The organism is Pseudomonas sp. NPDC078416 (assembly GCF_050268485.1).
In the GTDB taxonomy this organism is placed as follows: Bacteria; Pseudomonadota; Gammaproteobacteria; order Pseudomonadales; family Pseudomonadaceae; genus Aquipseudomonas.
This window is the reverse complement of record NZ_JBNNGV010000002.1, coordinates 113,750-225,377: the sequence shown is the minus strand read 5'-3', so window position 1 is coordinate 225,377 and position 111,628 is coordinate 113,750. Positions and strand designations below refer to the sequence as shown.

The following is a 111,628-nucleotide window of genomic DNA, read 5'->3' as shown; positions in this document are numbered from 1 at the left end:
AGCACTTCCAACGCTTCGTCGAGGGTGCCAAACCCGCCCGGGCAGAGCACCAGCGCGTCGGCTTCTTTGACGAAAAACAGCTTGCGCGTGAAGAAGAAGTGGAACGGCAGCAGATTCCCGGTGCCATCCACGGTCGCATTGGCGTGCTGCTCAAACGGCAGGGTGATGTTGAAGCCCAGGCTGTGATCCAGACCGGCGCCCTCGTGGGCCGCGGCCATGATCCCGCCACCGGCGCCGGTGATGACCATCAGGTCCGAGGCGGCCAGTTGCTTGCCCAATTCACGGGCCAGCGCATAAACAGGATGTTCGAGGGGCGTACGTGCGGAGCCGAACACGGTGACCTTGCGCCGGCCTTTGAATCGTTCGAGCACCCGAAAGGCATTCTCCAGTTCACGCAGCGCTTGCAGGGTGATTTTGGCATTCCAGCGATTCAGGTCGTCCTGGGCCATGCGCAGGACGGTCAGGGTCATGTCGCGGTAGAGCGGAAGATTGGGGCTGTCCGGGGCGACCGAACCGAGGAGTTCTTCGACCTTGCGGGTGAGGTCGTTTCCGTTGCTCTGAAAGTGCTGAGACAACGCGTCACTGGGTACGTACGGCATTCACGCTTTCTCCTTCTGCAGAATCATTGACCGGCGCCAGAGGGCGGGATCGCGACGCTTCATGCGTCGGCGTGCGCAGCGAATCCCAAAAACAGAGAGACATCACATCTGCGCGGCGCCCGATTCTGGACTAATCCATGGTTGGAAAGAGAAAACATTGATGGCAACCGGCGCCGCAGGCAACCCTTTCTTGCATGCAAAATGTGATGAGGGAGAATGGGCACGGCGAAACGAAAAGCCGGTCCGAAGAGCGGCGGGCAAGAAGTGCCGAGTGGCGGGAATTGGAATAGCGCATGTATCGAATGAAGGGGGAGGGCAAGGCTGCGCGTTGAGGTGATCTCGAAACGCGCAGCCCGTAAAGCGGGTTACATCACTTCTTGTGGGCAGGGGGTTTGGCAGCGCAGTCCGCCGCTTTGATTTCCTGAGTCGTGATGAGCTTGTTGGTTTTGTATTCGGTGAACTGGTAACGCAGGATCGCGCCCTTGGCCATCAGTTGGCGATAACCGGCGTTGCGGCACACGCTGCCGCCCAGCTGACCGCGGACGTCGTCCGGGTTTTCGCGCATCTGAGCCGCTTGGCCAGACTGCACACTGAGGTGGTTGATCAGCATTTTGCCTTCAACGGTGTAGCCTTCGTCGAGGATGTCTTCGTTGATGGCGCGTGGCGTGCCGACACTGCTTTCCTTCGCGACTTTATCAAGCATCTGGCTCAGTTCGTAATCCTGCTTGGACGCCGCGTTGGCGCACAGTGGAGCGACGAGCAAAAGCGTGAGAGTGGGGGCGATGAGGCGCAGCATTGAATTCTCCTGGTGCATGGACGGGTGGTGCAGAGGCAGGCCGTTGGACCGGCGACATCCCAAGGCGTTCACTGCGAGGGTGAGTGCTCTCAAGGCCGGGCAGTATAGGTGAGGAGCCTCGGCGGACACCAGAGAGCACGGCGCGTTGGACGGTGTCTGATAGAATGCCGCGACTTTTCGACCTGCCGGATACCCCTCGTGTCACTGCCTTCTTACCCTTCGATGACGCCGACTCTTTTTCACAGAAACTCTGTCGCATGTCTGAGAGATGAGCGGGAGGAGGAGAGTACAAAGCCTTACCTGGCTCGCGGATCACGTGCGCCAAGGTGTCAATACTGTCGAGTGATCGAAAGTCATTGCCTGTGCAGGTGGCGTCCCAAGGTCGAGGCAAAATCAGGGGTGTGCCTGATCATGACGACAAAAGAGGTCTTCAAACCCAGCAATACGGGTTGGCTGATTGCAGACGTGATCAAGGATAACCATGCGTTTGTGTGGTCACGCACCGAAGTCGATGAAAAGCTGATTGCATTGCTTAACGATCCGCAGTGGCAACCCTATCTGGTCTTTCCGGGGGAATATGTAGCGGCCGACCGCGTCACCAATACCGTGACGATTAATCCGAATAAGAGACCGCTGTTCGTGCTGCTTGACGCTACATGGACTGAAGCGAGGAAAATCTTCCGTAAAAGCGCTTATTTCGACTCCATCCCCATTTTGAGCCTGATCCCCGAAAAGCTTTCACGGTACAAGTTGAGACGGTCCACCCGCAGCGAACATCTCTGTACCGCTGAAGTGGCCGCTCTGTGTCTCGATCTGGCCGGCGACAATGAAGCAGCTTCGGCTCTAAGCTGCTACTTCGATGTCTTCAGTCAGCACTATCTAGACGCTAAAAATCAGTTGCCCCTTGATTTGCTGAGCGATGCCCATCAAGAGCTCAAGGGCTATCTTGAGTAGTCACAAGTAAGGCCGGTGCCAGCGAGTCGCATCAACACTGCTCGCAATAGAAACATGACCTCAGGCGAGGCTTTTCTTCGGCCACAACTGCGCCAGCAGCATCCCGGCCAGCATCAATCCGCAACCGATATAACCGCGCAGTTGCAACGCCTCCCCGAGAATCCAGGCGCCGGCGATGGCGGCGAACACGGCCTCCAGCGAAAGGATGATGGCGGCGTGGGAAGCAATGGCGTGTTTCTGCGCGACCACTTGCAGCGTGTAGCCGACCCCGACCGCGACGATGCCGCCGTAGAGCAGGGCAGGGGCCGCGGCCATGATCGCGTCGAGGGCAATCGGTTCGAAGAGCACTGCCAGCAGCAGACTCACCACCGAACAGGTGGCGAACTGCAGAAAGGCCAGACGGATCGGGTCGTGGCGGCTGGCAAATAAACTGACCAATACCACGTGTCCGCCCCACACGAACGCGCCGATCAACTGCAGCCAGTCCCCCGAGGCGACGTGAAAGTTATCGCCAATACTGAGCAGGCACATGCCGACTACGGCCAACAGGCAGCCCAGCCAGGTGCCCAGCCCGGTTTTATGGCCGAGCAGCAAGCCCAGTAGCGGAACTACAATCACGTACAGGCCGGTGATGAAGCCGGAGTTGGTCACGCTGGTAAACAGCAGTCCCACCTGTTGCAGGTTGATGCCCAGTGCCAGCGCCAGGCCCATGATGATGCCGGCGCGTAACATGCCGCGATTGAGCAAGGGCTCTGGCACGCGCGCGGTGTTGGCGTTGCGCAGAATCAGCGGGATCAGGCAGAGGGAACCCAGCGCGAAACGAAGCCCCGAGAACAGATAGGGGCCGATGTGATCCATCCCGGCGGTCTGGGCGACAAAGCCGGTGCCCCAGATCAATGCGGTCAGGAGCATGAGCAGGTCGGCTCGCAGGGCATGGTTTGGCATGATGGCACTCGTCAGATCGGGGGCGCAGACTTTGCCGCAAAGCGTCAGGCTTGACCACCCCGGCTTCGCTGGGCATTCTTGGCGCCGCTCACGTATGGTCCCTGTGTCAAGATGTCGCGGGTGTCCTCATTGGGTGTTGAATTCGTCGGCGCTGAGTCACTTAAAGGATCATGAAATGCCATACGAAATCCTGATTGCCGACGACCATCCCCTGTTTCGCAGCGCATTGCATCAGGCGCTTAGCCTGGGGCTCGGGCCGGATGCAAGGCTGGTAGAGGCCGAGAGCATCGCTGATCTGGAAGCGCGACTGACCGAGAAGTCCGATTGGGATCTGGTCCTGCTGGACCTGAACATGCCCGGCGCTTATGGCTTTTCGGGGCTGGTGCTGTTGCGCGGTCAGTACCCGCAAGTGCCAGTGGTGATGGTCTCCGCTCAGGAAGAGGCCGCGGTCGTGGTCAAGTCCCGCGAATTCGGCGCCAGCGGTTTCATCCCTAAATCCAGTTCCCTCGAAACCATCCAGAAGGCCGTGCGAACGGTGCTGGATGGCGATGTCTGGTGGCCTCCCCAGGTCAACGAAAGCATTAGCGTGTCGCCGGAGGCCAAGGCTGCCAGCGAAGGCCTTGCCAGCCTGACGCCCCAGCAGTTCCGCGTGTTGACGATGGTCTGCGAGGGGTTGCTGAACAAGCAGATCGCCTACGAGCTGAGCGTGTCGGAAGCGACGATCAAGGCCCATGTCACGGCGATCTTTCGCAAGCTCAATGTGCGCACCCGGACCCAGGCAGCCTTGCTGCTGCAACAATTGGAATCCATTCCGCAGAGCTGATTCCCGCGAATCAGGCTAAACCCCGGGCTTTACGCGGCCGACCTTCACACTTTTTTGACCGTCGCCGCACTAGCCTCCACCGCTTTCATTCATCAGTAGTTTTCCTATGACGTCCCCATTCAAAGGCCAGACTGGTCTGAAACGTATCCTCAACGCGTCGGGCTATTCCTTCGACGGCCTGACCGCAGCATTCAAAGGCGAAGCCGCGTTCCGTCAACTGGTGCTGCTCAACGTTGTATTGATCCCTCTGTCGTTCGTGTTCCATGTCAGCCGTGGCGAGCGCGCGATCCTGATCGCGGTGTGCCTGTTGGCGCTGATCGTCGAACTGCTGAATTCGGCCATCGAAGCGGCGATTGACCGGATTTCCCTCGACCGCCACCCGCTGTCGAAGAACGCCAAAGACATGGGCAGCGCCGCGCAATTCGTAGCGCTGAGCATGATTGCCGTGGTCTGGGGCCTGATCCTGCTGGGCTGACAATCGTCCTCAGCCGGGCGGCGCGTCAGGCAATGCTCGGCAGGACAATCTCGTCGCTGCGGTTTACACCGGCGGTGAAGGAACGACAGAGGTCGAGGAATTCGCGGATAGCCGACGTCTGATATTTCTGCTTGTGCCAGATGAAATAGAACTGCCGCACCAGATCCAGCTCCGGCGTTTCAACGGCCACGAGGCTGCCCCGGCGAAAGGCGTCACGCAGGGCCAGACGCGAGATGCAGCCGATTCCCAGCCCTGACTCCACAGCGCGTTTGATCGCCTCGGTGTGTTCCAGCTCCAGCCTCACGTTCAGGCTGTTCAAGTGATGACGCATGGCCTGATCGAAGGTCAGGCGCGTCCCCGAACCCTGTTCCCGCAGAATCCACGCCTCCCGCGTCAGTTCCTCCAGTGATGCCCGGCCCTTTTTGGCCAGCGGATGCTGAGGGGCGCAAAACACCACCAGCTCATCCTCGACCCAGGTTTGCACTTCGATGTCAGGGTGGCTGCAGTCGCCTTCGATCAGGCCCAGATCGATCTCGTAGTGAGCGACCTGCTGAACGATGTTCGCCGTGTTCTGCACGTGCAGCTTCACCTGGCTCTCAGGGTGGCGCTGCATGAAGCTGCCGATCAGCAGCGTGGCGAGGTAGTTGCCAATGGTGAGGGTTGCGCCGACCGCCAGTGAACCGAAACCGGACTTGCCGTTGAGCAGGTCTTCGATCTCCTTGGCCTGATCGAGCAGCGCAACGGCCTGGGGCAACAGCTGCCGGCCGGTCGCGTTGAGGCTCAGCCGTTTACCGGCGCGGTCGAACAGCTGGCAGCTGGATTGGCGTTCCAGTTCTGTGATGGACGTACTCGCCGCCGATTGCGACAAGGACAGCAAGACCGCCGCGCGGGAAACGCTTTCCTGCTGGGCGACGGCGACGAAAACCTGGAGCTGACGGAGAGTAAATCGCATATCTATATAACCGATAACCTATATCTTGATAATTCAGTTAACAGATATTGTGTCTGCCACTAGAATGTCGCGCAATGGCGCATTGACTGGCGCACGTTATTTATCAGGAGCTCCCACGTACCATGAGCAACATGAATCACGAGCGTGTCCTCAGCGTTCATCACTGGAACGACACCCTCTTCAGTTTCAAGTGCACCCGTGATCCTGGCCTGCGCTTCGAGAACGGTCAGTTCGTCATGATCGGTCTGCAGCAGCCAAACGGGCGCCCGCTCATGCGTGCCTACTCCATTGCCAGCCCGAACTGGGAAGAGCACCTGGAGTTCTTCAGCATCAAGGTACCGGACGGCCCGCTGACCTCGCAGCTGCAGCATTTGAAGGAAGGCGACGAGATCATCATCAGCAAGAAGCCTACGGGCACGCTGGTGCTCGACGACCTCAAGCCGGGCAAGCACCTTTACCTGCTTAGCACCGGTACCGGTCTGGCGCCGTTCATGAGCGTGATTCAGGACCCTGAGACCTACGAGCGTTTCGAGAAGGTCATCCTTTGCCACGGCGTGCGTTACGTGAACGAAGTCGCTTACCGCGAGTTCATCACCGAGCACTTGCCGCAGAATGAATTCTTCGGTGAGATGCTGCGCGACAAGCTGATCTACTACCCGACCGTGACCCGCGAGCCGTTCGAAAACGAAGGCCGCCTGACCGACCTGATGCGCAGCGGCAAGCTGTTCAGCGACATCGGTCTGCCGCCGATCAACCCGCAGGACGACCGCGCCATGCTGTGCGGCAGCCCGAGCATGCTCGACGAGACCAGCGAAGTGCTCAACAGCTTCGGCTTGACCGTTTCGCCACGCATGCGTGAGCCGGGTGATTACTTGATCGAGCGCGCCTTCGTCGAGAAGTAACACTGTTCAGCTACGACCCAATCGCCGATGAATCATCCTCGCAGCACTGCGGGGGTGACGTCATCGGCGAATAGGTCAGTACAGGCACCCGCGTTTTTGGAGTCTGAAAAAAACCGCCTGGAGGTCACGGACCAGGCGGTTTTTTTGTGGGCGGGTGTAAGCGGTTTATCAACCGGCGGCGGGGACGACTTCCAGCACGCAGATGACGCCGGCTTGCGGGTAATGCCAGCGCACGTCCAGGTCCCAGAACTGCGCGCCGTAGCGTCGCTCCGGCGTGGGCGTCTGATAGGCCGGTCGCGGGTCTTGAGCCAGGCACTGCTCGATCAGCTCGATCAGCGGTTCTTCGAGGCGCAGTCCATGTTCGTGGGCCTGGGTCAGCGCCGCGTCTGCCCACTGCACCGGAATCATCTCCGGGGCGGCGGCAGCCATGCTGTTACGTGCATCAACGATCACATCGGCATAGGGCACGTAGGGTTTGACGTCCAGCACCGGCGTGCCGTCCAGCAGGTCGATGCCTGACAGCCACAGGCGCCCGGCTTCGACCTTATCCAGCTTGATCACCGACTGACCGATGCCGTTGGGCCGATGGGTCGCGCGCGTGGCGAACACGCCCATCGACTGATTGCCGCCCAGGCGAGGCGGGCGCACCTTAAGTCGCGGCTTGTCCTCCAGGGCTTGGTGAAACAGAAACAGCAGCCAGACATGGCTGACCTGTTCCAGACCCTGAACGGCATCACCCTGATCAAAGGGCGCGACCAACTCCAGCACGCCCCGCGCGGCAGGCGCCAGTTGCGGCTGCCGGGGAATGGCGAACTTCTCTTTGAAGCACGAGCGCATGAAGCCGATCGGCGAGACGTTGTAGACCTGGGTCATGGACGAGCTGCAGCGCTTAGCCGCGCACGCGCAGGGTCAGGCCGCGCAGGAAGTTGCGCAGCAGCTGGTCGCCGCAGACGCGGTAGTTGGTGTGGCCCGCCTTGCGGAACAGGGCGCTGAGTTCAGGCTTGGACACCGGGAACTCGGACGCCTTGAGGATCGCGTGCATGTCGTCTTCTTTCAGTTCGAAAGCCACGCGCAGCTTCTTCAGGACGATGTTGTTGGTGATGGGCAGTTCGACAGGCAGCGGCGGGCGGCTCTCGTCCTTGCCACGCTTGAAGAACACCAGGCCGTCGAGGAAGTGCGCCATGACTTCGTCGCTGCATGGCACGAAGCCTTCTTCTTCGTCTTTCTTCATGTAGGCCGCGACATCGGCTTTGGTCGCGTCGAACCCGCCGAGCTTAATGATATCGACCACTTTGGCGTCGTTGATATCAAGCATGTAACGGATGCTGCGCAGTACATCGTTGTTCATCATGGTGCGTGTATTTCCTGGGGATTCGCAGATGAGCGCGCGCAAGATGGGATGCGGCGCTCAGAAAGGGGTTTCAGAATTTTTCTTTGTCGGTCATGTAGCGCCACTGGCCTTCAGGCACCTTGCCGATGGACACGCCGCCGATACGGATGCGCCGCACCGAAACAACCTTCAGGCCCACCGCCTCGCACAGCTGGGCGATGACGCCGGGCTGCGGGTTCTTCATGGCGAAGCGCAGGCGGTTCTCGTTCTGCCAACTGGCTTTGACCTTCGGCAGCTCCTTGCCCTTGTAGGTCATGCCGTGGTTCAGGCGGTTGAGGCCGTGGGCAACCATGTCGCCCGCGATCTCGACGACATATTCCTGCTCGATCTTGCTGCGGTCGTCGGTGAGTTTGCGCAGGATTTTCCAGTCCTGGCTGAACACCATCAGGCCGCTGGCGTTGGCTTGCAGCGTGGAAATCGCTTCCAGGCGCAGGAAGTGCCCCTTGAGCGGACGTCGGCCGATGCTGTGGTCGGCGGATAACGTAGCGGGTGTGATCAGCGCCAAGGCATTTTCAGGGGCCATACCCGCCGGGGCGTTGAACAGAAGGGTGACGGATTCAGGCGTATCGGCTTTCGCTTCCGCGTTCAGCACCACGGTCTGGTTTTCGACCTTGAACTGAGGCTCGTCGACGACAACGCCGTCCACCGTGACCCAGCCGCCTTCGATGAACAGCTCGGCCTCGCGACGGGAGCAGCCGACCAGCTCGATCAGGCGTTTGGAAAGGCGAATGGGGTCAGTCATGAGAAAAGCCGTAACAAAATGGAAAGGCGCCTATTGTACCCGCGCAGGCACCGTTAATCGCGGCCACATTGAAATTGGCGGGTGAATAAGCCTCCAGTCCATGGATTTTTCCGGGACCGACGCAGGTCTGCTCTGTATTCCTACATTGTCTGGAGCGAATTCATGACCAAATGGCTACCCGCATTGCTGATGACTGTCAGCCTGCCGCTGCTCGCTGCGCAAACCTCGTCTTACGGCCCGCAGCTGGAAGGCTTCCAGTATCCGTTCCCGGCGCAGAATTACAGCTTCGAATCCCAAGGCGCGCCGGTGCAGATGGGTTACATGGACATCAAGCCAGCCGGGCCTGCCAATGGCCGCAGCGTGGTGCTGCTGCACGGCAAGAACTTCTGCGGCGCCACGTGGGAAGGGACCATCAAGGCGTTGACGGGCGCGGGCTATCGGGTCGTTGCGCCGGATCAGATCGGTTTCTGCCGCTCCAGCAAACCGGCGGATTATAAGTACTCTTTTGAACAGCTGGCGCAAAACACCAAAGCGCTGCTGACCCAACTGGGCATCGATCACGTCACCGTGGTCGGGCATTCGATGGGCGGCATGCTGGCGACCCGCTTTGCGCTGATGTACCCCGAGCAAGTGGATCAGCTACTGCTGGTCAACCCGATCGGCCTGGAAGACTGGAAAGCCAAAGGCGTGCCGGATCGAAGCTTTGACGACTGGTACGCCCGGGAGCTGAAGACCAGTGCCGACAGCATTCGCAAGTATCAACAGTCGACCTATTACGCCAATGAATGGCGGCCCGAGTTCGATCATTGGGTCGACATGCAGGCCGGCATGTTCAACGGCAAGGGCAAGGAGGAGGTCGCTCGGGCATCTGCGCAGACCTACGGGATGATCTTCAATCAGCCGGTGTTCTACGACTTCGAGAAATTGAAGATGCCGACGGTGTTGTTGATTGGGCAGAAGGACAATACCGCCATTGCCAAGGACGCCGCGCCCGAGGACCTTCGCAAGACGTTGGGCAACTACCCGGAACTGGGCAAGGCCGCCGCCAAGCGCATTCCGCAGGCAACGCTGGTGGAGTTCGCAGGGCTTGGCCATGCGCCGCAGATTCAGGACCCGCAGCAGTTCAACAAGGTGCTGCTGGAAAGCTTGAAGCGCTGATGCAGATCTGACCGGCAACTGCATTCTGGCAGGAGCCGGCTTGCTGGCGAACGCGTCGGGTCAGGCGCTGCTGGTTGCCGACCGATTGGGTTCGCCAGCAAGCCGGCTCCTACAGTCCGAACCTCTCTCTGGCCCGGTTCAGGCGTCACAGCCCCGATTTCACCCGCATCCGCAACATCGGATGCGGCCGACCGAGTCCATCGACCTCCGCCCGGCCCACCACCTCAAACCCCTGCCGTTCATAAAAGCCCAATGCCTGGACGTTCTGCTCGTTCACATCCAGCTCGGTGATGCGGAAATGCTCGATCGCATAGTCCAGCAATTGCTTCCCCAGGCCCATGCCACGGTGGTCAGGGGCGATGAACAGCATTTCGAGCTTGCCCGGCGTGGTGCCGGCGAAACCGGTGATGCGCAGGTGCGAGTCGCGGGTGCAGAACAGGTTCACGGCGCCCAGGTATTGGGTTTCCAGCAGATGCCGGAGCAGCGTGATGTAGTTCTCGGGCAAAAAGTCATGGGTTGCGCGCACGGAGGCTTCCCAGACCCGGGTGAGTTCGGCGAAGTCGTGCTGTTTGGGCAGATAGATGACCGAGTGCTGGGTCATGTTGCCGCTGCTCCCTGGGAATTGATCCTGATGAGGGGACGATAGCCAGAAAAAACAAACCCCGCCGTTTTACGGGCAGGGCTGTTGGAGGTGAAGCGGCTGTCGAGCCGGAGATTGAGCGTTAGATCGGCTCAGCCCACAGGTCGTACTCATCGGCATCCACCACGCGGCACATGACCTTGTCGCCCGGCTTGAAATCACGGTCGCTTTCAACGAACACATTGCCGTCGATTTCCGGTGCATCGAAAAACGAACGGCCGACGAAACCCTGCTCGTCCACTTCGTCGATCAGCACTTCGATTTCCTTGCCGATCTTCATCTGCAGGCGGGCGGCGCTGATGGCCTGCTGGTGCGCCATGAAGCGGTCCCAGCGGTCCTGCTTGATGTCGTCCGGCACGATAGGCGCATCCAGCAGATTCGCCGGCGCGCCCTCGACGGGGGAGTACTGGAAGCAACCGACGCGATCGAGCTGGGCTTCAGTCAGCCAGTCCAGCAGGTACTGAAAATCTTCTTCGGTTTCGCCCGGGAAGCCGACGATGAAGGTCGAGCGGATGATCAGGTCCGGGCACTGTTCGCGCCAGTTCTTGATGCGCGCCAGGGTCTTGTCTTCGAAGGCCGGGCGTTTCATCAGCTTGAGGATCTTCGGGCTGGCGTGCTGGAACGGGATGTCCAGGTACGGCAGGATCTTGCCCGCCGCCATCAGCGGGATGATCTCGTCGACGTGCGGATACGGGTAAACGTAGTGCAGGCGTACCCACACACCCAGCGAACTCAGGGCCTGGCACAGCTCGGTCATGCGCGTGCGGACCGGCTGGCCGTTCCAGAAACCGGTGCGGTACTTGATGTCGACGCCGTAGGCGCTGGTGTCCTGGGAAATCACCAGCAGCTCTTTCACGCCGGCTTTGACCAGACGCTGGGCTTCGTCCAGCACGTCGCCAATCGGGCGGCTGACCAGCTTGCCGCGCATGGACGGGATGATGCAGAAACTGCAGCTGTGATTGCACCCTTCGGAAATTTTCAGATAGGCGTAATGACGCGGAGTCAGCTTGACGCCTTGCGGCGGCACCAGATCGATCAGCGGGTTGTGATCGAGCTTCGGTGGCGCGGCGTCGTGGACGGCATTGACCACTTGCTCGTACTGCTGCGGACCGGTCACGGCCAGCACGCTCGGGTGCACGGCGCGAATCACGCTTTCGTCCACGCCCATGCAACCGGTGACGATCACTTTGCCGTTTTCGGCCAGCGCTTCGCCAATGGTCTCGAGGGATTCAGCCTTGGCGCTGTCGATGAAACCGCAGGTGTTGACCACGACCACGTCAGCGTCCTGGTAGGTCGGAACGACCTGATAGCCTTCCATGCGCAGCTGGGTCAGGATGCGCTCGGAATCGACCAGAGCCTTCGGGCAACCGAGGCTGACAAAGCCGACCTTGGGGGCGGCAGACGTGGTGACGGTGGACATTGACTAACCTCGGCGTAGGATGCCCGGCGAATAGCCGAGGCATTGACTGGGCGCTTGGGGCGCCTCTGATCAAAAAGTGCGCAATTCTAGCGGCGCGTCGAACGATTGACCAGTGTTATACAGAGAATTACGACGAGTGCTGCGCTATGCTTCGCGGCGTTACGCCCGGCACCCCAAGTGGGCCGGGCGCATCGGAATTTACCGGTGCGGCGTGGGTCAATCCGACAACGCCGGATCGCGGTGCTCGAGTCATGGTTTCAGGAGTGGTAAATGGGTCACGCAACGAGTCAGGCAGAGGTCGGGCATTCTTCGGCGAAACCGTTGAGTCTGTTGGTGGGTGCGGTGGGTGTTGCCTATGGCGACATCGGTACCAGCCCGCTGTACACCATCAAGGAAGTGTTCCTCGGCGGCTATGGCGTGCAAGCCGGCCATGACGCCGTACTGGGCATTCTGTCGCTGATCTTCTGGTCACTGATCTGGGTGGTCTCCTTCAAATACATGGCCTTGGTGCTGCGTGCCGACAATGACGGCGAAGGCGGCATCATGGCGCTGATGGCGTTGGCGCGCAGGGCGTCGGCCAATTATCCGAGGCTGCAGGCGAGCATGATCGTCTGCGGGTTGTTTGGCGCGGCGCTGTTTTATGGCGACAGCATGATTACCCCGGCGATCTCGGTGCTGTCGGCGGTCGAGGGCATGGAGCTGGCCTTTGACGGGCTTGAGCGCTGGGTGGTGCCGATCGCTCTGGTTGTGCTGGTGGCGCTGTTTCTGATTCAGCGTCACGGCACTGCGCGGATCGGCGTGATGTTTGGCCCGATCATGGTGCTGTGGTTCGTGACCCTTGGGGTACTCGGTGTTCACGGCATTTTCCAGCAGCCGGAGGTTCTGCACGCGGTCAATCCGGTGTGGGCGGTTCGCTTCTTTATTGACCATCCCGGCATTGGCGTTTCGGTACTGGGCGCGGTAGTGCTGGCACTGACCGGAGCCGAGGCGCTCTACGCCGACATGGGCCACTTCGGTCGCAAGCCGATCTCCCGCGCCTGGTTCGCGTTGGTCCTGCCGGCACTGGTGCTGAACTACTTCGGGCAGGGCGCCCTCGTGATTCAAGACCCTGAAGCGGTGCGCAACCCGTTCTACCTGCTGGCGCCGAGCTGGGCGCTGTTGCCCTTGATCGCCCTGTCGACACTGGCAACCATTATTGCTTCGCAGGCGGTGATCTCCGGGGCGTTCTCGATGACGCTGCAAGCGATTCAGCTTGGCTACATCCCGCGCATGTACATCCAGCACACCTCCAGCGACGCCCAAGGGCAGATCTACATCGGCGCGGTGAACTGGGCGCTGATGGTCGGGGTGATCCTGCTGGTCCTCGGCTTTGAGTCTTCCGGGGCGCTGGCCTCGGCTTATGGCGTGGCGGTGACCGGTACGATGCTGTGCACGACGATTCTGGTGGCGTCGGTCATGCTGCTGGCCTGGAAATGGCCGCCGCTGATCGCGGTGCCCATTTTGATCGGATGCCTGTTCGTGGACGGCATGTTCTTCGCGGCCAACGTGCCAAAAGTCATTCAGGGCGGGGCGTTCCCCTTCCTGGCGGGCATCGTGCTGTTCATCCTGATGACCACCTGGAAGCGCGGCAAGCAGTTGTTGGTGGACCGCATCGACGAAGGCGGCCTGCCGCTGCCGATCTTCATCAGCAGTATTCGCGTGCAGCCGCCCCATCGCGTTCAGGGCACGGCAGTGTTTCTCACGGCCCGTGCAGACGCCGTTCCCCATGCGCTGTTGCATAACCTGCTGCACAACCAGGTGTTGCACGAGCAGGTGGTGTTGCTGACCGTTGTGTACGAAGACACTCCGCGCGTGCCGACGGCCCAGCGCTTCGAGGTCGAGGCGTTTGGCGAGGGCTTCTATCGGGTGATCCTGCATTTCGGCTTTATCGACGAGCCTGACGTGCCGGCAGCGCTGAGCTTGTGTCACCTGAAGGAGCTGGACTTCAGCCCGATGCGCACGACTTACTTCCTCAGCCGCGAAACCGTGGTTTCGTCGAAACTGGTGGGCATGGCCCGCTGGCGCGAGGGGCTGTTCTCGTTCATGTTGAAAAACGCCAACGGCAATCTGCGTTTCTTCAAGTTGCCGTTCAACCGGGTGATCGAACTGGGCACGCAGGTGGAGATGTAAGCGGCCCTTGGCCTCTGTAGGACCGGCTTTAGCCGGGAAGGCGTTTGGTGCCGCGCTGAAAGATTGATGGCGTATGCAGCGGCCTCTTCCCGGCTGAAGCCGGTCCTACGGGGACAGTGCGTAACCGGAGGTGGGACCCGTCGTGAGCAGGCCCTGAAACAAAAAATCCCCGCAATCGCAAGAGAGCGGGGATTTTTTATGGGCGGGTGATTACTCGGCAGCGGGCTCTTTGCCTTTCCACTTGTCGATCACTGCACTCAGGCGCTTGGCCAGGGCCGGGTAGTCTTCGTCGAAGTGATGGCCACCGGGCAGCTGCATCTTCTCGCCAGGCGCGGTGGTTTCCGTGCAACCGCTTTCATCCTTCTCTTCGATGCCGTAGACGCACAACACCTTATCCCCGGGCAGCTTGGCCATTTCAGGCCCTGTCGCGGCTTCTTTGCCGGCAGCGCCCAACCAGCCTTCAACGGCAATCTCGAAGCTGCCAGTGCGGGCGAAGGCCAGCAGGATGATGCCGTCGACCCGCGCCTTGTCTTCTTCCGGCAAACGGTTGTAGATCGCTGGCAGCACGTCGGCGCCGAAGGAGTAGCCGGCGAGCACAAAGTGCTTGGCGCCCCATTTCTGGCGGTAATGGGCCATCAGCTCGCTCAGATCAGCGGCTGTTTGCTCAGGCGATTTGTGCTCCCAGTAGTAACGCAGGGTGTCGATGCCGACGACCGGGTAGCCGCCCATTTTCGCCATGTCGCCTGCTACGTCTTTGTCGAGGTCGCGCCAGCCACCGTCGCCGGACAGGAACAGCGTCACCGTGTCAGAGGGCTGCGAAGACGGTACCTCAACCACCGGAATGTTCAGGCCGCCGTTGTCGTCACCCCCGATCAGGCGACGGCGCACTTCGTTGTTCAGCACCTGCGGGTACTTGATGTCGTAGTCGCTGATGCTGGTTTCGGTGTTGGGTGCGTCACGGACCAGCGTGGCGCTTTCGTCGTCGGGGCCGTCGTTCCAGGCGACCGTCCACTTGCCGTGGGCGGCGGCTTTGGGCACAGGGTCGGTGCAACCCGGTTGATCGCGGACGAAGCCGACCGAGATGGCCCGGGCGTTGTCGTTGTTCTGACCGGCCAGCCAGCGCCACGCCAGGGAAGCACCGGAGCCGACACCGGCAACCAGATCGGGCGCACCGTCGAGCTTCTGCAGCGCGGCATTGAAGGTCTTGGCCTGAAGCTGGCAGTCGTCCTTCGGCAGCGTCACTTGTATGACCCGGGCGGAAGCGTCGTAGCTCAGGGCGAGCAGTTGCTTCTCGGTCAGTGATTCTTCAGTGGTAACGGCCAGCGCGACCTGGGTCTTCACCTTGGTCGAGGGCACCACACGGATCAGCGCAGCGCCGTCATCCAGGGTGATGTGTTCGAGAGTCGGTTGCGCGGCGGGGCGGTTCCACAGCCAGAAACCCAGTGCCACCACCAGGATTACCAGGGCCGCGAGCAAAAAGCGCCAGTAGCGTTGAATCATCAGCGTTTCACCAATCCAGTCAGGCCGCCTGCGATCAGGGCGGCGGTATCTGCCAGTGCCACGAGCGGATCAAGTCCTGCGGGCACGGCCATATAACGAGGTTCCCAGTCAGGCTGGAATTTGTCTTTGAAACGGCGCAGCCCCTGGAAGTTGTAGAGTTGTTCGCCACGGCTGAACACCATCGAACCCAGACGCTGGGTCAGAGGCGCGCCACGCCGCGGTTGCAGCCCGGACAACGGCACCATGCCAAGGCTGAAGCGGGCGTAACCTTCTTTTTTGTAATGCAGGATCAGCCCGACCATCATGAATTCCATGGTCAGCTTTGGCGCTTCCGGGTGCGAGCGCATCAGGTCCAGGCTCGCCAGGTCATTGCGCGAGGTCTCCAGCAAATTGGAGAACGCGACCGGCTTGCCCTGGAAATGAACGATAGCAATGCGAAAATGCTTGAGGTAATCCAGGCTGAACCGGCCCAGCGAAAAACCTTTTTCGCGCACGTTCTTGCCCATCAGCCACGCATCGGAAATCACTTTGAGCTCGTCCATGGGCGCTTGGCCCACTTCGTAGATTTCCAGCGACAGACCGTCGCGCCCACCCCGATTCCAGGTGTAGCGCAGGTCCTTCATTTCCTTGCCCTTGGCTTCGATGTCGAACTTGTGCAGATCGACCCGGGCTTCTTCGCCCAGCTTGATCGCGGTCAGACCGATGTCCATGTAGAACGGCAGATTCTCGGCACGCACCTGATAGAACACGGGGCGTGCATGGTGAACGTCGCACAGATCGCGGAACTGCCAGATCAGCTCGGCCCGTTGCTGGGTCGGGCCAATCGGGTCGTACAACGCGACAAGGCTACGGCCGCGATGGGCGTACATCAGGAAGGCGTTGCCATCCGGGTGCATGAGCACGGCTTTGTCGCCGGTCAGCACCAAACCGCCGTCGGGCTGGCTGGACGCTTTGATGATCTCCGCGGCTTTGGCAAGCTGTGCCTCGTCGGGCAGGTTGATCACCGGGCGGGCGGTGCGCAGCAGCCAGGTCAGCGAGACGATCAGCAGCAACACCGCGCTGCCCAGTGCCGAACGCAGACCGCGAGGGGCGTCGGCATCCAGCGTGAACTGCCACCACAGCTGATGGCTGTAGGGCACGTCTTGATAGGCGAACAGCAGCAGCCAGAACGAAGCGCCCAGGACGCAGACACTGGCGACCAGATACAGGGGGGAAAACGGCAGTTCCAGCAAACGACTCGGGCGGTAGAACGAGCGCCGGAAGATCGCCAGCAAACACGCGGTCAGCAGCAGCAGGCTCGCTTCTTCCCAGTCGAAACCCTTGAGAATCGACAGAATGGAGCCCACAAACAGCAGGATCGTGGTCAGCATCCACGCAGCTGAAAGACGACGGCGCAATCCCTGCGCGAGCAACAGGCACAGCACGCCGATCAGGCTGGCGCCAAAGTGCGAAGCGTCGATCAGTCGATGGGGAATGAGAAACCCGAGGCTCTCCAGGCGGGTGTCGATCTCGGGCGTGGAGCCGGAAAACAGCAGCACCACCCCGGAGAGAAATACCAGCAATGCCAGAATCGGCGCACCGAGGCCGGACGCAACGCGCATGGCCTGCTGCGCAAACAGCAATCGCTTGGCCTCGCTGTAAAGCAGCACCAGACAAGCGATCAGCAGCGGCATCACCACGTAGATCAGGCGGTACAGCAGCAGCGCGGCGGCCAGCGGTGCGGCGCCCAGTTCGTCAGCAAAGGCGGCGAGCAGAATGGCTTCAAAGACGCCGACGCCACCGGGCACGTGGCTGAGAACACCGGCGGCCAGGGCCAGCAGGTAAACCAGCAGGAACGCGCCGAAGGGCGGGGCAGAGGGCAGCAACAGATAGAGGACGGCAGCCGCCGCCGCGACGTCCAGCGCGGTGATCACCAATTGCATCAGCGTCAGGCGCACGCCAGGCAGACGCAGCGTGCGGCGTCCGGCGCGGACCAGCAAATTATGCGGGATCGTCTGTTCCGGCAGACGCCGGCGATAGATCGCGTAACCCAGGATTGCGCTGATCGCCAGGACCGCGACCGCGACGGTGGCCAGTACCGGCACCGACACATGCAGCGCCAGCGAAGCGGCGGGCAGATCGCTCAAGGTCGCAAGGGCCGCCAGCGGGGGAAGTGCGCAACCCAATGACAGGCTGGCAAAGAGGGTCATGTGGGCAACTTCGCCCGCACCCAGTCCCAATCGCGAGTAAAGGCGGTAACGAACCGAGCCGCCGGAGAGCATCGACAGACCTACCGCGTTACCGATGGCGAACGCGCAAAAGCCGCCCATGATCAGCGACTTCGGTGGCAGATCCACATTGGCGTAGCGACTGGCGGACCACTCGTAGCCCAGCAGAATCACGAAACCGATGGCTGTCGCCAGCACTGCGCCCGCCAGAGAAGGCAGCGGCACACTGAGCAGCGAATCCTGCAGAGCGTAGATGTCCAGCTCGGTCAGCATGTGCCGACAGGCGATCAGGGCGACGGCGAACAGAAGGATGGTGACGCCCAACCCGATGGGTTGACGGTACTTGCTCACCAGTTCGCGTAGACGCAGTCGTTTCGGGGGAGCCGGAGGATGCTCCGTCACTGCTTCATTTGTGTCGGACGGGTTGGCGCGCATCAATCACTCCTTGGATCGTGCGCGACAGGATGGAGGTATACAGCCAAGTTACCAATCCCTACGCAAAAAATAATTCAGGATGTTAGCGCTTCAACGTCTAACGGGCGAATACCACGGATACGTATCGGTGACCGTTCAGTCTAGGTTCAGTCGCTGGCCAGCGTATCGGCAGGGGAGGTGAAAACTATCGCTCCCGGCAACATACAGTAACAAGACCTCTCGGATGAACGCACCCCGGTAATGGGATGTGACAAGGATTCAGGCTCGCTGTTCGTGAGCTTTCAGCGAGGCAAAAAAAAGGCCACTCTTTCGAGTAGCCTTTTTAGATGTTGGTTGCGGGAGCCGGATTTGAACCGACGACCTTCGGGTTATGAGCCCGACGAGCTACCAGACTGCTCCATCCCGCGTCTGTGTGGCGGCATTCTACAGTCGAACGACAAAGTGTCAACCTTTAATGCCGGAGATCGACAAAATAACCTCATCGGGAGCGTTGGTGTGCCTAAGTGGCGGTTGGACAAGGCTTTTATCGCACTCCGCACCTGACGGCATGTCGCCATCATCCACGGGCCTTGTTTCATTTATATGAAGAGGTGGGGGGAGGTAGCGATGGGAGCGGGCTTGCTCAAATGACGGCCACAAAAAAGGCCACTCTTTCGAGTAGCCTGTTTTGATGTTTGGTTGCGGGAGCCGGATTTGAACCGACGACCTTCGGGTTATGAGCCCGACGAGCTACCAGACTGCTCCATCCCGCGTCTGTGTGGCGGCATTCTACAGAGGATCGCCGGGCTGTCAAGCAATCGGCAGAAAAAAATGCTTTTTCTTCAAGTGGTTAGCGTGGCGCGTGGGGCGGATGGCTGCGGCGCGCGTCGCTTTAAGGGAGTTTCAGGGAGGTTTCGTGGAGTGCACGTTCCGTAGGGGCGAGGCTTATTCAGTGTCAGAAAGTCACGTGAATGAGATACTGCACGACCGTTTTCCTACGACCCCATGTGATGCCGCAGCGCAAAATCATCCATATCGACTGTGATTGCTTCTATGCCGCTATTGAGATGCGCGACGACCCGCGTCTGGCCGGCAAGCCGTTGGCAGTCGGCGGGTCGGCAGAACGGCGGGGTGTGATCGCCACCTGCAACTACGAAGCCCGGGCCTACGGCATCCGCTCCGCGATGTCATCCCGGCATGCGCTGACGCTGTGCCCGGACCTCACCATCGTCAAACCGAGAATGGATGCCTATAAAGAAGCATCGAAAGAGATCCAGACGATATTCCGCGACTACACCGATCTGATCGAGCCGCTGTCGCTGGATGAGGCTTATCTGGATGTGACGGATTGCGAGCACTTTGCCGGCAGTGCGACGCGCATCGCCCAGGATATTCGCCGGCGGGTCTCCAATCAGCTGCACATCACGGTTTCCGCCGGCGTGGCCCCGAACAAGTTTTTGGCCAAGATCGCCAGCGACTGGAAAAAGCCAAACGGGCTGTTCGTGATCACGCCTGATCAGGTCGAGGACTTTGTCTCCCAGCTGCCGGTGTCCAAATTGCACGGTGTCGGCAAAGTGACCGCCGACAAGCTTGGCCGCCTGGGCATCGTCACCTGCACCGACCTGCGCGGCTGGACCAGGCTGTCGCTGGTGCGTGAATTCGGCTCGTTCGGTGAGCGGCTGTGGAATCTGGCCCATGGTGTGGATGAGCGGCCCGTGCAGAACGACAATCGGCGCCAGTCAGTCAGTGTCGAAAACACCTACGACACTGATCTGCCGGACCTGGCCAGTTGTTTATTGATGCTGCCGGCATTGCTGGAAACATTGAACGACCGCATCGCGCGGATTGACAGCCTTTACCGCCCCGGCAAGCCGTTCGTGAAGGTCAAGTTTCACGACTTCACTCAGACGACGCTGGAACAGGCGGGGGCAGGGCGGGACCTGGGCAGTTACGAGCAACTGCTGACCCAGGCCTTCGCACGCGGCGGCAAGCCGGTGCGATTGCTGGGAATCGGTGTGCGTCTGCATGACCTTCGGGCTGCCCATGAGCAGCTGGAGTTGTTCAGCTGAGGCGAGTTCAGGCCAGGCTATTCACTGCCCGGTGGCACCGCGACCAATCGACCGGCGTCTTTTGCCAGTGACCGAAGGAATTCATGCTGGAGTTGCGGATCGTTGCGGGTCAGCTCGATCAGCGACTGTTCCAGCTCACTGGCTTCCTCTTCAAGGCCCAGTTCGGACAGGCGCTTGACGCGGTGTACCCACTGGCTGACTTCGTCATCTTCCAGGTCGTCATAGATCAGATCGTGCGCTTCAATCAGCTTGCCGCGCAGTGATTTGCTCAGCGGCAACGTAGCGATTGCCTGAACGTTGCTCTGGTCATCCTGCACTTTGAGGTTCAGTTGCGTGACATAACTGAGGTTTTGCTCGGCGAACGGGCTGTCCAGCAGATTCACCCGGAGCACGCCGTTGCGGTCCGTATTCAGCTCGTGGGTCTCTTTGCCCGCAGTGACTTCAACCGGCGCTTCACTCCAGGGCAGGCTCGAATGCTCGACCCGGTGATCGAGCTGTACTTCGTCGATACCGGCCAGGTTCTGTTGAGCGCGACCATGGGAGGGTGCGTTCATGAACGGGTTAACGCCCGCGACGCCGTACGTGAGCCAGTCCTTGGTGACGCTGTCGGGCAGACTGCCAAACGTCAGCACGTTGACCACATTGGCGCCGATGCCCGCGACGATGGCCACGGCGCCCAAGGGGATTTCATAGACTTCCCGCCACGGTTGATACGGCGTGTACCGGTCGTAGTGCCGGGTGACTTCGAATTCGGTGATATCGAAGGTTTTCAGTTCGTGGATGCGTATCCGGCGCTGGGGCAACTCCAGCGTCTTGGGTTCGCCCAGGTCGACCTGAAAACTGTGGTCGAGCAATTTGCGCTCGACACGTTCTTCATGCTCGCTGCGTTGAGACAGATGGTTGGCGCAGCCGCCGAGTAACAGGCTGGTGCACAACACAGCGCCTGCGAGACGTGAGGGATTTCGCTTGAACATGAGATCTCTAGTGCAGGTAAGGCGCATCGCAGAGGCGTGGCGGATAAAAGCGCGCCTGCACAATCGCAGGCGCGCCATCCGGTCAGCGCTTGATCCGGTCCTTGATGAAAGACAACACATCGGCAACAGGCAGGGCCTGTGCTTCGGCTTCGGTGCGGCTCTTGTACTCGAGGTTGCCTTCGGCAAGGCCGCGGTCACTGACCACGATGCGATGCGGAATGCCGATCAGTTCCATGTCGGCAAACTTGATCCCCGGGCTGGTCTTCTTGTCGCGGTCGTCCAGCAGCACTTCGAAGCCAGCTGCCGTCAGTTCGGCGTACAGCTTGTCCGTTGCCTCTTTAACCGCGTCGGTTTCGTAGCGCAGCGGCACGAGGGCGATCTGGAAAGGCGCGAGTGCGTCGCTCCAGATGATGCCGTTTGCGTCGTTGTTCTGCTCGATCGCGGCAGCCACAACGCGCGACACACCAATCCCGTAGCAGCCCATGGTCAGCGTGACGGGCTTGCCGTTCTCGCCCAGGACCTGGCACTTCATCGCTTCGCTGTACTTGGTGCCCAGCTGGAAGATGTGGCCGACTTCGATACCGCGCTTGATGATCACGGTGCCCTGACCATCCGGGCTCGGGTCGCCGGCGACGACGTTACGCAGGTCAGCGACGGTCGGAACCGGCAGGTCCCGCTCCCAGTTGACGCCGAAGTAGTGCTTGTCATCGATGTTCGCGCCAATGCCGAAGTCGCTCATCAGCTCTACCGAGCGGTCGATGATGCACGGCAGCGGCAGATTCAACGGGCCGAGGGAACCCGCGCCGGCGCCAATGGCGTCACGCAATTCGGCTTCGGAGGCCATGACCAGCGGGCTGGCGACCTGCTCCAGATTGGACGCCTTGATTTCGTTGAGTTCGTGATCGCCACGGATGATCAGCGCAATCAGCTTGCCTTCTTCAGCGGCATGCACGACGAGGGTTTTGACGGTCTTTTCGATCGGCAGATTGAATTGCTCGACCAGGGCCGCGATGGTCTTGGCGTCCGGGGTGTCGACCAGGCGCAGTTCTTCAGTCGGCGCAGGGCGGCTGGACTCGCGCGGAATGGCTTCGGCTTTTTCGATGTTCGCGGCGTAGTCGGAGGTGTCGCTGAACACGATGTCGTCTTCGCCGGATTCGGCCAGCACGTGGAACTCATGGGAGCCTGCGCCGCCAATGGAACCGTTGTCAGCCACTACCGGACGGAAGTTCAGGCCCAGGCGGGTGAACACGTTGCAGTACGCCTGATGCATGCGGTCGTAGGTTTCCTGGAGGGAATCCTGGGTCGCATGGAAGGAATAGGCGTCCTTCATGATGAATTCGCGGCCGCGCATCAAACCGAAGCGGGGACGGATTTCGTCACGGAATTTGGTCTGGATCTGGTACATGTTGATGGGCAGCTGTTTATAGCTGTTGAGTTCGTTGCGGGCCAGATCGGTGATGACTTCTTCGTGGGTCGGGCCCGCGCAGAAATCACGATCGTGACGGTCTTTCAGGCGCAACAGCTCAGGGCCGTACTGTTCCCAGCGACCGGACTCCTGCCAGAGCTCCGCCGGCTGGATGCCAGGCATCAACACTTCCAGCGCGCCCGCTGCGTTCATCTCTTCACGCACTACCGCTTCGACCTTGCGCAATACCCGCAGGCCCATGGGGAGCCAGGTGTAGAGACCGGAGGCAAGTTTGCGAATCATGCCGGCACGAAGCATCAGCTGATGGCTGATCACGACCGCATCGGATGGCGTTTCTTTCTGTGTGGCGAGCAAATATTGACTGGTGCGCATGGTCGGCCGTTGTCGGTTGCGGTGACTGGGAAATGACCCGGCATTGTACGGCGGTGATATCGATGAGTACAGGCCGGGCGGGCGCTGCGAGGGGAGGGATTGTCTACCGTGCGCCCATGAAAAAGCCCGGCGTGAAGGCCGGGCTTTTCGGTAACGAGTGTCAGACCGCGCGATTACAGGACCGAAATCGGGTAGTCGACGATCAGACGGAACTCGTTGATATCGCCTTCGCCTTCGTCCGTGTTGGCACGGTGGAACGCTTGACGGATGCGGAACGACAGGTCTTTGGCGGGGCCGGTCTGAACAACGTACTTGGCCTCGACGTTGGTCTCGTGGTGGCTGCCATCAGAGCCGTACAGACCGGTGTAGGTGCTGTTCGATGGGGTGTGGGTGCCGTCGATGTCAGTACCGGTCACGTAGCGAGCCATGAAGCTCAGGCCTGGAACACCGTAGGTGGCCATGTTCAGGTCGTAGCGGGCTTGCCAGGATTTTTCACCCGGGGCGTTGAAGTCGGAGTATTGAATCGAGTTCGCCAGGAAGATCGAGTCGCCACCGCGGTTGTTGTCGCCGATACCGATGTAGTCGAACGGTGTATCACCATTAACTTTCTGGAATGCCAGGGTCAGGGTATGAGCGGCCAGGAACGAGTAGGCTGCAGACAGGGAGAAAGCGTTGTTGCTGATGTCGCCTGCTTTCTTGCTGCCGGTGTCCTGGGTGTTGTAGTAGTTGAAGTCGAACGCCAGTGCCTGGTCGTCGGTCAACGGCAGTGCGTAGTTCACGTTGCCGTAGTACTGATTCCACACGTCTTCCAGTTTGTTGTAGTAGAAACCAACGCCCAGGTTGTCGGTGATCGAGTACTTGCCGCCGCCGTAGGTAGCGGACTTGGAGGTCACGCCAGCGTAGGTGGCCCAGATATCGCCGTTGCGATTGGTCTCGTCCTGGCTGGTGCCCGAAGTGAAGCGACCTGCTTCTACGTCAAGACCTTTGATTTCGCTGCTCTGCAACGTCACGCCAGTCGCAGTTTGTGGCAACAGGCGAGAACCGCCGACTGCGAAGACCGGGTTCTGCGGCTGCATGTCGCCGATTTTCAGCTCGGTCTTGGAGACGCGGAATTTAACAGCGCCACCGGCCTTGCCGAAGCTGTCTTCGTTCTTGCCTTGGCTGTCGGTCACCAGGTTGCCCGAACCCGAGTACTTGTCGGAACCATCCAGCTTGAAGCCGGCGTAGCCGAACGCGTCGACACCAACACCAATCAGGCCCTGGGTGTAACCGGAGCTATAGTTTGCCCAGAAGCCCTGAGTCCAGTCCTTGTCATCGACAGCGCCGTTCTTTTTGTCGCGGTTGAAGTAGTAGTTACGAGCCTTAACGTCCAGCTTGCTCCCCTCTACAAAACCAGTTGCTTCGGCCTGATCGCTTACGAATGCCGCAGCCGATGCCAATTGGGTGCTGGCTGCAGTAACGGCCAGTGCGATTGCGCTCCACTTCATCACTCTCATCGTGACTTTGCTCCTTTGGTTTTTAAGAAGAGTACTGCCGTCCACCTGTTTTTTTATCTGGCCGGCTTCTTTCTTTTTGGTGTCGGCGAAATTTATAGCACGCTGACATTATTGGCGATAGTTACGAACCTACCCTTTCAATTTCTTTACGGCCTTGTCGCCGCCCGCTCTGTCCATGTCGCTAGGAAACAGCTCCTGATTCTTTAAACCGTGCAACTACCGGGTCACTTTGAGCGCTGGATTCATTCTCACCCTCATCGAATCCAAACCCTCCAGCTACCTTGTCAAACATCGTTGCTTCCCTTCGGTCCCGGCCTGTCTCTCGACATGCTCGTCTTCAAGCTTGTGTGTGACAAAGCAACAACCGTGCACAAAATTTCAACGAACATGAAAAAAATGTCGGAAGTGCTGGAAAAGCATTCGATATAGGCTCCAAGTTGCTGAAATCAAACGATAAAAATATTTTCGATAGCCTGCTTTGCAACGGCATTCTTCTTGAGAATAGCGCGGGCAAATGTCACTGACGTTACCTGTTACCCCTCGGAAGTGGGTAAATCGCGGATGGCTGTCACATATTCGGGCCTCATCTGAGTCGTTTTGGTGCGTCATTCCGCAAAAATGCCTGCGTTTGGTTCTTCCCTTCTGGTTTCGGGGGTGCGCCGCGCATCATGACTGCAGGGCCACCCAGGAATGTCGTCCGTGAGGCCCGGATTAGCTGGGCGTATCCGTAATCCTGTGCCTGTTCATGCCTGACCTGCGCGTGCGACTGCCTGCTTCAAGACAGTGCGTGGCGGTTTGTTTCGAGCGTTCCTGGTGCGAAGCGGATATGGATTGCTTACCCATCAACACCAGATCCGCAAAATGCCCAGAACCGCAGCGCTGGATGAATCGTCCGGAATTCGCGAGTATCCTTCCCGCTACCCAGGACCTTTATCGGGCCAGTCAGCCGGCTCAATCAACCTAATTCGCGATCAGGAGTATTTACGTGTTTGTTCTAGATCCGCGCTTGCTGCAAGACACACTACCCATCGGCGACTTCCCGCTGTGCACGCTGCTGCTGTCCAATGATTCAAATTACCCATGGTTCATTCTGGTGCCGAAGCGTCCGGATATCAGTGAAGTGTTCCAACTGTCCGAAGCGGAGCAGGCGCAGTTGTGGAAAGAAACCACCTACCTCTCGTCCGTAGTTGATCGTACGTTTCAGGCCGACAAGATCAACGTCGCTGCGCTGGGTAATGTGGTCAGTCAGCTGCATATGCATGTCATTGTTCGCCGGGTCGGTGACGCGGCCTGGCCTGCGCCGGTGTGGGGCAAACATCCCGCCAAGCCTTATTCGCCGGATGAAGTTGCCCGGATCACCTCGCAACTGAAGTCCGAATTGACCGAATCATTCATCTTTAAGGAGGACTGACCATGGATCTCGAATCACGTGTCATGGAGCTGGAAAGTCGACTGGCCTTTCAGGACGACACGATTCAGGCCCTCAACGACGTATTGGTCGCCCAGCAGCGCAGTCTTGATCGTCTGGAATTACAGATCGCCGCCCTGATCAAGCGTCAGGAGGAGATGGGCGGGCAGGGCGACGGCTTCGTTGAAGACTCGCGTCCCCCTCACTATTAAGGGAAGAGAGCTGAGGGCAGGCATTTCAGCCAAAAAAAACCGCGCTGGTGAGCGCGGTTTTTTTATGCGGCGAAGTTAACGGCGCGGAAGCGCAGCGATGACGTCTTCCGCTTGCAGGCCTTTGTCGCGGTTCATCACCGAAAACTCGACGCGCTGGCCCTCGACCAGAACGCGGTGGCCTTCACCGCGAATGGCGCGAAAGTGCACGAAGATATCGTCGCCCGAATCACGGGAAATGAATCCGAAGCCTTTGGAGGTGTTGAACCACTTCACCGTGCCTGTATCGCGGTTGCCCAGATCCTGGGACTGTGCGGCAGGCGCAGGAGATGAGCGGTAGAAGCTGACCGCCAGGTGCAACGCCACGGCAATGACGACGGCAAGCAGGCTGACCAGAACGGCTGGCTGGCCGGCAATGGTTTTAAGCGGAACGAGCAAGGCAAGGGTCTGGGCCACTACGGCGAGAACCAGCAGGACGCTGACCAGGCTTTGCAATTGATGACGTGGACCTTTGTTCCAGTAAGGAATCACTGGCGCAAGCACCAGGTTGATGAGGCCGAAGAGCGCCAGGTACAGCGCATCCGGTTGGGACAGGTATGGAGACTGTGCTTCATTACCTAGACTTGGGATGAAAGACAGCAGCAGGGCAGCTGCGCCCGTTAGCAGGTGGACTATTTTCAACATTTCGATGACTCACATTAAGATGGATCACAAGGAAATAGCGGGTGACCTTCGGTACGCTTCGTGAAAAAAGGAAGGCGTGATGCACGAGTGTCTGTCCTGCCTATGCGCTGCCACCGGACGGCACTTTGGCGGCAGCGCGTCTGTATTTAACAGCAAAGCCGAGAGCTACTCAAATCAAGCGCTTAGCGCGCGTGCAGGCGTGTGATGGTTGCTGTCTGCCGGTTTTTGTTGATTCCGATCAAACGCTTGTTCCAGAGCGGCCCGCATAAACAAACCGTCACGCCGAACGTTGCTATTAAAGGAAGCGGGTCTGACTGAGGCCGCTGTGGCTGGACTAATCCCGACAGATGGCTGCGCAGGGTCGACGGTCTTGATAGAGTGGTCGGCAGTCGTTTGAAAAAAACCATCATAGAAGAGGGCTGAACATGGCAATCGATATCGGCATCAGCGAAGAAGACCGCAAGTCCATCGTGGACGGTCTTTCCCGCCTGCTGGCAGACACCTACGTGTTGTATCTGAAAACCCATAACTTTCACTGGAACGTGACTGGCCCGGCTTTTCGTACGCTGCACCTGATGTTTGAAGAGCAATACAACGAACTGGCGCTGGCGGTGGATCAAATCGCCGAACGCATCCGTGCGCTGGGCTTCCCGGCGCCGGGCACCTATTCGACCTACGCACGCTTGTCGTCGATCAAGGAAGAAGAGGGCGTACCCGCGGCCGAGGACATGATTCGTTCGCTGGTTCAGGGTCAGGAAGCGGTCACCCGCACGGCCCGTGGCATTTTCCCGTTGCTGGACAAAGTCAGCGACGAGCCAACAGCGGACTTGCTGACCCAGCGCATGCAAGTACATGAGAAAACGGCCTGGATGCTGCGCTCGATGCTGGAAGCTCAGTAATCAGAAGCTGATCAGTGAAAACAGGAGCGGGCCGCGTAAAGATGGCCCGCTCCGCATTGCTGTAACCCCCCGCGCAACATAATCCCCGTCCGAATCACCCTCTGCCTTTACCCTTTCACCTTGGCCTGCAAGGCTTACACGCCCTCTTATCGAGTGGCGCTGTCGCCGGCGATCGGCTGAGCGGGATGAAATAAATCAGCAAAAAATACATATCTAATACCTCGAGCGGGATAGGGTCTGGGCCTTTTGCTGGCTCTCGAAAATCACCCCTGCAGCGTGGTGATCTCCTACAGGTTCAAAGTGCTCCTTCTGCTGGTTGCGCCTCTTGGATTACGGCTTGATAGACACCTCTTTTCAACTGATTGCGAAGGTGCCGATGCCATATCCGTGATCGCAACAAGGGGGAACTGCATGAACCTGAACACTGCCCGAGAGGGATGGGAACCGACCCAGTGTCTGAACGCCCGGGGCGACCCGTTTATCGAAAATTTCAACATGAGCCTGGCCCAGCCGCACTCCAGGTCGGTGAGGCTCAACGGTCTGGCCACATGCCTGCGACTTGAGGAGGTGTACTGGAATATTCTGTCGGAAATGGCACGATTCAACGATTGCTCCATCAATGCCGTGCTGTCCTACGTCGATCGCGAGGTTCACCTGCGTTACGGCGGCGTCAAGAACTTCAGCGGCCTGATCCGCGTCGTGTGCGTGGCGCACGTATTGAGTGCCGAGGGCCTGCGCTTGGCGCCATCCCCGACCTGACCTGATTTCAGTGGGCCCGTTGCGGCGGGCCTGCATTCGCTGGCGGCACCGCGGCATCCACGCCGCGTGCCGACATCTTCTTGCCCGGTATCGGGCTGCGCGGCTGCACAGCGATGATTATCCCTATATAATCCCCCGCCTTACTGTGGAAGGCAGGAACTGACCGTCAGGTCGGACTGCATGCCAAAGCTTGCGCACCCTCGCACCGGCGACGGGCGAAAGCTCCATCGAATTCCGAATTACGAGAAGTGAACACACGATCATGATGCGCAGCCATTATTGCGGCCAACTGAACGAGAGCCTGGAAGGTCAGGAAATTACCCTTTGCGGATGGGTCCATCGCCGTCGCGACCACGGGGGGGTGATTTTCCTCGACATTCGCGATCGTGAAGGCCTGGCCCAGGTGGTTTTCGATCCGGATCGTGCTGACACCTTCGCCATCGCCGACCGTGTTCGCAGTGAATACGTCGTCAAGCTGACCGGTAAGGTGCGCGCGCGTCCTGCCGGCGCCGTCAACCCGAACATGGCGTCGGGCGCGATCGAAGTGCTGGGCTACGAGCTGGAAGTGCTCAACGAGTCGGAAACCCCGCCGTTCCCGCTCAACGAATACTCCGACGTCGGCGAAGAAACGCGCCTGCGTTATCGCTTCATCGATCTGCGTCGTCCTGAGATGGCGGAAAAACTGCGTCTGCGCTCGCGCATCACCTCCAGCATCCGCGGCTTCCTGGATGGCAACGGCTTCCTCGATGTCGAGACGCCGATCCTCACCCGCGCCACACCGGAAGGCGCCCGCGACTATCTGGTTCCAAGCCGTACCCACCCGGGCAGCTTCTTCGCCCTGCCGCAATCGCCTCAGCTGTTCAAACAGCTGCTGATGGTTGCCGGTTTCGACCGTTACTACCAGATCGCCAAGTGCTTCCGCGACGAAGACCTGCGCGCCGATCGTCAGCCTGAATTCACTCAGATCGACATCGAGACAAGCTTCCTCAACGAAGCCGACATCATGGGCATCACCGAGACCATGGTCCGCAAGCTCTTCAAGGAAGTGCTGGACGTGGAGTTCGATGACTTCCCGCACATGACCTTTGAAGAAGCCATGCGCCGCTACGGTTCCGACAAGCCGGATCTGCGTAACCCGCTGGAGCTGGTTGACGTTGCCGATCAGCTTCAGGCAGTGGACTTCAAGGTATTCAGCGGTCCTGCGAACGATCCGAAGTGCCGTGTCACTGCGCTGCGCGTTCCCGGCGGCGCGAGCATGCCGCGTAGCAAGATCGACGACTACACCAAGTTCGTCGGCATCTACGGCGCAAAAGGTCTGGCCTACATCAAGGTCAATGAGCGCGCCAAAGGCGTCGAAGGCCTGCAGTCGCCAATCGTCAAGAACATCCCGGAAGCCAACCTCAACGTGATCCTCGATCGCGTGGGTGCAGTGGACGGCGACATCGTATTCTTCGGTGCCGACAAGTTCAAAATCGTCAGCGAGGCGCTGGGTGCTTTGCGCATCAAGCTGGGCCACGACCTGAACCTGCTCACCTGCGAGTGGGCACCGATGTGGGTCGTCGACTTCCCGATGTTCGAAGAAAACGACGATGGCAGCTTCTCCGCGCTGCACCACCCGTTCACCGCGCCGAAATGCTCGCCTGAAGAGCTCGAAGCCAACCCTGCCACCGCGCTGTCCCGCGCGTACGACATGGTGCTGAACGGCACTGAGCTGGGCGGCGGGTCGATCCGTATTCACCGCAAGGAAATGCAGCAGGCCGTGTTCCGTCTGCTGGGTATTACCGAAGACGAACAGCAAGAGAAGTTCGGCTTCCTGCTCGATGCGCTGAAGTACGGCGCGCCGCCCCACGGCGGTCTGGCGTTCGGTCTGGACCGCCTGGTCATGCTGATGACCGGTGCTCAGTCCATTCGTGAAGTTATTGCCTTCCCGAAAACCCAGAGTGCTGCAGACGTGATGACCCAGGCGCCGGGCGTGGTTGATGCCAAGGCGCTGCGCGAGCTGCACATCCGCCTGCGCGAGACCCCGAAGGCCGAGTAAGCCGTGTAGCCAAGGGCTCGGCGGACCGACCATTCGGTCCGCCCTGATCCCCGCCCATTCCGGGCACAGATTCGAGTGAAGCGTCTGCGGTTGAGCGATCAAGCGCGGGCGTGCGTGTTTCAAGGTTTGGAGCGTGTTATGGCTGGTCATTCCAAGTGGGCGAACATCAAGCACCGCAAAGAGCGTCAGGATGCCAAGAAAGGCAAGATATTCACCAAGTGGATCCGCGAACTGACCGTCGCTGCCCGTCAGGGCGGTGGTGATCCTGCGTCCAACCCGCGCTTGCGTCTGGCCCAGGACAAAGCCCTTGGCGCAAACATGAGCCGCGACATCATCGACCGAGCCATTGCTCGCGGTGCCGGCGCCGCCGATGCCGATGACATGGTCGAACTGGGCTACGAAGGTTACGGTCCTGGCGGCGTTGCGGTCATGGTCGAAACCATGACTGATAACCGCAACCGTACCGCGGCCGCTGTGCGCCATGCGTTCAGTAAATGCGGCGGTAACCTGGGGACTGACGGTTCGGTGTCGTATCTGTTCGAACGCAAAGGGCAGATATCCTTTGCGCCGGGCGTGGATGAAGACGCGTTGATCGAAGCTGCCATGGAAGCGGACGCTGACGACGTGGTCACCCACGACGACGGCTCCATTGACGTGTTTACCTCGTTCTCCAGTTTTTACGCTGTGCGCAATGCTCTGGAAGCCGCTGGTTTCATGCCCGCCGATGCGGAAATCGTGATGCAGCCGACCACCAGTGCGGTGCTCGATCTGGACATGGCGGAGAAAGTCCTCAAGCTGATCGATATGCTGGAAGACCTGGACGACGTGCAGAACGTCTACTCAAACGCTGAAATCCCGGACGAGGTGCTGGAGCAGCTCGGCTGATCCTTTGCCCGCTCGGACTGAGGCCGGAGCGCACGAAGCGTTGATGATCAACGCTATCGGCCTCCGGCTTCTGCCTTTATGCTGCGTCCAATTGTTCGCGTTACCTCTCAAGCTGCAGGCGTTATGACTCTTATTTTAGGTATCGACCCCGGTTCACGAATTACCGGGTTTGGCGTGGTGCGTGATACCGGGCGTGGCTGCGAGTACGTGGCCTCGGGCTGCATTCGCACGGGCACCGGCTTGCTCCATGAGCGGTTGCAGATCGTGTACCGCGGCGTGCGCGAAGTCATTCAGACGTACGGCCCGGTGACGATGGGTATTGAAAAGGTGTTCATGGCGCGTAACCCGGACTCGGCCTTGAAGCTGGGTCAGGCCCGGGGTGCCGCGATCGTCGCAGGCGCCGAAGAGGGGCTGGAGATCGCCGAGTACACCGCGACTCAGGTCAAACAGGCCGTCGCCGGAACGGGCGGCGCCAACAAGGATCAGGTGATGATGATGGTCATGCATCTGCTCAAGCTGACCACCAAGCCTCAGGTCGATGCGTCTGATGCACTGGCGATCGCCATGTGTCACGCGCATACCCGATCCAGCCTCATTCCTCACGGCCTCAATACCGCGCGCAGTCGTGGCGGTCGTCTGCGGCTCTGATGGCATTATTTGCGTTAGCACGGCCCGTCGCAGCGACGGGCATCTGGAAAGGATTTGATTCGTGATTGGACGTCTACGCGGTACGTTGGTCGAGAAGCAGCCGCCGCATCTGGTACTGGATGTCAACGGCGTGGGTTACGAAGTCGAAGTGCCCATGACCACGCTTTATCGCCTGCCTCATCTGGGCGAAACCGTGACGCTGCATATCCATCTGGTGGTCCGCGAGGACGCGCACCTGCTGTTCGGTTTCTACGAAAAGCGTGACCGCGAGATGTTCCGCGAGCTGATTCGCCTGAACGGTGTCGGGCCGAAACTGGCCCTGGCCCTGATGTCGACGCTGGAAGTGGATGAGTTGGTGCGCTGTGTCCAGGCACAGGATACATCCGCGCTAACCCGGGTCCCGGGGGTTGGCAAGAAGACCGCCGAACGTCTGCTGGTGGAACTGAAGGATCGCTTCAAGGCGTGGGATTCGTTGCCGGGCACCTTCGCCCTGGTGTCGGACGGGCCGGGCGCGCCGATTGCCGTGGCGACGGCCGAGTCGGACGCTGTCAGCGCGTTGATTTCCCTGGGCTACAAACCCCAGGAGGCGAGCAAGGCAGTGACCGCGATAAAGGACAAGAATCTCAGCAGCGAAGACCTCATTCGCCGCGCACTGAAGGGGATGCTGTAAGTGATAGATGCCGACCGTCTGATCGCCGCCACCGGGCGTGACCGTGACGAGCAACTGGACCGTGCGATCCGGCCGCTGAGCCTGGCCGACTACATCGGTCAGCCCACCGTGCGTGAGCAAATGGAGCTGTTCATCCAGGCGGCGCGGGGGCGCAGTGAAGCGCTGGACCACACGCTGATTTTCGGTCCGCCGGGCCTGGGTAAAACCACGCTGGCGCACATCATCGCTCAGGAAATGGGCGTGTCGATCAAGAGCACTTCGGGCCCCGTGCTTGAGCGGCCGGGTGATCTTGCGGCGATTCTCACCAATCTTGAGCCGCACGATGTGCTGTTCATCGATGAAATCCACCGTCTGTCCCCTATTGTCGAGGAAGTGCTGTACCCGGCAATGGAGGATTTCCAGCTGGACATCATGATCGGTGAAGGCCCTGCGGCGCGCTCCATCAAGCTCGATCTGCCGCCGTTCACGCTGGTGGGCGCGACCACTCGCGCGGGCATGCTGACCAATCCGCTGCGTGACCGATTCGGTATCGTGCAGCGTCTTGAGTTCTACAGCACTGCGGACCTGGCCACGATCGTGTCGCGCTCGGCGAAAATTCTCGGGCTGTACATCGAAGACGAAGGCGCATTCGAGATTGCCCGCCGTGCACGGGGAACGCCACGAATCGCCAACCGGTTGCTGCGTCGGGTGCGCGATTTCGCCGAGGTACGCGCCAAGGGCGAGATTACGAAGGCGATTGCGGATCTCGCCCTGAATCTGCTGGATGTCGACGAACGCGGTTTCGATCATCAGGATCGACGCTTGCTGCTGACAATGATCGAGAAGTTCGATGGCGGGCCGGTCGGGGTGGATAACCTGGCGGCGGCCATCAGCGAAGAACGACACACAATTGAGGATGTGCTGGAGCCCTATTTGATTCAGCAAGGCTATATGATGCGCACACCTCGCGGCCGCATGGTGACGCGGCATGCGTATCTGCACTTCGGTCTGAACATTCCCTCAAGGATGGGTGAACGTGCAGTGATGGATGAACCGGTCGAAGACCCTGACGAATAAATGCACGATCAACCGATTTATTCGGGTGTTTGATGGTCTGACGGGCAGTCACCGCAAAGTGATGTGGCGCGGGCGGTAAAAACGATGAAAAACAGTTGCCTGGCCGGATTGGCAACCTGAGGAGTAAGCACTAGAGTATGCGCGCGCAAAACGGGGCTCAGTCGTTCGCACATCGTTGTCGCGTTTATTACGAGGACACCGATGCCGGCGGCATCGTTTATTACGTCAATTACCTGAAATTCATGGAGCGGGCTCGAACCGAGCGACTGCGGGAGCTGGGCTTTGCCCAATCCGCAATGGCGGGTATCGAGAACCTGTTATTCGTCGTGCATTCTAGCGAGGCTCGGTACCATAAGCCCGCGCGGCTGGACGACGAACTGCTGATCAGCGCCGAAGTAATCGAATTGAACCGCGCCAGCCTGCGCTTTCAGCAACAGGTCAGGCGGGCTGCGGATGATGTGCTGCTCTGCGAAGGGCAGTTTTTGGTGGCGTGTGTGCGCGCCGACAGTTTGAAACCCCGGGCCATTCCCGAAGCTCTGCGCACGGCCTTTGCCGGGCAGGGCGGCGCGGGTACACATTCAGAGCAGGAGATACAGCGTGGAAGCTAACGTCGTCGACCATTCCTCCATGTGGAGTTTGGTCAGCAATGCCAGCGTGGTTGTGCAGTTGGTAATGCTGATCCTGGTGGCCGCCTCGGTCACCTCGTGGATCATGATTTTTCAGCGCAGCGCCATGCTGCGCGCCGGGCGTAAGGCCTTGGACAGCTTCGAGGAGCGCTTCTGGTCAGGCATCGATCTGTCCAAGCTCTACCGTCAGGCTGGCAGCAACCCGGACCCTGACTCCGGCGTAGAGCAGATCTTCCGCGCGGGTTTCAAGGAATTCTCCCGTCTGCGTCAGCAGGCTGGCGTTGATCCGGACGCGGTCATGGAGGGTGTTGCACGGGCCATGCGCGTTGCCATCTCCCGTGAAGAAGAGAAGCTTGAGCAGAGCCTGCCGTTCCTGGCAACCGTCGGTTCCACCAGCCCGTACATCGGTCTGTTCGGTACCGTGTGGGGCATCATGAACTCCTTCCGCGGTCTGGCCACTGCGCAACAAGCCACTCTGGCCACCGTCGCTCCGGGTATCGCCGAAGCGCTGATTGCCACCGCCATCGGCCTGTTCGCCGCGATCCCTGCGGTCATCGCTTACAACCGTTTCGCCGCTCGTGGCGAGAACCTGATCGGTCGTTACTACACATTCGCCGACGAGTTCCAGGCGATCCTGCACCGTAAAGTGCACACCAGCGAAGAATAAGCAGGTATTTCCCAATGGCTTTAATCGCTCGCGGCCGACGCAACAAGCGCAAGCCGGTCGCCGAAATGAACGTGGTGCCGTACATCGACGTGATGCTGGTGCTGCTGGTCATCTTCATGGTGACGGCTCCGATGATCAACCAGGGCGTGAAAGTTGATCTGCCCAAGGTCTCCAGCGAGGCTTTGCCGCAGGACAACAACAATCAGGTCCTGACGATCTCGATCAAGGCTGACAAGACCTATTACTGGAACCTTGGCAGCGAAGTCGACACCGACAAGCAAATGGACAAGGCGATGACCTTGCCGCAACTGACCAGCGCAGTGACCAAAATCATTGCTGCCGGCCGTGATGCTGGCAAGCAGACTCAAGTGTTCATCCGTGGCGACAAGACGGTCGACTACGGTGCCGTCATGGGCACGATGGGCGGGTTGCAGAAGGCCGGGGTCGGGAACGTTGGTTTGATTACCGAGGCCCCCTGATGCAGCCGATTCGAGAGCCGTCTGCCTCGGAAAGCTACTTCTGGCCGTCCGTCTGGGCGGTGGGGCTGCACGTCCTGATTTTTGGTTTGTTGTTCGTCAGCTTCGCAATGACGCCCGAGCTTCCTGAAGCCAGGCCGATCGTTCAGGCCACGCTCTATCAGTTGAAATCAAAAAGTCAGGCAACCACCCAGACCAACCAGAAGCTTGCCGGTGAGGCGAAGAAATCCGCTGCGCGACAAACCGAAGTCGAGCAGATGGAGCAGAAAAAAGTTGAGCAAGAGGCGGTGAAGGCGGCGGAACAAAAGAAAGCCGATGCCGCTCAAAAAGCCGAAGAGCAAAAGGCAGAGGAAGCGAAGAAAGCTGACGACGCCAAAAAAGCCGATGACGCTAAAAAGGCTGCGGAAGACGCCAAGAAAGCCGAAGCAAAAAAAGCGGATGACGCGAAGAAAACCGCCGAAGAGAAACAATTGGCTGATATAGCCAAGAAGAAAGCCGAAGACGACGCGAAGAAGAAAGCCGAGGAAGACGCCAAGCGTGCGGCCGCCGAGGAAGCCAAGAAACAGGCTGCCGAGGACGCGAAGAAGCAGGCTGCGGACGACGCCAAGAAAAAGGCTGCTGAAGACGCGAAGAAGAAAGCGGCTGAGGATGCCAAGAAGAAGTCGGCCGAGGACGCGAAGAAGAAGGCCCAGGACGCAGCCCGCAAATCGGCGGAAGACAAGAAGGCGCAAGCACTGGCCGACCTGCTTTCCGACAAGCCGGAACGCCAACAGGCGCTGGCCGATGAGCGTGGGGACGAAGTGGCTGGCAGCTTCGATGACTTGATTCGCTCTCGGGCGGCTGAAGGCTGGGCTCGTCCACCTTCTGCGCGCAAGGGCATGACAGTTGTCTTGCAGATCAACATGTTGCCGGACGGCACCGTGACTTCGGTTAACGTGAGCAAGTCCAGCGGCGACGGTCCTTTCGACAGTTCAGCAGTAGCGGCGGTCAAGAATATTGGTCGTTTGACAGAGATGCAGGGGATGAAGCCTTCGGACTTCGCACCTTACCGTTCATTCAAGATGACATTCACACCTGAGGACCTAGCCTTGTGATTAACCTTCTTCGAGGAATGCTTGTCGTTCTGTGTTGCGCAGCGGGTTTCGCCGCTGCCGACGAAAAGAACATTCTGGTAACAAGCGGCAGTGACCGCGCCACGCCTATCGCGGTCGTGCCATTTGGCCTGCAAGGCGGCAGCGTGCTGCCGGAAGACATGGCCAAGATCATTGGAAACGACCTGCAGAATTCGGGCTATTACTCGCCGATTCCAAAGGAAAACATGATCAGCCAGCCGAGCCAGGCCAGCGAAGTCATCTTCCGTGACTGGAAAGCGCTGGGTGCCCAGTACGTCATGGTTGGCAGCATCGTGCCTTCGGGCGGTCGCCTTCAGGTTCAGTACGCGCTGTTCAACGTAGCCACAGAACAACAGGTTCTGACTGGCAACGTTTCGGGCACCACCGACCAGCTGCGTGACATGTCGCACTACATTGCCGACCAGTCGTTCGAAAAGCTGACCGGCATCAAGGGCGCGTTTTCGACCCGCATGCTGTACGTGACGGCTGAGCGTTTCTCGACTGACAACACGCGCTACACCCTGCAGCGCTCGGATTACGACGGCGCACGCGCGGTGACGCTGCTGCAATCACGCGAGCCGATCCTGTCGCCTCGCTTTGCGCCGGACGGCAAGCGTATTGCCTATGTGTCGTTTGAACAAAAGCGCCCACGCATCTTCGTTCAGCACATTGACACCGGTCGTCGCGAGCAGATCACCAACTTCGAAGGCCTGAACGGCGCCCCTGCGTGGTCACCGGATGGCACCAAGCTGGCCATGGTCTTGTCGAAAGATGGCAACCCGGAAATCTATGTGATGAATCTGGCGTCGCGTCAATTGTCGCGAGTGACCAACGATTCTTCCATTGATACAGAACCGTTCTTCGGTAAAGACGGCTCCACGCTTTATTTCACGTCTGACCGCGGCGGCAAGCCACAAATCTATAAAACCAATATTAATGGCGGAGGGGCAGAGCGCGTTACTTTCATCGGTAACTACAATGCCAACCCTAAGTTATCGGCGGATGAAAAGACTCTGGTGATGATCCATCGTCAAGATGGCTTCACCAACTTCAAGGTGGCGGCTCAGGATTTGCAGCGCGGTAGCGTAAAAATCCTCACAGACAGCAACCTTGATGAGTCGCCTACTGTTGCGCCTAACGGCACCATGGTAATCTACGCCACCCGCCAGCAGGGCCGGGGAGTCTTGATGCTCGTGTCCATTAATGGACGCGTAAGGCTCCCGCTTCCTACCGCTCAAGGCGAAGTCAGAGAACCTTCCTGGTCCCCTTACCTGAACTGACGCGGCGCTTTACGTTGTACTTAACACACTTGGGGTTCATTAGGAGTTTTACGATGGAAATGCTGAAGTTTGGTAAATTTGCTGCGCTGGCTCTGGCCATGGCTGTAGCTGTAGGTTGCTCGTCCAAAGGCGGCGACAATGCCGGTGCTGGCGGCGCTGCTGTAGATCCTAACGCTGGTTACGGCGCTAACTCTGGCGCTGTTGATGGCAGCCTGAGCGAAGAAGCTGCTCTGCGCGCTATCACTACTTTCTACTTCGAATACGACAGTTCTGACCTGAAACCAGAAGCCATGCGCGCTCTGGACGTTCACGCCAAAGACCTGAAAGCCAACGGCGCTCGCGTAGTTCTGGAAGGCAACACCGACGAACGCGGTACTCGCGAATACAACCTGGCACTGGGCGAGCGTCGTGCGAAAGCCGTTCAACGCTACCTGGTTCTGCAAGGCGTTTCGCCAGCTCAGCTGGAACTCGTTTCCTACGGTGAAGAGCGTCCAGTTGCTACCGGTAACGACGAGCAATCGTGGGCTCAAAACCGTCGCGTCGAACTGCGTAAGTAATTTGACATGCGAACGTGCCGACGTGCTTTAACCGTTTTGGCTCTCACCCTTCCTCTTGCAGCGATGGGTGCGGTTCCTGTGGTCGATGACAACTCTGGCTCTGCTGGTAGCAGTTATCCGCCATCGGGTTATGGTACGTCTGGCGCCTACGCCGGAGGTGCGGCTACGGCCGCGCCTTCGGCGCAAGGTCAGCTGTTCATGCAATTGCAGCAAATGCAGGACGAAATTTCGCGCTTGCGCGGAATAGTGGAAGTCCAGCAGAACGATATCCAGCAGATGAAGCAAGAAGCGCTGGATCGCTACAAAGATCTCGACTCCCGTATCGGAGCTGGCGGCGCATCTGCCCCATCAGCTGCCAACAATTCTGCTTCCGACGGCGGCGCCAATGCCGGCGGAGCACCCGCGTCACAAGCCGCTCAAGCGCCCCAGGCGAGCAGCGAGCCCGGTGACCCAGCGAAAGAAAAGCTCTACTACGACGCTGCTTTCGACTTGATCAAGGCGAAGGATTTCGACAAGGCCAGTCAGGCCTTTGCGGCATTCCTGCGCAAATACCCGAACAGCCAGTACGCGGGCAATGCCCAATACTGGTTGGGCGAAGTGAACCTGGCCAAAGGCGACCTTCAAGGTGCCGGTCAGGCCTTTGCAAAGGTCAGTCAGCTCTACCCAAAGCACGCCAAAGTGCCTGACTCCCTGTACAAGCTGGCGGACGTCGAACGTCGCCTGGGTCACACCGACAAAGTGAAGGGGATCCTTCAGCAAGTCGTTGCTCAGTATCCAGGCACTTCGGCCGCTCAGTTGGCTCAGCGGGACCTGCAGCGTCTCTGATTACCAGGTAATCTGACCGCTGATTCAAGAAAGCCGCGCATTGCGCGGCTTTCTTCGTTAGAATCCCGCCCCCGAAATTCCGGTATTGATTACGCTTCTGTGGATTCTGCGTGTGCAGGGTGTACAGAAGTGCCTGACGGAGGCGGATGGCCTGTTTAGCCGTTACGCCCGTGGCCCCTATGCAAGACACATTACGCATCACTGAAGTTTTCTACTCATTACAGGGTGAAACGCGCACGGCAGGCTTGCCTACCGTTTTCGTGCGGCTCACCGGCTGCCCATTGCGTTGCGGTTATTGCGACAGTGAATACGCTTTCACTGGCGGAACGATCCAGACCCTCGACTCATTGATGGAGCAGGTTGCCAGCTACCGCCCGCGCTATGTCTGCGTAACGGGCGGCGAGCCCCTCGCTCAGCCGAACGCCATTCCTTTGCTTCAGCGGCTGTGTGACGCGGGCTACGAGGTTTCTCTGGAGACCAGCGGCGCGCTGGACATCTCGAAAGTCGATCCCCGCGTAAGCCGTGTCGTCGACCTGAAAACCCCGGGTTCAAAAGAAGTGGCGCGCAATCGATACGAAAATATCGAGCTGCTCACGCCCAACGACCAAATCAAATTCGTCATTTGTTCGCGGGAAGATTACGACTGGGCCGTCTCGAAGATCATTCAGTACGGTCTGGACCGTCGCGCCGGCGAAGTTCTGTTTTCCCCTGTCCACCGCGATCTCAACGTCAGAGACCTGGCCGACTGGATCGTTGCCGACAACCTCCCGGTGCGCCTGCAATTGCAGTTGCATAAAATCCTCTGGAACGACGAACCGGGGCGCTGAATGAGTGAGCAATCCATGACTGAGAAAAGAGCGGTAATCCTGCTGTCCGGCGGGCTGGATTCGGCCACTGTGGTGGCGATGGCCAAGGCCGACGGCTTTAGCTGCTACACCATGAGCTTCGACTACGGCCAACGGCATCGCGCCGAGCTGCAGGCGGCGGAGCGTGTGGCGGCCGATATGGGCGTGGTTGAACACAAGGTCATCGGCCTCAGCCTGAACGGCATCGGCGGGTCCGCGCTGACTGACAGCAGCATCGCGGTGCCCGAGACGCCGGGCGAGGGCATTCCGGTGACGTACGTACCGGCGCGCAATACTGTTTTTCTCTCTCTCGCGCTGGGCTGGGCCGAAGTGCTGGGTGCCCGGGACATCTTCATCGGCGTCAACGCGGTGGATTACTCCGGTTACCCGGATTGCCGTCCGGAATTTGTCGAGTCGTTCGAGCGCATGGCCAATCTCGCCACCAAGGCTGGCGTTGAAGGGCAGGGCTTCACGATACAGGCGCCTCTGCAGATGCTGAGCAAGGCCGATATCGTCAAGACCGGTACGCGTCTGGGTGTGGATTACGGGTTGACGGTTTCCTGCTATCAGGCTGACGAGCAGGGACGTGCGTGCGGAAAATGCGACAGCTGCCGCCTGCGTGCTGAGGGCTTCGCCGCAGCTGGCGTGACGGACCCGACGCGTTATTTCTAAATTATTTTCGCTTAGGTGTTGAATTACTGTGAAATATCAGTAATATACGCGCCACAACGAAGCGGGTCGTTAGCTCAGTTGGTAGAGCAGTTGGCTTTTAACCAATTGGTCGTAGGTTCGAATCCCACACGACCCACCATTTCGAAAATCTGGAAGGCCCATGAAAATGCGGATTTCCAGATTTTTTTTTGCCTGTCTGAAAGCTGGCGGGACGGGCTGACTCAATAGCTCAGTGCCCCTCGCGTTCATCTCACGCCTTGCCGAACACCACGTCCAGGGACATCGAATCAGTGTGCCGCATCGGGTTACTGCCCTGGCCGAGGGTGTCGTCATTCGGATGCTGATACGTCATTCCAGTGCCCAGCGCTTTGGTCAGGAAATCGCCTCCCTGTTTCATCTTCTCCGTGGACCCGTCGTACCAGCCGGCAATGGTCTTGTTCCCCGCAGAATCCAGGGAAGTAATGCTGTCAGGTGCCTTGTCAGCGATACTTTGCTTGTCGCCGACTTCAAATCCTTTTCCATCGGTGGCATGGATCGCTGCATTGCGGCCATCAATGTCGCTGGTATTGATGAAACCGTTGTAGAACTCCAGGCGGCTCGCGTCAGGCTTGTAGTTGCCGTCCGCGTCGGCCTGTTTAAGCAGCCCCGTCGTGTCCGCCTCATACTTCATGGTTCCTTTTTGCCCAGGCTCCAAGGACAGTTCACCTACCAGCTTTTCATTTTTGTCGAACTGGCCAATCTTTATCGCATGGTCTTGCGTGTTAGTGATATTGAGCGAGTAAGGCCCGCTGCCAGCGGTGGCGGCGTCGCCTACCGCGGTACTCTTGCCTGCAGGTGCAAGCGCAGCTGTCGCCTCCGGCGCGGCCTGAGCATCTGCCGGAGGTGGGGATGCCACTTGAGGCCCGGCTGCTGATGGCTGGGCCGCACCTGGCGTCGCGGCTGCTTGCTGGGACCCCGCGTTGGCAGCCATCGGCTGAGCAGGTGCGGAGACTGCCGCCGACTTGCCTTGCGCACTGCCACTGTCTTGAGAAGACGCGCCCGTGTCGCTTCGGTTTTGCTGCATGAATTGTGCGAGCGCCTGCATGATCTGCTCGACCAGATTACGTACTGATGCAGCCAGGTCCTGATCGGTGGGATTGGCGGCACGCTCGCCTGGGGTCACTCGGCTGTCACTGATTTGCGCCGATGGGCCCCCATAGCTCACCGACTGCGCACCGGCACCGGGCGAACTACCGAAATCGATGCCTGCGCCCGCTTGCCGCTGATCAGCGAAACGCCCTTGGGGCGAGCCTAAATCACTGGTGTCCAGGCTAAAGCCCTGATCAACAGGCCCACTCACTTTCATCGACATACGTCACCCGCTCTGGACTTTATACCGCTTGAGTGGCAACTGATCCGCTTTGGTTCCGTCATCCCACGCTATGGGTCCGACCCCGTTTCTTTTGACGCGCGGCCTATGAGCGTTCGGTTATATGAGAGAGAGCAGCGTTTCCAGCCGACCACGTTCCCAACTGCTCAGCAGCTCAAGCGGATCAGTGCCGTAGCGTTGGCGGGCGTCAAAAATATAAGCCCTGCCTTCGGGGCTGAGGCAGCGATCGCAGTGATCCAGCGCGTGGCGCTCTTTGTAAAACGTGATCAGCCAACGATCGGCCTCGACGGTCATCAGACCGCTGTCGATTTCGACATGAGCGTGACTGCCCTCCCGACGCATTACCCGAATGCCGAGGGCAATATCACGCAGGACCTGACAGGTTTCGCGCGCAGTGAGAGGCTTTGCTGACAACTGGATTTACCTTGATGGCTCAGCTTGAAGGGCGGGCGACATGAAGATGTCTACCCGAGGCATGCGGCGGTGGCATCGATTTGGTAGCCTCGTGTCACTTTTTTGGAGAGATTTCATGACCACAACCAGCCAATCGAAAATGGCGGCGCGCTACGGTGAACCCGATGCATCCGCGCTCGCCACCTGGAACGATACCATCGATCAGTTGCTCGACCATCGCAGCGTTCGCGCTTTCACCGCCGAGCCTCTGCCGGATGGGCTGGTCGAAACACTGGTCGCTGCTGCGCAGTCTGCGGCCACCTCTTCGAACCTGCAGGTCTGGAGCGTCGTCGCGGTGCGGGACACGGATCGTAAGGCGCGTCTCTCGGCGCTGGCTGGCAACCAGGCTTACATCCGACAGGCGCCGCTGTTCCTGGTATGGCTTGCCGACCTCTCTCGCGTCTCCCGTGTAGCCGAGCAGCAACATGCCGAACTGCATGCGCTGCCCTACCTCGAGAGTCTGTTGCTTGGAACCATAGATGCTTCACTGGCGGCTCAAAATGCAGTTGTAGCGCTCGAATCGCTGGGGCTTGGAAGCGTTTACATCGGGGCCATTCGCAATGACATCGAGGGGGTTGCCAAGGAGCTTGGACTGCCTGCACATGTTTATCCCGTATTTGGCCTCTGCGTCGGGTATCCCTCCAGGGAACTGCCAGCGAAGGTCAAACCCAGGCTTCCACAGGCTGCGGTGCTTCACCACGAAACCTACACGGCGGCGCCGGAGTCGGCCGCAGTCGCCACGTATGATCAGCGGTTGGGGGCTTTCTACCAGCGCGAGGGAATGAGGGCAAACGGTTGGTCCGAACAGGTCGTCAACCGACTTAGGGACGTCTCGAACCTCCATGGTCGTGAACATCTCGTTGAGCAGTTGGTCCGGATGGGATTTGGCCTTCGCTGATGACCTCGCTCAAGGGCCTGAGCCACGCGGCTGGCGCGCCTCGATTGTGCATGACAGAGGCAGAGCGCAGCGTCAGTGCTGCGCGCCGGAGGTTGTCCCGACCGTTGAAGCGATGAGGTCGCGCAGCCACATGTGGGCGGGATCGCGATGCAGGCGCTCCGGCCACAGCATCAACATTTCAAACCCGGGGATAACCAGAGGAGGATCCTGAACATGCAAGGCTGGCTCGTTGTGCACCATCCTCTGCGGCACGATTGCCACCAGATCACTGTGCGTCAGGGCTGAAATGAGTGAGTTGAAATTGGGCACCGACAACACGACGCGGCGTTGCAGACCCTTGATCGCCAATGCCTGATCAGTGGTGCCAGTAAAGCCTGCGCCGTTGGGGGACATGATGGCGTGTTCAAGGGTGCAAAATGCTTTGAGGGTCAGCCTTGACTGGAAGGCCGGGTGCCCGTGCCGGCCGGCCAGGACGTAGCGTTCGTGGACCAGCGAGCGTTGACGCATCTTTGGCGGAGCTTCGTCGCGAATGTGCAGAGCGAGATCAAGGTGACCATTTTCCAGGTCGCTGGCGAGGTCGAGAGGGGGCTTGTTCAGCAGCGCCAATCGAGTGTTCGGCGCGATGCCCCTGATCAGTCGCAGTGACGGCCAGACCAGAGCGGTGGTGGCGTAGTCGCTGGCGGCTACTTTCCAGGTTTGATGTGAAGAGGCGGGGTCAAATGCATCAGCAGGGCTCAATGCGCTATTCAGTGCTGCCAGTGCTTCGCTCAACGGCTTGCGCAACTCGCGGGCGCGCTCGGTGGGCAGCATGCCTCGGGGACCTGGCAAGAGCAAAGGATCACCCAGCATGTCCCTGAGCCTGCCCAGTTGCAGGCTGACAGTTGGCTGCGCAAGGTTCAGGACGCGCGCCGCGCGGGTGACGTTCTGCTCAGCCAGCAACACATCCAGCGTCAGCAGCAGATTGAGGTCCAGTTGGCGCAAGATATTGTGCATGCAAATACCAGCTGTTTCAGGAATTCATTTCTAGCATAGCGCGATCGCCGCTACGGTGAGGCATCCATCCCTACCCGGAGCCTCTTGTGAACATACTGTTGATCTACGCCCACCCTGAATCTCGCTCCCTCAATGGATCGCTGAAGGACTTTGCGATCGCTCATCTGAAGGCGGCTGGCCATGAGGTCGAAGTATCGGATCTCTACAAAATGAAGTGGAAGGCGGTGCTTGATCCTGATGACGCCCCTGGTTACGACCCCAAAACGCCTTTCAATCCCGCCATTGAGTCACACCGAGTGTTTGTCGCCGGCGCCCAGCCGCAAGACATCGAGAACGAGCAGGCCAAGTTGCAGTGGGCTGATGCCGTGGTGTTCCAGTTTCCACTGTGGTGGTTTTCGATGCCGGCGATCCTGAAGGGTTGGGTCGAGCGCGTTTATGCCTATGGTTTTGCCTACGGTGTGGGCGAGCACAGCGAACGCCATTGGGGTGATCGCTACGGCGAGGGCCGGATGACCGGCAAGCGCGCGATGCTCGCGGTCACCATGGGCGGATGGGAGTCTCACTACAGCGAACGCGGGGTGAACGGTGCGTTGAATGACGTGCTCTTTCCGATACAACACGGGGTGCTGTTTTACCCCGGGTTTACAGTTCTGCCACCTTTCCCGATCTATAAAACCGGCAAGGTCGACGCTGTGCGGTTCGACCCGTTGTGCGCTGAATATGCGACGCGGCTGGATAACCTCTTCACCGATCCGCCGCTGCCGTTTCGTCGACAGAATGCCGGCGATTACGAGATCCCGGCGCTCACGCTCAAGCCCCACCTGGCGCCGGGGCGCCACGACTTTGGCATCCATTACACCGACGGCGATTAAAGCTGGAGCAACCGTACGGGCTTCGGTTCAAATCCCCCGACCAACGCCACGTCCTGTCCTTCAAGTCAGAATTTCCACGGCCGATACAGAGGAAAGCTGCCGCGTATGCACCCATGCGCCCAGCGATCCTTTCTAGTGAGCCGACGATGAACCCATTCAACCTCTTCAACCGATCCCGTGCCCATCGCCAGGAAGCGGTCAGCATTAACTGCACCGCTGGCGAACTGGACGGCGCGTTGGCAGGCGTGCGTTCGGTTCCCGTTCTGGTGACGGGCTTCGTCTCTCCCCATCTGGACATCGACCAGGTCGCCGCGCGCATCAAGCAGCGCTTTCCCGACAGCGCGCTGAGCCTGTGCACCACGTCCGGTGAGCTGTGCAACAGTGCGACCGGTTTGTATTGTGCGACCGGCGACCGTTGGGATCGCATCGTCCTGCAGGTCTTCGAGCGCAGCGTGATTGCATCGGCCGAAGTGGTGATGGTGCCGCTGGAGTGCGAAGACATCCGCGGCGGAGGCAAGCGCTTGGAGATGCGTGAGCGCATCGAAAAACTGGTCAACAATATCAAGCGTGCGCAGGTCAGCACGACCATCGACCATCGCGACACCCTGGCTTATGTGGTGTTCGACGGCTTGTCAGCGTCCGAATCGTTCTTTATGGAAGCGCTGTATGAGTCCGGTCGCTTTCCCTGCCTGTTTGTCGGCGGCTCGGCCGGTGGCAAGTCGGATTTCAAGAAAACGCTGATCCACGACGGTAAGCGCAGCTATCAGAATCATGTGCAAATTGTCTTCATCAAGACAGCCGCCGACGTACGTTTCGGTGTGTTTAAAAGTCAGAATTTCCAGCCTGCCGGATTGACCTTCAGTGTTCTGACGGCTTCCGTCGAAGACCGCACCATCGATCAGGTGATCGACAGCAAGGGCAACATCATGAGCATGGTCCAGGCGCTGTGTAACGCGTTTGATTGTGATGCTCAGGCCCTGGAAAAGAACCTCGCGGATTATTCCTTCGCCATCCGGGTAGGCAGCGAGTTGTTCGTGCGCTCCATCGCGCGCATCGACCATGCGCAGCAAATCATTCAGCTGTTCTGCGACGTGGCCCCCGGCGAGGAACTGGTGATGGTCAAGCGCACGCCGTTGCGCGAAGCCACCCGCGTGGATTACGAGCAATTCCTGCGCGGCAAAGGCGGGCAGCCCGTCGCGGCGATCCTCAACGACTGCATTTTGCGTCGGGCCAACAACGGCAAGGACCTGGGCAGCATGACCGGATTGTTCGGTGACGTACCGCTGGTGGGGTTCTCGACCTTCGGCGAAATCCTCGGCCTGAACCTGAACCAGACGCTCACGGCGATCTTTTTCTTCCGCGTGGCGAAAGGCGCTTCGTTCACCGATGAATACGTCGACCGCTTCATCGCTCACTACGGAGAATTCAAGGCGTTTTTCCTGCGCCGCCAGCTCAAGAAGATGGTGGGCTTGAACCACGTCATCGTTAAGCAGATTGAGGCGTTCAAGCTCAACGATTTCAACAATGCCCTGGACACCCGCGGGCTGGATACCAAAGTCCTTCCTGTCTTCGAAGGCCTCGCCGCACTGGGTCGGGTCCTTGCCCAGGCCGGGCAGCAGCAGGAAGAGATGTCCACGCAAATCAAGCACTACTCCGGCGAGCTGCACCTGTCGATGGACGACCTGGCGGGCACGATTGACCAGCAGAACACTGTCTCGACCAACGCCGGCAACACCGTTGTAGCGCTGGTCAGCCAGGCGGACGAAGCGGTGGTCGGCGCACGAGCCCTCGCGGAATCGAGCCTGCGCATCCAGTCCATCGTGCAGGTGATTCAACAGATCGCCGGGCAGACCAATCTGCTGGCGCTCAACGCCGCGATTGAAGCCGCACGGGCAGGGGATTTGGGCAGAGGGTTCGCCGTGGTTGCCGATGAAGTGCGCAAGCTGGCGGAAATCACCCGCAAGAACGCGGCGGAGATCGGCGTCGACATCGACCTGCTCTCCAGCGAGATCCAGCGGGTGGCGCAGCAGATCGAGGACCAGTCCACCGGAGTCGGTGCGCTTCGGGAAATGCTCGACTCCCTGGAGAACTCGAACCAGGCCACCGAAGGCACGGCGCGGCGCACTAAAGCCATCGCCGATACCCTGACCGGCTTGACCCACGCCAGAGCTTGACCCACGATGCCCGTTTTCCGCGATCAACCAAAACGTGGACCACGAGCGAGTTATGGCAAAGAGACCTTCGATAGAGCAGCGGCGCGAATTCGGTAACTTCTTGTCCAGCCGGCGCGCGCGGCTTGATCCGAAGGACTTCGGCCTGCCGGAAGGGCCGCGGCGCACGCCCGGATTGCGCCGCGAGGAAGTCGCGGCGCTGGCCGGGGTCAGCGTCAGTTGGTACACCTGGCTTGAGCAGGGCCGCGACATCCAGCCCTCGCCGGATGCGCTGCAGCGGATATCCAAAGTCCTCAAGCTTGATCGTGTGGAGTCCGCGCACCTGTATGCGCTTTCCGCACTGGAGGTGCCGGTGGCTGAGACCGGCGGCGGGGTGACCGCCGGCCTGGAAATGCTGGTGCGCGCGATCAACCCCATTCCCGCATATGTGCGCAACGCCCGCCTCGACATTCTGGCGTGGAACGACGCCATCGCCGAGCTGTTCGTCGACTACGGTTTGTTGCAGCCCCATGAGCGCAACACGTTGCGTCTGCTGTTTCTGTACATCCCGTACCGAACCATCATTCTGGATTGGGAGCAGATGGCGAGGGGCATGATCAGTGCGTTTCGGGCCTCGCGTGCGCTGGCCCAGGACAAGGCACCGTTCGACAGCCTGATCGAAGAGCTCTCGGCCCTGAGCCCCGAGTTCAAAGAGTGGTGGCAGGACACAGACGTCAAAGGTTTCGAAGAAGGCCGCAAGCGTCTGCTGCACCCCATCAGCGGCCACATCGATTTCACCTACGTCGCGCTGACGCCTGAAGGGCGGCCGGATCTGTCGCTGGTGACCTACATCCCCCGCCACACTGCCTATGACTCACGGTCATAGGATAACAACACGCCTTCCTGGCGTTTTCGGGCTTGCCTAGAGTGACGGTCATCGCAGCGCATAGGTGCTGCACCGACCGCCAACGAGGTAATCACGATGTCTGACCTGAGCCCGATCTCCACCGCAAACGTCGCCACATCACGCAACCCGGCCACCGGTGAGCTGATCGCCACTTACCCCTTCCAGACCCAAACCGACGTCGAGCAGTTGCTGGATGTGAACGCTGCGGCCTTTCGTCTGTGGCGCGCCACGCCGATGCGCGAGCGCGTAGCGGCCTATCGCCGTCTGGCGGACACCCTGCGTGAGCGGTCGGAATCCTTCGCTGCACTGATCACCGCTGAAATGGGCAAGACCCTGGCGGCGGCCCGTGGAGAAGTGGAGAAGTGCGCGGCCACGATCGAGTGGATTGCCGACAACGGCCCTTCGATTCTTGCCGATGAACCCGTGAATGTAGGCAGCGACGACGAAGTCCATGTGTCCTTCCTGCCGATCGGCACCGTGCTGGCGGTAATGCCCTGGAATTTCCCGTTGTGGCAGGTGATTCGTGCGTCCGGGCCGATCATGCTGTCGGGCAATGGCTTCATGCTCAAGCACGCGCCGAACGTCATGGGTTCGGCTTACGCGCTGCAAGAAGCCTACGAGGGAGCGGGCTTTCCGAAAGGGCTGTTCACCAACCTCATTGCCGACAACGACACCGTGGCCCGCACCATTGAAGACCCGCGCATCGCCGCTGTTACCCTGACGGGCAGCATGCGTGCGGGCTCTGCGGTCGCTGCTACCGCAGGCAGGGCACTCAAGAAGAGCCTGCTGGAGCTGGGTGGTTCGGATGCCTTCATTGTGCTAGCCGACGCCAATATTGATTTGGCAGTGAAAGCCGCCGTCGAGGCGCGTTTCCAGAACGCCGGCCAGGTCTGTCTGGCGGCCAAGCGCTTCATTCTGGAGGCGCCTATCGCCGAGCAATTCACCCGTCAATTCGTTGCAGCGGTCGAGCAACTGAAAGTCGGTGACCCGCTGGACAGCGCGATCAACGTCGGCCCGATGGCCCGCGCTGATCTGCGCGATGAGCTGGACGGTCAGGTTCAACGCACTATTGCCGCCGGCGCGACGTTGCTGCTGGGCGGGAAGAAAATCGACGGCCCCGGCAACTTCTACGCGCCCACCGTGCTGGCCGATGTTAAGCCAGGCATGGCCGCGTTCGACGAAGAAACCTTCGGCCCGGTGGCAGCGATCACCATTGCCGCCAACGCCGAAGAGGCGATCGTGCTGGCGAACACCAGTGACTACGGGTTGGGTGGCAGCCTGTGGACCCAGGACATCCCGCGCGCGCAACGCATCGCCCGGCGTCTGGAAACCGGCGGCGTGTTCATCAATGGATTCCCGGCCACCAACGCGCGTATCCCGGTGGGCGGCGTCAAAAAGAGTGGCTACGGTCGCGAACTGTCCCACTTCGGGCTGCGCGAATTCACCAACGCCCAGGCGGTGTGGGCCAAAAGCGTGGACTGAGATTCAGTGAGCAGTATCAGCATGTGAGAGCGTCTGTAGCCGCCCATGCTGCAAAAAAGCCGTCGCACCTGCGACGGCTTTTTCATGCCTGCGATTTGCAATGGCGCTTCTGGCTTCAGCCAATCGGGTGCAGGTCAGCGGGTGCCAGGCCCACAAGCTCGATGTGCACAGCGGTCGCGTCGGCCACGACCAGGTTATCGGCGGTGAAAATCATGGCGACGTTCTTGTCGATCCTGATCTCGAATCGGTTGCCGTCAGCGTCCGCTTCGTAATCCTTGGGTTAGGTAAGGTGGATGGCTGTATCGACAATCAGCTTAAATGTGCTGTGAGTGCCATCTCCCTGTCCGGTAAACCCTGACGCCGAAACGTCCAGCAGGTCAGTGGGGCCAAGCCTGAAGCAGTGGACGAAGTCGATGCTGAACTGCCCCGTGCCTTCGTTCACAACGCTGTCGGTGATGTGTGTGAAGGCAAAGGTTGCGGGCATTGCCGCTCAACATTGCTTCCGCGCCTCCTTCACCTGTCACAACGAGCACCGTGAGCGTTCATCAATGCCCGCCGTGGCGTGGTAGACGTTTCAAAGCAGTGTTTGATTGTTGATTCGCCTCCGTCCAGAAACGACAAAGCCCGACATAAAGTCGGGCCTGGGGTCGGGTTGAATCCGTTCATTACCAGTTCATGGCGGTTATCTCGGTGCAAAGTTGAGAAGCGGGGAGGGGTGCGAACACCCCTCGCGCCGGGCGGTGATCAGGCCGATTTGTTTTGCAGTGCCTTGATCAGCACGTCTGCCGCAGGACCGGAAGAAGCCGGGTTCTGGCCGGTGATCAGCAGGCCATCGGTGAGGACGTACGAGCCCCAGTCCGGACCTTGGGAGTAGACGCCGCCCAGGGCTTTCAGCTCGTCTTCCACCAGGAAAGGCACCACGTTGGTCAGGCCGACGGCTTCTTCTTCGCTGTTGGCAAAGCCGGTGACCTTCTTGCCTTTAACCAGTGGCGTGCCGTCGGCGTTCTTCACGTGGCGTAGCACGCCGGGGGCATGGCAGACGACAGCGACGGGCTTGGCGGCGGCGATGAATGATTCGATGAGCTGGACCGAGTTTTTGTCTTCAGCCAGATCCCACAGGGGGCCATGGCCGCCCGGGTAGAACACAGCGTCGAAATCTGCCTGGGACACGCTGTCCAGGCGGACGGTGTTGGCGAGCAGGGCTTTGGCGGTTTCGTCTTTCTCGAAACGACGGGTCAGGTCGGTCTGGAAGTCAGGCTCGTTGCTCTTCGGGTCCAGCGGAGGCTGACCGCCTTGTGGCGACGCCAGAACGATCTCGGCATTGATGTCGCTGAACGCGTAATAGGGCGCTGCCAGCTCTTCCAGCCAGAAGCCGGTAGGACGGCCGGTGTCGCCGAGGGTGTCGTGGGAAGTCAGAACCATAAGCACTTTCATCGGTGTATTCCTTGTGACGGGCTAAAGTAGGTACACCATAGTCCTGAGTAGACCAGTCGTCTAGGATTATTTTCGAATTATTTCCGGGTGTCTTTAGAACGGTACTTACTGGTAGGGGCGGTGAAGGTATAAAGCCGGTCAGGAGAGACCGGCAGGCGCAATGCACAGGAGGGAAGAGGGCAGAAAAAGCGGCGGGAGATTGCAGTGCGCCGATCAGGCAAGGCGCAGGATCGTGCGCGTCGTTGCCATGGCGGTTTCGAAGGGGGCAAGGCTTCTTTCGATCTTGACCATCACGCTGGCGCCAACCCACAGCTGGTACAGGCTTTGCGCAACGGCGTAAGGATTATCGCAGGCGGGCAGCGAGCCGTCGGCAACACCAGCCTCGATCGCGCTGCCGAGCCGGTCAGTGATCCCGGCCGTGCCGCGCTTGAGCACCGCGCGCATGGTCTCAGACAAATCGGCCACTTCGACACCGAGCTTCACGGCGAGGCATTTACCCTGACATTCCTGAAACGACTGCGTGTCTTGCCAGACGCGCCAGTAGTTCATCAGCCGCTCGCCCATGGGCAGGCCAGGCTCACCGAGGATGCGATCGATGTCAGCGAGGTAGTCGTCGAAGTAGTGCTCAAGCAACGCCTCGCCGAAGGCATCCTTGGAGCCGAAGTAATGATAGAAGGAGCCTTTCGGCACGCCCGCCGCGGCCAGAATTTCGTTCAGGCCTACGCCGGAATACCCCTTGGCGGCCATGATGCGCTGGCCGACGTCGAGGATTCCTTGACGGACATCAGATGAACCACGTGTTTGGGGAGTATTCATAGCGTTGGAGAATACATCCTAGTAAGTCGGTCTACTACAAGATTCGGATGGACGCTGCTGTTGCGCCTCAGCACAGCCGCCCGGCTCGAACGACGGCTCTGGCAGCAAGCCGTCGTTTTGCTCCAGGTCATCGACGCGCGTCTGCGCTAGACCTGATCCACCGCTTCAGGCACGCCCTGATCCTCGCCCAGAAAACCGCCGCTCTGGTGATGCCACAACCGCGCGTACATGCCGTTCTTGTTGAGCAGTTCAGCGTGGGTACCTTGTTCGATGATGCGCCCGTCGTCCATCACGATGAGCCGGTCCATGGCCGCAATGGTCGACAGCCGGTGGGCGATGGCAATGACGGTTTTGCCTTTCATCATTTCGTCGAGGCTTTCCTGAATCGCCACTTCGACTTCCGAATCCAGCGCGCTGGTTGCTTCATCCAGCAGCAGGATCGGCGCGTTCTTCAGCATGACGCGAGCAATGGCAACCCGTTGGCGCTGGCCGCCCGAGAGCTTGATGCCACGCTCACCGACCAGCGTGTCGTAGCCGCTGTGGCCATGCTTGTCGCTGAGCTGGCTGATGAAGCCATCCGCTTGGGCGTTGACCGCCGCGGTGTGGATTTCCTCATCGGTGGCATCAGGTCGGCCATACGCAATGTTGTCGCGAATGGACCGATGCAGCAGCGACGTGTCCTGAGTCACCATGCCGATGGTGCTGCGCAGACTGTCCTGGGTGACCTGCCGGATGTTCTGCCCATCGATGCGAATCTCGCCGCTGTCCACGTCATAGAAGCGCAGCAGCAGATTGATCAGCGTGGATTTGCCAGCCCCTGAACGGCCCACCAGCCCGATCTTCTCGCCCGGCCGGATGGCCAGATTCAAACCATCCAGCACCTGGCGCTCGCCGTTGTAGTTGAAGCTGACGTTGTCGAAGGTCACGGCGCCGCCGGTGGTCTTCAACACGGTAGCATCCGGCGTGTCCTGAACTTTGGGGCCCTGAGTCAGGGTCGCCATGCCGTCCTGCACCGTGCCGATGTTCTCGAACAGCGAGGTCATCTGCCACATGATCCAGTGGGACATGCCGTTGATGCGCAACGCCATTGCAGTAATCGCCGCCACCGCGCCAGTCCCGACGTCACCCTGATGCCACAGCCACAGGGCATAACCGCCCGCGCCCAGAATCAACGCGACGACCAGTGCCTGATTGACGATCTCGAACTGGCTGACCAGACGCATCTGGCGAAAGCCGGTCTGCTTGAAGTCCTCCATCGCCGCGCGCGCAAACTGCGCTTCCCGTTTGGAGTGGGAGAACAGCTTTACCGTGGTGATATTGGTGTAGGCATCGGAGATTCGCCCGGTCATCGACGACCGCGCGTTGGCCTGCTCCTGACCGACCTTGCCCAGCCGTGGCACGAAGTACAGCATGGCCAGGCCGAACAACACGATCCAGGCAAGGAACGGCAGCATCAGCTTCAAGGCGAAGCCGCCGGCCAGCGCGATGATCGCGATGAAATAAACGCCGATGCCGGGCGCGATTTCGATCAGCGTGAACAGCACGTCGCGCACCGCCAGCGCGGTCTGCATGACCTTGGTGGTGACCCGGCCGGAGAATTCATCGGAGAAGAACGACAGGCTTTGCCGCAGCATCAGGCGGTGAAAATCCCAGCGCAGCCGCAACGGCAGGTTGATCGCCAGCACCTGGTGCTGAACCATCGTGCGCAGGGCCACCAGTCCGACGCTGATCACCAGCACGATACCGATGCCCCACAGCGCCCGACTTTCCTCACCTGCGGTGGCGCCGCCGTCCTTCCAGGTCGACAGCAGATCGACCACTTGCCCGAGGAACGAGAAAAGCCAGGCTTCGTAGAGCGACACACAGGCGCTGAGCACCGCAAGGGCGAGAATATAGCCGCGCGCCCCCCGGGTGCAGGCCCAGAGAAACCGCGCCAGGCCCACGGGGGGCGGCGGTGCTTCGTCGGGAGGGAAGGGGTCGAGTCGTCGTTCAAACACGCTCAGCATGAGGGGCTCCAAAACTGTCCAGTGACGCAGATTCTGCCATTGAATGGCAGGCTTGAGGGTTTCGGCGGTTTTTTGGGGGACTCGTTCCAACCATCAAGGACGTGTTTTTGCAATGTCCTGCGCTTGAGGCAATGACGCTTACACTGATGAGGCGGACTGCCGGTAAGTGATCGCTCACCAGATCCCGTGCTAACTTCCCGCCCGTTTTCTATCATGCGGACTTTCCGTCCGTACGCGCATTCAGGTCCATTGACATGACACACATCTCCGAACGCCTCCTGGTCCAAGCGCACCTGGACGCCAAGCAGCCCAAAACCCTGAGCCCGGACGAGGAAGCGGAATACCGCCGGCTGATCGCTGCCGAGCTCAAGGCCCAGGACGCCGTGCTGGTCGCTCACTACTACTGCGATCCGGTGATTCAGGCACTGGCGGAAGAAACCGGCGGTTGCGTCTCGGATTCTCTGGAGATGGCGCGATTCGGCAAAAACCATCCGGCGAAAACCGTGCTGGTGGCCGGGGTGCGTTTCATGGGTGAAACCGCAAAAATCCTGACCCCCGAAAAACGCATCCTGATGCCGACCCTTGAAGCGACCTGCTCACTGGACCTTGGTTGCCCGGTCGACGAGTTTGCAGCGTTCTGCGATCAGCACCCCGAGCGCACCGTGGTGGTTTACGCCAATACGTCAGCCGCGGTAAAAGCCCGTGCCGACTGGGTGGTGACGTCCAGTTGCGCGCTGGAAATCGTCGAAAGCCTGATGGACAACGGCGAGAAAATCATCTGGGCGCCCGACAAGCATCTGGGCCGCTACATCCAGCGCGAGACCGGGGCTGACATGCTGCTGTGGGACGGCGCCTGCATCGTGCACGAAGAATTCAAGTCCCGGCAGCTGGAGGACATGAAAGCGTTGTACCCGGATGCCGCCATTCTGGTGCACCCGGAATCCCCCGAGTCCGTTATTGATCTGGCTGACGCCGTGGGCTCCACCAGCCAGTTGATCAAGGCGGCGCAAACGCTGCCGAACACCACCTTCATCGTCGCCACCGATCGCGGCATCTTCTACAAGATGCAGCAGCTGTGCCCTGACAAGGTATTCATCGAAGCGCCCACTGCAGGCAATGGCGCCGCATGCCGCAGTTGCGCCCATTGCCCGTGGATGGCGATGAACACCCTGGCGCGCACGCTTCAGTGCTTGCGCGAAGGCACCAACGAGATCTTCGTCGATCCGGCGGTTATCCCCCACGCCGTCCGGCCGTTGCAGCGCATGCTCGACTTCACCCAGGCGGCACGCATGAAAGCTTCGGGGAATGCCTGATTTACAGCGGTAAGCTTCAAGCTTCAAGCTTCAAGCTTCAAGCGGAAAGCCGATGGGCTGCGTCTCGTCTTGCAGCTTATGGCTTGCCGCTTGTAGCTCGCCTCAGTTCATCATGTCCTTCACCGCCCGCTCCTGAGCGATGATTTCCTGCTGCCGCGCGTCGATGCGCGAGGCCAGCTGGAAGTTGTTGTTCGCGCGGCGCTTGGCGAATTCGAGCTGCTGAATCGCCTGCTTGAAATCGCCCATCAGCGCGAAGTATTCCGCACGGGCCTGATGCAGGCCGATGGTGTTGCCCGACAGACCACGGGTGTCAGCCACCTGATTCCAGATGTCCGGATCGTCCGGGCGGCTCTTCAACAGAATCTCCAGAGACTTCAGCGCTTCGGGCGCCTTGGACTGCTTGAGCAAGACGTCGACTTTCGCCTGATTGAGCGGGTAGTTATCGGGATACAGATTCAGCATTCGGTCCACCCGCTGCTGAGCGTCAGGCAGGCGATTGTTGGAGATGTCCAGGTTCACGGCGGCGAGGTTGTAGGGAATGTTGTCCGGCGCCTTGTCGAGCAGCGGCTTCAAGGTTTCGCGGCCTTCGTTCAGCTGACCCGCCTTGGTTTGTGCCAGCGCCAGGCCGTAGCGGGCGGCGTCGTTTTTCGGGTTCTCGGCCAGTTGCGCACGGAAACGCTTGGCGGCCATGCCCGGGGTTTCTTCGTAGATCAGCACGGTGCGTGCGCGCATCAGTTGATACGCAGGGCTGTCTTCCTTGCCGCCGGGCTTGGCTTGCTCGGCACGGTTGCGCGTGTCGGCGATACGGGATTCGGTCACCGGGTGGCTCATCAGGAATTCCGGTGGTTTGGCGTCGTAGCGATACTGGCGCGCCAAGCGCTCGAACATGGTGGGCATGTTGCGCGGGTCGTAGCCGGCCTTTTCCAGGTTAAGAATGCCGATGCGGTCGGCTTCTGCTTCGTTTTGCCGGGAGAATCGCGCCTGCTCCTGAATCGCGGCGGCCTGGGTGCCGGCAATTGCGGCAATCCCCGCATCGCCTGCGCCCGCTGCGGCCATGACAATACCGGCGAGCATCGCCGCCATCACCGGCACTTGCATGCGCTGCTGCGCCTGCACGCCCCTGGCGAAGTGCCGTTGCGACAAGTGAGCCAGTTCGTGGGCGAGGACCGCAGCGTATTCGCCTTCAGTCTCCGCGTGGAGGAACAACCCGCCGTTGACCCCGATGATCCCGCCGGGCGCTGCGAAGGCGTTGATCTCTGGCGTGTTGATCAGGATGAATTCGAGACGGCGGTCCTGCACCTGGCTGGTTTCGGCGAGCCGGTAGACGGACGATTCGACGTAGTCCTTGAGCAGCGGGTCGGACAGCTGCGCCACTTCAGAGCGCAACAGTCCGAGCCAGGCACGCCCCAGGTCGTGTTCTTGCTGCGGAGAAACGATGGATGAACTCGCGTCGCCTAGGGAGGGCAGGTCATCTTCTGCGAAACTCGGAGCTGCCAGCAGGCATGCGAGGGTCAGCAGCGTGGGGCGCAAAAAATTCATGCACGAAACTCTGGGGCAGAAAGGCGTCACTGTAGCTGGCTCAATGGCTTGCTGACCAGAGTGGGGTATTCTGGAAAGCTTGTAAGAATGTTCTTCCGCCTGATTGCTTTTATGCGAGGGCGGATGTGTCTATCCGGAGAGAAACGATGTCTGACGCTGTAGGACAACCCGCAGCCTGCGATGCAGAGCTTGATGCAAGCGGTCTCAACTGCCCGCTACCCTTGCTCAAGGCCAAGATGGAACTCAACCGTCTGGCCAGCGGGGCAGTGCTCAAAGTGACGGCCACCGATGCCGGCTCGCAGCGCGACTTCCGAACCTTTGCAAAACTGGCCGGGCATGCGCTGCTGCACGAAGAAAACGCTGACGGCATTTATCGGTATTGGCTACGCAAGGCCTGAGCGTTTCTGACCCCTCGCAACCCCCCTAGGATTCTTGATGTTCAAAGTGCTTCGCGACTGGATACAGCGCTACTTTTCCGACGAGGAAGCGGTAGTGCTGGCGGTGCTGTTGGTTCTCGGATTTACCGTTGTTCTCACCCTCGGCGGCATGCTTGCCCCGGTGCTGGCCGGACTGGTGCTCGCCTTTCTGATGCAGGGGTTGGTCAATCTGCTTGAACGCCTGCGGGTCCCGGAAGGTGGCGCAGTGGGGCTGGTCTTCGCCTTGTTCATGGGGGCGCTGGCGCTGTTTCTGCTGGTGCTGGTGCCTCTGCTGTGGCGCCAGCTCATCACGCTGTTCAACGAATTGCCCGGCATGCTCGCCAAATGGCAGTCATTGCTGTTGCTGCTGCCGGAGCGCTATCCGCATCTAGTGTCGGACGAGCAGGTCTTGCAGGCCATCGAAGTGGCGCGCGGCGAGGTCGGAAAGTTCGGGCAATGGGCGCTGACGTTTTCCCTGTCCAGCCTGCCGCTGTTGGTGAACATGATGATCTACCTGGTGCTGGTGCCGATCCTGGTGTTCTTCTTCCTCAAGGATCGTCGGATGATCAGCCGCTGGGCGAGGGGATATCTGCCCCGCGAACGTACGCTGATTACCCATGTGGCCGAAGAAATGAACCGACAGATCGCCAACTACATTCGTGGCAAGGTCATCGAGATTTTCATCTGTGGCGGTGTGACGTACATCGCCTTCGTGACCATGGGCCTGAATTATTCGGCGTTGCTGGCGATGCTGGTGGGGATTTCGGTGGTCGTGCCGTACGTAGGAGCTGTGGTGGTCACGGTGCCGGTGGCGTTCATCGCGCTGTTCCAGTGGGGCTGGAGCGATCAGTTCATCTATCTGATGGTGGTCCACGGCATCATCCAGACCCTGGACGGCAACGTGCTGGTGCCGTTGCTGTTTTCCCAGACGGTGAGTCTGCACCCGGTGGCAATCATCTGCGCCGTGCTGTTGTTCGGCGGGCTGTGGGGGTTCTGGGGGATTTTCTTTGCGATCCCGCTGGCGACCCTCTTCAAGGCCGTACTGGATGCGTGGCCACGGAACGAACCGACCGTGGCGCCGTTGTTGTAGGTGTTGCCTTGCTTTTGTAGGAGTGAGCTTGCTCGCGATTGGCGTCGTCATGGTCAACCTACGATGACCAAACGAACCCGATCGCGAGCAAGCTCACTCCTACAGGATGGCGATCAAGCCTGGTTCAGCGCCTGAGCCGCTTCAAGCACCGCCGCCACGTGGCCTGGCACCTTCACGCCGCGCCATTCCTTGCGCAGCACACCGTCCTTGTCGATCAGGAAGGTGCTGCGGTCGACGCCCAGGTATTCCTTGCCGTACAGCTTTTTCAGCTTGATGACATCGAACAGCTGGCACAGCGATTCGTCCTTGTCCGAAATCAGCTCGAACGGGAATTCCTGCTTGGCCTTGAAGTTCTCGTGGGATTTCAGGCTGTCCCGCGACACACCGAACACCACCGTGTTGGCGGCCTTGAAGTCGGCGTGATGATCGCGAAAGCCCTGGCCTTGTGTGGTGCAGCCCGGGGTGCTGTCCTTCGGGTAGAAATAAAGGACGACTTGCTGACCCTTTAGCGCCGACAGACTGACCGCCTGTTCGCTCGTGGCCTGTACCTTGAAGTCGGCAACGGGTTGGTCGAGTTCTACAGCCATTCGGAACTCCTTACATCGGTGCTTGAGGGCGCCATGGTTCGATCAGCGCATCGAGGTTGAGTGCGTCGGCGAAGTCCAGGAACTGGTCGCGCAACCAGCTGATCTGGGTGCCGGCCGGCAATGTCACAGTGAACGTCGCGTTGAGCATGGTGCCGCCGGTCTGCGGCGCCTGGTAGGTGTCGCAGATCAGGTTTTCCAGCTCGACATTGTGGTCGATGAAGAACTGGCACAGCTCGTTGATGATGTCAGGGCGGTACGCCGAACTAACGTAGGCCACATAGGGCAGGGCTTCCGGACGGTTTTCCAGCGAAGCACTGCGCACCACATTGACGGTGAAGGCGTGTTTCTTCGCCAGATTGGGCAAGCCGGTTTCCAGACGCGCCAGGGCGTCCCAGCTGCCGGAGATCTGCAGAATCAGCGCGCTGCACTCACCGTGGCGAGTGAGGCGTGAGCTGACGACCGAGCAACGGCTTTCGTTACTGGCGCGGCACAGGACGTTGGTCAGCTCCATTGGGTTGGCGCCAAGGGCACTGATGACAAGGAATTGTTCGCGAACTGTGGGGATGGATGACATGCAGCATTCCTAAACGATGAGCGGTCGGTACGCAGCAGGCCTTTGCCGGCGGGCTCGACGGACGAAGGCATCGTGACGTCGCCCCGACCCATAGCCGTCAATCGCTGCCATGAGCCTGTCATGGCGCGCGATAACGACGCAGGGCGGGGTAAGTGACGACAAAATCGAGCAGTCGAACGAGCCGGGCAGATGACCCGTACCGATCAAAGACCGAAGGGTAGCGAAAACCGGCGCCGAGGGGAATGCTCGCCTTGTGCAAGGATCATGGCGCCAGTACCATTACCGCTCTCTTTTTCCGGCAGGAGCGGTTTGCATGATTGCGGGCAGTATGGTGGCACTGGTCACACCCATGGATGCACAAGGTCGTCTCGATTGGGACAGCCTGAGCAAACTGGTGGACTTTCACCTGCAAGAGGGCACCAACGCCATTGTTGCCGTCGGCACCACCGGTGAATCCGCGACGCTCGACGTCAACGAGCACATCGAAGTCATCCGCCGCGTGGTCCAGCAGGTTGCTGGCCGCATTCCGGTCATCGCCGGCACGGGCGCCAACTCCACCCGCGAGGCGGTCGAACTGACCACCAACGCCAAGAACGCCGGTGCCGATGCCTGCCTGCTGGTCACCCCGTACTACAACAAGCCGACCCAGGAAGGCTTGTACCAGCACTTCAAGCACATCGCCGAAGCCGTCGACATCCCGCAGATTCTCTATAACGTGCCGGGCCGTACCGCCTGCGACATGTCAGCCGAGACCGTTATCCGTCTGTCGAATGTCAAAAACATCATCGCCATCAAGGAAGCCACCGGAGACCTGCAGCGCGCCAAGGCTATTATTGCCGGCGTGAGCAGCGACTTCCTGGTCTATTCCGGCGACGACGCGACCGCCGTGGAGCTGATGTTGCTCGGTGGCAAAGGCAATATTTCGGTCACCGCCAACGTCGCGCCGCGCGCCATGGCCGACCTGTGCAAGGCCGCGATGGCCGGTGACGCCGACACCGCCCGCGCCATCCACGAAAAACTGATGCCGCTGAACAAGACCCTGTTCATCGAATCGAACCCTATTCCCGTGAAATGGGCCCTGCATGAGATGGGTTTGATGCCAGACGGTATTCGTCTGCCACTTACCTGGCTCAGCGAGTCCTGCCACGAGCCGCTGCGTCAGGCCCTGCGCCAGTCCGGTGTATTGGTCTAATGAGGAAGCATTACGCAATGAAGCGACTGGCCGGACTTTCCGCACTAGCCTTGATTATCTCCAGCACCAGCGGTTGCAGCTGGCTTTTTGGCCAGGACGGTTATTTCCGCGATCGCAGCAGCGATTACCTGGAAGCGACCCAGAAGCCGCCGATGCAGTTGCCCGAAGGCGTTCAGGAAGTCAAACGCCTGGACCCGTTGCTGCCGATTCCGCGCAACGTCGCCGATGACACCCAGAAGGGTGAATTCACCGTGCCGCGTCCGCAACCGCTGACCACTGCTCAGGACTCCGGCGACTACACGCTGCAGAAGAGCGGCGACAACCGCTGGATTCTTGCCCAGCGCGCACCGGCTGAAGTCTGGCCTGTGGCGCACCAGTACTTTGAAGACAACGGTTTCCGCATCGCCGAAGATCGTCCGCAAACCGGTGAATTCAACACCACCTGGCAGCGCATGGACGAGCTGTCCGCATCGGTTGCCAAGCGCATGGGTTCGAGTGGCGATGCCGCCAACACCGAAACCCGCGTCCGCGTTCGTATCGAGCCGGGCGTGCAGCGCAACACCAGTGAAATCTATGTGGTCAGCGTGCAACGTCCGGCTGGCAGCAAGGATGAGCCTGCATTCCCGTCGCGCAGCACCAACGTCGGCCTCGACTCCGTGCTGACTGACGACATGCTGGCCAGCCTGACCCGTACTGCCGAGAAGGGCGGTTCAGTGTCCCTGCTGGCGGCGCGTGATTTCGACACCCCAAGCCGTGTTTCCCTCAGCGAAGACGGCAGCGGCAACCCGGTGCTGAACCTGGGCGCGGACCTGGATCGCGCGTGGTCGAGCGTCGGTCGTGCGCTTAACCAGGGCGACTGGCGCGTTGAAGACATCAACCGCAGCCTGGGCCTGTACTACATCAACCTGGCGGAAAAAGCCGACAAGCCTGAGAACAAGCCTGGCTTCCTCAGTCGCGTGTTCGGCAGTGAAGAGTCCAAGGAAGAGAAAGAAGCCCGCGCCGAGCGTTATCAGGTTCGCCTGAGCAAGGTCGGCGAAAACGTACAGGTAACGGTCGAGAAGAACATCAACACCGTGGCGCCGACAGAAGTCGCTCGTCGTGTGTTGAGCGTCATTCAGGACAACCTGGGTTAAGTGCGCTTCGCGGTTCTGGGCAGCGGCAGTCGCGGCAATGCCACGCTGGTTGCGAGCAACGACACGTACGTGCTGGTCGATTGCGGTTTCTCCCTGCGGGAAACCGAACGCCGGCTCGACCGACTGGGCGTCAGCGGCAAGCAGCTCAGCGCCATTCTAGTGACCCACGAACATGCCGATCATGTGCATGGCGTGGGTTTGCTGTCTCGGCGCTACGATGTGCCGGTGTACCTCAGCGACGGCACGCTGCGTGGCATGCGCAAGCCGGTCGAAGCCGGTCTTCGGCTGGTGGGCGGGCAGGGTCTGCGCATCGGCGGTCTGGATATCGACGTGGTGTCGGTGGCTCACGATGCGCTGGAGCCGACGCAGTTCGTCTTCAACGACGGGCGCCGGCGCTTCGGCCTGTTGACCGACCTTGGCTCGTATTGCCCGATGGTGCTCGACAGCTACCGCGGGCTCGATGCGCTTATGGTCGAGTCCAATCACTGCCGCGATCTGCTTGCGCGGGGTCAGTACCCCTACTTTCTCAAGCAGCGGGTGGGCGGTGATCACGGTCATTTAAACAATCATCAGGCTGCCAGTCTGGTGAACGAGTTGGGATGGCAGGATCTGCAGCACCTGGTGCTGGCCCATCTGAGCAGCAAGAACAACCTGCCGCATCTGGCCCGGCAATGTTTCGTCGACACCCTTGGGTGCGACGAGGACTGGCTACAATTGGCCGATCAGGATTCAGGGCTCGACTGGCGCGAAATCGCCTAGCGTCCCAAACGGGCGACTTGCCCCCATTATTCAGCCAGATTCAGCAAGCGGAGCCCATCATGGAAAAACGTGAAGAACTCTACCGCGGCAAAGCCAAGTCGGTTTACAAGACCGACGAAGCTGACCGCTTGATCCTTGTGTTCCGCAACGACACTTCGGCGTTCGACGGCAAGCGCATCGAACAGCTCGACCGCAAAGGTATGGTGAACAACAAGTTCAACGCCTTCATCATGCAGAAGCTGGAAGCCGCAGGCGTTCCGACCCAGTTCGACAAACTGCTGGGCGACAACGAAGTGCTGGTCAAGAAGCTCGACATGATCCCGGTCGAATGCGTCGTGCGTAACTACGCCGCGGGCAGCCTGGTCAAGCGCCTGGGCGTGGAAGAGGGCATGAAGCTCAACCCTTACACGTTCGAGCTGTTTCTGAAGGACGACGCCAAGGGCGACCCGTTCATCAACGACTCCCACGTTGTCGCTTTCGGTTGGGGCACCGCCGAGCAGCTGGTTCGCATGAAAGAACTGTCCCTGAAGGTCAACGAAGTCCTGAGCAAACTGTTCGACGACGCCGGGCTGCTGCTGGTCGACTTCAAGCTCGAGTTCGGCGTGTTCAGCGACGGCTCGATCGTCCTGGGTGACGAGTTCAGCCCGGACGGCTGCCGCCTGTGGGACAAAGAGACCCGCAAGAAAATGGACAAGGACCGCTTCCGTCAGGGCCTCGGCGATGTCATCGAAGCCTACGAGGAAGTCGCCCAGCGTCTCGGCGTACCGCTCTGATCCAGCGCTTCAAGCGGAAAACGCTGCAAGCATCTGAAAGAACGCGAAAAAATCCGTAAAAAGGGTTCGCGTTCTTCGAACGAACTGTTATGATGCGCGCCGTTGGAGAGATGCCGGAGTGGCCGAACGGGACGGATTCGAAATCCGTTGTACTGGCGACAGTACCTAGGGTTCAAATCCCTATCTCTCCGCCATTATTTGAAAAGCCTCGTAAGTCACTGATTTACGGGGCTTTTTTGTGTTCGATGGATTTCTCCTTTGCCCACTCAGTATGCCCACTCAAAAGAGATGTTACGAGTCATAGAATACTGCTGATGTTGACGAGGCCTGAAGTATTTCTACCGACCGCTCGCAGTCGGCGCGTGCAACGTAGCTTTCGCTGCTGCGGGCGATGGCCTTTCCATTGCTGGCGTAATAAATCCAGTACCACTGCCCTGAGCTATCTTTTTTCTGCCAATAACATGGATACGTGACCTGAGCCATGGTGTTGCCTCCTTAGTCTGTTGATGTGAGTCGTGAGCGTAGTGCAGTCGTCCAGAAAGGCAAGGTGCCATCACGTATTGGGGCGCTAAAAGCTGCTGGCTTACAGCGAGCATGCAATTAACGGCGATTCACCGTTGATGTAATCCGCTACCTTCCAGCAACACCCTCACCCTGTCGTAGCACCCGAATCGCTGCCAGCGTAAGCTCTCGCTAACGGCAAGGGTGAATATGACGCGATGACCAAAGACTACCTAAAGAACGAATTCGATAGCCTTGCCTCGAAGCTGTCGCAACTCAATCAGCACAAGTCACAAGCGAACAAGATATACGCAGAGCATCACAAGGCAATTCAGGAATTCCACGACCAGCTACCAGAGTGGGCGCTTGAGTTTCAGTACGGGATGGAACATCCATTCCATTTCAGGTGCCCATCAACCGGCGAAGACCTCATGCACAACGCTCCGGCGTTATCGCTGGAGGATCGCTTAGAACTGAATCTGCTTCAGAAACTGAAGACGTATCAGTGGCTTTTGGTGGAGGCGTACGAAGCCTTTGAAGACTTCGTCGAAAGAGCCTACGCGTATTGCGGCCTTGCTGGGATCGGCATATGGAAGCGTCCAGTTGACTGGAACCACCAGGGTTCGCACGACATCCAGCGATACCATCAACTCCCGACAAGGAAGGACCGGAAGCCGTACGCACAGCTTAGAGAGTTTCGAAGAGCGTCGAAGCATTTCGAGCATTTCGAATCCGAGAACCCGACGGGGGCAAATTACAGGGTGATACTCGTTCTGGTCGAAAAGCTAAGGCACTACATTGTCCACAATGGCGGATACTACGACGATGCTGGAACCCTAGCAGGCAGAGTGCATCAAGAGTTGCCGGATATGGACATGAAAAGCGTAATGGGGTTCGTGAACTCGTTCTTCATACCCCACGGCCACGGCAAGATAGTTGACTTGCTCGAATATCCAGCCGACCCAGAGGAAAAGAAGCCACAGGGCACATTTCATGATCCGATGCTTGGGTTCTTCAGAAATCTGATGGAGTACGGCCTCCTGATTTTCCAAACCATTCACATGGAAATTGAAGCGCGAAAGCATCAGTAACAGTTTTCTGGGAATACCAAATCCCCCCGCCGCGAGCAGGTCGGATGCTAAAGGCGATTGAACGTGCAGCCAGAAAAAATAATGTGGCGCCCTGGAGACGTCCGCAAAGCTATCAAACACGAGCCGACCCGGCCTCATAGCAATTCTCCAAAGGGAACCACAAATAAGCTTCTCAGCTGTTAAAGAGCGATGCCGCCAGAAGGCCCTGTAGGGCCACGTGGTGAGCGTTCATCCGTTGCACCTCCTTGGGTGTCGTCTGTTGCAGTAATGCTTAGGCATGATCCTGAGTGGTCTTAGCTTCACGTTTGATCCTGTACACCGTAGCAACGCCGCATTCAGCAAGCTTGGCCACGTCATCGGCGCTCATGTCTGGGTGCTTGGCTACCAACGCAAACACCTTCTTCCAGAGGTCGATGTTCTTCGTCTTACCTGTCGACTTCCACTCGGGATCGGCAGCCTTCTTGTTCTCGATGCCTTGCTTGATCCGCTCAACACGCTTTTCTTGGTCCAGCCGTGCCATGGTGGCCATCAGGTCCAACAGCATGTTGTTGATCACTTCCAGAATCTGCCCGGTGATGCCTTTGTCTTGCACCAGCATATGACTGGTGGGCAGGTCAGCGATAACCAGACGCAAGCCTTTGGCTTTGATTGTGGTCTTCAACACTTCCCAATCATCCTGTGACAGACGTGATAACCGGTCCACGCTTTCGCACAGAAGGATTTCGCCTGACTTGGCGTTATCCAGCAGACGCATCAGCTCGGGACGCTGAAGCTTGGTGCCGCTGATGTTCTCGGCATACACGCCAACTACACCCAAGCCTTTCTCAACCGCAAACGCTTCCAGCGCCACTTTGGCACGGTTCGCGTCTTGGTCTTTGGTGCTGGCTCGGAGGTAGAGGTGGGCGTTCATGGTCGACTATCCTTTGGCATCTGTTTCGATAGACCAATGATAATACGATCATATGGGTATCACCTAACCCTTTATGATAGTGCCCGACGGGCGGTTATCGCACTACCATATGAGTAGACCTAAACGATAGCTATCAGGGTCGACTGTAGGGAGGTGCCATAGCAATTATCTCCCCTGCTGGTGTGGTTGAGACCTCTGTGTATCTGTCGGGACCCGAGATGCCATTGCATACGACCTGCTCCAGGATGAGTAAGCGTTCGAAGGCCTTTAGGTCATTGCCTTCGACCTCAGACTGGCCGTTGTGGATTCTTAGGAGAAGGTCATTTTGCTGTTCAAGGGACGACATAGCCATCTGTATCTCCATGGGTAGTAAGCATGCTGGCTGAGCATAGCCATGGCGCCCGAACCTTGCCCAATGGTTTCAACCGGCTGGCACCAAGAAGATGCTGTGGATTCCGCCTTTTGGAGCGCACAAATGACGTTTTCGAACCGGGAATGCCATTTTCAACAAGAAAACCGTTAGCGAGGCATCAATCACAGGCCCCCGCTTAGCACCGCATCAACAGAAGCCACGTAGTTACTGGGCTACAGACGTGCTACAACTTCTACTGTAGTCGACGTGGCCCGCCGTAACAAGGGTATTGACCCTATTTCATGGGGATTTCAGGGGATTAAATCGAATTATCTGCACACGTTGTCCCAGGACGTGAAGCGCCGCCATACTGACTCGACATCATCAAGGATGGACAAGCATGGCACTGGATATAGTCGTTGATACGAATCAACTTCAGAGTGCCCGGCTGCGGGCGTTCCTTGAAGCTTCGACTGCGAACCGAGCGGTGCTAACAGACTACGCTGCAATGGAGATCCACCAAGGCGATGCAGTGAAGAGCATTTGCAATGCCATGAGGATACTTACTGACTTCCCTACGCAGGTTCTTGTCCTTAGAAACACACAGTTCATCTGCCAACTCAGCGGCAGAGCAGCCGGGCTACAACGACGCTTGATCGACCGAAGTCTGACATCCGGATTTCCTGACTACATCCGCAAACTCGACGCAGCAGAGCGTGGACATCACGCCCTGAGAGAGGAAATTAAATCGAAGGCTGCTGATGCCCGGCTCCAGCTAAATAGAATGCTCGCGGATGCGGCAGACGTGGCGAAAATCTTTGACGACCTCGCGGTGGACTTCGACAAGGAAGAGCGCCGTAGAATCCGGGATGGTGAGCCATTTACTTCGAAGATGGTAGACACACTGATCCGGGCAGTAATGGATGTCGCGATTGTCCTGTTCAGGAGTCATCCACGGTCGCCGCGAGTTCCTTCATTCAAGGAGTTACCTAACACGTTCATCTTTCGTAATTCCCTATGCTGCTACCTTCTTGCCCTTCAGTGGGCTTCCACTGGCGGCGCTAAGGATGTGAAGGACCATAAGGTGCGGAATGACATGGTGGACTCCCATTTCATCACCTATGCAACATACTTCGATGGCTTGCTGACTTCCGATGCGAAAGCATTGCTGCTCTACAAGAGAGCCAAGGAAGTGCTGGCAGCTACTCACAGCGCTGCTGTAAAGTCCGGCTGCATTCATTGAACCCCGAATTCTGTGGAAGGACCCATCATGAAATACATTTGCACATTCACACTTCTATTGCTCGCCCAAGCAACATATGCGGCTGACCCTGCGCCTATCCCTGATCCCTACGGTGGTCCTGATAAGCGCCCAGAGAAGAGTGAGAATGTCACTGGCTACTTGAACGAAGACGGTACTTCTACCACTACGGCAGTGATCATTTACGCCGATGGTCATAAGGAATTCTGCATTACCCAAATGGTACGGCCTACAGCGGATCCACGGCGGTGGAAAGTCACCGGCGAGAAGTGCACACGTATCCTTTCGTACCTGAAATAACGGACTGGCTGGGTGAAAGACTTCGCCAGAAGGGACAGATAGGCTGATAGCGCTGCTATCGTTTGGGTCATGCCAGCGCCATGGCGCGATGTCATTGGCTCTGCACTGTGAATCTCCCCCGGATTATTACCCACGCCGGATGGCGATTTGGCCCAATGAATACGGGGGCTTAGTCTGGGATGGCGGATAGTTATGTAACGGATAGAACGAGAGCAGTAGACGTGTGTTTCACCTTTTGCTCGGCGCAAAAAGATGCCCCACCATCACTGGCAGGGCATTGGTTACGCGGCAACTGGCAGCATCCATGAGGGAAGCAAGTACCGTAGACCGTTGTTGTCGAAGTCTTTCACCTTGCATGTGATCCGCTCCAGTAGATTGCCTGTGATGCTCTCCAGCACGACTGGGTTGATGTCCCTACCGTGCAGGATGTTGAAGAAGAAATACTCGTCTTCGCCAAGGTCCAGCGGTTCCCTGAAGTAGCATGAAGCCTGCTCCACCTGCTCAAGGCGCTTGAGCACAGCTGCCAATTCTGGCCGATAGGCCAGGAGCCGGGTTGTCTCAGTAATCAGCAGCGATAGAGGGTCCATAGTGTGTACGTTGGACAAAACAAAGGTGTCCTGTCCTGTCACCGCTTCGAGCAGCTTTCGCAGGTCTTGGGTGCTGGTGCTCCTGTTGTCGAATACCTTCAGCCATGCAGCATGGTTGGGATTGTTCCGATCTAACAGCGCCTCCAGCTTCTCAAGGTATGCGTGCCGCTGACTCGGTGCCAGCTTGGCTACCTTGTCGAACTCAGCCCACACGCCCCGACCAATGCAGTCAAGCATCAGCGACATGATGTCGGCGTCTGTCATCCAAGGCTTGATGTCCCACCTTACCGACCTATGTGCTGGGCTGATAAACTCGCCGCCTCCTAACCACTGGTTACCGTGCTGACGATTGAGGTCGGCATTACCGATCACCAGATTAGCGGGAACAAACTTCCCGACATGACGTTGGCCCTTGACTGGGTACACGTGGCAAAACTGGTACTCACCGAAGAAGCGTGATCGCCCGTTGACTGCCTGTTGAGTCTTGAGCATGGCCCGTAACTCATGTAGCTGGTCGACAGTGATGTACTGAACAATCTGCACGGTTCCCGCTTGCTTTGCATGACGAAGCAACAACTGCACGAACGGGTTGCTCATGGGAAACGCTTTGGGCTTGCGTACCTTCTTCGTAACTCTCCGATCAACCCCATTACGTCGAGCACGTTTGCAGTCATCGCTACATGTAAGCGCTGTTCTTCGCACTGGTTTGAACTTGGCTTTGCACACAGTGCAAGTCTTGCGAGTGTCTTTGTTAGACTTTGTTGTTGCGGGTGTTACTGGCGCCATCTTGGGTCGCTCCTTGGGTCAATTGTGTTGTGCCGTTGATGGCGATGAATTCGTGTCTACACCCAGAGCCGCAAAATGCTGTCGCCTTGAATGTTAGAAAACCGATGCCACATTGTTTACAGTGGCAAGTTCGCTGGTTACGTGGTCTATGAGTCATGCTGCAAGCTCCTGTAGTGCGTTGTGGGGCGTTTGGCTTAATGAGACATACCAGCGTGGAGCCCCATGCTCGTTAAACGTTATATGACGCCATACAGGCCGCCCTAACTTCTGTGATAATTCATATGCGGCATGCATGGCATCCGCTGCATTCGTATACTTTTTGTTCATTGCCTCTCCTGTAGAATGGGCGAATCATGACGTGCATTGTTGAGTTCAATGGCACGTTTGATTTCGTTGGTTGTTTGGATTCGGTCGTGCTGCATTTCACGCTGAATCTGGTTGTACAAACCCTGAACGCTCGCACTGGTGAAAGCACGGGCGTTCTGTTCAGCCAGCAACGAGTATTCCCGAACCATGTCGTTACTGTGAACTTCCAGATAAGCAATGGCCCCGAGACTGGCTACAATCTGAAGAACCATGCAGAGCACTAATGCTTTCAACCACCTAAGCATTACTCTGTATCCTGCGGCATTTCATACTGGTTAAGCAGGTCTCTAAGCGCCTCCTTCGTCTTGTCAGTGACACCAGTTTCAACAAGACGGCTAATCTCTTCAGCAGTTGCACCAGTTTGAGCGTTCACCGTTACGTTATTCGTCACATTGATCGGTGTGTTGTTATTGTTCACCGTTGACGACTGCGCACGTGAAGGCGATTCACCAAAGATTCGCTGTGCAGCTCTGAAGGATAATTCTGGTGGCGACATCGGCTGCATGTTCCGCATGATCTGGTGAAACCTGCCGTCAATCTCTGGCTGCTCAAACTTCGACATATCAAGCTGTGGCAAACTCAATGCACCAGTAAGATCAAGTTGTGCTGCTCGCATCTTAGTCGCTGGGCCTTCAGTGTAGTCTGAAGCTCCTGTAAGGAAGTTGTAGAGGCGATCTATTGGGTCTTGCTGCTTTGCCTTACTTGAATCGACATTAACGCCTGTGAGAGCTTGTAGGTCGATTGCAGGCTTGTCTGGACTAAGAGCATCAATCTTTGCAGCGTTGGTTTGTGATGTCCCATCCTTGTTAAATACCCAGCCAAGGGCTGAAGTCATCAACTTGTTCAAAGCAATATCCAAGTTAGCGGATGTTTGCTTGAGCGGTGCCATAGCTTCATTCAGTTCCATCTCAGAGCGGATGCGTTCATTGATAGCACCGATCAACTCTGGATTTTTGTCTACGCCCTGCTGTTGCAGGAACTGCTGGTTACTCAGTCTTGTAGCGTTCGCATCAATAGAATCAGATTGACGTTGAATCGCAGCAGCGTTTTCTTTAACGAACAGCTCGATACCCTTGGTAAAATCAACACTCTTGAGATTGCCAGCCGTTGTACTGGCACGGAAGTCTTTCTCTAAGTTGCCGTCGAGCTTGTGTTTGTTACGTGCTGCCCATGCACGTTTAATCGGTTCAATCAATAGCGGAGCTGCTTCTGTGAAAGTGTTCAAGTCTTCACGGTCGCCCTGACTCTTGCCCATGATTTGCTGTAGCTGCAAGTTAGCTCGTGTTTGTTCTTCACGAGTCATACCGGCACCACGGAAGGCCGCTTGGCGAGTTTCGAAAGTGTTAACAGCTTTGGTTAGGCTGCTGCCCCTTGCCGTCTCAGCCATAACGAACGTTCGGAATACCTTTGCACTCTCAATATCAAGGGCGGTGCCATATTTCTGACCGATACGCACAAATTCGTCGGCGACGATCTTTTGATTGGCTGGGTTGTTACCGCCAGCTTGAGCCAGTACGTTCGTGAACTGCTGACTACCCGAGACACGTTCTTGCGTAGCACTCATGCGCTCGCCAAGGGCGTTGATAGCGGCGACGATTGCAGAAGCCCCGGCAGCGGCACCACCTAAGGCTAAACCTGCTGTACCGAGGCCCAGGAACCCGCCAGACGGCTCCGGCTTGTTACGGTTGGCTTCCCACTGCTGTTGGCGGGTCTGAGCCCACTGGAAGCGTTCTTGACGCTGTTGGTTTGCTACGTCCTGACGCTGGGCTCGTACCTTTGCTGCTTGCTGCGATTCGACAAACTTCTGAGCCTGACGCTGACCACGTTCCCGAGCTTGCTGCATCGACTGCTCAAGCTTCTGTGTCGCCGTCATGGTGCGTTGCTGTTGGGCTTGCAGGTTAAGCGTGCGTTGCACCTGTTGGGCGTGCATGGCCTCGATGCGGGCCTGTCTACCCTTAGCCTGTGTCAAAGCATCTTGGTTCTTAATGGCCTGCCCCTGCACCTTGAGCCGGGCTTGTTCTGCACGCTGCTCCTTGGCTGCAAGGACTGCCATTTGCTGACGATCCTTCAAGGTTTGCGTGGTGAGAAAGGCAGATTCTCGCTGTCCGGCGAACTGGAGTCTCTGGCCTGCAAGTTCTGCTGTGAACGTGGCACGACGTGCCTTCTGTAGCAGCACCTCGCCACGTAGCTCACGATCCAGAGAAGTGCGGACTTGCTTGTCCAGCTTGTCACGGGCCGTGGTGTCAACTTTGATGCCCATCTTTGTCCCAAGCTTCTGTTGAAGCTGGTCGGCTTGTTTACTCATCGCCATCATGCGTTGGCGAGCCTGTTCAATCCCACGCTGAAAGCGCTCAAGGCCGCTTAGATCGACGTGGAAGGCAAGTTGTCCAACAAGCTTGGCGATTGTTTCTTGATTAATCATTAGCAACTACCCCCGAAGGAATGCTTCACGGATGGCGCTGCGTACTCTTGTAGTAGCTCGTCCACTTCAGTTTTGAACTTGAGTGTGCTAACCCCTTCATATACCACCTCGCCGCATTGGAACAACTTGCGTTGCTTGCCCTTGGCTATAAACGCGAAGACGTAGGATGTTACAGCGGGCGTTCCAGATATCAGAACACTGATGAAGTTGCCACAACGAAACCATGCCAGCTTGTAAGCGGCGTTATCACCCAGCTTTTTGATGTCTGTACGAAGGGCATTAAAGACTCTCTGAGGGTCCAGCTTGTCTGCCGCGATGGTGAAGATGGCGTGACGTTGAAACTCTTTACTTGTTACATCGCTGATGCGAGCCAGCAATTGAATCGGTACTACATGTCTTTTCATTCGGTATCCTTACGCGTAGCTTCCATAAGTTTAATAACGTACTCCGGGATCCCCTGTAGGCGTGCCAGAGCGATTCTTGTATCAAGAGGCAACACATATGCTGCCTTCGTTACTTCGACCTCTACAGGCGCTTGTAGAGGCTCCTGTGGCTCGGTAAGTAGAGGGCTGTCGGGCTGGTATTTCAGCAGCAATGCACGTGTCAGGGCGTCTATCATTTTGCACCCAGTGCTTGACGCACTTCTTGTGTAATACGATCACGACGAGCTTGGTCAGAGTCCGCTTGTTGTTTCTGCTCAAGACGAATCTCGCGCTCTACTTGTGAATCAATTTCTCGCTGAAGGATGGCAGCGTTATAACTGTCGATCTCTGCACGGTATCCTTGCTCTACTTGCTTGAACACTTCAATCAAGTCTTTCTGAATTTCAGTCTCTGGACGAGTCATGAAAAATTCAAACGCGAGAGGCCCGACAGCGGCAATTTCAAGAGATTCGTGCAGCGCGTACCCTTGGGCCTGCTTTTCTACGAAGGTAGGCAGCACATAATAAATGCTGTTGCAAAGGATCGGTTCAATCGCTCCCTTCACCACCAATGCCCCGGTGTTGAACCTGCTGACTTCTTGAGCCGTAGCGGCACTGACGCCATTGACACGTGTTCTAAAGCAAAGCTCTTCTGCTTTCTGGCGGGTGATTAGTTCTTTCTTGTCGAATTGCTTGAGTACGCTCATTTTGTTTTTCCTGTGATTGGTGGGTTAACCGTCTGTTGCTGCCTGAACCAAATTCTGTGGCAGTCGAGAGAACATGTCTTATGCTCGCTGTTTGCTGGAAAGCTGTTAAAGCAGATGACGCAGCGGATGTACGGAATTCTCATAGCTGAAGCTCCTTATGTTTACTGGTGTGTAGTTTTTCGATTGCAGCGATCAATTCATCACCGCAGGTTTCAAGAACTGTTTGTCTCAAACTGTTGTGGTCAATGTCCCGAGGGATATCGGCGATGGTGACAGTCACGCCACCAATTCGAATATCGAGACTTGATTTGTGTTCGAGACGCTCGCGGCGGATTCGCTGATAACAACGAGGTCCGCAGGTTGGTGTACTGGTTAAGCGTCTTGTTTCTACTGGTTTGCCACATGACGAGCACGGGCGTACAACTGGATTAGCCATTCGGCCTCCTTGTTTGTTTAATTGAATAATTGAGGGCACGCAAAAAAGAACAGGCCGAAGCCTGTTCAAAGAGTGTGGAGAGGAACGCCAACACTTCAGGAATTTTTAGTCTCTTGGCCGATGATAAGGCGGCTTGCGACGGAGACTGACGCCGCGACAAAGTTACCAGCTCTGTCTTGCAGTAGTCGCCCCACATGACTGCTCGCATGCGCTTGAAGGTATCGTAAGACCTTGGACTACATGCCCGAACACAATCAACCTGAGAAGAGGCAGGTGATTGGTACGGGCGATGATTTGGGGAAACTGGGGAAAGGTGCGAGAGGCGGAGTCTTGCTGTTTTTATTTCTCTACCTTGTACACTATTGTCTCACGGAAAGTGCGTTTTGTCAATATGACAAGCACACTTCCTGCATAAAAATCAAACTATTTCTTTACTGTCTTCAGGCACTAACCCCGGCCCTGCTATATCTCCGGGGATCATCGCCGAAAACGCGAAAAGTTGTCAGTCCAGCAACTTCTACGGGGTGATCAATCGAACGTGAAGTGGAGTTTCTGAATGGCTTCCAACTTTTGCTTCGGGCTGGCTCCTTCGTCGTATACATCGAATGTAACAAGACCCGTTTCGTGTCCGACGATGTTTGCGACAGTTGGGCCGGGCACGCCTGCACGTAGTAGTAGCGTGACGACCATAGACCGTACGCTATGGAACACGTGCTGTTTGCCGAATCCCTGTGCGGTCTTCAGCCGCCCAAACGCTTTACTCAACGAGTCGGACCGAATGCCGTACTTGTTTCCTGCCGAACTCGGTAGCAGGTATCCATCTGTACTGTCTGCAATCAAACGATCTACGGTAGTCGTCAGGGCAGGGTGGATGGGTATCTCCCGAATGCCTGCGGCGGTTTTACTGTCGTCAATCTTGAAGCTCAGGACACCTTCAACTTTTACCACCGATTCCTTCCGAAGCTGAGCAAGTTCCTCGATGCGACAACCGGTGTGGGCGCCCAGGACGATCAAGTCACATAGTGTCTGGTTGTCTTCATCCTTTGCGACTATATATAGCTGCTCGATTTGCTCAGTAGTGAATGCCTTTCTCGCCGCTTCTACTTTTGCCTTACCTCGTACCTTGGGCAGAGTCTGGCCCCTGAATGGATTGTCCTTCCCGGCGAAACCTTCACGCCATCGGGCGTCATGCTTTACGGCCCAGAGCCAGAAGGTTGAACCTGCCAGCAGATACTGAGCCTTGGTTTTACTCGACAATGACATCGACTCAAGCCATGCACCTACAAGGTCTGCATCGAGTGGTTTACCTTGATCCCGTAGGTAGTCAGAAAGCTTTTTCAGTTTGCTTTCCTGCTGGTCGATAGTCTTGGCCGCGATGCCTGACTTCTCTCGGAACGCCCGGAACGTTGAAAGACGGGAGGGGGTTATCGGAGATACCGGTTTGTAGGCAGACGGGGTCCGCAGGATGTCGCGAGCTTCGATGATCTCGGACGGCGACAGTCCGTGGCTGCGCTCCGCCAGTTGTATCACCGCATCCTCCATAATCGCCGCTTCCTGCTTCACTCGCTCCACTGGCATAGCTGGGTCCATGGCAAAAGCGGTGCGTAGGCGGTCGGTGAACCCAATGGCTCCCTGTTTCTCCACCATTCGCAGCATGCCCAGCAACAAGTCCTGTTCTCGACCGGGCCTTACTGCATCACCTGCAATCTCGCTGAATATGCCGGTGTTCGGATTCGTAGGATGCTTGACTGCCTTAAGCAGGCTTTCGTCCAGCATTTGCTCCAGCCGCTTCCCGCCTTCTGCAAGAGCAGGTCGCCACACGTCACGGCCTGCCGCTTTCGCATCTTTCGCTTCCCGAATCTGCTGCTTCCACAATGCGATGATCGGCAGGCGCCTATCCATCGCCTCAGACTTGTTACTGGTGCCTGTTGTTTTAACCAACTTGGTCAAGCCGCCGAATGCACTGCGCACCTCGACGGGTACGGTCAGGCGTACATACCAAGTGCTTTCACTCGGTTTCTGGAAGAGGAAGGTAGCCATCAATTTTTCCCTGTGGTTTGCCCACTCACTTTGCCCACTATTGGGTCTGAAAGGCAATAGGCACGAGGTTTAAAGGGGACGAGGGCAGCGATATGAGAGTCCCTATCTCTCCGCCATTATTTGAAAAGCCCCAGAAGTTATGCTTCTGGGGCTTTTTCGTTTCTGGCGTTTGGAAAGGGATACGGAGGGTGACTCTCACACCGCCGCGAGCTTTGCGTCACTACTGAGATGTAAGCGGTTTGCATCGCGCTCGCCCTCGATAAAACCTCGGCCACTGCTTGGTAGCGAATGATTTTGGGGCTGGCGCCGGCGTTAGAGAGGTTTATGCCTGATTGCGCCCTGTAGGCACTGTCTGATTCTTACGCTGGAGGCGGTTTTAAGGCTGGCATACGAGTAATAACGAAGGTAAGGTTTCATTTCTAACGTTTTGAATGTTGCGATTGATATGTCTAAGGTAACAGTGAGGATTAAATTTTTTGAATATAACCATATGCCTTATTTCATAATAACTGCTTTCCCGACGTTATGAGGTTTTAATTGTGGCATACAGATTAATAACTGAGTTCATTTACGAAGTGGGAGAAGGTGTAGGCGAATTTCTTACTGATGATGAGAAGGCGGTGTTCAAACGAATAGAATTAGATGAGATAGTTAGGGGATACATAGATGATCGAAATTTGTTGAACGTATTTTTTTAAAAAGACAGATAAAAAGCTACATTAAAAACCATATGACCCCAGAGGGTCTAGAATATGTAGATCCTCCGTTTGGACAGGAAACTTCTTTCGTTGAGGATTATTTCGAAGGTGATTTATATTTTTTTCTGAAAAATGTTTTGAGCTTGCTTGATAAGGAATTCAAAAGTCGCATGCGTAATAAATTATTAAGGACTGCCGGTGGCTAGTGGGCTGAATGAGCAGTTAGTCAGGTCTTAAAGGCTAATAGACTAAAAATCCAAATGTTGTCTAAAGCTAGATTTTTACTTAAAGAGCAGCGCCTTGTTTTGGTAATGGATCTGAACGAAATAATTGGCAGCGGTGTCCTGCGTTCAGCTCCAGAAAAATTAGTCAGCATGAGCAAGGTGAGGGTTGTTATTCAATACGAAGAATATAACTTTATGCCTGCTTATATTGTCACTGCTTTTCCCATTCCGTGAGGATGAATGAGACAATATAATAGTCTTATCAAGTTTCTGCTTGAGCTTGGTACAGCTATTCAGGATTACCTTCCTGAAGATCAGCGTACCAGCCCTATGTCGCTCACAGAGTTTCTTGAGTTTTGGACGGGCAAGAAGTCTTGCTATGAAGTCGGTATATTACGAAGTGATATTAAATCATATCTTCGTAAGCATGCTCAGGGGGATTACTCGGTTGATGAGTTATTCTTTTACTACGATATCGGTTTCGTAGAAGAGCGATTCGGTTGTGAGGATTCAGAGTTGTTAGCTCAAATTCTGGGTGTGCTCGACGTGCATATTGAATTGAGAAGAAAGAAAGCGTTAAAAAAATATTTGGGTTGGTTTGGTTTTAAATAGGAAGGGGCATGAAGATTTAGGCGTCTGCTAAAGATTCTGACGGTAATGTCCTTGAGGACGGTCGGCTAAAATTTTTCTTCGTCTGGCAAGTCCTTAAGATGACGCGAGAGAGCCCCTTTTATTTCAGCGCTCAGACCGTCTTCAGTACCCATTCCCCCACTGATTGCCTTGGTGATTCGGCAGGGGTCGGAACCCAGTTGAAGTGGTCACCCTGAATTACGGTCGTATCAATGTCGAGTACTCACAACAGGGCGTTCAGGCGGTGGCAGTGCGGATATCGTTTCTGGTGGTTGGGACAGGACCGCTAACAAGCCATCTGCGTAAGGAGCGCGCCCTATGTCGGACGATGGGTCGTTTTCAGCTAGCTTGAAATCTGAGAACCTCAGTCGAAGGCTCAGGCCCCCTGAATACAGTGTCACTTCTTCGCAACCTCAAGAGGTATCCATGCGCGGCTATATGGAACTCATCGACTTCATGAAGCATCTGGCTGACGGAGTGCTCGATTATCTGCCTGAGGATCAGAGGGTAGGACAGCTCACAGTGGATCAGGTAATAGAGGAATGGATGAAAGGTAAGTCGTATTTTGCAGCACGTTCCCTCAGGAATGATCTCAAAAGCTATATAAAGCTCTACAAGTCCGGAGACTATTCCGTAGATGAAATATTGTCGTGGTACGACCTTTCGTTCATTCCAGAAAGGTTTGGCTGTGCAGAGTGGGAATTGTTCACAAGCATATTGTGTTCAATCGACGCCCATATTGAGAGAAAACAAAAAGATTTTTTGATCAAGGTCTTTGGCTGGTTAGGTTTCCGCTAGGTCAAGTCAGCCCCGGGCTGGGGAATGCCTCGTCACCTTGACCGGAGCTTTACATTTCCCAACCCCCGCTTACTGTGGATCTCACACCCCTCACCTGTGAAGATGACTAAGGTTAGAGTTGTCATCGAGTTCGCTGAGTTTAACCACATGCCAGCTTACATTGTCACAGCGTTCCCTATACCTTGAGGTAGTAATGCGCGGATATATGCAATTAATAGACTTTATGCAAGACCTGGGAGATGGGATCCTCGATCACCTGCCGGAGGAGCTAAGGGTGGGAGTGCTGAGCGTCGAAGAGATAGTTAATCTCTGGATGCAGCGGAAATCATATTTTCAAGCTCTTTCTTTAAGGCGGGACATAATTTCCTACGCAAAACGTTATGAGGCGGGGGACTATTCTGTTGATGAGGTTTTTGATGATTTTGATCTGTGCTTTATCCCGGAGAGGTTTGGTTGTGAAGAGCATGTGTTCCTTATTGGGCTTCTTGGATTGTTAGATTTTCATATTGAAAGAAAAAGGAGGGACCTTCTTCTTAAATATTTTGGGTGGATGGGTTACAGGTGATGCACTCCCATCCCGGATTTTCTTCCCAATGATGAACTCGGCGGTCGTGTCGACCTGAGATTATTCAGTAATTGATGGACTCCTACGACATCGGTCATGGAGCGTTAGCGATTGGGTACCCGGCACTTTACTTTTCCCAACCCCCGCCTACTCTCGATCTCAAGCCCCTTCACGGTACAAGATCGCTTCACGCCCACCCCCAATCCCTCCATCCTTCCCGCCAGTCAGAGAAGCCATGATCACCATCCAAGAGCTCAACGATTTCATCAGCAACCCGGAACTCAATGACTCGATCGCCCAGGTCTGGACGTTGATCGGCAAGCACTTCGAGCAGGCGCAGAGCACGTTGCCGGCGGAGCGGGCGATGCCGCGCAAGGAGTTGTCGTTTCACGATCATGTGCGGTTACTGGGTTATCTGGCGCTTCTGGTTGAAGGCATTCCGGGCGACGTGGTCGAGATTGGTGTCTGGAAGGGCAAGTCGCTGGTGCTGATGAATGAAGTCTGCAACCGCGAGCGCCGCATCATCGGGATTGACCCCTTTGAGCTGCCCAATCAGTTTGAAGAGTTCAGTTATTACCAGGAGAACCTGTTCTCGAACGCCTTGGTGCTGAGGGGCTATTCGGAATTGTGTGCGGAGCGTTTCTACAACCTGTCGCCGAAGGTGGCGCTGTTGCACATTGATGGCGGTCACGCAGGGCGCAATGTGTTGCTGGATTTCCTGCTGTATTCGCCAAGCGTCGTACCCGGGGGATTTATCGTGTTCGACGATTACGGTGACTTCCAGCACTCACCCGAGGTAGGCCCGGCGGTCGATTTGCTTCGCGCGACTGGCTATTTCAAGGGCTTCCACGTGATCGGGTGCGTGCATGGCTTTGAGACGAGCTATGTAATTCAGCGAGTGGGATAGGGCCAGCGAGATTAAGCAAGAAAGGCAGCGGGGGGATCGGCGTGGAGGACAAGCACTCAGGCCCACTCCGCCCAGCGCACCGCCGTCAAACCATACCGCCGACCATGGGCGATCAGCGCTGTCAGCTCTTCCCGGGTCTTGGACAGATTGTGCAGTACGCCGATGCCTGCGTGGAGGCAGGCGTAGTACCAGGCATCGGCTTCGCTCAGCGCTGAATCGGGTTGGAGGAATACTCGGTGCTCGCCCAGAAAGCGGTAGTGGATGCGAAAGATGCGCTGGCCTGACATTAATATCTCCGATTTGATATCAATGTGACTGCAATGGCTCATAGCCAGTTCAATGTGTAAGGCATTTCGTCCATCGTTCGAGGGTGACCATGGCTCGAAGACCTTTGCTCGAAACGGTCAAACCGCTACAGCAGCGTTTTCACCGTGACCCGTCGCGCGCTTTTTGTTCCCGATGCAAGGGCATTTCCTGACCGATCAGACGACTTGGCGCCATCATTTGGCAATCGATGGGCGACAAAATGTCGCAATCGATTTCAGGCGAGTAAGATAGGCACCCTGTTTTTACCCCCCTATTTCTTCGGACGGATCCTGCGTTGAGCGTCGTGTACATCGACCTCCGGGGCATCGTTTCGACGACGTATTGATAGAGCAAACAGAGAAAAGGCGATCACTGCAAATGACCAAGAACTCGCGACCTTTATATATTTCCTATGCCGGCCCTTCGTTGCTGGAGATGCCGCTGCTCAACAAGGGCAGTGCGTTCACACCGCAAGAGCGCATCGATTTCAACCTGGTCGGCCTGTTGCCGCAGAATGTGGAAACCATCGAAGAGCAGGTCACCCGCGTTTACAACCAGTACCAGCAATGTGCGAGCGACCTGGATAAACACATTTATCTGCGCTCGATCCAGGACAACAACGAAACCCTGTTCTTCCGCCTGCTGGATTCGCACCTCGACGAGATGCTGCCGATCATCTACACCCCGACCGTGGGTCAGGCATGTCAGGAATTTTCGAAGATCTACCGCACCCACCGCGGGCTGTTCATCTCCTACCCCGAGCGCGACCGTATCGACGATATCCTGCGCAGCGCGACGAAAGATCGCATCAAAATCATCGTGGTGACGGACAGCGAGCGCATCCTCGGCCTGGGCGATCAGGGCATTGGCGGCATGGGCATTCCGATCGGCAAGTTGTCGCTGTACACCGCATGCGGCGGCATCAGCCCGGCGTATACCTTGCCGATCGTGCTCGACGTGGGCACCAACAACAAGGAGCTGCTGGACGACCCGATGTACATGGGCTGGCGCCACGAGCGCGTCACCGGCAAGGAATACGACGACTTCATCGCGCTGTTCATCGAGGCAGTGCAGAGGCGCTGGCCGGACGTGCTGCTGCAATTCGAAGACTTCGCCCAGACCAACGCCATGCCGTTGCTGGAAAAGTATCGCGATGAGTTGTGCTGCTTCAACGATGACATTCAGGGCACCGCGTCGGTTGCCGTGGGCACCTTGCTGGCGGCATGCAAGGCCAAGCATGAAACCCTGGGTCAGCAGCGGGTCGTGTTCCTGGGCGCGGGTTCGGCGGGTTGCGGGATTGCCGAGCACATCATTGCGGCCATGGTCATCGAAGGCCTGAGCGAAGCCGAAGCGCGCAAACGCGTGATGATGGTGGACCGCTTCGGGTTGCTGACCGACAGCATGGATAACCTGCTGGACTTCCAGAAGAACCTCGCGCAGAAGTCTGCCGACGTGGCCGGCTGGGCGAGCGGCGAGGGTTCGCCCGAGTTGCTGGACGTGGTCGCCAATGGCAAGCCGACCGTGCTGATCGGCGTGTCCGGCCAGCGCGGCCTGTTTACCGAGCAAGTCATCCGCGAGATGCACAAGCACTGCGCCAAGCCGCTGGTCATGCCGCTGTCCAACCCGACCTCTAAGGTCGAAGTCACGCCGCAGGAAGTGCTGACCTGGACCAACGGCGACGCGCTGGTCGCGACCGGCAGTCCGTTTGCCCCGGTCACCGTAGGCGATCGCACTTTCCACATCGCGCAGTGCAACAACTCCTACATCTTCCCGGGCATTGGCCTGGGTGTTGTGGCGTCGAAAGCCACGCGCATCACCGACAAAATGCTGATGGCCGCTTCCAATGCCCTGGCGGAATGCTCGCCGATGGTGACGGGCAAAGGTGACGCTGTCCTGCCGCCGCTGAAAGAGATTCAACAGGTGAGCAAGAAGATTGCGCTGGCCGTCGCCAGGCAGGCCCAGGCTGAAGGCGTGGCGCTGGAGACCACCGAAGAAATGCTCGTCGAAGCCATCGAGCGTAACTTCTGGATGCCGAACTACCGCAGCTATCGCCGCAGCGCGGTGTAGTCGGAACCGTCTCTGACGTAAAAAGCGCTTCAACCGGACCGCCCCATGGAAACATGCGGCGGTCTTTTGTTTTGTGGCGAAAAACTTCAGGATGGGTCCTGCATAAAAACAAAAAATATCAGCGAGGGACGCATGCAAACGGACGTCAGTCTTTATGACTACATCATCGTCGGCGCAGGGCCGGCCGGGTGCCTGCTGGCCAATCGGCTGTCGCAGAATCCTGCTCACCGGGTCCTGTTGCTCGAAGCCGGCGGTCAGGACAATTACGCTTGGATTCATGTGCCGGTGGGTTACCTCTACTGCATCGGCAATCCGCGCACCGACTGGTGCTTCAAGACCGAAGCGGAGCCCGGCCTTGGCGGGCGGGCGCTCAACTACCCTCGCGGCAAAGTACTGGGCGGGTGCTCGTCCATCAACGGCATGATCTACATGCGCGGCCAGGCCCGGGACTACGACGGATGGGCGGAGCAGGGCAATACGGGCTGGGGCTGGCAAGACGTCCTGCCGATCTTCAAGCGCTCGGAAAACCACTACGCCGGCGACTCCGAGCTTCATAGCGCGAAAGGTGAATGGCGCGTCGAGCAGCAGCGTCTTTCATGGACCTTGCTGGATGCGTTCCGTGAGGCGGCGGCGCAAACCGGTATCCCTTCGATCCCGGACTTCAACGGCGGCGACAACGAAGGGTGCAGCTATTTTCAGGTCAATCAACGGCGCGGTGTGCGCTGGAATGCGTCCAAGGCATTTCTGCGGCCGGCGTTGAAGCGACCGAACCTGACGGTAATCACAGGCGCGGAAGTGTCGCGCGTGGTGTTCGAAAACAGTCGCGCCAGCGGGGTACTTGCGCGCGTCAACGGGCAGGAACAGACGCTTCGCGCCCGGCGGGAAATCATCCTTTGCTGCGGCGCCATCGGGTCGCCCATGGTCCTGCAACGCTCCGGCATCGGGCCGCGGCCACTGCTGGAAAAGCTCGGCATTGGCGTTCGGCATGAGCTGCCCGGCGTCGGTGCGAATTTGCAGGATCACCTGCAGTTGCGCCTGATCTACAAGGTGAGTAACGGTCAGACGCTGAATCAGATGGCCGGCAGCTTGTGGGGCAAGATGAACATGGGCCTGCGCTATGCCTTCAATCGCAGCGGTCCGTTGGCGATGGCGCCGAGTCAGTTGGGCGCCTTTGCACGTTCGGGACCGGAGCAGGCAAGCGCCAATCTCGAATATCACGTGCAGCCCTTGTCCCTTGAGCGCTTCGGCGAGCCACTTCACGGGTTCCCCGCATTCACCGCTTCAGTGTGCGATTTGCGCCCGCAGAGCCGTGGCACGGTGGAGATCCGTTCGGCCCTGGCCGATGCCGCGCCGATCATCAGGCCGAATTATTTGAGTCACGAAACCGACCTCAAAGTGGCTGCGGACGCGATTCGCCTGACCCGTCGCATCGCCGCCGCACCCGCGCTCGCTCGCTTCGAGCCGGTCGAGTACCTGCCTGGCGCGAGCCTGCAAACCGAGGAAGAGCTGCGTGAGGCGGCCAGCGTCGTCGGCACGACGATCTTTCACCCGGTCGGCACTTGCAAGATGGGGCAGGGCCGCGATGCCGTGGTCGACGAACGCCTGCGCGTGCACGGCATCACCGGCCTGCGCGTAGTGGATGCGTCGATCATGCCCAATATCACCTCGGGCAATACGTGCTCGCCGACCGTGATGATCGCCGAGAAGGCGGCGCAGATGATTATTGAGGATGCAGCGGCGCAGGCCCGCTCGGCATAAAGCTTGTTCAGCTACCGAAGACCCTGACTGATTTCCTGCGGCTTGTACCGCAGGATCCTTCTTTGAAAAGCAACAATCCCACCCCACCAATCGTTCTCATCCTTTTCACAAAAAATTGATGGCCCGGTGCCTAAAGTTCGCAGCATCGGCGGGGTTCCTCCCGCGTTTATATTCTCATTTCCAGCCAAGCAGACTTTTATGCTCAACGTAAAAGCAGTTCGTCCCGAGCTTGTGACATTGCTTGCCAGCGCCTTTTTGTTGGTCGGGTTTAACCTGACCCTCTGGCAGCATCTATTTGCAATTACCGATTCTGACGGTAAGGGCCTGTTGTTGCGTGGTGCTTTTGCATTAATGGTTTTTTGCGTCTTCAATATCTTCTTCACGTTACTCGCGTTCAAGCGTGTATTGAAACCCGTGCTGATCTGTCTCTTTTTTATCAGCGCCGGTGTGGCTTATTTCATGAGCCAGTATGGCGTGATGATTGATTCGGGCATGTTTCGAAACTTCGCTGAAACCAATGCCACGGAAGTGCGCGATCTTCTTTCGTTGAAGTTACTCGGTTACTTGTTTTTTCTGGGCGTTGTGCCGTCGTTCATTCTTTTCAAAACACCGATTGCCTATCGCCGCTGGCCTCGAGAGTTGCTCAGCAAGGCGCTGGTGTCCGTTGTGTGCGCGGTCGCCATTGGCGGCGTGGCGCTGTCGAATTACCAGGGGCTGTCGTCGCTGTTTCGCAATCATCACGAGTTGCGCCTGATGGTCGTGCCGAGCAACTACCTTGCGGCGTCCGTGGGTTACTTGAGCGAGCAGGTCAAGTCGGCGCAGCGGCCGTTCGTGAGCATCGGTCAAGACGCCAAACTTGCCAGCGACTGGCAGCAGCACAAGCGCAAGTCACTGACCGTGCTGGTCGTGGGTGAAAGTGCCCGGGCGGAGAACTTTGGCATCCTGGGTTATAACCGCGACACCACTCCGCAGCTGAGCAAGGAACGCGGCCTGCTCACGTTTACGGATGTGCACTCCTGTGGCACGGAGACGGCGGTGTCGGTGCCGTGCATGTTTTCCAACATGGGCCGCAAGGATTACAACGCCACGACCGCGCGCAATGAGGAAGGCGTGCTCGATGTGCTGAAACGCGCCGGGCTGGATGTGATCTGGCGCGACAACCAATCGGGCTGCAAAGGCACCTGCGATCGGGTGACGATGCAGGACGTCAGCAACTTCAAGGATCCGGCGTTGTGTGCCAACAACGAGTGCCGCGATGAAATCCTGCTGCAGGGCCTGCAGCACTTCATCGACACGCTGGACAAGGACACCGTGCTGGTACTGCATCAGATGGGCAGTCATGGTCCTGAGTACTTCAAGCGTTATCCAAAAGAATTCGAGAAGTTCACCCCGGTGTGCGAAAGCAATGCGCTGAATAATTGTTCCCGGGAAAGTATCGTCAACGGTTACGACAACACATTGCTGTACACCGACCATGTACTGGCCTCGCTGATTGATATCCTGCGCAGCAATCAGGGCAAAGTAGACACGGCCATGGTGTATCTGTCCGACCACGGCGAGTCACTGGGTGAATACAACCTGTTCCTTCACGGCACGCCTTACATGCTGGCCCCCGATCAGCAGAAACATGTTCCGATGATTGCCTGGTTCTCCGAGAACTATCAGCAGTCATTCGCAGTGGATACTCATTGTCTGCAAAAAGAGCGCAACGCGCCTCTCAGTCAGGACAACTTGTTTCATTCGATGCTGGGCCTGCTGCAAGTGCAGACCAAGGTCTACAACCCGGCGCTGGACATGTTCGCGGGCTGTCGGGGGATTTATACGGACGGGGTACTGGCCAATGAGTGAGCCCCTCGGCAAAAAGGTGCACGTCGACGATTACGTGCGCCGGCATGAACACACCCTCAGCCGACGTCTGAGTCTCTGGCGCGATGCGCAGCTGGCACGGATAGCCTTGCGCGATGCGGGCGAACCCGGGCTGGTGCTGGACTTGCCGTCGGGCTCCGGGCGTTTCTGGCCGGTGCTGGCCGAACACGCCAATCGGGTGATCCTCGCGGCCGATCCGTCTACCGACAGGCTGGCGCTCGCCGAGGCGCAGTCATCCAGCGAAGTGCGCAAGCGCATCCGCACGTTCCAGAGCTCGGCGTTTTCCATCGGCCTGTCCGCCAACGCCGTGGACTGCATCTTCTGCATGCGGTTGTTTCATCACCTGAATGACAGCGACAAACGCGCCGCGATTCTCGACGAGTTTTACCGGGTCACCCGCGACACGGCTATCGTCGGGTTGTGGGTGGATGGCAACGTGAAATCGTGGCGTCGCAAACGTCAGCAAGGTCGGCTGGAGGTGGGTATGTCCGCCCCACGCAATCGATTTGTGGTGTGCCGCAGCGACATCGAATCCGAGTTCGCGCGGGCGGGTTTCAGGATCGTCGATCACCACGACTTTCTTCCCGGCTACGCCATGTGGCGGGTGTACGTGCTGCGCAAGGCCGACCAGTGATCGGATGGACGGTCGTCGGCGCGGCGGCTATTTGCGCGCTTCAAAGATGAAGTTGTTCGAGACTTGCAGGACGGATGCCCGGTAACCGCTTGTAGCGATATATACTGCGCGCCATTCTTCGAGGGAGAGCCGTGTGGCCATCGATATTCACTGGATTCGCGACGACCATAGCCTCGCCGAACATTGCGCACAGTGGCAGACACTGCCCTACGTCGCGCTCGACACCGAATTCATGCGGGTCGACACCTTCTATCCCATCGCCGCGCTGTTGCAGATCGGCGATGGTTCACGCGCTTACCTGATCGACCCGTTGCTGATAAGCGACTGGAAACCTCTGGCCGCGCTGCTGGAAAGCCCTGACGTCATCAAAGTCGTTCACGCCTGCAGCGAGGACCTTGAGGTGCTGCTGCGCCTGACCGGCAGCCTCCCGGCGCCGCTGTTCGACACGCAACTGGCGGCGGCCTACCTGAACCTCGGGTTCTCGATGGGTTATTCGCGTCTGGTCCAGGAAGTGCTGAACATCGATCTGCCCAAAGGCGAGACGCGTTCGGACTGGCTGCAGCGGCCGCTTTCGGAAACCCAGATCAGCTACGCCGCCGAAGACGCCGTGCATCTGGCCGAGGTATACAACCTGCTGCGTCCGCGTCTGTCCGATGAAAAGTATGCGTGGGTGTTGGAGGACGGTGCCGAACTGGTCGCCAATCTGCGCCGCGAAACCGATCCTTATGACGCTTACCGCGATGCCAAGCTGGCGTGGAAGCTGTCCCGCGCGCAACTCGCCGTGCTGCGTGAACTCTGCGCCTGGCGCGAGCAGCAGGCGCGCCTGCGTAATCAGCCACGCAACCGCATCCTGCGCGAACATTCGCTCTGGCCGCTGGCAAAGTCCCAGCCAGACAACCTCGCCGCGCTGGCGAAAATCGATGATATGCACCCCAAGACCGTGCGTCAGGACGGCGAGTTTCTGCTCGACCTGATCAAGAAAGCCGGCAGCGTGTCGCCGGATCTGTGGCCGCCTGCCTTGCCGGAGCCGCTGCCGATCGAAGCCTCCAACGTGCTCAAGAGCTTGCGTGCCATCGGCCAACAGCAAGCCGAGCGCCTCGACATGGCGCCGGAACTGATGCTGCGCAAAAAGACCCTCGAAGCCCTGCTCAAGACCGGTTACCCAGACGGTCCCTATAAACTGCCCGATTCGCTGCGTGGCTGGCGCCGCGAATTGATGGGCCAGATGCTGCTAGACAGCCTGGCCAACGCCGGAGAACAGCCTTGAAACGTATTTGCTCCATCTACCGTAGCCCGCGCAGGAACGAAATGTACCTGTATGTTCTCAAGAGTGACGCCCTGGAGCGTGTGCCCGAGGAATTGCTGGCCGCGTTCGGCAAGCCGCAGCATGCCTTCAATCTGGTGCTGTCGCCGGAACGCGCCCTGGCCCGTGAAGACATTCACGCAGTGCTCGCCAATCTGGACAAGCAGGGTTACCACCTGCAGATGCCACCGGCAGAAGACGATTACATCGAGCACCTGCCTGAAGAGCTGCTGCGCCGCAACGATCCGATGTGATCGATTTCTGACCCTGCAATCCACCGCAGGGGTACACCGGACCGTTGCATGCGTCAGACCTGACCGGCTCAACCGAGCGCGGTCCGGAACGCTGCGCGGTCGCATGCCCCGTTTATTCGAGTTTTGAAGCCATGCGCGTTCTGATCGCCGAACACGATTACCCCGTTTACACCGAACTGCTCCGCCAGACGGCCCCCGAGATCGAAGTGTTGAGCAGCGGCAACTCCGCCGAACTGTCAAAAATGGCCGCCGAGGCGCCGATCTGGCTCGGCCAGCCTGACCTGCTGGCCAATCTACTGCGCCAGGGCCACAAACCGAAATGGCTGCAATCGACCTGGGCCGGCATTACCCCGCTGCTGGCTGACGGGCTGTACCGCGATTATCGACTGACCCGCGCCGTCGGCATCTTCGGTCAGGTGATGGCCGAGTTCGTGCTGACCTACATGCTGGTGCACGAGCGTGAGGTGCTGGCGCGGTTGGTCAGTCAGGTCGAGCGCAAGTGGGACAATCGCATGGGCCGTAGCCTCTCGGGGCGCAAAGCGTTGATCGTCGGTACGGGCGACATCGGCCGGCACGTCGCCCAGTTCCTCGTGCCGTTTGGCGTCGAGGTCTACGGCATAGCGTCGAGCGCGCGGGCCGAAGCGCCATTCGTTGAAGTGGCTGCGCTGGAGGACCTGCCGCGTCTGGTGGCCGAGGTCGATTTCGTCATCAACCTGCTGCCCAACACGCCGCAGACCCAGGATCTCTACAACGCCAAACTGTTTGCCCGCTTCAAGCCTACGGCGTTGTTCATCAACGTCGGCCGGGGCACGGCGGTGGTGGATGCGGATCTCGTCGAAGCGCTGAAGGAAGGGCATCTGGCGGGGGCGGTTATTGATGTCTGCCGGCAGGAGCCGCTGCCCCAGCGTCACCCATTCTGGACGGCGTGGGGGCTGTTGCTCACCGGTCACAGCTCGGCGCCGACTTCGCCGCCGGCGATGACCCAGCTGTTCGTGGACAACCTCAAGGCCTATGCGGCCGGTGAGGCGTTGCGCGGAGAAGTGGACTTCGCCAAGGGATATTGAATCCTGTCCTTGTGGGACCGGCTAAAGCCGGTCCCACTGAAACCCAGCGTCCAGCCCTTACAAACTGAAATCCCCCTCAGCCGCCAGCTCAGCCAGCGGCCGACGCGGGCTCGGCGTTTCCCGAGCCTGAAGGTATTCGGCCAGCGTCGATTTATCCCCCAGCTTGCCGATCGCCACGGCCGCATGCACCGCGTAATCCTCCGGAATCTTCAGTGTGGCGCGCGTCAATTCCTGATCGAAACCCGCCATGCCGTGGGTATGCCAGCCGCTGACGCTCGCCTGCAGCGCCAGATATCCCCATGCCGAACCCGTGTCGAAGGTGTGCCACAGCGCCGGTGTTTCTTCAGTCGCGCCGGGGGCGGTGAAGGTGGTTTTGGAAATAATGATCACCAGCGCCGAGGCATGCTGCGCCCAGCCACGATTGAATTCATTCAGCAGGCCGAGAAAGCGCTCCCAGTTGGGTGTGTCACGGCGCGCGTAGAGAAAACGCCAAGGCTGTGAGTTGTACGCAGAAGGCGCCCAGCGGGCCGCTTCAAAAAAGCTCAGCAGGGTTTCCTGCGGGATGCTCTCGCCGCTGAACGCGCGCGGCGACCAGCGCTCGATGAATTGCGGGTCGATGGCGTACTCGGCAACACGGGGATTGGTGCTCATGGATGCGATCCTGAAAGGGAGATAAACCGTCCGCCAGCGGCAGGCAGCGTGAACATTCAGATGGGCCGTGGACGGCAGGCATCGTCGAAAAGGGGCATGGGTGCGGCGCGGGCATTGGTTGCGCTGCCTGCGATGGTCTAACGCTACTGCGCCGCCTCGCTGCTGACAAGCCTGCCGCATTACCCCGCCAAAGCATGTCCGGCCTCATGCACGCGTCGTACCGACAGTCGCCCGTGCTTGGCCCAGCGGACGTGTACCTCTAGACTGGCGGCCTTTCATTGCCCCACAGCTTCGCGAGAACCATGGCCGCCATCGTAGAACCCTTCTGGATACGCAAAACCCTCGAGCAGCTTGATGCAGTCGAGTGGGAGTCGCTGTGTGACGGCTGCGGTTTGTGCTGCCTGCAAAAGCTCGAAGACGAGGACGACGGCAGCGTTTATTACACGCGCATCGCCTGCAAACTGCTGGATCTGAACAGCTGCGCCTGCACTGATTACCCGAATCGCCGGGCCCAGGTCCCGGACTGCATTCAGCTGACGCCTGGAAAAGCTGACGAATTCAAATGGCTGCCGCCCACCTGTGGCTATCGGCTGGTCAGCGAGGGCAAGGACCTGCCCCTCTGGCACCATCTGGTGTGCGGGGATCGGGAACAGGTTCACAAGCAGCGTATTTCTCAGTCCGGACGCATGCTCAGCGAAGGCAGCGTGCCCGAGGACGACTGGGAGGATTACCTGATTTTTCGTGCGGGCTAAAGCAAAAAGCTCGTGAGGCTGTCGGTTCAGCCGTCACGAGCTAGCTTGCAATGCTGCGTCGATCAGACGCCTTTCGGACCTTTCAACGCGTCGACGCCGGTGTCGACAGCATCTTCTACAGCCACTTCAGCCTTGGTCTTCAGCTTGCTCAGTTCGGCGCCGGCTTCTTCGATGCGCGAACGGGCCACGTCCATCTCGCTGCGGCTTTTGTCGATCAGCGCCTTGGCCGAGCAGTGGCCGGTGATGCCACGGGCCAGAACGGCGCCGCCGATTGCCAGTTGCACCAGACCAAAGATCCCGCCGCGGCGTAGGCCTTTGCCCATCATCAGTACACCACCTGCCAGCGAGCCGATGCGCTCCCAGCCCTGTACGTTCTGCTCCGGGTAGTCGTGCAAAGGTCGTTCGATGCGTTCAATGATCGGGGTGTCGCTCATGATGCGTTCTCCGTGAAGGGTAGGGTCCTTAAAACTGACTGTCACCAGAGCAAACTGTTCAATGCGTTTTATCAGCGCCCGGACGTCAGGTGCGATCGGTTTCCCGTCCGAACTGCGGGCCTGAGCGGGTGTTGATGCCTTTGGCCATGCGGTCATAAAGCACGACGTTGACCGTCGCGGCGAGGTTCATGCAGCCCGTCGTGGGGATGTACACCACGTCTTCGCACCAGTCGCGGATCTCTTTATCCAGCGAGCCGTCTTCCGGCCCGAAGATATAGATCGCCCGGTCAGGGTGGGTGTACTCCGGCAGCGCCCGTGCGCCCTCGACCAATTCGACGGCCACCGGCACGCAGCCCAGCGGGATGATCTTGCGCAGGTCATCAATGCCGATCAGCGGAATGTCCTGGTGGATCTTCTTGGTGTCGGTGACGAAATCACGGGCACGCTCGTAGCGCTTGCCGGTGTAGAACACCGACGCTACGCCATAGCAGCCCGCTGCGCGCATCACCGAACCGACGTTTTCCGGGGATTTGGGATTGAACAAGCCGATGCAGGCATAGCGTTTGTTGGCCACGGGGGAGGGTGCTCATCAGAGAAAGCGCGGGAGTATACGGCACACTGAAATCCGTAGGAGCCGGCTTGCTGGCGAACGCGGGGTGTCGGTCGATATTCTGGTCACTGAATCAACCGGTTCGCCAGCAAGCCGGCTCCTACAATCCGCCTTCCATTCGCGCGTCGGCATACGAATGGATTAAACAGGTGGTTCTACTCGTCCTTCTTCATCAACCCCGCCAGCGCAGCGAACGGATTGTGAGTGGCCTTGGCGGTTTTCGGGCTGCTGGTCGAGCTTTCCGAGAAGTATTGCTGATCGGTGTAACGCGAGTGTTCGTTGTCGTGGCAGTACAGGCACAGCAGTTCCCAGTTGGAGCCGTCCTGGGGATTGTTGTCGTGGTTGTGGTCGCGGTGGTGAACAGTCAACTCGCTGAGGCGTTTGCCGGCGAATTCCCGGGCACAGCGGCCGCAGACGTGCGGGTACATGCGCAGGGCTTTGTCGCGGTAACCCATTTCGCGGTCACGTTGGTTGTCGGCGAGGATGCGGTCCAGTTTGGAAGTGTTGGTTGGCGTATTGGCCGAACTCATGGCGTCACCTGTTTCATGTTCTGTTGGCGATGGAGAGCAATGCAGGCAAGTCTAGCGCTTTGCCCGTCGATCAGCCCTTGAGTTTTTCAGCGATCCAGATGGTGTGCCGTGTGCCTTTGTTGCCGTGGGCGTAGACCTTGACCTCTTCGGCTTTGAAACCGGCCTTGCGCAGTTTGTCGCTGAAGGCCGCGTCAGCGCTGGCGGACCACACGGCCAGCACGCCTTTGGGGCGCAATGCGCTGGCGCAGGCCGCAAGACCACCGGTCGAGTACAACCAGCTGTTGGACTTTTGCGTCAGGCCTTCAGGGCCGTTGTCGACGTCGAGCATGATCGCGTCAAAGCCCTGGGGTTCGGCCTTGAGTACCTGAGCGACGTCTTGCACCACCACTTTGGCGCGCGGGTCCTGCAGCGGATTGCCCGATTTCTCGCCCAGCGCGCCGCGGTTCCACTCGACGACGCCGGGCACCAGCTCGGCGACCACCACTTCGCCGTTCTTGCCCAGGTGCTTGAGCGCCGACGCGAGGGTGAAGCCCATGCCCAGCCCGCCGATCAGCACCCGCGGGTTGAGCCGGGACGCGACCTTCTTGCAGGGGATTTCGGCCAGGGCGTCTTCGGAGCCGTGCATGCGCGTGTTCATCAACTGGCCGCCGTCGCCGCCCTGAATCTTGATGACAAAATCTTCGCCGTACTCGAACAGGCACAAGGCGCCGCCGTTATCGGGGATCGGAGTGGTGTCGAGCAGAACAAAACGTTTCATGGATAACTCGTCAAAAGGGTAGGGCCGCATGCAGCGCAATTTGTCAGAGCGCGATGCGTTGCGCAGGAGTAGCCTGAGCGATAAGCGAAAGATTGGCAGGGGAGGCCAACGATGAAGTGCTCCATTCTACTGACGATTGTCATCACTGTGCTCGGCGTGTCGCAAGCGTCTGCCGAGAGCCTGCAACCTGTTCTGACCACGCCCGAGCCCATCGCGGCGTCCGCCGGTTCGCCCGGCACCGCAACGCCAACACCCTACCCCCAAGTGGCACCGCCGGCCGTTCCTCATGCAGGCGGGCAGGGCAACCCGCCATTATTGCCGAAGATTCCCCAGCCAGGTCCGCCGAAGGACGATGAGCCATTGCCGGGCTTGCAGCCGTCGGCCAAGCCCAATCCCTGACTCACCTCGACACTCTCAATCCTGTTGCGCCACCACCTGACCGTCCATCATGCGCAGCCGCTTCGACATCGCGACTGCAATCGTGCGGATGATCTTCGCCGCCACCTTCGGCGCCTCGTTGAGCATCTTGTCCAGGGAGTCCTTGCCCAGGTTCAACAAATCGCACGAGGACGCGGCCACGCACGTGGCCGAGCGGCGTTCGCCGTCCAGCACCGCCATTTCGCCAAACGCTCTGCCGCTGCGCAGAATGGCGGTCTCCACAGGGTGGCCGTCGCTGTTGAGCTTCTGCACCGAGACCGTGCCCGAATGAATGATGCACATGAACGTGCCCGCGTCGCCCTCGTTGAAGATCACGTCACCTTTGTCAATGTTGCTGATGCTGAAGTATCCCGCAGCCGCGGCAAATTCTGCAGGCGTCAGGGCGATGAACAGACCGCAGTCCATCAGCATGTCGCGTATTTCTTTGTTGAGTAATGTAGACATGGCCAGTTCTTGTTGAATGTTTTGAAGGAGTGCTTGAAACGCTGGACCGCCTTCGAAGAGCCCCGGACTTCACGCGTTCGGAGCTTCAAATGTGACCCAACGGCGGCGCAGATTTCGTCAGGCCATGTTCAGCACTTTCAGAATAAATCCGTATTCGAGTGCTACGTCACGTAGTCCCTGATACCGCCCGCTCATGCCACCATGGCCTGCGCCCAATTCGGTCTTGAGCAGCAGCAGGTTATCGTCGGTTTTCAGATCCCGCAGTTTCGCCACCCACTTGGCCGCTTCCCAATACTGCACGCGACTGTCGTTATAGCCCGCGATCACCAGCATGGCCGGATACTGCTGCGCGGTGACATTTTCATAAGGCGCGTAGGCCTTGATCCGCGCATGGACGTCCGGCTCTTGCGGGTTGCCCCACTCGTCGTACTCGGTGACGGTCAGCGGCAGATCGGGGTCGAGCATGGTGTTCAGCACATCGACGAACGGCACTTCAGCGATGGCCGCCTTGAACAGCTCGGGACGCTGATTGACCACCGCGCCGATCAACAGGCCACCGGCGCTGCCACCGCTTATGACCAACTGCTCGGCAGTGGTGATGCGCTCCGCGATCAAGTGTTCGGCGCAGGCGATAAAGTCGCTGAAGGTGTTTTGCTTGTGCTCCTGCTTGCCGTTGCGGTACCAGGCTTCGCCCAGCTCACCGCCGCCGCGCACATGGGCGATGGCAAAAGCGATGCCGCGATCGAGCAGGCTCAGCCGCGCATGGGAAAACCAAGGGTCCAGGCTTTCGCCGTACGCGCCATAGCCGTACAGATACAGCGGAACGGTCTGACCGACCAGTTCGCGCTTGACCACCAGGCTGATCGGCACTTGCGTACCGTCGGCGGCCGTCGCCCACAACCGCTGGCTGACGTAGGCATCGGCGTCGAACACACCCAGTACGGGCGTTTCCTTGAGTACGACCTGTTCCCCGGTGGCCAGCGACAATTGCCGCACCTGCGGCGGACGATTCAGCGATTGATAGCGCAGGCGAATCTTGTCGCTCTCGAATTCAAGGGTGTCCTGCACATACAGGTTGTACGCCGCATCCGGCAGTTGCACGCGATACGCCGGCAGACCCTGCGGATGCACTTCGACGATCGGCAGGCCGCCTTCGCGCAGGCTCAAGGTCAGGCCTTTGGCGTTGAGGCTGAAGCCGTCGAGCATGACCGTCTCGCTGTGGGCAATCAGGTTCTGCCAGTCGCCCCGCTCCGGGATGCCCTTGGCTTTTTCAAGCGCGTGGTACAGCGCAAAGTTGATGCCGTCCTGATTGCTGCGGATGACCCAGCTCCACTTGCCCTCGATCAGGCCGTGGTCCACAGAGTATTCGTGCCCCTCACTGCGCGGCGCCATGCACACGAACGTCTGCGTGGGTGTGTCGGCGTCCAGCACCCAGGCCTCGCTGGTGGTCTTGCTGTCCAGCCCCACGATCAACTGCCGCTCCGAGCTGCTGCGGTAGCAATGCAGGAAGAAGCGCCCGTCCGGCTCGCTGAACACCAGCTCGGCAGATGCTTCCCCCAGCGTATGGCGATACAGCTTGTGCGGACGATGGGTGTCGTCCAGTTCGCCGAAGAACAGCGTCTGGCTGTCGTTGGCCCAGGTCATGCTGCCGTCGCAGTCTTCGAACGGCAGGCTGCTGACCGCGCCGCTGCTCAGCTCTTTGACGTACAGCTGATAAACCTCCTCGCCGCTGGTGTCGAGGCTGTAGGCCAGGCGCTGATGGTCGGGGCTGATGCTGAACGCGCCGAGGGAGAAGAAGCCACCGCCGGCCAGTTCGTTCGGGTCGAGCAACAGCTCCTCAGCGCTTTCGTCGATAGTCTGGGAGTCATCGGCCGGACGCGGGCAGCGGTAGTGACGCGCGTACTCGTCGCCCTCGGTGGTGCGGGTGTAATACAGATACGGGCCCCAGGGGGAGGGCAGCGACAGGTCGGTTTCGAGGATGCGGCCCTTGATTTCCTGAAACAGGGTTTCGCGCAACGGCTGCAGGTCGGCGAGCTGCTGTTCCTGCCAGGCGTTTTCGGCCTTGAGGTAATCGAGCACTTCATCGGTGTCGCGGTTCTGCAGCCAAGCGTACGGGTCGGCGCCGTCAGCCTTGCGGGCGACGGGGGCGCTGGAGGTGTGTGGGGAGGAAGGCATGCTGGGCTCTCTCACGTGGGCTCATCTGAAAAGGATCGGTCGCGCTGCCCGATGCTGGACATACGACAGACCGATAACTGAAGCCGGGGAAGCCGGGCTGGTGAAAAGTCGTTATCATAAGCGCCTCTTTACCTGCCTTACCACGGACGTCATGACCGACAACGACTATCTGATTGCCTGGGGCCTTTACGCGTTCGCTGCGTTGGGCTGTCTGTTGGTGTGGTTCAAGCTGACCGGCTGGATGTGGCGCTACCTGCGCGAACCCTTGCGCGTGATCGGCGCCGTGCTGTTGTTCTGCCCGACAATCGTCGATCCGGCCAAGGACCAATACGCCCCGGCGCTGGCGATCAGCGTGCTGGATCTGGCGCTGAAAGTCGGCAACAACGTCTGGCGCGCCGTGCTCGATCTCGCCACCTACGGCGCCATCGCCCTGGGCCTCTACCTCATCTTCGCCTTGATCCGCTTGCCGTTCCTGCGCAAGAAAAAAGCCCGTCTGGCCCACGCCGAAGCTGCCGCTGCACAGGCCGCCGCCGAGCAAAGGGAACACGACGAGCCTTATGCCGATCAAGGGGCAGGGCGCTTTGCCAGTCAGTCGCCCGCTTCAACGCCAGTGGCTGCGTCAACGCCGGGGCCAAGCGGCCGCTATCGCGTCGAACCCAAACTGTGATCGTGACCGGCATCCTCCCGGACGCGTGCTTCAACGCACCGAGACCTGAGCATGTGTGAACTTCTGGGCATGAGTGCCAACGTACCGACGGACATCGTGTTCAGCTTCACCGGGCTGATGCAGCGCGGTGGTCGTACCGGTCCGCACCGCGACGGTTGGGGCATCGGTTTCTATGAAGGCCGTGGCCTGCGCCTGTTTCAAGATCCTGCCGCGAGCAGCGAGTCCGAAGTCGCGCAACTGGTTCAGCGTTACCCCATCAAGAGCGAAGTGGTCATCGGCCACATTCGTCAGGCCAACGTCGGCAAGGTCTGCCTGTCCAACACCCATCCCTTCGTCCGCGAACTGTGGGGGCGCAACTGGTGTTTCGCCCACAACGGTCAGCTCGCGGATTTTCACCCCGGCGCCACTTTCTATCGGCCGGTGGGCGATACCGACAGCGAAGCGGCGTTCTGCGATCTGCTCAACCGGGTCCGTGAAGTGTTTCCCGAGCCCGTCGAAATCGAGCAACTGCTGCCGACTCTCGTCGAGGCCTGCAACGAATACCGCAGCAAAGGTGTGTTCAACGCGCTGCTCAGTGATGGCGACTGGCTGTTTTGCTACTGTTCGACCAAGCTGGTGCACATCACTCGCCGCGCCCCTTTCGGGCCGGCGCGCCTGAAGGACGTCGACGTCATCGTCGATTTCCAGGCGGAAACCACGCCCAACGACGTGGTGACGGTGATTGCCACCGAGCCGCTGACCGAAAACGAGACCTGGAATCGCTACGAGCCGGGTCACTGGAGTCTTTGGCGCCGCGGCGAATGCGTTGCCGAAGGCTCGGCCTGAAAGAGAGGGATCTATGCTGCGCAGCTATATACGACTGGTGTTGTTCACCGCAGGCCTGTTGATAGGCGTGCAGATTCCAGGCTTCATCAGCGATTACAGCAAGCGCGTCGAAGCGCACATGCTGGAAGCGCAGCAAAGCCTGCGCGGCTATAACGAGACTGCCCAGCGGTTCTTCAATGGCGACGTGCAGGCGCTGATCCAGCATTACCGCAGCAGCGACGACCCTGTGTTCCGCGCCGACGCCGACAACATCAATAATCTGCTCACCCGCAATCAGACCCTTGACCGCGAATGGCTCGCGCTGCAAGGGCCGTGGTATGCCCGCGCCTGGCATGTGCTGACGGACGCGGACACCAACATCCGCACCGAAACCTGGAATGGCTACACCTGGCAGGTGCTGCTGTCGCCGGAAGTGATGGGCTGGGGCCTGCTGTGCGCGCTGCTGTTTTCGCTGGTCATCGAAAGTATTGTGGTGTTCATTGATTGGGTGTTTGTGGGCCGGCATCACGTGCGGTCTGTGGGTCGCGACTGGCGCTGAGGCGAGTTGCCGGCATTTGCTTGATTGAGCAGTGGTCTCGCTGACGCCTTCCCGGCTAAAGCCGGTCCCACTAAAGACCGCGCGTGCCCATTGGGGCTTCCTGACACGCCGCGCACCCAGTGGGACCGGCTTCAGCCGGGAAGGGGCCGTCCCGGTCAGTGAAGATCCCCCGCACCGTTCACTTTTTCTTATCCTCCCCCCGCGCTTTTATTAGTTGGACGCTTCGGCCATTCGCGCCGAAGAATGCCCCCAACGCACAGCCCTGTGTCCCCGCGCTGCCAACCTGACAACCCCGCGCGTACACTCGACCTTCTCCCCGTTTCGTTCGCACAGGAGTCACGCCTTTGAGCCGCCTGTTATTGAATTGTGATATCGGCGAAAGCTACGGCGCCTGGACCATGGGTCTGGATGCCGAGGTCATGCCCTACATCGATTGCGCCAACATCGCCTGCGGCTTCCACGCCGGGGACCCGAGCGTCATGCGCAAGACCGTCGCGCTGGCGCTGGCCAACGACGTCACCATTGGCGCGCACCCGGCTTACCCCGACCTGGTGGGTTTCGGCCGTCGCTCAATGGCCTGTTCGCCGCAAGAAATCCAAGACCTGCTGCATTACCAGATCGGCGCGCTCGACGGTGTTTGCCGCGCCCAGGGCAGCCACGTCAGCTACGTCAAACCCCACGGCGCGATGTACAACGACATGATGGCCAACCCGACGCAACTGCGCGCCGTCATCGAAGCCATCGCCCGCTACAACCCGGAACTGCCGCTGATGCTGCTGGCCATGCGCGACAACGCGGCGGCGCAGGCCATTGCCGATGAATTCGGCGTGACGCTGTGGTTCGAGGCCTTTGCCGACCGGGCCTACGACAGCGTGGGGCGTCTGGTCTCGCGCAACCTTCCCGGCGCCGTGCATCACGATTCGGAAGTCATCATCGCCCAGGCCATGACCTTGTCCCGGGGCGAAGCTTTGATCGCCAGCGATGGCAGCGAGCTGCGACTCCACCCCCACACCTTGTGCGTGCATGGCGACAACGCCAGCTCCATCGACGCGGTCCAGCGCATTCGTCAGGCATTGAACAGCGCTGACGCCGGGCCGTCTGCCCCGTGAACCTGCGCATCGAAGTCGTCGCCATCGATTGCCTGATGGTCCGCCTGTTCGACGCCATCGACGAGGCAAATATGCCGTGGATGCTCGCCGCGACGTTGCGGCTGCGCGAAGGTTTCGCTGCGCAGTTGATTGATCTGGTGCCGTCCTACACCACGCTGATGGTGCATTACGATCTGTTGGCGCTGAGTCCGACACAGGCTCGGGCAATCATTACCGATGCGCTGACCGACCTTGCACCCGACGCAGCCAAAAGCGGTCGGCAGCATGTGTTGCCGGTCTGGTATGACCTCAGCGTCGGGCCCGAGTTAAGCCTGCTATCGAAGCGAAGCGGGGTGTCGGTGGACGAGGTGATTCGCCGCCACAGCCAGCGCGAGTATCAAGTCTTCGCCCTGGGCTTCGCGCCGGGATTCGCATTCATGGGGCTGGTGGAGGAAGTCCTCGCCGCGCCGCGCATCAAGACACCCCGCAAGCGCGTAGCAGCGGGAAGCGTCGGCATCGCTGAACGGCAAACGGCGGCCTATCCACTGGAGTCCCCCGGCGGCTGGAATATCCTTGGGCGTACACCGGCCAAACTGTTTGATCGCGAAATCGACGGCTACAGCCTGATGCAGCCCGGCGATACGGTGCGGTTTGCCGCCGTTGATCACGCCGAGTTTATTCGTCTGGGCGGCGACGACACGCCGCTGGAGGGCCTGGCATGAGCGCGTTGACGGTAAAAAGCAGCACACCGCTGTGCCTGTTGCAGGACGCGGGCCGGTTTGGCGTGCGACACCTCGGCGTCACCCAAGGCGGGGCGCTGGACTGGGTGTCGATGTCGTGGGCCAACAAGCTGCTGAATAACCCGCTGAACGCTGCCGTTATCGAAGTGACTTTGGGCGGCCTGACGCTGCTGGCCGAATCCGACTGCTGCCTGGCGCTGGCCGGTGCTGATCTGGGCGCCATGCTCGATGAACGACCGATTGCGCCGTGGCGCAGCTTTTTCGTGCGCAATGGCCAGCAGCTACGTTTTACCCGGCCCATCACCGGTGCTCGCGCCTATCTCGCTGCGCCCGGCGGATTTGCGGCGCTCGATGTGCTCGGCAGCTGCGCCACCGTCACACGCGAAGGGCTGGGCGGGCTCGAAGGAAGCGGTAAAGCGCTGGCTGAAGGCGATCAACTGACTTATTCAGGGGCGTCATTTGAGCTTCACGCGTTACCCGATCACCTCATTCCCGACTTTTCCGATCAGCGTCCGCTGGACGTGGTGCTGGGCGCACAGATCGGCCAGTTCAGCGGCTTGAGCCTGTTCGATGCGTTCAACAGCGACTGGACCCTCGACAGCCGCGCCGACCGAATGGGCATGCGCCTACTGGGGCCGGAGCTGGTTTATCAGGGCAAACCGATGATCTCCGAAGGCATTCCGCTGGGCGCGATTCAGGTCCCGCCGGACGGCCAGCCGATCATCCTGCTCAACGACCGCCAGACCATCGGCGGCTATCCAAGGCTCGGCGCGCTGACGCCGCTGTCACTGGCGCGGCTGGCGCAGAAACTGCCGGGGAGTGTGGTGCGCATGAGGGCAGTGGTGCAGGACGTGGCGCATCGGGACCAGGTGGAGTTCCAGGATCTCGTCCGCCGTCCGCTGTAGGAGCGTGGCTTGTCCCGCGATCTGCCGGGAACCGGCAGCAATTCGGAAATGCGTTCCGCGTGATGGACGCCACAATCCGGTTTTACGACGACTGCGTCGCCGATCGCGGGACAAGCCACGCTCCTACGGTCTCAGCATTACTTCGCCAGATACCGCATCCCTTCCTCCAACCCGCGCAAAGTCAGCGGGTACATCTGGTCTTCGATCAAGTCCCGCACGATGTTGGTGGAGGTGGTGTAGGCCCAGGCGTCTTTGGGGTACGGATTGATCCAGATGATCTTCTTGAATTTGGCCATGAACCGTTGCATCCAGACGTAACCCGCTTCTTCATTCCAATGCTCGACACTGCCGCCCGGTTGGGTGATTTCGTAGGGCGCCATGGCGGCGTCGCCGATGAAGATGACTTTGTAATCCGCGCCGTATTTATGCAGCAGGTCCTGGGTGGCGGTGCGCTCGGAGGTGCGGCGCTGGTTGTTCTTCCACACCGATTCGTAAACGAAGTTATGGAAGTAGAAATACTCCATGTGCTTGAACTCGGTCTTGCAGGCCGAGAACAGTTCTTCGCAGGTCTTCACGTGGGCGTCCATCGAGCCGCCGATGTCGAACAGCAGCAACAGCTTGATGGTGTTTCGGCGTTCGGGCCGCATCTGGATGTTCAGCAGGCCGGCGTCGCGGGCGGTGTGGTCGATCGTGCCGTCGATGTCCAGTTCGTCCGCCGCGCCCTGTCGCGCGAATTTGCGCAGGCGCCGCAGGGCCACTTTGATGTTGCGCGTGCCCAGTTCAACCCCGTCGTCGAGGTTCTTGTACTCGCGCTGATCCCAGACCTTGGCGGCCTTGCCCTGACGCTGGCCCGCGTCGCCCACCCGAATCCCCTCGGGGTTGTAACCGCCTGAGCCGAACGGGCTGGTGCCGCCGGTGCCGATCCATTTATTGCCGCCGGCGTGGCGCTCCTTTTGCTCTTCCAGGCGCTTCTTGAATTCTTCGATCAATTTGTCCAGGCCACCCAGGGACTGGATCTGCGCGCGTTCCTCAGCCGTCAGCGAGCGCTCGAACTCCTTGCGCAGCCAATCCTCGGGAATCAGCGCCTGCAGGTGATCGTCGAGCTTTTCCAGGCCGTTGAAATACGCACCGAACGCCCGGTCGAACTTGTCGAAATGGCGCTCGTCCTTTACCAGAATCGTGCGCGACAGGTAATAGAACTCGTCCATGTCGGCGAACGTCACGCGCTGCTTCAGCGCGTTGATGAGGTCGAGCAGTTCACGCAACGAAACCGGCACTTTGGCTGCGCGCATTTCGTTGAACAGATTGAGCAACATAATCGGCGTCCCGCCCTTGATCTAAATGAGCTTGACCAAAAAAGGCTCAGCGATTGCCGCGACGACTCATGAACGCCAGGCGTTCAAGGAGATGCACGTCCTGCTCGTTCTTGACCAGCGCACCGGCCAGCGGCGGGATGGCTTTAGTGGGGTCGCGCTCGCGCAGCACGGCTTCGCCGATGTTGTCGGCCATCAGCAGTTTCAGCCAGTCCACCAGCTCGGACGTCGAGGGTTTTTTCTTCAGGCCCGGGACCTTGCGCACGTCGAAGAACACGTCCAGCGCTTCGCTGACCAGATCCTTCTTGATGTTCGGATAGTGCACATCGACTATCTTCTGCAGCGTGCTTCGGTCGGGGAACGCGATGTAGTGAAAGAAGCAGCGGCGCAGGAAAGCGTCCGGCAGCTCTTTTTCGTTGTTGGACGTAATGATGATGATCGGACGCTTTTTGGCCTTGATCGTCTCGTCGATCTCGTAAACGTAGAACTCCATTTTGTCGAGTTCTTGAAGCAGGTCGTTGGGGAACTCAATGTCCGCCTTGTCGATCTCGTCGATCAGCAGAATCACCCGCTCTTCGGATTCAAAGGCTTCCCAGAGCTTGCCTTTCTTCAGGTAGTTGCGCACGTCGTGGACTTTGTCGACGCCCAGTTGCGAGTCGCGCAGGCGGCTGACCGCGTCGTACTCATAGAGGCCCTGATGCGCCTTGGTGGTCGACTTGATGTGCCAGGTGATCAGCCGCGCGCCGAAGGATTCGGCCAGTTGCTCGGCGAGCATGGTCTTGCCGGTACCAGGCTCGCCCTTGACCAGCAGCGGGCGCTCCAGGGTGATGGCGGCATTGACCGCAAGCTTCAGATCGTCGGTGGCGACGTAGGCGTGGGTGCCTTCGAATTTCATCGGGAAAATCCTCGAACAGCGCGAACAGGCCGTTGGCCTTAACCGCGCAAGATAGGGCGCAAAGAGTGCAGCGACTATACCGCGCACCCCGCGCCACTGTGAACGCAGACGCTTTATTCAGTATCTGAATGGAGCGTCACGGTCTGACCGGGAAGAAAATTGTAACCACCATTGAGGTATCGCCAAAATAGCGATACCTTCCTGCGCATGTCGACCAAATACAGATTCAGGGACAAATACAGAATTCAACTGCGGGAAAAGGATCACCTGCCGCCCCACGTACACCTGACTGGTGGCGGGCTGGATGTGCTGATCTGTCTGCAGTGGGTTGAACCCATGCTCGGCCACGCCCCGGCCGCCGTAATCAGGGAGGCGCTCGAATGGGTAAGGGCCCACCAAACAGAATTGCTGGAGGAATGGAAACGATGGCATCCATGAAACGTCCACGCCTCAAGACCGTAGAGGCGCTGGCTCATCAAAAACTGGCGCTGACATTTATCAACGACATGAAATACGTTCTCGACCTGAGCGGCGACATCGCTGCATTTCCGGGACTGCAACCGCTCAGTGATCCGGACATATTCATGCAGGCGCAGATCGGCGACGACGGCTGGACCGTCGAGTGGGCCGAGCCTGATATCCAGATCGGCGCCGACACCCTGTATCTGGACGCCAAGGCCCAGGCCGCCACCGACGAGAACACGCGGATATTCATCGGCTGGCGTGCGCGCACCGGTTTGCCGCTGGCAATGGCGGCCGAAGCGCTGGGCGTCAGTACGCGCAGCATCACCCGCTACACCAACGGCAGCGAGGCGGCACCGCGCACGTTGGCGCTGGCGTGTCTTGGGTGGGATGCGTTGCAGAATCAGTCAGGCAACGGCGTGTTGCTGGCCGAGAAGCGTGCGGGCTATGGAGTTGATAAAGGGAGCGCCGTTGACAAGGCGAGCGGCGTCGACAAGGGGACAGGCGAAGGGGGCGAGTGAGCTGACTCGCGTGGGAGGCGTGTCAGCGATCGAGGTCGTCGCTGACTAAACGCTTCGCGAGCAAGTTCACTCCTACAGGGATGCGCCCGTCAAAACGCTGCGTTTATTTCGCCTCGCTCTTGCCGCTGTCATAGCGTGTGTTGAACGCCTTTACGAAAGCATTGCGCAGGATCTGCAGAAACGCTTCGAACGCGTTAATGTCCTGCTTGTGGACACTGCCGCTCAGTTCGACGCGGGTGGCAAATTGATTCTTCCCCTGGTTCTTGAGCACTGTTTCGCTTCCGCCGACCACGGCTTCCCAGATCGAGCGGAAGAAGCCTTTGTTCTGGTTCTCGACGTCCTGCTGCCAGTCGAATACATCGACATTACGCAGCAGGGGCTTGATGTAGCCACTGAGCTGGCCATTGGTGGCCTGGGCTTCGATGACCACATCGCCATCGCCTGCGTTGAAATCGAATTTCCCATACGCCGACGCGAAGTCGTTCAGGCGCTTGAGCTGGATACCGGTCGCGCGCAGCTTGAAGTCGAAGTCCTCCAGGCTGAACGGGTCGAAGGTCGCGGTGCTTTCCAGTGGCGCGTGCCCCAGCAGCATGGCCTTGCCCTCGAAGCGGGCATCGCGCTTGCCGGCTTTGTCTTCGACGTTGGTCAGGTTAAAGATGCTGGCGTTGATGCTGTCGGCGTCGATTTTCACCTTCGGCGTCGAGTTGAAGTTGTTAAAGGTGATCTTGCCGTCCTGAATGCGCATCTCGTTGAGGGTGATCGGCAGCAGCTTGTTCAACTGAGCGCGCCAGTCAGTTCCCGCACCGGTCTGGGACTGGCGCTTGTCCGGGCCACCGTCGACGAAGTTGAGTTCGGGGCTGGCGAACGCGACCTCGGCGACCACGGCATGGTCGTACCAGAGCGAATGCCAACTGACAGCAATGTCGATGACCGGCGCATTCAGCAACGGCACCGGCACTTTGCCGTCGACCTTGACGATTTTCAGGCCGTTGATTCGGTATGCCCCGCGCCACAGCGCCAGGTCCACATCGGTGACCTGACCGCGGTAGTCGCCCATGTCGGCGAGTTTTTCATTGAGGTAATTGCGTACCACGTAGGGCAGTGCGATGTGGACTGCGATCAGCAGCACCACCAAGCCAACAATTGTCCATAACGGCCAGCTGTAACGACGTTTCATGTTTACACCCTTCAGTGACGTAGTTTTGTTGACTGCTGGCGATGTGATCGGTTCGCTTCGACTGGACGTTGCACCGGCTCAAGGCATAGGCTTTGAGCTTTTCCAAACCTGCACAAGGACCCGGTCATGAGCCGTATTTACGCAGATAACGCCCATTCCATCGGCAACACGCCACTGGTGCAGATCAACCGCATCGCGCCGCGCGGGGTCACCATCCTGGCGAAGATCGAGGGGCGTAATCCGGGCTATTCCGTGAAGTGCCGGATCGGCGCGAACATGATCTGGGACGCTGAAAGCAGCGGCAGACTCAAGCCTGGCATGACCATCGTTGAACCCACTTCCGGTAACACCGGCATCGGTCTGGCGTTTGTCGCCGCAGCCCGTGGCTACAAGCTGACCCTGACCATGCCGGCCTCGATGAGTATAGAGCGGCGCAAGGTGCTCAAGGCCCTGGGCGCGGAATTGGTACTCACCGAGCCGGCGCAGGGCATGAAAGGCTCCATCGCCAAGGCCGAAGAGCTGCTCGCCAGCGATCCCTCCACGTACTTCATGCCGGCGCAGTTCGAGAACCCGGCCAACCCGGCCATTCACGAGAAGACCACCGGCCCGGAAATCTGGAACGACACCGACGGCGCCATCGACGTGCTGGTCGCGGGCGTCGGCACCGGCGGCACGATCACCGGTGTCTCGCGCTACATTAAAAACGCCATGGGCAAGCCGATTATCTCGGTGGCTGTCGAACCCATGGGCTCGCCGATCATCACCCAGGCGATGGCCGGCGAAGAGATCAAACCCAGCCCCCACAAGATTCAGGGCATTGGCGCGGGTTTCATTCCGAAAAACCTCGACCTCTCGATTGTCGACCGCGTCGAGCTGGTCAGTGATGAAGAAGCCAAGGCCATGGCCCTGCGGCTGATGCAGGAGGAGGGGATTCTGTGCGGTATCTCCTGCGGCGCGGCCATGCACGCAGCGGTGCGTCTGGCCGAGAAGCCGGAAATGCAGGGCAAGACGATCGTGGTGGTACTGCCGGATTCGGGTGAGCGCTACCTGTCGAGCATGCTCTTCAGCGACCTGTTTACTGAACGCGAGCTGACCCAATAGTCGTGTCGGCGGCCGCTTCGGCTTTTTACCCGGCGGACTAAGGCTTATGATGGCCGCCATTCGAAACCCGCCGGAAGATTGTCCCAGCTCATCCGGCGGGTTTTGTGTTGCACTAGAATCCGCACGACGCGTGCTGTGGATTCATGTAGGAGCGTGGCTTGTCCCGCGATCGGCGACGCAGTCGTCGTGATTTCTGCTAACACGGTGTGTCAATTGCAACGCATCGCTAGGGTTTGCTGCCGGTTTCCGGCAGATCGCGGGACAAGCCACGCTCCCACAATCGTTTTTATCGTGCCGCCAGATTTTTGCCTGTTCCGAGGAGAGTTTCATGACCCTTTCTTTTGCTGTCAAAGCGGCGATTCTGCTGCTGTTTGTCGGCAGCACGCTGTACGTGCATCTGCGCGGCAAGGCGCGTTTGCCGGTATTGCGCCAGTTCGTGAATCACTCCGCACTGTTCGCCCCGTATAACGCTTTGATGTACCTGTTCTCCAGCGTGCCGTCCAAGCCGTACCTGGACCGCAGCAAGTTTCCAGAACTCGATGTGCTGCGCGACAACTGGGAAACCATCCGCGACGAAGCCATGCACCTGTTCGACGAAGGCTACATCCGTGCCGCCGCCAAGGACAACGACGCGGGTTTCGGTTCGTTCTTCAAGAAGGGCTGGAAGCGTTTCTACCTGAAGTGGTACGACAAACCGCTGCCATCCGCCGAGGCGTTGTGCCCAAAGACGGTGGAACTGGTCAGCCGCATTCCCAACGTCAAAGGCGCGATGTTCGCTTTGTTGCCCGGTGGCAGCCACTTGAACCCGCACCGCGACCCGTTCGCCGGCTCTCTGCGTTATCACTTGGGCCTGTCCACGCCGAATTCCGACGATTGCCGCATCTTCGTCGACGGTCAGGTCTACGCCTGGCGCGACGGTGACGACGTGATGTTCGATGAAACCTACGTGCACTGGGTGAAGAACGAAACCGACGTCACCCGCGTGATTCTGTTCTGCGACATCGAGCGGCCTCTGAGCAATCGTTTCATGATCGCCGTCAACCGCCGCGTCAGCGCGTTTCTCGGTCGAGCCACCGCGCCGCAGAACACCGATGACGAACGCGTCGGCGGAATCAATCAGGCGTATGCGTTCAGCAAGCGGTTCAGCAACAGCTTCAGCGGCAAGGTCAAACAGTTCAAGCGCGCCAACCCCAAGGCCTATCGCATCTTGCGTCCGGTGCTGGCGGTGATCGTGCTGACGCTGCTGGGTTACTGGCTGTTCGGTTGACGCGACGCCTGCATCGAGCGCCGTCCCACTCAGTGGGACGGCGTTTTTTTTGCGCCCGGATTGGGTGTCGACCACGAAGCAGGCGAACGATGTAATGCCACTGTAGGAGCGCGCTTGCCCGCGAAGGCGTCAGTGCATCTGACATGGTGCTTGGCTGACACACCGCCTTCGCCAGCAAGCCGGCTCAGATTTCAAGTCGACCAGGGCACAAGGGCATAACCGGCAAATAGCACGTCTATTCAATCCTCTTCGGGCCAGTCGGCGGACCCTGCGTTCAGCCCTTTTACCCGGAGACGATGTTCATGCGCGCCAGATTCCTGATGCTTTCCGCCACGCTGTTCGGCCTGGCCGGTCCGATGGCGGCCGTGGTTGCACCGACCGTTGCTTTTGCCCAATCCGCCGCCGTGGCCGTTGCGCCGCAATACGACACCACCCATGTGTACGTGGCCCCCGCAGACGTGGATCGCTTCGTTCAAAGCTTCACCGCCACATTCGGCGGGCAGAGCACGCCTCAGGTCGTGGTGAACGTTTTGCCGGTGCCCAGCAGCACGACCTCCCAGCTGATTCAAACGCCGGTTGGCACGGTGTCGCTGTTCGGTTTCAAGACCCCGATCCCGCGTCCCTTTGGCGATGAGCGCAACGGCTATCTGGTCAAGGACATGGACGTGGCGATCAAAGAGGCCCGTCAGGCCGGCGCCGACGTCATTGTGTCTGATTTCCCCGACCCCATCGGTCGCGACGCCGTCGTGCAGTGGCCAGGTGGCGTGAACATGCAACTTTACTGGCACACCAAAGTGCCGAGTTACCCGCCGTTCCAGACCATTCCCGAGAACCGCGTCTACGTCTCCGATGACCGGGCCGCTGCTTTCGTGAAAGCCTTCGTCGCGTTCTCCCACGGCAAAGTCATCAGCGACGAGAAGAAAGCGCCGGGCATCGAAGTCGGTCGCGCCGATGCCACCTTCCACCGCATTCGCATCGAATCACCGTTCGGCAAAATGGTCGTGCTGGCCACCGACGGCCATCTGCCGTATCCGTTTGGCCACGACACCACCGGCTATGAAGTCGCTAACCTGCAGGACACCTTGAGCAAGGCCAGGGCGGCGGGCGTGAACGTGCTTGTCGAGCCTGTCACCAGCGCAGGGCGTACGGCGGCAGTCGTTGAATTTCCGGGCGGCTACGTCGCTGAAATTCATCAGACCGCTGCGGCCGGTTGACCGATGGCGAGTGCTCGATTCGCCTCAGGTTTGAGCGGTGTATGCCTGGCCCTGGCGTTGCCGCTGGCCAGCAGTCCGGCCCGTGCTGACGACGCTGCAACCAGGCCGGCGATCAAGACCAATCGTTGGCAGGAGGATTGGTCAGTGCTGGCCAATCCGACCCTCCGGACAGCGCCGCTGGACAGCCTGAAGTACATCCCGCTGTCTTCGGATAATCCGCAGACATATCTGTCGTTGGGCAGCACCCTGCGCGAACGTTTTGAAATGAATGACGCCAGCGCCTTCGGCACACGGAATGTGGCCCGGGACAGGTATTTGCTGCAGCGCTTCCAGGTCCACGCCGATCTGCACTTCAACGAGAACTGGCGCGTGTTCACCCAGCTGGAAGACGTGCGCGCCTACGACAAAACCACCCTTGGCGGCGCTGATCAGAATCGCACTGACCTGCGCCTCGCGTTTCTTGAATACACCAAGAAGCTGGGGGACAACACGTTCAAGGCGCGGGTCGGGCGGCAGGATTTCGCCTTCGACTTACAGCGCTTTATTTCCTCCCGCGACGGGCCCAACGTGCGTCAGTCGTTCGATGCGTTGTGGGCCGACTGGGAGACCGGTTTGTGGCGCTTCATCGCGATCGCCAGCCGACCGGTGCAATACCAGGACGAGCGCCACTTCGACGATCGCTCGAACCACGAATTTCGCTTCCACATGCTGCGCGCCGAGCGCCTTGTCGGCGCCAGTAACGAGCTCTCGGCCTACGTCGGCCTGTATGAACGCGACGACGCCAGCTATCTGGACGCCAGCGGCGCAGAACACCGGAACATCTTTGACGCGCGGCTTGGCGGCGCGGCCGATGGTTACGACTGGGACCTGGAAGCGATGGGGCAGACCGGTTCGGTCGGCGCCAAAAGCATTCGCGCCTGGGCGGCGGGCAGTCGCGCGGGTTACACGTTCGCCGACGTTAGCTGGACGCCGCGTCTGGGCCTGCAACTGGACGCGGCCTCGGGCGACCGAAACAACGGCGATGGCACGTTGGGCACGTTCAATCCGCTGTTCCCCAATGGCTATTATTTTTCGCTGGGGGGCTACACCGGTTACGCCAACATCCTGCACGTCAAACCGTCGATTACCCTCAAGCCCATCGCCAAGCTGAGCATTCAGACGGCCCTCGGCCTGCAATGGCGGGAGACCACCGAAGACGCCGTTTACGTGCAGCCCAACATCGCGGTGGCCGGGACCGCAGGGCAGGGCAGTCGCTGGACCGGTGCTTACGGGCAGGTGCGCACGGACTACGCCTTCACCCCTAATCTGAGCGGTGCGATCGAAGCGGTTCACTATGACGTCGGCCAGTCCGTGCGCGATGCCGGCGGGCACGACAGCAATTACCTCGGCGTTGAGCTGAAGCTGTCCTGGTAGAAGCTGTTCTGGCAGTTGTGCATCAGGGCGATTCACGACGTCGCGTTATGACATTGCATGATGCACTGATGGCTGGTTATAGTCGGCCTCGTTGCCGTAACACCTGGCAACATCGAGTCATTCCCTTTCAGAAGATGAACACGATGCCTGCATCCAGCACCCGGTTCGCTTTATCCGCCACGGCTCGCGCTGTTGCGGAACCGTGCAGCTGCATGCAAATCGCCTTCATCACGCGTTACCCGCCACCCTCACCTGTGAACAGTCCTGTCGTGTGCGTCGTTGCACCGCCAGGTGTCGTTGTGCTCGGCTGATCGACTGCGTCAACGCTGTCGACCGAAGCCTGCAACGCCCGCAAAACATCCGTGAATCCGGTTCGTGCCGGGTCCGATTTTGTCTGAATCACAGGTGACTCATGTTCGCTCATAAAGCCTTGGCCTCGATGGCCACGACGACGCTTTTCGTCCTGCTCTGGAGCAGCGGCGCAATTGTTTCCAAGTGGGGCCTGACCCACGCCTCGCCGTTTGCGTTTCTGCTGTTCCGTTTCCTGCTGGCGCTGGGGGCGCTGGCGATTCTGATCCCGGCCTTGGGGTACAGGCTTCCCGCCACCCGCGCGTCGATGGGCTTCGCGTTGATGACGGGCGCTGTGCTGCTGGGCGCTTATCAGATCTGCTACCTGCTGGCGCTGGACATGAAAGTTGCGCCCGGCGTCATGGCCACGATCATGGGTGTGCAACCGATTCTGACGGCCGTGCTGGTCGAGCGCAGTCGCTCGGCGTCACGCATGTTCGGCCTGAGTCTGGGGCTGGCGGGTCTGGTGCTGGTGGTCTGGCAAGGCATCGGCGACGGCGGATCCCTTGCCGGCATGGCGTTCGGGGTGCTCGGCATGTTGAGCATGACCGGCGGCTCGATCATGCAGAAGCGCATCACCGACAACCCCCTCGGCACGTTGCCGGTGCAATACCTTGCGGGGACGGTGGTCTGCGCGGTGTTCGTACCCTTTCAGCCCTTTCATTTCGAGCACAGCATCGGCTTTTACGTGCCGGTGCTGTACATGGGGCTGGTGGTGTCGGTGCTGGCGACGTTCCTGCTCTATCGCCTGATCGCCCAGGGCAATCTGGTCAACGTGACCAGCCTGTTTTATCTGGTGCCCGGCGTCACCGCGATCATGGACTACCTGATCTACGGCAACCGCCTGGCGCTGATGAGTATGCTGGGGATGGTGCTGATCGTGGTGGGGTTGGTGTTTGTGTTCAGGAAGGTTAAGTAGAACCTGCCGAGCGTCCGGCGAATTCGCCGGACACTGCGGATGAACCTGTAGGAGCGTGGCTTGCTCGCGATCTGGCGCGAATCGGCAGTAAACCGGTGCATGCGGTGTGTCAGGCATTGCCGAGGCGTCAGGTTTCACGACTGCTGCGCAGCCGATCGCGGGCAAGCGCGCTCCTACATTGATCGTCGTCTGCCGCAGCATCCATGCGCCGATCGTGGGTTGGCGGAATGTGCCCACGGTGATGCAAGGATCGTGGTCTGCCGCGATTTCTTCGGACGCTGCGGACACTGAGGACACTGAGGACACTGAGGACACTGCGGACACTGTAGGAGCGCGCTTGCCCGCGATCTGGCGCGAAGCGGCAGTAAACCGTTGCATGCGGTGTGTCAGGCATTGCCGAGGCGTCAGGTTTCACGACTGCTGCGCAGCCGATCGCGAGCAAGCTCACTCCTACATTGATCGTCGTCTGCCGCAGCATCCATGCGCCGATCGTGGGTTGGCGGAATGCGCCCACGGTGATGCAAGGATCGTGGTCTGCCGCGATTTCTTCGCACGCTGCGGATGAACCTGTAGGAGCGTGGCTTGCCCCGCGATCTGGCGCGAAGCGGCAGCAAACCGGTGCATGCGGGGTGTCAGGTATAACCGAGGCGTCGGGTTTCACGACTGCTGCGCAGCCGATCGCGAGCAAGCTCACT

110 protein-coding genes, 4 tRNA genes and 3 pseudogenes (1 of these 117 only partly in view) are annotated in these 111,628 nt (G+C 58.9%); 69 read left to right on the top strand and 48 right to left on the bottom strand.

All coding sequences use genetic code 11. The features are described 5' to 3' along the window. Both ACQKEN_RS04905 and ACQKEN_RS04900 read right to left on the bottom strand, forming a co-directional pair. Window positions 1-599: the 5' portion of an LOG family protein gene (locus tag ACQKEN_RS04905; RefSeq protein WP_427684083.1), read on the bottom strand. 517 nt of this gene lie to the left of the window's left edge; the window shows 599 of its 1,116 coding nt (coding positions 1-599); the start codon lies at window positions 597-599; the stop codon falls past the left edge of the window. 370 nt (window positions 600-969) lie between these two features. Further along, on the bottom strand, window positions 970-1,395 hold the full coding sequence (locus ACQKEN_RS04900; RefSeq protein WP_065989783.1) for a quorum-sensing-regulated virulence factor family protein: 426 nt from the start codon (window positions 1,393-1,395) through the stop codon (window positions 970-972). Window positions 1,396-1,617: 222 nt separating this feature from the next. Between ACQKEN_RS04900 and ACQKEN_RS04895 the strand changes: the two genes are divergently transcribed. Continuing rightward, window positions 1,618-2,349, top strand: coding sequence for a tRNA-uridine aminocarboxypropyltransferase (locus tag ACQKEN_RS04895; protein ID WP_427684247.1), 732 nt, complete (start codon window positions 1,618-1,620; stop codon window positions 2,347-2,349). A gap of 60 nt (window positions 2,350-2,409) precedes the next feature. On the opposite strand, the gene ACQKEN_RS04890 is transcribed toward ACQKEN_RS04895, so the two are convergent. Next, window positions 2,410-3,294 carry a DMT family transporter gene (locus ACQKEN_RS04890; protein ID WP_427684081.1) on the bottom strand — a complete coding sequence of 295 codons (885 nt, stop codon included), beginning with the start codon at window positions 3,292-3,294 and terminating at the stop codon, window positions 2,410-2,412. Window positions 3,295-3,469: 175 nt separating this feature from the next. Between ACQKEN_RS04890 and erdR the strand changes: the two genes are divergently transcribed. Together erdR and ACQKEN_RS04880 are read left to right on the top strand one after the other, a co-directional pair. Next, complete coding sequence (gene erdR / locus ACQKEN_RS04885; RefSeq protein ID WP_065989781.1) at window positions 3,470-4,117, top strand: response regulator transcription factor ErdR; 648 nt, start codon at window positions 3,470-3,472, stop codon at window positions 4,115-4,117. A 106-nt stretch (window positions 4,118-4,223) separates the two neighbouring features. Further along, complete coding sequence (locus tag ACQKEN_RS04880) at window positions 4,224-4,592, top strand: diacylglycerol kinase (RefSeq protein ID WP_065989780.1); 369 nt, start codon at window positions 4,224-4,226, stop codon at window positions 4,590-4,592. A 25-nt stretch (window positions 4,593-4,617) separates the two neighbouring features. On the opposite strand, the gene ACQKEN_RS04875 is transcribed toward ACQKEN_RS04880, so the two are convergent. Beyond that, entirely contained in the window at window positions 4,618-5,544 is a 927-nt protein-coding gene (locus tag ACQKEN_RS04875; RefSeq protein ID WP_065989779.1) for a LysR family transcriptional regulator, read from the bottom strand. A 122-nt stretch (window positions 5,545-5,666) separates the two neighbouring features. On the opposite strand from ACQKEN_RS04875, the gene fpr reads away from it, so the two are divergent. Further along, window positions 5,667-6,446 (top strand): ferredoxin-NADP reductase, encoded by a 780-nt coding sequence (fpr, locus tag ACQKEN_RS04870; RefSeq protein WP_065989778.1) that lies wholly within the window; start codon window positions 5,667-5,669, stop codon window positions 6,444-6,446. 168 nt (window positions 6,447-6,614) lie between these two features. Here fpr and tsaA read toward each other — a convergent pair whose 3' ends face one another. The 3 genes from tsaA to ACQKEN_RS04855 all read right to left on the bottom strand — a co-directional run bounded on the left by tsaA (window position 6,615) and on the right by ACQKEN_RS04855 (window position 8,578). Beyond that, on the bottom strand, window positions 6,615-7,319 hold the full coding sequence (tsaA, locus tag ACQKEN_RS04865) for a tRNA (N6-threonylcarbamoyladenosine(37)-N6)-methyltransferase TrmO (RefSeq protein WP_427684078.1): 705 nt from the start codon (window positions 7,317-7,319) through the stop codon (window positions 6,615-6,617). 16 nt (window positions 7,320-7,335) lie between these two features. Continuing rightward, entirely contained in the window at window positions 7,336-7,797 is a 462-nt protein-coding gene (locus ACQKEN_RS04860; RefSeq protein WP_074891250.1) for a DUF1456 family protein, read from the bottom strand. A gap of 70 nt (window positions 7,798-7,867) precedes the next feature. Further along, window positions 7,868-8,578 carry an rRNA pseudouridine synthase gene (locus ACQKEN_RS04855; protein WP_427684077.1) on the bottom strand — a complete coding sequence of 237 codons (711 nt, stop codon included), beginning with the start codon at window positions 8,576-8,578 and terminating at the stop codon, window positions 7,868-7,870. A 162-nt stretch (window positions 8,579-8,740) separates the two neighbouring features. On the opposite strand from ACQKEN_RS04855, the gene ACQKEN_RS04850 reads away from it, so the two are divergent. Continuing rightward, window positions 8,741-9,736, top strand: a complete 996-nt coding sequence (locus ACQKEN_RS04850; RefSeq protein ID WP_427684075.1) for an alpha/beta fold hydrolase — start codon at window positions 8,741-8,743, stop codon at window positions 9,734-9,736. A gap of 145 nt (window positions 9,737-9,881) precedes the next feature. Here ACQKEN_RS04850 and ACQKEN_RS04845 read toward each other — a convergent pair whose 3' ends face one another. Both ACQKEN_RS04845 and rimO read right to left on the bottom strand, forming a co-directional pair. Beyond that, window positions 9,882-10,337, bottom strand: coding sequence for a GNAT family N-acetyltransferase (locus ACQKEN_RS04845; RefSeq protein ID WP_427684073.1), 456 nt, complete (start codon window positions 10,335-10,337; stop codon window positions 9,882-9,884). A gap of 121 nt (window positions 10,338-10,458) precedes the next feature. After that, window positions 10,459-11,796, bottom strand: coding sequence for a 30S ribosomal protein S12 methylthiotransferase RimO (rimO, locus tag ACQKEN_RS04840; protein WP_237259155.1), 1,338 nt, complete (start codon window positions 11,794-11,796; stop codon window positions 10,459-10,461). Window positions 11,797-12,066: 270 nt separating this feature from the next. Between rimO and ACQKEN_RS04835 the strand changes: the two genes are divergently transcribed. After that, window positions 12,067-13,965, top strand: a complete 1,899-nt coding sequence (locus ACQKEN_RS04835) for a potassium transporter Kup (RefSeq protein WP_427684070.1) — start codon at window positions 12,067-12,069, stop codon at window positions 13,963-13,965. 210 nt (window positions 13,966-14,175) lie between these two features. Here ACQKEN_RS04835 and ACQKEN_RS04830 read toward each other — a convergent pair whose 3' ends face one another. The 4 genes from ACQKEN_RS04830 to ACQKEN_RS04815 form a co-directional block, all read right to left on the bottom strand. Continuing rightward, complete coding sequence (locus ACQKEN_RS04830; protein WP_427684068.1) at window positions 14,176-15,465, bottom strand: virulence factor family protein; 1,290 nt, start codon at window positions 15,463-15,465, stop codon at window positions 14,176-14,178. Beyond that, the gene (mprF, locus tag ACQKEN_RS04825; protein WP_427684067.1) at window positions 15,465-18,107 is read right to left on the bottom strand and encodes a bifunctional lysylphosphatidylglycerol flippase/synthetase MprF; all 2,643 of its coding nucleotides are present in this window, start codon (window positions 18,105-18,107) and stop codon (window positions 15,465-15,467) included. The genes ACQKEN_RS04830 and mprF overlap by 1 nt, the downstream gene beginning before the upstream one ends. A gap of 330 nt (window positions 18,108-18,437) precedes the next feature. Continuing rightward, a tRNA-Met gene (locus tag ACQKEN_RS04820) sits at window positions 18,438-18,514 on the bottom strand. A 268-nt stretch (window positions 18,515-18,782) separates the two neighbouring features. Continuing rightward, window positions 18,783-18,859, bottom strand: a tRNA-Met gene (locus ACQKEN_RS04815). Window positions 18,860-19,096: 237 nt separating this feature from the next. On the opposite strand from ACQKEN_RS04815, the gene dinB reads away from it, so the two are divergent. Further along, window positions 19,097-20,155 carry a DNA polymerase IV gene (gene dinB / locus ACQKEN_RS04810; RefSeq protein WP_427684065.1) on the top strand — a complete coding sequence of 353 codons (1,059 nt, stop codon included), beginning with the start codon at window positions 19,097-19,099 and terminating at the stop codon, window positions 20,153-20,155. Window positions 20,156-20,172: 17 nt separating this feature from the next. Here dinB and ACQKEN_RS04805 read toward each other — a convergent pair whose 3' ends face one another. The 3 genes from ACQKEN_RS04805 to ACQKEN_RS04795 form a co-directional block, all read right to left on the bottom strand. Further along, window positions 20,173-21,129: a hypothetical protein gene (locus ACQKEN_RS04805; protein ID WP_427684063.1), complete on the bottom strand. Its 957-nt coding sequence runs from the start codon at window positions 21,127-21,129 to the stop codon at window positions 20,173-20,175. A gap of 82 nt (window positions 21,130-21,211) precedes the next feature. Beyond that, window positions 21,212-22,927: a proline--tRNA ligase gene (locus ACQKEN_RS04800; protein ID WP_427684062.1), complete on the bottom strand. Its 1,716-nt coding sequence runs from the start codon at window positions 22,925-22,927 to the stop codon at window positions 21,212-21,214. Between the two features lie 173 nt (window positions 22,928-23,100). After that, on the bottom strand, window positions 23,101-24,423 hold the full coding sequence (locus ACQKEN_RS04795) for an OprD family porin (RefSeq protein ID WP_427684060.1): 1,323 nt from the start codon (window positions 24,421-24,423) through the stop codon (window positions 23,101-23,103). Window positions 24,424-25,408: 985 nt separating this feature from the next. Here ACQKEN_RS04795 and ACQKEN_RS04790 point away from each other — a divergent pair. Both ACQKEN_RS04790 and ACQKEN_RS04785 read left to right on the top strand, forming a co-directional pair. Continuing rightward, the gene (locus ACQKEN_RS04790; RefSeq protein ID WP_427684058.1) at window positions 25,409-25,834 is read left to right on the top strand and encodes an HIT domain-containing protein; all 426 of its coding nucleotides are present in this window, start codon (window positions 25,409-25,411) and stop codon (window positions 25,832-25,834) included. Window positions 25,835-25,836: 2 nt separating this feature from the next. Beyond that, a complete protein-coding gene (locus ACQKEN_RS04785; RefSeq protein ID WP_427684056.1) occupies window positions 25,837-26,043 on the top strand; it encodes a SlyX family protein in 207 nt (68 codons plus the stop codon). 75 nt (window positions 26,044-26,118) lie between these two features. On the opposite strand, the gene ACQKEN_RS04780 is transcribed toward ACQKEN_RS04785, so the two are convergent. Next, window positions 26,119-26,340: a cold shock domain-containing protein gene (locus ACQKEN_RS04780; RefSeq protein ID WP_004667445.1), complete on the bottom strand. Its 222-nt coding sequence runs from the start codon at window positions 26,338-26,340 to the stop codon at window positions 26,119-26,121. Between the two features lie 60 nt (window positions 26,341-26,400). Continuing rightward, window positions 26,401-26,724: pseudogene (locus ACQKEN_RS04775) on the bottom strand (cold shock domain-containing protein membrane protein); the annotation flags it as partial. A 425-nt stretch (window positions 26,725-27,149) separates the two neighbouring features. Here ACQKEN_RS04775 and ACQKEN_RS04770 point away from each other — a divergent pair. From ACQKEN_RS04770 to ACQKEN_RS04690, 17 genes are all read left to right on the top strand, one after another. Beyond that, window positions 27,150-27,623, top strand: coding sequence for a Dps family protein (locus tag ACQKEN_RS04770; RefSeq protein WP_074893279.1), 474 nt, complete (start codon window positions 27,150-27,152; stop codon window positions 27,621-27,623). A 411-nt stretch (window positions 27,624-28,034) separates the two neighbouring features. Then, window positions 28,035-28,382, top strand: a complete 348-nt coding sequence (locus ACQKEN_RS04765) for a ribbon-helix-helix domain-containing protein (RefSeq protein ID WP_427684054.1) — start codon at window positions 28,035-28,037, stop codon at window positions 28,380-28,382. A 262-nt stretch (window positions 28,383-28,644) separates the two neighbouring features. Continuing rightward, window positions 28,645-30,420, top strand: coding sequence for an aspartate--tRNA ligase (gene aspS, locus ACQKEN_RS04760; RefSeq protein WP_427684052.1), 1,776 nt, complete (start codon window positions 28,645-28,647; stop codon window positions 30,418-30,420). A 138-nt stretch (window positions 30,421-30,558) separates the two neighbouring features. After that, window positions 30,559-31,305 carry a YebC/PmpR family DNA-binding transcriptional regulator gene (locus tag ACQKEN_RS04755; RefSeq protein ID WP_427684050.1) on the top strand — a complete coding sequence of 249 codons (747 nt, stop codon included), beginning with the start codon at window positions 30,559-30,561 and terminating at the stop codon, window positions 31,303-31,305. A 123-nt stretch (window positions 31,306-31,428) separates the two neighbouring features. Then, window positions 31,429-31,953 (top strand): crossover junction endodeoxyribonuclease RuvC, encoded by a 525-nt coding sequence (gene ruvC, locus ACQKEN_RS04750; protein ID WP_065989739.1) that lies wholly within the window; start codon window positions 31,429-31,431, stop codon window positions 31,951-31,953. Window positions 31,954-32,014: 61 nt separating this feature from the next. Then, a complete protein-coding gene (gene ruvA / locus ACQKEN_RS04745; protein WP_074893272.1) occupies window positions 32,015-32,623 on the top strand; it encodes a Holliday junction branch migration protein RuvA in 609 nt (202 codons plus the stop codon). Then, on the top strand, window positions 32,624-33,679 hold the full coding sequence (gene ruvB / locus ACQKEN_RS04740; protein WP_427684048.1) for a Holliday junction branch migration DNA helicase RuvB: 1,056 nt from the start codon (window positions 32,624-32,626) through the stop codon (window positions 33,677-33,679). Window positions 33,680-33,816: 137 nt separating this feature from the next. Then, window positions 33,817-34,287 carry a tol-pal system-associated acyl-CoA thioesterase gene (ybgC, locus tag ACQKEN_RS04735; RefSeq protein ID WP_074893268.1) on the top strand — a complete coding sequence of 157 codons (471 nt, stop codon included), beginning with the start codon at window positions 33,817-33,819 and terminating at the stop codon, window positions 34,285-34,287. Beyond that, window positions 34,277-34,972 carry a protein TolQ gene (gene tolQ, locus ACQKEN_RS04730; protein ID WP_122537415.1) on the top strand — a complete coding sequence of 232 codons (696 nt, stop codon included), beginning with the start codon at window positions 34,277-34,279 and terminating at the stop codon, window positions 34,970-34,972. The genes ybgC and tolQ overlap by 11 nt, the downstream gene beginning before the upstream one ends. 14 nt (window positions 34,973-34,986) lie before the next feature. Further along, window positions 34,987-35,451 carry a protein TolR gene (gene tolR / locus ACQKEN_RS04725; protein ID WP_037014073.1) on the top strand — a complete coding sequence of 155 codons (465 nt, stop codon included), beginning with the start codon at window positions 34,987-34,989 and terminating at the stop codon, window positions 35,449-35,451. Further along, a complete protein-coding gene (gene tolA, locus ACQKEN_RS04720; protein WP_272633372.1) occupies window positions 35,451-36,542 on the top strand; it encodes a cell envelope integrity protein TolA in 1,092 nt (363 codons plus the stop codon). The genes tolR and tolA overlap by 1 nt, the downstream gene beginning before the upstream one ends. Window positions 36,543-36,559: 17 nt before the next feature. Then, window positions 36,560-37,840, top strand: coding sequence for a Tol-Pal system beta propeller repeat protein TolB (gene tolB, locus ACQKEN_RS04715; RefSeq protein ID WP_175514218.1), 1,281 nt, complete (start codon window positions 36,560-36,562; stop codon window positions 37,838-37,840). Window positions 37,841-37,893: 53 nt separating this feature from the next. Continuing rightward, window positions 37,894-38,397, top strand: a complete 504-nt coding sequence (gene pal / locus ACQKEN_RS04710) for a peptidoglycan-associated lipoprotein Pal (RefSeq protein ID WP_065989719.1) — start codon at window positions 37,894-37,896, stop codon at window positions 38,395-38,397. Window positions 38,398-38,403: 6 nt separating this feature from the next. Next, window positions 38,404-39,222 (top strand): tol-pal system protein YbgF, encoded by an 819-nt coding sequence (gene ybgF / locus ACQKEN_RS04705; RefSeq protein ID WP_427684045.1) that lies wholly within the window; start codon window positions 38,404-38,406, stop codon window positions 39,220-39,222. A gap of 179 nt (window positions 39,223-39,401) precedes the next feature. Next, the gene (queE, locus tag ACQKEN_RS04700; RefSeq protein ID WP_108120958.1) at window positions 39,402-40,049 is read left to right on the top strand and encodes a 7-carboxy-7-deazaguanine synthase QueE; all 648 of its coding nucleotides are present in this window, start codon (window positions 39,402-39,404) and stop codon (window positions 40,047-40,049) included. A 15-nt stretch (window positions 40,050-40,064) separates the two neighbouring features. Continuing rightward, window positions 40,065-40,739, top strand: a complete 675-nt coding sequence (queC, locus tag ACQKEN_RS04695; protein ID WP_427684043.1) for a 7-cyano-7-deazaguanine synthase QueC — start codon at window positions 40,065-40,067, stop codon at window positions 40,737-40,739. A gap of 63 nt (window positions 40,740-40,802) precedes the next feature. After that, window positions 40,803-40,878 (top strand) — tRNA-Lys (locus ACQKEN_RS04690). Between the two features lie 111 nt (window positions 40,879-40,989). Here the strand turns inward: ACQKEN_RS04690 and ACQKEN_RS04685 are convergent. Both ACQKEN_RS04685 and ACQKEN_RS04680 read right to left on the bottom strand, forming a co-directional pair. Beyond that, the gene (locus tag ACQKEN_RS04685) at window positions 40,990-42,090 is read right to left on the bottom strand and encodes a hypothetical protein (protein ID WP_427684041.1); all 1,101 of its coding nucleotides are present in this window, start codon (window positions 42,088-42,090) and stop codon (window positions 40,990-40,992) included. A 117-nt stretch (window positions 42,091-42,207) separates the two neighbouring features. Continuing rightward, on the bottom strand, window positions 42,208-42,522 hold the full coding sequence (locus ACQKEN_RS04680) for a DUF7693 family protein (protein ID WP_427684039.1): 315 nt from the start codon (window positions 42,520-42,522) through the stop codon (window positions 42,208-42,210). Window positions 42,523-42,637: 115 nt separating this feature from the next. Here ACQKEN_RS04680 and ACQKEN_RS04675 point away from each other — a divergent pair, with 115 nt between their 5' ends. Beyond that, window positions 42,638-43,459: an NADPH-dependent oxidoreductase gene (locus ACQKEN_RS04675; protein ID WP_427684038.1), complete on the top strand. Its 822-nt coding sequence runs from the start codon at window positions 42,638-42,640 to the stop codon at window positions 43,457-43,459. 72 nt (window positions 43,460-43,531) lie between these two features. Here the strand turns inward: ACQKEN_RS04675 and ACQKEN_RS04670 are convergent, their stop codons facing one another. Next, entirely contained in the window at window positions 43,532-44,452 is a 921-nt protein-coding gene (locus tag ACQKEN_RS04670; protein WP_427684036.1) for a LysR family transcriptional regulator, read from the bottom strand. Between the two features lie 86 nt (window positions 44,453-44,538). Between ACQKEN_RS04670 and ACQKEN_RS04665 the strand changes: the two genes are divergently transcribed. From ACQKEN_RS04665 to ACQKEN_RS04650, 4 genes are all read left to right on the top strand, one after another. Next, window positions 44,539-45,324 (top strand): NAD(P)H-dependent oxidoreductase, encoded by a 786-nt coding sequence (locus ACQKEN_RS04665; protein WP_427684034.1) that lies wholly within the window; start codon window positions 44,539-44,541, stop codon window positions 45,322-45,324. A 146-nt stretch (window positions 45,325-45,470) separates the two neighbouring features. Next, window positions 45,471-47,498, top strand: coding sequence for an FIST N-terminal domain-containing protein (locus ACQKEN_RS04660; RefSeq protein ID WP_427684033.1), 2,028 nt, complete (start codon window positions 45,471-45,473; stop codon window positions 47,496-47,498). 52 nt (window positions 47,499-47,550) lie between these two features. Then, window positions 47,551-48,360, top strand: coding sequence for a helix-turn-helix transcriptional regulator (locus ACQKEN_RS04655; RefSeq protein WP_427684031.1), 810 nt, complete (start codon window positions 47,551-47,553; stop codon window positions 48,358-48,360). 105 nt (window positions 48,361-48,465) lie between these two features. Further along, window positions 48,466-49,863 carry an NAD-dependent succinate-semialdehyde dehydrogenase gene (locus tag ACQKEN_RS04650; RefSeq protein ID WP_427684245.1) on the top strand — a complete coding sequence of 466 codons (1,398 nt, stop codon included), beginning with the start codon at window positions 48,466-48,468 and terminating at the stop codon, window positions 49,861-49,863. Between the two features lie 280 nt (window positions 49,864-50,143). Here the strand turns inward: ACQKEN_RS04650 and ACQKEN_RS04645 are convergent, their stop codons facing one another. The 4 genes from ACQKEN_RS04645 to ACQKEN_RS04630 form a co-directional block, all read right to left on the bottom strand. Then, window positions 50,144-50,347: a hypothetical protein gene (locus tag ACQKEN_RS04645; RefSeq protein WP_427684029.1), complete on the bottom strand. Its 204-nt coding sequence runs from the start codon at window positions 50,345-50,347 to the stop codon at window positions 50,144-50,146. A gap of 260 nt (window positions 50,348-50,607) precedes the next feature. Beyond that, the gene (locus tag ACQKEN_RS04640; RefSeq protein ID WP_427684027.1) at window positions 50,608-51,297 is read right to left on the bottom strand and encodes a type 1 glutamine amidotransferase domain-containing protein; all 690 of its coding nucleotides are present in this window, start codon (window positions 51,295-51,297) and stop codon (window positions 50,608-50,610) included. A gap of 213 nt (window positions 51,298-51,510) precedes the next feature. Beyond that, complete coding sequence (locus ACQKEN_RS04635; protein ID WP_427684026.1) at window positions 51,511-52,113, bottom strand: TetR/AcrR family transcriptional regulator; 603 nt, start codon at window positions 52,111-52,113, stop codon at window positions 51,511-51,513. 146 nt (window positions 52,114-52,259) lie between these two features. Next, a complete protein-coding gene (locus ACQKEN_RS04630; RefSeq protein ID WP_427684025.1) occupies window positions 52,260-54,119 on the bottom strand; it encodes an ABC transporter ATP-binding protein in 1,860 nt (619 codons plus the stop codon). 254 nt (window positions 54,120-54,373) lie between these two features. Between ACQKEN_RS04630 and nadA the strand changes: the two genes are divergently transcribed. After that, the gene (gene nadA / locus ACQKEN_RS04625; RefSeq protein ID WP_237253717.1) at window positions 54,374-55,432 is read left to right on the top strand and encodes a quinolinate synthase NadA; all 1,059 of its coding nucleotides are present in this window, start codon (window positions 54,374-54,376) and stop codon (window positions 55,430-55,432) included. Between the two features lie 102 nt (window positions 55,433-55,534). On the opposite strand, the gene ACQKEN_RS04620 is transcribed toward nadA, so the two are convergent. Beyond that, entirely contained in the window at window positions 55,535-56,971 is a 1,437-nt protein-coding gene (locus ACQKEN_RS04620; RefSeq protein WP_427684023.1) for a M48 family metalloprotease, read from the bottom strand. 146 nt (window positions 56,972-57,117) lie between these two features. Here ACQKEN_RS04620 and ACQKEN_RS04615 point away from each other — a divergent pair, with 146 nt between their 5' ends. Together ACQKEN_RS04615 and ACQKEN_RS04610 are read left to right on the top strand one after the other, a co-directional pair. After that, window positions 57,118-57,369 (top strand): sulfurtransferase TusA family protein, encoded by a 252-nt coding sequence (locus tag ACQKEN_RS04615; protein ID WP_237253715.1) that lies wholly within the window; start codon window positions 57,118-57,120, stop codon window positions 57,367-57,369. Between the two features lie 37 nt (window positions 57,370-57,406). Next, entirely contained in the window at window positions 57,407-58,477 is a 1,071-nt protein-coding gene (locus ACQKEN_RS04610; RefSeq protein ID WP_133772851.1) for an AI-2E family transporter, read from the top strand. A gap of 113 nt (window positions 58,478-58,590) precedes the next feature. Here ACQKEN_RS04610 and ACQKEN_RS04605 read toward each other — a convergent pair whose 3' ends face one another. Both ACQKEN_RS04605 and ACQKEN_RS04600 read right to left on the bottom strand, forming a co-directional pair. Next, window positions 58,591-59,064 (bottom strand): peroxiredoxin, encoded by a 474-nt coding sequence (locus tag ACQKEN_RS04605; protein WP_427684021.1) that lies wholly within the window; start codon window positions 59,062-59,064, stop codon window positions 58,591-58,593. A 10-nt stretch (window positions 59,065-59,074) separates the two neighbouring features. After that, the gene (locus tag ACQKEN_RS04600; protein ID WP_037014004.1) at window positions 59,075-59,638 is read right to left on the bottom strand and encodes a glycine cleavage system protein R; all 564 of its coding nucleotides are present in this window, start codon (window positions 59,636-59,638) and stop codon (window positions 59,075-59,077) included. 313 nt (window positions 59,639-59,951) lie between these two features. On the opposite strand from ACQKEN_RS04600, the gene dapA reads away from it, so the two are divergent. The 5 genes from dapA (at window position 59,952) to ACQKEN_RS04575 (ending at window position 63,689) form a co-directional block, all read left to right on the top strand. Further along, the gene (dapA, locus tag ACQKEN_RS04595) at window positions 59,952-60,830 is read left to right on the top strand and encodes a 4-hydroxy-tetrahydrodipicolinate synthase (protein WP_427684019.1); all 879 of its coding nucleotides are present in this window, start codon (window positions 59,952-59,954) and stop codon (window positions 60,828-60,830) included. 17 nt (window positions 60,831-60,847) lie between these two features. After that, window positions 60,848-61,963, top strand: coding sequence for an outer membrane protein assembly factor BamC (gene bamC, locus ACQKEN_RS04590; protein ID WP_427684017.1), 1,116 nt, complete (start codon window positions 60,848-60,850; stop codon window positions 61,961-61,963). Beyond that, window positions 61,964-62,722, top strand: a complete 759-nt coding sequence (locus ACQKEN_RS04585) for an MBL fold metallo-hydrolase (RefSeq protein ID WP_065986758.1) — start codon at window positions 61,964-61,966, stop codon at window positions 62,720-62,722. It begins immediately after the preceding gene. Window positions 62,723-62,781: 59 nt separating this feature from the next. Beyond that, complete coding sequence (purC, locus tag ACQKEN_RS04580) at window positions 62,782-63,495, top strand: phosphoribosylaminoimidazolesuccinocarboxamide synthase (RefSeq protein ID WP_427684015.1); 714 nt, start codon at window positions 62,782-62,784, stop codon at window positions 63,493-63,495. Between the two features lie 104 nt (window positions 63,496-63,599). Then, window positions 63,600-63,689 (top strand) — tRNA-Ser (locus ACQKEN_RS04575). A 97-nt stretch (window positions 63,690-63,786) separates the two neighbouring features. Here ACQKEN_RS04575 and ACQKEN_RS04570 read toward each other — a convergent pair. Beyond that, a complete protein-coding gene (locus ACQKEN_RS04570) occupies window positions 63,787-63,978 on the bottom strand; it encodes a YegP family protein (protein WP_427684014.1) in 192 nt (63 codons plus the stop codon). A 236-nt stretch (window positions 63,979-64,214) separates the two neighbouring features. Here ACQKEN_RS04570 and ACQKEN_RS04565 point away from each other — a divergent pair, with 236 nt between their 5' ends. Further along, entirely contained in the window at window positions 64,215-65,087 is an 873-nt protein-coding gene (locus ACQKEN_RS04565) for a hypothetical protein (RefSeq protein ID WP_427684013.1), read from the top strand. Window positions 65,088-65,358: 271 nt separating this feature from the next. Here ACQKEN_RS04565 and ACQKEN_RS04560 read toward each other — a convergent pair whose 3' ends face one another. Beyond that, window positions 65,359-65,997 (bottom strand): recombinase family protein, encoded by a 639-nt coding sequence (locus ACQKEN_RS04560; RefSeq protein ID WP_427684012.1) that lies wholly within the window; start codon window positions 65,995-65,997, stop codon window positions 65,359-65,361. 752 nt (window positions 65,998-66,749) lie between these two features. Between ACQKEN_RS04560 and ACQKEN_RS04555 the strand changes: the two genes are divergently transcribed. After that, the gene (locus ACQKEN_RS04555) at window positions 66,750-67,592 is read left to right on the top strand and encodes a hypothetical protein (RefSeq protein ID WP_427684011.1); all 843 of its coding nucleotides are present in this window, start codon (window positions 66,750-66,752) and stop codon (window positions 67,590-67,592) included. A gap of 599 nt (window positions 67,593-68,191) precedes the next feature. On the opposite strand, the gene ACQKEN_RS04550 is transcribed toward ACQKEN_RS04555, so the two are convergent. The 7 genes from ACQKEN_RS04550 to ACQKEN_RS04520 form a co-directional block, all read right to left on the bottom strand. Then, on the bottom strand, window positions 68,192-69,094 hold the full coding sequence (locus ACQKEN_RS04550; RefSeq protein WP_427684010.1) for a hypothetical protein: 903 nt from the start codon (window positions 69,092-69,094) through the stop codon (window positions 68,192-68,194). Between the two features lie 512 nt (window positions 69,095-69,606). Continuing rightward, a complete protein-coding gene (locus tag ACQKEN_RS04545; RefSeq protein WP_427684008.1) occupies window positions 69,607-69,894 on the bottom strand; it encodes a hypothetical protein in 288 nt (95 codons plus the stop codon). Next, window positions 69,894-72,071 (bottom strand): tape measure protein, encoded by a 2,178-nt coding sequence (locus tag ACQKEN_RS04540; RefSeq protein WP_427684006.1) that lies wholly within the window; start codon window positions 72,069-72,071, stop codon window positions 69,894-69,896. The genes ACQKEN_RS04545 and ACQKEN_RS04540 overlap by 1 nt, the downstream gene beginning before the upstream one ends. Next, on the bottom strand, window positions 72,071-72,475 hold the full coding sequence (locus ACQKEN_RS04535; protein ID WP_427684004.1) for a hypothetical protein: 405 nt from the start codon (window positions 72,473-72,475) through the stop codon (window positions 72,071-72,073). Before ACQKEN_RS04535 ends, ACQKEN_RS04540 begins: the two co-directional genes overlap by 1 nt. 211 nt (window positions 72,476-72,686) lie before the next feature. Next, window positions 72,687-73,199: a hypothetical protein gene (locus ACQKEN_RS04530; protein ID WP_427684002.1), complete on the bottom strand. Its 513-nt coding sequence runs from the start codon at window positions 73,197-73,199 to the stop codon at window positions 72,687-72,689. 139 nt (window positions 73,200-73,338) lie between these two features. After that, on the bottom strand, window positions 73,339-73,635 hold the full coding sequence (locus ACQKEN_RS04525) for a hypothetical protein (protein ID WP_427684000.1): 297 nt from the start codon (window positions 73,633-73,635) through the stop codon (window positions 73,339-73,341). A gap of 528 nt (window positions 73,636-74,163) precedes the next feature. After that, on the bottom strand, window positions 74,164-75,675 hold the full coding sequence (locus tag ACQKEN_RS04520) for a tyrosine-type recombinase/integrase (protein WP_427683998.1): 1,512 nt from the start codon (window positions 75,673-75,675) through the stop codon (window positions 74,164-74,166). A gap of 928 nt (window positions 75,676-76,603) precedes the next feature. On the opposite strand from ACQKEN_RS04520, the pseudogene ACQKEN_RS04515 reads away from it, so the two are divergent. The 6 genes and pseudogenes from ACQKEN_RS04515 to ACQKEN_RS04490 all read left to right on the top strand — a co-directional run. Beyond that, window positions 76,604-76,831: pseudogene (locus tag ACQKEN_RS04515) on the top strand (RNase A-like domain-containing protein); the annotation flags it as partial. Between the two features lie 6 nt (window positions 76,832-76,837). After that, entirely contained in the window at window positions 76,838-77,209 is a 372-nt protein-coding gene (locus ACQKEN_RS04510; RefSeq protein WP_427683996.1) for a hypothetical protein, read from the top strand. Between the two features lie 193 nt (window positions 77,210-77,402). Next, window positions 77,403-77,533: pseudogene (locus tag ACQKEN_RS04505) on the top strand (Hcp family type VI secretion system effector); the annotation flags it as partial. A 120-nt stretch (window positions 77,534-77,653) separates the two neighbouring features. Then, a complete protein-coding gene (locus ACQKEN_RS04500; protein WP_427683994.1) occupies window positions 77,654-78,025 on the top strand; it encodes a hypothetical protein in 372 nt (123 codons plus the stop codon). 205 nt (window positions 78,026-78,230) lie between these two features. Next, complete coding sequence (locus tag ACQKEN_RS04495; protein WP_427683992.1) at window positions 78,231-78,590, top strand: hypothetical protein; 360 nt, start codon at window positions 78,231-78,233, stop codon at window positions 78,588-78,590. 235 nt (window positions 78,591-78,825) lie between these two features. Then, complete coding sequence (locus tag ACQKEN_RS04490) at window positions 78,826-79,497, top strand: class I SAM-dependent methyltransferase (RefSeq protein WP_427683991.1); 672 nt, start codon at window positions 78,826-78,828, stop codon at window positions 79,495-79,497. A 56-nt stretch (window positions 79,498-79,553) separates the two neighbouring features. Here the strand turns inward: ACQKEN_RS04490 and ACQKEN_RS04485 are convergent, their stop codons facing one another. Then, window positions 79,554-79,784 carry a DUF6555 family protein gene (locus ACQKEN_RS04485; protein ID WP_427683989.1) on the bottom strand — a complete coding sequence of 77 codons (231 nt, stop codon included), beginning with the start codon at window positions 79,782-79,784 and terminating at the stop codon, window positions 79,554-79,556. A 397-nt stretch (window positions 79,785-80,181) separates the two neighbouring features. On the opposite strand from ACQKEN_RS04485, the gene ACQKEN_RS04480 reads away from it, so the two are divergent. From ACQKEN_RS04480 to ACQKEN_RS04450, 7 genes are all read left to right on the top strand, one after another. Next, a complete protein-coding gene (locus ACQKEN_RS04480) occupies window positions 80,182-81,870 on the top strand; it encodes an NAD-dependent malic enzyme (protein WP_427683987.1) in 1,689 nt (562 codons plus the stop codon). 132 nt (window positions 81,871-82,002) lie between these two features. After that, entirely contained in the window at window positions 82,003-83,628 is a 1,626-nt protein-coding gene (locus ACQKEN_RS04475) for a GMC family oxidoreductase (RefSeq protein WP_427683985.1), read from the top strand. 198 nt (window positions 83,629-83,826) lie between these two features. After that, window positions 83,827-85,476 (top strand): phosphoethanolamine transferase, encoded by a 1,650-nt coding sequence (locus tag ACQKEN_RS04470; protein ID WP_427683983.1) that lies wholly within the window; start codon window positions 83,827-83,829, stop codon window positions 85,474-85,476. Further along, window positions 85,469-86,128: a class I SAM-dependent methyltransferase gene (locus ACQKEN_RS04465; protein ID WP_427683981.1), complete on the top strand. Its 660-nt coding sequence runs from the start codon at window positions 85,469-85,471 to the stop codon at window positions 86,126-86,128. The genes ACQKEN_RS04470 and ACQKEN_RS04465 overlap by 8 nt, the downstream gene beginning before the upstream one ends. 133 nt (window positions 86,129-86,261) lie before the next feature. Beyond that, window positions 86,262-87,395, top strand: a complete 1,134-nt coding sequence (gene rnd, locus ACQKEN_RS04460; RefSeq protein ID WP_427683980.1) for a ribonuclease D — start codon at window positions 86,262-86,264, stop codon at window positions 87,393-87,395. Further along, window positions 87,392-87,685, top strand: a complete 294-nt coding sequence (locus tag ACQKEN_RS04455) for a YcgL domain-containing protein (protein ID WP_427683978.1) — start codon at window positions 87,392-87,394, stop codon at window positions 87,683-87,685. Before rnd ends, ACQKEN_RS04455 begins: the two co-directional genes overlap by 4 nt. Before the next feature lie 131 nt (window positions 87,686-87,816). Continuing rightward, window positions 87,817-88,749 (top strand): D-2-hydroxyacid dehydrogenase, encoded by a 933-nt coding sequence (locus ACQKEN_RS04450; RefSeq protein ID WP_427683976.1) that lies wholly within the window; start codon window positions 87,817-87,819, stop codon window positions 88,747-88,749. 57 nt (window positions 88,750-88,806) lie between these two features. On the opposite strand, the gene ACQKEN_RS04445 is transcribed toward ACQKEN_RS04450, so the two are convergent. After that, window positions 88,807-89,400: a nitroreductase family protein gene (locus ACQKEN_RS04445; protein WP_427683974.1), complete on the bottom strand. Its 594-nt coding sequence runs from the start codon at window positions 89,398-89,400 to the stop codon at window positions 88,807-88,809. Between the two features lie 302 nt (window positions 89,401-89,702). On the opposite strand from ACQKEN_RS04445, the gene ACQKEN_RS04440 reads away from it, so the two are divergent. Beyond that, window positions 89,703-90,152: a YcgN family cysteine cluster protein gene (locus ACQKEN_RS04440; protein WP_427683972.1), complete on the top strand. Its 450-nt coding sequence runs from the start codon at window positions 89,703-89,705 to the stop codon at window positions 90,150-90,152. 62 nt (window positions 90,153-90,214) lie between these two features. On the opposite strand, the gene ACQKEN_RS04435 is transcribed toward ACQKEN_RS04440, so the two are convergent. From ACQKEN_RS04435 to ACQKEN_RS04420, 4 genes are all read right to left on the bottom strand, one after another. Continuing rightward, window positions 90,215-90,586: a YgaP family membrane protein gene (locus ACQKEN_RS04435; protein WP_108122086.1), complete on the bottom strand. Its 372-nt coding sequence runs from the start codon at window positions 90,584-90,586 to the stop codon at window positions 90,215-90,217. 85 nt (window positions 90,587-90,671) lie between these two features. After that, window positions 90,672-91,160 (bottom strand): RNA methyltransferase, encoded by a 489-nt coding sequence (locus ACQKEN_RS04430; RefSeq protein ID WP_065986778.1) that lies wholly within the window; start codon window positions 91,158-91,160, stop codon window positions 90,672-90,674. 191 nt (window positions 91,161-91,351) lie between these two features. After that, complete coding sequence (locus ACQKEN_RS04425; protein WP_133773052.1) at window positions 91,352-91,726, bottom strand: YajD family HNH nuclease; 375 nt, start codon at window positions 91,724-91,726, stop codon at window positions 91,352-91,354. Window positions 91,727-91,796: 70 nt separating this feature from the next. After that, window positions 91,797-92,483, bottom strand: coding sequence for a spermidine synthase (locus tag ACQKEN_RS04420; RefSeq protein WP_427683969.1), 687 nt, complete (start codon window positions 92,481-92,483; stop codon window positions 91,797-91,799). A gap of 111 nt (window positions 92,484-92,594) precedes the next feature. On the opposite strand from ACQKEN_RS04420, the gene ACQKEN_RS04415 reads away from it, so the two are divergent. Further along, window positions 92,595-92,882: a hypothetical protein gene (locus ACQKEN_RS04415; RefSeq protein ID WP_427683967.1), complete on the top strand. Its 288-nt coding sequence runs from the start codon at window positions 92,595-92,597 to the stop codon at window positions 92,880-92,882. 15 nt (window positions 92,883-92,897) lie between these two features. Here the strand turns inward: ACQKEN_RS04415 and ACQKEN_RS04410 are convergent, their stop codons facing one another. Together ACQKEN_RS04410 and ACQKEN_RS04405 are read right to left on the bottom strand one after the other, a co-directional pair. Next, a complete protein-coding gene (locus ACQKEN_RS04410) occupies window positions 92,898-93,365 on the bottom strand; it encodes a Crp/Fnr family transcriptional regulator (protein ID WP_427683966.1) in 468 nt (155 codons plus the stop codon). 117 nt (window positions 93,366-93,482) lie between these two features. After that, window positions 93,483-95,540 carry a S9 family peptidase gene (locus tag ACQKEN_RS04405; protein ID WP_427683964.1) on the bottom strand — a complete coding sequence of 686 codons (2,058 nt, stop codon included), beginning with the start codon at window positions 95,538-95,540 and terminating at the stop codon, window positions 93,483-93,485. A 151-nt stretch (window positions 95,541-95,691) separates the two neighbouring features. On the opposite strand from ACQKEN_RS04405, the gene ACQKEN_RS04400 reads away from it, so the two are divergent. The 6 genes from ACQKEN_RS04400 (at window position 95,692) to ACQKEN_RS04375 (ending at window position 100,303) form a co-directional block, all read left to right on the top strand. Then, window positions 95,692-96,207, top strand: coding sequence for an MFS transporter (locus ACQKEN_RS04400; protein ID WP_427683962.1), 516 nt, complete (start codon window positions 95,692-95,694; stop codon window positions 96,205-96,207). A gap of 51 nt (window positions 96,208-96,258) precedes the next feature. Continuing rightward, window positions 96,259-97,032: a class II glutamine amidotransferase gene (locus ACQKEN_RS04395; RefSeq protein ID WP_427683960.1), complete on the top strand. Its 774-nt coding sequence runs from the start codon at window positions 96,259-96,261 to the stop codon at window positions 97,030-97,032. A gap of 13 nt (window positions 97,033-97,045) precedes the next feature. Beyond that, window positions 97,046-97,570 carry a DUF2937 family protein gene (locus ACQKEN_RS04390; protein WP_427683958.1) on the top strand — a complete coding sequence of 175 codons (525 nt, stop codon included), beginning with the start codon at window positions 97,046-97,048 and terminating at the stop codon, window positions 97,568-97,570. A 344-nt stretch (window positions 97,571-97,914) separates the two neighbouring features. After that, window positions 97,915-98,679 (top strand): 5-oxoprolinase subunit PxpA, encoded by a 765-nt coding sequence (locus ACQKEN_RS04385; RefSeq protein ID WP_427683956.1) that lies wholly within the window; start codon window positions 97,915-97,917, stop codon window positions 98,677-98,679. Next, complete coding sequence (locus ACQKEN_RS04380; RefSeq protein ID WP_427683954.1) at window positions 98,676-99,380, top strand: 5-oxoprolinase subunit B family protein; 705 nt, start codon at window positions 98,676-98,678, stop codon at window positions 99,378-99,380. The genes ACQKEN_RS04385 and ACQKEN_RS04380 overlap by 4 nt, the downstream gene beginning before the upstream one ends. Beyond that, on the top strand, window positions 99,377-100,303 hold the full coding sequence (locus ACQKEN_RS04375; RefSeq protein ID WP_427683952.1) for a biotin-dependent carboxyltransferase family protein: 927 nt from the start codon (window positions 99,377-99,379) through the stop codon (window positions 100,301-100,303). Before ACQKEN_RS04380 ends, ACQKEN_RS04375 begins: the two co-directional genes overlap by 4 nt. 137 nt (window positions 100,304-100,440) lie before the next feature. Here ACQKEN_RS04375 and ACQKEN_RS04370 read toward each other — a convergent pair whose 3' ends face one another. Together ACQKEN_RS04370 and ACQKEN_RS04365 are read right to left on the bottom strand one after the other, a co-directional pair. Beyond that, window positions 100,441-101,619 (bottom strand): vWA domain-containing protein, encoded by a 1,179-nt coding sequence (locus ACQKEN_RS04370; protein ID WP_427683950.1) that lies wholly within the window; start codon window positions 101,617-101,619, stop codon window positions 100,441-100,443. A 46-nt stretch (window positions 101,620-101,665) separates the two neighbouring features. After that, window positions 101,666-102,511: an AAA family ATPase gene (locus ACQKEN_RS04365; protein WP_074890636.1), complete on the bottom strand. Its 846-nt coding sequence runs from the start codon at window positions 102,509-102,511 to the stop codon at window positions 101,666-101,668. Between the two features lie 207 nt (window positions 102,512-102,718). Here ACQKEN_RS04365 and ACQKEN_RS04360 point away from each other — a divergent pair, with 207 nt between their 5' ends. Further along, a complete protein-coding gene (locus ACQKEN_RS04360; RefSeq protein WP_427683948.1) occupies window positions 102,719-102,949 on the top strand; it encodes a DUF4160 domain-containing protein in 231 nt (76 codons plus the stop codon). Continuing rightward, entirely contained in the window at window positions 102,946-103,494 is a 549-nt protein-coding gene (locus ACQKEN_RS04355; RefSeq protein ID WP_427683946.1) for a hypothetical protein, read from the top strand. The genes ACQKEN_RS04360 and ACQKEN_RS04355 overlap by 4 nt, the downstream gene beginning before the upstream one ends. A 103-nt stretch (window positions 103,495-103,597) precedes the next feature. Here ACQKEN_RS04355 and ACQKEN_RS04350 read toward each other — a convergent pair whose 3' ends face one another. After that, the gene (locus tag ACQKEN_RS04350; protein ID WP_427683944.1) at window positions 103,598-104,671 is read right to left on the bottom strand and encodes a DUF748 domain-containing protein; all 1,074 of its coding nucleotides are present in this window, start codon (window positions 104,669-104,671) and stop codon (window positions 103,598-103,600) included. Window positions 104,672-104,797: 126 nt separating this feature from the next. Between ACQKEN_RS04350 and cysK the strand changes: the two genes are divergently transcribed. From cysK to ACQKEN_RS04325, 5 genes are all read left to right on the top strand, one after another. Next, entirely contained in the window at window positions 104,798-105,772 is a 975-nt protein-coding gene (gene cysK, locus ACQKEN_RS04345; RefSeq protein WP_427683942.1) for a cysteine synthase A, read from the top strand. 328 nt (window positions 105,773-106,100) lie between these two features. Next, window positions 106,101-107,039 carry an aspartyl/asparaginyl beta-hydroxylase domain-containing protein gene (locus ACQKEN_RS04340; protein WP_074890626.1) on the top strand — a complete coding sequence of 313 codons (939 nt, stop codon included), beginning with the start codon at window positions 106,101-106,103 and terminating at the stop codon, window positions 107,037-107,039. A gap of 356 nt (window positions 107,040-107,395) precedes the next feature. Next, entirely contained in the window at window positions 107,396-108,253 is an 858-nt protein-coding gene (locus tag ACQKEN_RS04335) for a glyoxalase (RefSeq protein WP_427684244.1), read from the top strand. Between the two features lie 3 nt (window positions 108,254-108,256). Further along, complete coding sequence (locus ACQKEN_RS04330; protein ID WP_427683940.1) at window positions 108,257-109,666, top strand: alginate export family protein; 1,410 nt, start codon at window positions 108,257-108,259, stop codon at window positions 109,664-109,666. A gap of 412 nt (window positions 109,667-110,078) precedes the next feature. Continuing rightward, window positions 110,079-110,933 carry a DMT family transporter gene (locus ACQKEN_RS04325; RefSeq protein ID WP_427683938.1) on the top strand — a complete coding sequence of 285 codons (855 nt, stop codon included), beginning with the start codon at window positions 110,079-110,081 and terminating at the stop codon, window positions 110,931-110,933. Window positions 110,934-111,628 lie beyond the last annotated feature (695 nt).

Excerpts from the sequence above, each read along its gene's own strand:
- ACQKEN_RS04900 (WP_065989783.1), bottom strand. The coding sequence starts at position 1,395 with ATGCTGCGCCTCATCGCCCCCACTCTCACGCTTTTGCTCGTCGCTCCA.
- ACQKEN_RS04895 (WP_427684247.1), top strand. The coding sequence starts at position 1,618 with ATGACGCCGACTCTTTTTCACAGAAACTCTGTCGCATGTCTGAGAGAT.
- ACQKEN_RS04890 (WP_427684081.1), bottom strand. The coding sequence starts at position 3,294 with ATGCCAAACCATGCCCTGCGAGCCGACCTGCTCATGCTCCTGACCGCA.
- erdR (WP_065989781.1), top strand. The coding sequence starts at position 3,470 with ATGCCATACGAAATCCTGATTGCCGACGACCATCCCCTGTTTCGCAGC.
- ACQKEN_RS04880 (WP_065989780.1), top strand. The coding sequence starts at position 4,224 with ATGACGTCCCCATTCAAAGGCCAGACTGGTCTGAAACGTATCCTCAAC.
- ACQKEN_RS04875 (WP_065989779.1), bottom strand. The coding sequence starts at position 5,544 with ATGCGATTTACTCTCCGTCAGCTCCAGGTTTTCGTCGCCGTCGCCCAG.
- fpr (WP_065989778.1), top strand. The coding sequence starts at position 5,667 with ATGAGCAACATGAATCACGAGCGTGTCCTCAGCGTTCATCACTGGAAC.
- tsaA (WP_427684078.1), bottom strand. The coding sequence starts at position 7,319 with ATGACCCAGGTCTACAACGTCTCGCCGATCGGCTTCATGCGCTCGTGC.
- ACQKEN_RS04860 (WP_074891250.1), bottom strand. The coding sequence starts at position 7,797 with ATGATGAACAACGATGTACTGCGCAGCATCCGTTACATGCTTGATATC.
- ACQKEN_RS04855 (WP_427684077.1), bottom strand. The coding sequence starts at position 8,578 with ATGACTGACCCCATTCGCCTTTCCAAACGCCTGATCGAGCTGGTCGGC.
- ACQKEN_RS04850 (WP_427684075.1), top strand. The coding sequence starts at position 8,741 with ATGACCAAATGGCTACCCGCATTGCTGATGACTGTCAGCCTGCCGCTG.
- ACQKEN_RS04845 (WP_427684073.1), bottom strand. The coding sequence starts at position 10,337 with ATGACCCAGCACTCGGTCATCTATCTGCCCAAACAGCACGACTTCGCC.
- rimO (WP_237259155.1), bottom strand. The coding sequence starts at position 11,796 with ATGTCCACCGTCACCACGTCTGCCGCCCCCAAGGTCGGCTTTGTCAGC.
- ACQKEN_RS04835 (WP_427684070.1), top strand. The coding sequence starts at position 12,067 with ATGGGTCACGCAACGAGTCAGGCAGAGGTCGGGCATTCTTCGGCGAAA.
- ACQKEN_RS04830 (WP_427684068.1), bottom strand. The coding sequence starts at position 15,465 with ATGATTCAACGCTACTGGCGCTTTTTGCTCGCGGCCCTGGTAATCCTG.
- mprF (WP_427684067.1), bottom strand. The coding sequence starts at position 18,107 with ATGCGCGCCAACCCGTCCGACACAAATGAAGCAGTGACGGAGCATCCT.
- dinB (WP_427684065.1), top strand. The coding sequence starts at position 19,097 with ATGCCGCAGCGCAAAATCATCCATATCGACTGTGATTGCTTCTATGCC.
- ACQKEN_RS04805 (WP_427684063.1), bottom strand. The coding sequence starts at position 21,129 with ATGTTCAAGCGAAATCCCTCACGTCTCGCAGGCGCTGTGTTGTGCACC.
- ACQKEN_RS04800 (WP_427684062.1), bottom strand. The coding sequence starts at position 22,927 with ATGCGCACCAGTCAATATTTGCTCGCCACACAGAAAGAAACGCCATCC.
- ACQKEN_RS04795 (WP_427684060.1), bottom strand. The coding sequence starts at position 24,423 with ATGAGAGTGATGAAGTGGAGCGCAATCGCACTGGCCGTTACTGCAGCC.
- ACQKEN_RS04785 (WP_427684056.1), top strand. The coding sequence starts at position 25,837 with ATGGATCTCGAATCACGTGTCATGGAGCTGGAAAGTCGACTGGCCTTT.
- ACQKEN_RS04770 (WP_074893279.1), top strand. The coding sequence starts at position 27,150 with ATGGCAATCGATATCGGCATCAGCGAAGAAGACCGCAAGTCCATCGTG.
- ACQKEN_RS04765 (WP_427684054.1), top strand. The coding sequence starts at position 28,035 with ATGAACCTGAACACTGCCCGAGAGGGATGGGAACCGACCCAGTGTCTG.
- aspS (WP_427684052.1), top strand. The coding sequence starts at position 28,645 with ATGATGCGCAGCCATTATTGCGGCCAACTGAACGAGAGCCTGGAAGGT.
- ACQKEN_RS04755 (WP_427684050.1), top strand. The coding sequence starts at position 30,559 with ATGGCTGGTCATTCCAAGTGGGCGAACATCAAGCACCGCAAAGAGCGT.
- ruvC (WP_065989739.1), top strand. The coding sequence starts at position 31,429 with ATGACTCTTATTTTAGGTATCGACCCCGGTTCACGAATTACCGGGTTT.
- ybgC (WP_074893268.1), top strand. The coding sequence starts at position 33,817 with ATGCGCGCGCAAAACGGGGCTCAGTCGTTCGCACATCGTTGTCGCGTT.
- tolR (WP_037014073.1), top strand. The coding sequence starts at position 34,987 with ATGGCTTTAATCGCTCGCGGCCGACGCAACAAGCGCAAGCCGGTCGCC.
- tolA (WP_272633372.1), top strand. The coding sequence starts at position 35,451 with ATGCAGCCGATTCGAGAGCCGTCTGCCTCGGAAAGCTACTTCTGGCCG.
- tolB (WP_175514218.1), top strand. The coding sequence starts at position 36,560 with ATGCTTGTCGTTCTGTGTTGCGCAGCGGGTTTCGCCGCTGCCGACGAA.
- pal (WP_065989719.1), top strand. The coding sequence starts at position 37,894 with ATGGAAATGCTGAAGTTTGGTAAATTTGCTGCGCTGGCTCTGGCCATG.
- ybgF (WP_427684045.1), top strand. The coding sequence starts at position 38,404 with ATGCGAACGTGCCGACGTGCTTTAACCGTTTTGGCTCTCACCCTTCCT.
- queE (WP_108120958.1), top strand. The coding sequence starts at position 39,402 with ATGCAAGACACATTACGCATCACTGAAGTTTTCTACTCATTACAGGGT.
- queC (WP_427684043.1), top strand. The coding sequence starts at position 40,065 with ATGACTGAGAAAAGAGCGGTAATCCTGCTGTCCGGCGGGCTGGATTCG.
- ACQKEN_RS04685 (WP_427684041.1), bottom strand. The coding sequence starts at position 42,090 with ATGTCGATGAAAGTGAGTGGGCCTGTTGATCAGGGCTTTAGCCTGGAC.
- ACQKEN_RS04675 (WP_427684038.1), top strand. The coding sequence starts at position 42,638 with ATGACCACAACCAGCCAATCGAAAATGGCGGCGCGCTACGGTGAACCC.
- ACQKEN_RS04670 (WP_427684036.1), bottom strand. The coding sequence starts at position 44,452 with ATGCACAATATCTTGCGCCAACTGGACCTCAATCTGCTGCTGACGCTG.
- ACQKEN_RS04660 (WP_427684033.1), top strand. The coding sequence starts at position 45,471 with ATGAACCCATTCAACCTCTTCAACCGATCCCGTGCCCATCGCCAGGAA.
- ACQKEN_RS04655 (WP_427684031.1), top strand. The coding sequence starts at position 47,551 with ATGGCAAAGAGACCTTCGATAGAGCAGCGGCGCGAATTCGGTAACTTC.
- ACQKEN_RS04645 (WP_427684029.1), bottom strand. The coding sequence starts at position 50,347 with ATGCCCGCAACCTTTGCCTTCACACACATCACCGACAGCGTTGTGAAC.
- ACQKEN_RS04640 (WP_427684027.1), bottom strand. The coding sequence starts at position 51,297 with ATGAAAGTGCTTATGGTTCTGACTTCCCACGACACCCTCGGCGACACC.
- ACQKEN_RS04635 (WP_427684026.1), bottom strand. The coding sequence starts at position 52,113 with ATGAATACTCCCCAAACACGTGGTTCATCTGATGTCCGTCAAGGAATC.
- ACQKEN_RS04630 (WP_427684025.1), bottom strand. The coding sequence starts at position 54,119 with ATGCTGAGCGTGTTTGAACGACGACTCGACCCCTTCCCTCCCGACGAA.
- nadA (WP_237253717.1), top strand. The coding sequence starts at position 54,374 with ATGACACACATCTCCGAACGCCTCCTGGTCCAAGCGCACCTGGACGCC.
- ACQKEN_RS04620 (WP_427684023.1), bottom strand. The coding sequence starts at position 56,971 with ATGAATTTTTTGCGCCCCACGCTGCTGACCCTCGCATGCCTGCTGGCA.
- ACQKEN_RS04615 (WP_237253715.1), top strand. The coding sequence starts at position 57,118 with ATGTCTGACGCTGTAGGACAACCCGCAGCCTGCGATGCAGAGCTTGAT.
- ACQKEN_RS04610 (WP_133772851.1), top strand. The coding sequence starts at position 57,407 with ATGTTCAAAGTGCTTCGCGACTGGATACAGCGCTACTTTTCCGACGAG.
- ACQKEN_RS04605 (WP_427684021.1), bottom strand. The coding sequence starts at position 59,064 with ATGGCTGTAGAACTCGACCAACCCGTTGCCGACTTCAAGGTACAGGCC.
- ACQKEN_RS04600 (WP_037014004.1), bottom strand. The coding sequence starts at position 59,638 with ATGTCATCCATCCCCACAGTTCGCGAACAATTCCTTGTCATCAGTGCC.
- dapA (WP_427684019.1), top strand. The coding sequence starts at position 59,952 with ATGATTGCGGGCAGTATGGTGGCACTGGTCACACCCATGGATGCACAA.
- bamC (WP_427684017.1), top strand. The coding sequence starts at position 60,848 with ATGAAGCGACTGGCCGGACTTTCCGCACTAGCCTTGATTATCTCCAGC.
- purC (WP_427684015.1), top strand. The coding sequence starts at position 62,782 with ATGGAAAAACGTGAAGAACTCTACCGCGGCAAAGCCAAGTCGGTTTAC.
- ACQKEN_RS04570 (WP_427684014.1), bottom strand. The coding sequence starts at position 63,978 with ATGGCTCAGGTCACGTATCCATGTTATTGGCAGAAAAAAGATAGCTCA.
- ACQKEN_RS04565 (WP_427684013.1), top strand. The coding sequence starts at position 64,215 with ATGACCAAAGACTACCTAAAGAACGAATTCGATAGCCTTGCCTCGAAG.
- ACQKEN_RS04560 (WP_427684012.1), bottom strand. The coding sequence starts at position 65,997 with ATGAACGCCCACCTCTACCTCCGAGCCAGCACCAAAGACCAAGACGCG.
- ACQKEN_RS04555 (WP_427684011.1), top strand. The coding sequence starts at position 66,750 with ATGGCACTGGATATAGTCGTTGATACGAATCAACTTCAGAGTGCCCGG.
- ACQKEN_RS04550 (WP_427684010.1), bottom strand. The coding sequence starts at position 69,094 with ATGAGCAACCCGTTCGTGCAGTTGTTGCTTCGTCATGCAAAGCAAGCG.
- ACQKEN_RS04545 (WP_427684008.1), bottom strand. The coding sequence starts at position 69,894 with ATGCTTAGGTGGTTGAAAGCATTAGTGCTCTGCATGGTTCTTCAGATT.
- ACQKEN_RS04540 (WP_427684006.1), bottom strand. The coding sequence starts at position 72,071 with ATGATTAATCAAGAAACAATCGCCAAGCTTGTTGGACAACTTGCCTTC.
- ACQKEN_RS04535 (WP_427684004.1), bottom strand. The coding sequence starts at position 72,475 with ATGAAAAGACATGTAGTACCGATTCAATTGCTGGCTCGCATCAGCGAT.
- ACQKEN_RS04530 (WP_427684002.1), bottom strand. The coding sequence starts at position 73,199 with ATGAGCGTACTCAAGCAATTCGACAAGAAAGAACTAATCACCCGCCAG.
- ACQKEN_RS04525 (WP_427684000.1), bottom strand. The coding sequence starts at position 73,635 with ATGGCTAATCCAGTTGTACGCCCGTGCTCGTCATGTGGCAAACCAGTA.
- ACQKEN_RS04520 (WP_427683998.1), bottom strand. The coding sequence starts at position 75,675 with ATGGCTACCTTCCTCTTCCAGAAACCGAGTGAAAGCACTTGGTATGTA.
- ACQKEN_RS04510 (WP_427683996.1), top strand. The coding sequence starts at position 76,838 with ATGAGACAATATAATAGTCTTATCAAGTTTCTGCTTGAGCTTGGTACA.
- ACQKEN_RS04500 (WP_427683994.1), top strand. The coding sequence starts at position 77,654 with ATGCGCGGCTATATGGAACTCATCGACTTCATGAAGCATCTGGCTGAC.
- ACQKEN_RS04495 (WP_427683992.1), top strand. The coding sequence starts at position 78,231 with ATGCAATTAATAGACTTTATGCAAGACCTGGGAGATGGGATCCTCGAT.
- ACQKEN_RS04490 (WP_427683991.1), top strand. The coding sequence starts at position 78,826 with ATGATCACCATCCAAGAGCTCAACGATTTCATCAGCAACCCGGAACTC.
- ACQKEN_RS04485 (WP_427683989.1), bottom strand. The coding sequence starts at position 79,784 with ATGTCAGGCCAGCGCATCTTTCGCATCCACTACCGCTTTCTGGGCGAG.
- ACQKEN_RS04480 (WP_427683987.1), top strand. The coding sequence starts at position 80,182 with ATGACCAAGAACTCGCGACCTTTATATATTTCCTATGCCGGCCCTTCG.
- ACQKEN_RS04475 (WP_427683985.1), top strand. The coding sequence starts at position 82,003 with ATGCAAACGGACGTCAGTCTTTATGACTACATCATCGTCGGCGCAGGG.
- ACQKEN_RS04470 (WP_427683983.1), top strand. The coding sequence starts at position 83,827 with ATGCTCAACGTAAAAGCAGTTCGTCCCGAGCTTGTGACATTGCTTGCC.
- ACQKEN_RS04465 (WP_427683981.1), top strand. The coding sequence starts at position 85,469 with ATGAGTGAGCCCCTCGGCAAAAAGGTGCACGTCGACGATTACGTGCGC.
- ACQKEN_RS04450 (WP_427683976.1), top strand. The coding sequence starts at position 87,817 with ATGCGCGTTCTGATCGCCGAACACGATTACCCCGTTTACACCGAACTG.
- ACQKEN_RS04445 (WP_427683974.1), bottom strand. The coding sequence starts at position 89,400 with ATGAGCACCAATCCCCGTGTTGCCGAGTACGCCATCGACCCGCAATTC.
- ACQKEN_RS04440 (WP_427683972.1), top strand. The coding sequence starts at position 89,703 with ATGGCCGCCATCGTAGAACCCTTCTGGATACGCAAAACCCTCGAGCAG.
- ACQKEN_RS04435 (WP_108122086.1), bottom strand. The coding sequence starts at position 90,586 with ATGAGCGACACCCCGATCATTGAACGCATCGAACGACCTTTGCACGAC.
- ACQKEN_RS04425 (WP_133773052.1), bottom strand. The coding sequence starts at position 91,726 with ATGAGTTCGGCCAATACGCCAACCAACACTTCCAAACTGGACCGCATC.
- ACQKEN_RS04420 (WP_427683969.1), bottom strand. The coding sequence starts at position 92,483 with ATGAAACGTTTTGTTCTGCTCGACACCACTCCGATCCCCGATAACGGC.
- ACQKEN_RS04415 (WP_427683967.1), top strand. The coding sequence starts at position 92,595 with ATGAAGTGCTCCATTCTACTGACGATTGTCATCACTGTGCTCGGCGTG.
- ACQKEN_RS04410 (WP_427683966.1), bottom strand. The coding sequence starts at position 93,365 with ATGTCTACATTACTCAACAAAGAAATACGCGACATGCTGATGGACTGC.
- ACQKEN_RS04405 (WP_427683964.1), bottom strand. The coding sequence starts at position 95,540 with ATGCCTTCCTCCCCACACACCTCCAGCGCCCCCGTCGCCCGCAAGGCT.
- ACQKEN_RS04400 (WP_427683962.1), top strand. The coding sequence starts at position 95,692 with ATGACCGACAACGACTATCTGATTGCCTGGGGCCTTTACGCGTTCGCT.
- ACQKEN_RS04395 (WP_427683960.1), top strand. The coding sequence starts at position 96,259 with ATGTGTGAACTTCTGGGCATGAGTGCCAACGTACCGACGGACATCGTG.
- ACQKEN_RS04390 (WP_427683958.1), top strand. The coding sequence starts at position 97,046 with ATGCTGCGCAGCTATATACGACTGGTGTTGTTCACCGCAGGCCTGTTG.
- ACQKEN_RS04375 (WP_427683952.1), top strand. The coding sequence starts at position 99,377 with ATGAGCGCGTTGACGGTAAAAAGCAGCACACCGCTGTGCCTGTTGCAG.
- ACQKEN_RS04370 (WP_427683950.1), bottom strand. The coding sequence starts at position 101,619 with ATGTTGCTCAATCTGTTCAACGAAATGCGCGCAGCCAAAGTGCCGGTT.
- ACQKEN_RS04365 (WP_074890636.1), bottom strand. The coding sequence starts at position 102,511 with ATGAAATTCGAAGGCACCCACGCCTACGTCGCCACCGACGATCTGAAG.
- ACQKEN_RS04360 (WP_427683948.1), top strand. The coding sequence starts at position 102,719 with ATGTCGACCAAATACAGATTCAGGGACAAATACAGAATTCAACTGCGG.
- ACQKEN_RS04355 (WP_427683946.1), top strand. The coding sequence starts at position 102,946 with ATGAAACGTCCACGCCTCAAGACCGTAGAGGCGCTGGCTCATCAAAAA.
- ACQKEN_RS04350 (WP_427683944.1), bottom strand. The coding sequence starts at position 104,671 with ATGAAACGTCGTTACAGCTGGCCGTTATGGACAATTGTTGGCTTGGTG.
- cysK (WP_427683942.1), top strand. The coding sequence starts at position 104,798 with ATGAGCCGTATTTACGCAGATAACGCCCATTCCATCGGCAACACGCCA.
- ACQKEN_RS04340 (WP_074890626.1), top strand. The coding sequence starts at position 106,101 with ATGACCCTTTCTTTTGCTGTCAAAGCGGCGATTCTGCTGCTGTTTGTC.
- ACQKEN_RS04335 (WP_427684244.1), top strand. The coding sequence starts at position 107,396 with ATGGCGGCCGTGGTTGCACCGACCGTTGCTTTTGCCCAATCCGCCGCC.
- ACQKEN_RS04330 (WP_427683940.1), top strand. The coding sequence starts at position 108,257 with ATGGCGAGTGCTCGATTCGCCTCAGGTTTGAGCGGTGTATGCCTGGCC.
- ACQKEN_RS04325 (WP_427683938.1), top strand. The coding sequence starts at position 110,079 with ATGTTCGCTCATAAAGCCTTGGCCTCGATGGCCACGACGACGCTTTTC.